Source organism: Paenibacillus sp. FSL H7-0350 (assembly GCF_038593195.1).
In the GTDB taxonomy this organism is placed as follows: domain Bacteria; phylum Bacillota; class Bacilli; order Paenibacillales; family Paenibacillaceae; genus Paenibacillus_AQ.
In genome coordinates this window covers 6,515,422-6,630,764 of sequence record NZ_CP151972.1, presented here as the reverse complement: position 1 = coordinate 6,630,764, position 115,343 = coordinate 6,515,422, and the positions used below count along the sequence as shown (strand labels likewise).

General features: G+C 52.8%; 99 protein-coding genes, 2 riboswitches and 1 other annotated feature (2 of these 102 only partly in view). Of the genes, 17 read left to right on the top strand and 82 right to left on the bottom strand.

Features of this window, described 5'->3' with window-relative positions:
• The 16 genes from glnA to NYE24_RS29665 form a co-directional block, all read right to left on the bottom strand.
• A protein-coding gene (glnA, locus tag NYE24_RS29740; protein WP_036697759.1) for a type I glutamate--ammonia ligase crosses the window boundary here: on the bottom strand, positions 1-747 show its 5' portion. Its footprint begins 678 nt before the window's first position; only the first 747 of its 1,425 coding nucleotides appear in the window; it begins with the start codon at positions 745-747; its stop codon lies beyond the left edge, outside the window.
• Entirely contained in the window at positions 737-940 is a 204-nt protein-coding gene (locus tag NYE24_RS29735) for a hypothetical protein (RefSeq protein WP_036697762.1), read from the bottom strand. The genes glnA and NYE24_RS29735 overlap by 11 nt, the downstream gene beginning before the upstream one ends.
• A gap of 89 nt (positions 941-1,029) precedes the next feature.
• Entirely contained in the window at positions 1,030-2,076 is a 1,047-nt protein-coding gene (gene aroF, locus NYE24_RS29730; protein WP_036697765.1) for a 3-deoxy-7-phosphoheptulonate synthase, read from the bottom strand.
• A 364-nt stretch (positions 2,077-2,440) separates the two neighbouring features.
• Positions 2,441-3,397, bottom strand: a complete 957-nt coding sequence (locus NYE24_RS29725) for a 4-hydroxy-3-methylbut-2-enyl diphosphate reductase (RefSeq protein ID WP_036697796.1) — start codon at positions 3,395-3,397, stop codon at positions 2,441-2,443.
• A 57-nt stretch (positions 3,398-3,454) separates the two neighbouring features.
• Positions 3,455-4,903 carry a HAMP domain-containing sensor histidine kinase gene (locus tag NYE24_RS29720; protein WP_036697768.1) on the bottom strand — a complete coding sequence of 483 codons (1,449 nt, stop codon included), beginning with the start codon at positions 4,901-4,903 and terminating at the stop codon, positions 3,455-3,457.
• 1 nt (position 4,904) lies between these two features.
• Positions 4,905-5,591, bottom strand: a complete 687-nt coding sequence (locus tag NYE24_RS29715; RefSeq protein WP_342477318.1) for a response regulator transcription factor — start codon at positions 5,589-5,591, stop codon at positions 4,905-4,907.
• 130 nt (positions 5,592-5,721) lie between these two features.
• Positions 5,722-7,371 carry a trypsin-like peptidase domain-containing protein gene (locus NYE24_RS29710; RefSeq protein ID WP_036697774.1) on the bottom strand — a complete coding sequence of 550 codons (1,650 nt, stop codon included), beginning with the start codon at positions 7,369-7,371 and terminating at the stop codon, positions 5,722-5,724.
• A 264-nt stretch (positions 7,372-7,635) separates the two neighbouring features.
• Entirely contained in the window at positions 7,636-8,847 is a 1,212-nt protein-coding gene (locus tag NYE24_RS29705; RefSeq protein ID WP_342477317.1) for an MFS transporter, read from the bottom strand.
• 156 nt (positions 8,848-9,003) lie between these two features.
• Positions 9,004-9,999 (bottom strand): ROK family protein, encoded by a 996-nt coding sequence (locus tag NYE24_RS29700; protein WP_342479324.1) that lies wholly within the window; start codon positions 9,997-9,999, stop codon positions 9,004-9,006.
• A gap of 54 nt (positions 10,000-10,053) precedes the next feature.
• A complete protein-coding gene (locus NYE24_RS29695; protein WP_036697781.1) occupies positions 10,054-10,707 on the bottom strand; it encodes a response regulator transcription factor in 654 nt (217 codons plus the stop codon).
• 63 nt (positions 10,708-10,770) lie between these two features.
• Positions 10,771-11,838 (bottom strand): sensor histidine kinase, encoded by a 1,068-nt coding sequence (locus NYE24_RS29690; RefSeq protein ID WP_036697784.1) that lies wholly within the window; start codon positions 11,836-11,838, stop codon positions 10,771-10,773.
• Entirely contained in the window at positions 11,839-12,918 is a 1,080-nt protein-coding gene (gene liaF, locus NYE24_RS29685) for a cell wall-active antibiotics response protein LiaF (protein ID WP_342477316.1), read from the bottom strand.
• Positions 12,919-13,236: 318 nt separating this feature from the next.
• Positions 13,237-13,383, bottom strand: coding sequence for a hypothetical protein (locus NYE24_RS29680; protein WP_156949683.1), 147 nt, complete (start codon positions 13,381-13,383; stop codon positions 13,237-13,239).
• A gap of 133 nt (positions 13,384-13,516) precedes the next feature.
• Positions 13,517-14,275, bottom strand: coding sequence for a 3D domain-containing protein (locus NYE24_RS29675; protein WP_342477315.1), 759 nt, complete (start codon positions 14,273-14,275; stop codon positions 13,517-13,519).
• A 116-nt stretch (positions 14,276-14,391) separates the two neighbouring features.
• Positions 14,392-16,329, bottom strand: a complete 1,938-nt coding sequence (gene thrS, locus NYE24_RS29670) for a threonine--tRNA ligase (protein ID WP_342477314.1) — start codon at positions 16,327-16,329, stop codon at positions 14,392-14,394.
• Positions 16,330-16,994: 665 nt separating this feature from the next.
• A complete protein-coding gene (locus tag NYE24_RS29665; protein ID WP_342477313.1) occupies positions 16,995-21,365 on the bottom strand; it encodes a bifunctional 2',3'-cyclic-nucleotide 2'-phosphodiesterase/3'-nucleotidase in 4,371 nt (1,456 codons plus the stop codon).
• Positions 21,366-21,684: 319 nt separating this feature from the next.
• Between NYE24_RS29665 and NYE24_RS29660 the strand changes: the two genes are divergently transcribed.
• Positions 21,685-22,386, top strand: coding sequence for an HAD-IA family hydrolase (locus NYE24_RS29660; RefSeq protein ID WP_342477312.1), 702 nt, complete (start codon positions 21,685-21,687; stop codon positions 22,384-22,386).
• Positions 22,387-22,481: 95 nt separating this feature from the next.
• Here the strand turns inward: NYE24_RS29660 and mqnC are convergent, their stop codons facing one another.
• The 3 genes from mqnC to metA form a co-directional block, all read right to left on the bottom strand.
• Positions 22,482-23,618 (bottom strand): cyclic dehypoxanthinyl futalosine synthase, encoded by a 1,137-nt coding sequence (mqnC, locus tag NYE24_RS29655; protein ID WP_036696795.1) that lies wholly within the window; start codon positions 23,616-23,618, stop codon positions 22,482-22,484.
• Positions 23,619-23,848: 230 nt separating this feature from the next.
• Positions 23,849-25,015, bottom strand: a complete 1,167-nt coding sequence (locus tag NYE24_RS29650) for an aminotransferase class I/II-fold pyridoxal phosphate-dependent enzyme (RefSeq protein ID WP_036696793.1) — start codon at positions 25,013-25,015, stop codon at positions 23,849-23,851.
• Between the two features lie 47 nt (positions 25,016-25,062).
• Positions 25,063-25,980 carry a homoserine O-succinyltransferase gene (gene metA, locus NYE24_RS29645; protein ID WP_036696791.1) on the bottom strand — a complete coding sequence of 306 codons (918 nt, stop codon included), beginning with the start codon at positions 25,978-25,980 and terminating at the stop codon, positions 25,063-25,065.
• Between the two features lie 116 nt (positions 25,981-26,096).
• Positions 26,097-26,228, bottom strand: a riboswitch (SAM riboswitch).
• 427 nt (positions 26,229-26,655) lie between these two features.
• Between metA and corA the strand changes: the two genes are divergently transcribed.
• Complete coding sequence (corA, locus tag NYE24_RS29640) at positions 26,656-27,591, top strand: magnesium/cobalt transporter CorA (RefSeq protein WP_036696789.1); 936 nt, start codon at positions 26,656-26,658, stop codon at positions 27,589-27,591.
• Between the two features lie 171 nt (positions 27,592-27,762).
• On the opposite strand, the gene NYE24_RS29635 is transcribed toward corA, so the two are convergent.
• From NYE24_RS29635 to NYE24_RS29565, 15 genes are all read right to left on the bottom strand, one after another.
• Positions 27,763-28,779 carry an HRDC domain-containing protein gene (locus NYE24_RS29635; protein WP_036696787.1) on the bottom strand — a complete coding sequence of 339 codons (1,017 nt, stop codon included), beginning with the start codon at positions 28,777-28,779 and terminating at the stop codon, positions 27,763-27,765.
• A 167-nt stretch (positions 28,780-28,946) separates the two neighbouring features.
• A complete protein-coding gene (locus NYE24_RS29630) occupies positions 28,947-29,828 on the bottom strand; it encodes an ROK family protein (RefSeq protein ID WP_051493736.1) in 882 nt (293 codons plus the stop codon).
• A gap of 396 nt (positions 29,829-30,224) precedes the next feature.
• On the bottom strand, positions 30,225-31,700 hold the full coding sequence (locus NYE24_RS29625; protein WP_076158979.1) for a cobyrinate a,c-diamide synthase: 1,476 nt from the start codon (positions 31,698-31,700) through the stop codon (positions 30,225-30,227).
• A 52-nt stretch (positions 31,701-31,752) separates the two neighbouring features.
• Entirely contained in the window at positions 31,753-32,937 is a 1,185-nt protein-coding gene (locus NYE24_RS29620; RefSeq protein WP_342477311.1) for a cobalamin biosynthesis protein, read from the bottom strand.
• Positions 32,885-33,682, bottom strand: coding sequence for a precorrin-4 C(11)-methyltransferase (cobM, locus tag NYE24_RS29615; RefSeq protein WP_036696783.1), 798 nt, complete (start codon positions 33,680-33,682; stop codon positions 32,885-32,887). Before cobM ends, NYE24_RS29620 begins: the two co-directional genes overlap by 53 nt.
• Positions 33,679-34,554: a precorrin-2 C(20)-methyltransferase gene (gene cobI, locus NYE24_RS29610; protein ID WP_342477310.1), complete on the bottom strand. Its 876-nt coding sequence runs from the start codon at positions 34,552-34,554 to the stop codon at positions 33,679-33,681. Before cobI ends, cobM begins: the two co-directional genes overlap by 4 nt.
• Positions 34,555-34,585: 31 nt before the next feature.
• Complete coding sequence (cbiE, locus tag NYE24_RS29605; protein ID WP_341029709.1) at positions 34,586-35,812, bottom strand: precorrin-6y C5,15-methyltransferase (decarboxylating) subunit CbiE; 1,227 nt, start codon at positions 35,810-35,812, stop codon at positions 34,586-34,588.
• Positions 35,805-36,920: a cobalt-precorrin-5B (C(1))-methyltransferase gene (locus NYE24_RS29600; protein WP_036696853.1), complete on the bottom strand. Its 1,116-nt coding sequence runs from the start codon at positions 36,918-36,920 to the stop codon at positions 35,805-35,807. Before NYE24_RS29600 ends, cbiE begins: the two co-directional genes overlap by 8 nt.
• A gap of 1,058 nt (positions 36,921-37,978) precedes the next feature.
• Positions 37,979-38,644, bottom strand: a complete 666-nt coding sequence (locus tag NYE24_RS29595; protein WP_076158975.1) for a precorrin-8X methylmutase — start codon at positions 38,642-38,644, stop codon at positions 37,979-37,981.
• A 2-nt stretch (positions 38,645-38,646) separates the two neighbouring features.
• Positions 38,647-39,441: a precorrin-6A reductase gene (gene cobK / locus NYE24_RS29590; protein ID WP_342477309.1), complete on the bottom strand. Its 795-nt coding sequence runs from the start codon at positions 39,439-39,441 to the stop codon at positions 38,647-38,649.
• The gene (cobJ, locus tag NYE24_RS29585; protein WP_342477308.1) at positions 39,438-42,320 is read right to left on the bottom strand and encodes a precorrin-3B C(17)-methyltransferase; all 2,883 of its coding nucleotides are present in this window, start codon (positions 42,318-42,320) and stop codon (positions 39,438-39,440) included. The genes cobK and cobJ overlap by 4 nt, the downstream gene beginning before the upstream one ends.
• A 14-nt stretch (positions 42,321-42,334) precedes the next feature.
• A complete protein-coding gene (locus NYE24_RS29580) occupies positions 42,335-43,195 on the bottom strand; it encodes an ABC transporter ATP-binding protein (protein WP_342477307.1) in 861 nt (286 codons plus the stop codon).
• A gap of 12 nt (positions 43,196-43,207) precedes the next feature.
• Positions 43,208-43,996 carry a cobalt ECF transporter T component CbiQ gene (gene cbiQ / locus NYE24_RS29575; protein ID WP_036696774.1) on the bottom strand — a complete coding sequence of 263 codons (789 nt, stop codon included), beginning with the start codon at positions 43,994-43,996 and terminating at the stop codon, positions 43,208-43,210.
• The gene (locus tag NYE24_RS29570) at positions 43,993-44,286 is read right to left on the bottom strand and encodes an energy-coupling factor ABC transporter substrate-binding protein (protein WP_342477306.1); all 294 of its coding nucleotides are present in this window, start codon (positions 44,284-44,286) and stop codon (positions 43,993-43,995) included. Before NYE24_RS29570 ends, cbiQ begins: the two co-directional genes overlap by 4 nt.
• Complete coding sequence (locus tag NYE24_RS29565; protein WP_342477305.1) at positions 44,286-45,050, bottom strand: energy-coupling factor ABC transporter permease; 765 nt, start codon at positions 45,048-45,050, stop codon at positions 44,286-44,288. Before NYE24_RS29565 ends, NYE24_RS29570 begins: the two co-directional genes overlap by 1 nt.
• Positions 45,051-45,334: 284 nt before the next feature.
• Positions 45,335-45,529: riboswitch (cobalamin riboswitch) on the bottom strand.
• A gap of 139 nt (positions 45,530-45,668) precedes the next feature.
• Here NYE24_RS29565 and NYE24_RS29560 point away from each other — a divergent pair.
• Entirely contained in the window at positions 45,669-46,601 is a 933-nt protein-coding gene (locus tag NYE24_RS29560) for a helix-turn-helix domain-containing protein (protein ID WP_076158887.1), read from the top strand.
• 310 nt (positions 46,602-46,911) lie between these two features.
• Here NYE24_RS29560 and NYE24_RS29555 read toward each other — a convergent pair whose 3' ends face one another.
• From NYE24_RS29555 to NYE24_RS29545, 3 genes are all read right to left on the bottom strand, one after another.
• A complete protein-coding gene (locus tag NYE24_RS29555) occupies positions 46,912-47,277 on the bottom strand; it encodes a hypothetical protein (RefSeq protein ID WP_342477304.1) in 366 nt (121 codons plus the stop codon).
• Between the two features lie 132 nt (positions 47,278-47,409).
• The gene (locus NYE24_RS29550; protein ID WP_342477303.1) at positions 47,410-47,685 is read right to left on the bottom strand and encodes a DUF6171 family protein; all 276 of its coding nucleotides are present in this window, start codon (positions 47,683-47,685) and stop codon (positions 47,410-47,412) included.
• A 10-nt stretch (positions 47,686-47,695) separates the two neighbouring features.
• Positions 47,696-49,189, bottom strand: coding sequence for an alpha-N-arabinofuranosidase (locus tag NYE24_RS29545; RefSeq protein ID WP_341029696.1), 1,494 nt, complete (start codon positions 49,187-49,189; stop codon positions 47,696-47,698).
• 188 nt (positions 49,190-49,377) lie between these two features.
• On the opposite strand from NYE24_RS29545, the gene NYE24_RS29540 reads away from it, so the two are divergent.
• A complete protein-coding gene (locus tag NYE24_RS29540; protein WP_342477302.1) occupies positions 49,378-49,791 on the top strand; it encodes a peptide deformylase in 414 nt (137 codons plus the stop codon).
• Positions 49,788-50,765, top strand: coding sequence for a hypothetical protein (locus NYE24_RS29535; RefSeq protein WP_342477301.1), 978 nt, complete (start codon positions 49,788-49,790; stop codon positions 50,763-50,765). The genes NYE24_RS29540 and NYE24_RS29535 overlap by 4 nt, the downstream gene beginning before the upstream one ends.
• A 43-nt stretch (positions 50,766-50,808) precedes the next feature.
• Here the strand turns inward: NYE24_RS29535 and NYE24_RS29530 are convergent, their stop codons facing one another.
• The 5 genes from NYE24_RS29530 to NYE24_RS29510 form a co-directional block, all read right to left on the bottom strand.
• A complete protein-coding gene (locus tag NYE24_RS29530) occupies positions 50,809-51,750 on the bottom strand; it encodes a 5'-3' exonuclease H3TH domain-containing protein (RefSeq protein WP_051493734.1) in 942 nt (313 codons plus the stop codon).
• Between the two features lie 28 nt (positions 51,751-51,778).
• Complete coding sequence (locus NYE24_RS29525) at positions 51,779-52,144, bottom strand: arsenate reductase family protein (protein WP_036696760.1); 366 nt, start codon at positions 52,142-52,144, stop codon at positions 51,779-51,781.
• A 482-nt stretch (positions 52,145-52,626) separates the two neighbouring features.
• Positions 52,627-53,625: an RluA family pseudouridine synthase gene (locus NYE24_RS29520; RefSeq protein WP_342477300.1), complete on the bottom strand. Its 999-nt coding sequence runs from the start codon at positions 53,623-53,625 to the stop codon at positions 52,627-52,629.
• The gene (locus tag NYE24_RS29515) at positions 53,622-54,188 is read right to left on the bottom strand and encodes a cob(I)yrinic acid a,c-diamide adenosyltransferase (protein WP_036696754.1); all 567 of its coding nucleotides are present in this window, start codon (positions 54,186-54,188) and stop codon (positions 53,622-53,624) included. The genes NYE24_RS29520 and NYE24_RS29515 overlap by 4 nt, the downstream gene beginning before the upstream one ends.
• A 140-nt stretch (positions 54,189-54,328) precedes the next feature.
• Positions 54,329-55,093, bottom strand: a complete 765-nt coding sequence (locus NYE24_RS29510) for a methyltransferase domain-containing protein (protein ID WP_051493733.1) — start codon at positions 55,091-55,093, stop codon at positions 54,329-54,331.
• A gap of 314 nt (positions 55,094-55,407) precedes the next feature.
• Here NYE24_RS29510 and NYE24_RS29505 point away from each other — a divergent pair, with 314 nt between their 5' ends.
• Positions 55,408-57,429, top strand: a complete 2,022-nt coding sequence (locus NYE24_RS29505; RefSeq protein ID WP_342477299.1) for a methyl-accepting chemotaxis protein — start codon at positions 55,408-55,410, stop codon at positions 57,427-57,429.
• A gap of 539 nt (positions 57,430-57,968) precedes the next feature.
• Here NYE24_RS29505 and NYE24_RS29500 read toward each other — a convergent pair.
• The 7 genes from NYE24_RS29500 to NYE24_RS29470 form a co-directional block, all read right to left on the bottom strand.
• Complete coding sequence (locus NYE24_RS29500) at positions 57,969-58,865, bottom strand: alpha/beta hydrolase (RefSeq protein WP_036696747.1); 897 nt, start codon at positions 58,863-58,865, stop codon at positions 57,969-57,971.
• 34 nt (positions 58,866-58,899) lie between these two features.
• The gene (locus NYE24_RS29495) at positions 58,900-59,529 is read right to left on the bottom strand and encodes a TetR/AcrR family transcriptional regulator (RefSeq protein WP_342477298.1); all 630 of its coding nucleotides are present in this window, start codon (positions 59,527-59,529) and stop codon (positions 58,900-58,902) included.
• A 125-nt stretch (positions 59,530-59,654) separates the two neighbouring features.
• Positions 59,655-59,909 (bottom strand): aspartyl-phosphate phosphatase Spo0E family protein, encoded by a 255-nt coding sequence (locus NYE24_RS29490; RefSeq protein WP_036696846.1) that lies wholly within the window; start codon positions 59,907-59,909, stop codon positions 59,655-59,657.
• A gap of 199 nt (positions 59,910-60,108) precedes the next feature.
• Positions 60,109-61,326, bottom strand: coding sequence for an aminotransferase class I/II-fold pyridoxal phosphate-dependent enzyme (locus NYE24_RS29485; RefSeq protein ID WP_342477297.1), 1,218 nt, complete (start codon positions 61,324-61,326; stop codon positions 60,109-60,111).
• 13 nt (positions 61,327-61,339) lie between these two features.
• Positions 61,340-61,831, bottom strand: a complete 492-nt coding sequence (locus tag NYE24_RS29480; RefSeq protein ID WP_036696743.1) for an Lrp/AsnC family transcriptional regulator — start codon at positions 61,829-61,831, stop codon at positions 61,340-61,342.
• Between the two features lie 168 nt (positions 61,832-61,999).
• Entirely contained in the window at positions 62,000-62,398 is a 399-nt protein-coding gene (locus NYE24_RS29475) for a spore coat protein (RefSeq protein ID WP_051493727.1), read from the bottom strand.
• Between the two features lie 36 nt (positions 62,399-62,434).
• Positions 62,435-62,668 carry a hypothetical protein gene (locus NYE24_RS29470; RefSeq protein WP_342477296.1) on the bottom strand — a complete coding sequence of 78 codons (234 nt, stop codon included), beginning with the start codon at positions 62,666-62,668 and terminating at the stop codon, positions 62,435-62,437.
• Positions 62,669-62,856: 188 nt separating this feature from the next.
• On the opposite strand from NYE24_RS29470, the gene NYE24_RS29465 reads away from it, so the two are divergent.
• Positions 62,857-64,095, top strand: a complete 1,239-nt coding sequence (locus NYE24_RS29465) for an FAD-dependent oxidoreductase (RefSeq protein WP_342477295.1) — start codon at positions 62,857-62,859, stop codon at positions 64,093-64,095.
• 136 nt (positions 64,096-64,231) lie between these two features.
• Here the strand turns inward: NYE24_RS29465 and NYE24_RS29460 are convergent, their stop codons facing one another.
• On the bottom strand, positions 64,232-65,791 hold the full coding sequence (locus tag NYE24_RS29460) for a flavocytochrome c (RefSeq protein WP_076158849.1): 1,560 nt from the start codon (positions 65,789-65,791) through the stop codon (positions 64,232-64,234).
• Positions 65,792-66,030: 239 nt separating this feature from the next.
• Here NYE24_RS29460 and NYE24_RS29455 point away from each other — a divergent pair, with 239 nt between their 5' ends.
• Positions 66,031-66,843: a CPBP family glutamic-type intramembrane protease gene (locus tag NYE24_RS29455; protein WP_036696735.1), complete on the top strand. Its 813-nt coding sequence runs from the start codon at positions 66,031-66,033 to the stop codon at positions 66,841-66,843.
• Here NYE24_RS29455 and dcuS read toward each other — a convergent pair.
• The 3 genes from dcuS to NYE24_RS29440 form a co-directional block, all read right to left on the bottom strand.
• Complete coding sequence (gene dcuS / locus NYE24_RS29450; RefSeq protein ID WP_342477294.1) at positions 66,809-68,491, bottom strand: DcuS/MalK family sensor histidine kinase; 1,683 nt, start codon at positions 68,489-68,491, stop codon at positions 66,809-66,811. The genes NYE24_RS29455 and dcuS overlap by 35 nt on opposite strands.
• Before the next feature lie 190 nt (positions 68,492-68,681).
• A complete protein-coding gene (locus tag NYE24_RS29445) occupies positions 68,682-69,041 on the bottom strand; it encodes an FMN-binding protein (RefSeq protein WP_076158841.1) in 360 nt (119 codons plus the stop codon).
• Between the two features lie 26 nt (positions 69,042-69,067).
• On the bottom strand, positions 69,068-70,498 hold the full coding sequence (locus NYE24_RS29440; RefSeq protein WP_076158839.1) for a flavocytochrome c: 1,431 nt from the start codon (positions 70,496-70,498) through the stop codon (positions 69,068-69,070).
• A 184-nt stretch (positions 70,499-70,682) separates the two neighbouring features.
• On the opposite strand from NYE24_RS29440, the gene NYE24_RS29435 reads away from it, so the two are divergent.
• The gene (locus NYE24_RS29435; protein WP_036696728.1) at positions 70,683-71,141 is read left to right on the top strand and encodes a hypothetical protein; all 459 of its coding nucleotides are present in this window, start codon (positions 70,683-70,685) and stop codon (positions 71,139-71,141) included.
• 127 nt (positions 71,142-71,268) lie between these two features.
• On the opposite strand, the gene NYE24_RS29430 is transcribed toward NYE24_RS29435, so the two are convergent.
• From NYE24_RS29430 to NYE24_RS29420, 3 genes are all read right to left on the bottom strand, one after another.
• On the bottom strand, positions 71,269-71,988 hold the full coding sequence (locus NYE24_RS29430; protein WP_342477293.1) for a response regulator: 720 nt from the start codon (positions 71,986-71,988) through the stop codon (positions 71,269-71,271).
• A 266-nt stretch (positions 71,989-72,254) separates the two neighbouring features.
• Positions 72,255-72,881, bottom strand: coding sequence for a DUF4291 domain-containing protein (locus NYE24_RS29425; RefSeq protein WP_051493723.1), 627 nt, complete (start codon positions 72,879-72,881; stop codon positions 72,255-72,257).
• Between the two features lie 158 nt (positions 72,882-73,039).
• A complete protein-coding gene (locus NYE24_RS29420) occupies positions 73,040-73,717 on the bottom strand; it encodes a lactate utilization protein (RefSeq protein ID WP_342477292.1) in 678 nt (225 codons plus the stop codon).
• Between the two features lie 94 nt (positions 73,718-73,811).
• On the opposite strand from NYE24_RS29420, the gene NYE24_RS29415 reads away from it, so the two are divergent.
• Positions 73,812-74,513, top strand: a complete 702-nt coding sequence (locus NYE24_RS29415; protein ID WP_342477291.1) for a Crp/Fnr family transcriptional regulator — start codon at positions 73,812-73,814, stop codon at positions 74,511-74,513.
• A gap of 45 nt (positions 74,514-74,558) precedes the next feature.
• Here the strand turns inward: NYE24_RS29415 and NYE24_RS29410 are convergent, their stop codons facing one another.
• The 14 genes from NYE24_RS29410 to NYE24_RS29345 all read right to left on the bottom strand — a co-directional run bounded on the left by NYE24_RS29410 (position 74,559) and on the right by NYE24_RS29345 (position 85,091).
• On the bottom strand, positions 74,559-75,188 hold the full coding sequence (locus NYE24_RS29410; protein ID WP_342477290.1) for a pentapeptide repeat-containing protein: 630 nt from the start codon (positions 75,186-75,188) through the stop codon (positions 74,559-74,561).
• Between the two features lie 13 nt (positions 75,189-75,201).
• A complete protein-coding gene (locus tag NYE24_RS29405) occupies positions 75,202-75,729 on the bottom strand; it encodes a hypothetical protein (protein WP_342477289.1) in 528 nt (175 codons plus the stop codon).
• A 63-nt stretch (positions 75,730-75,792) separates the two neighbouring features.
• Positions 75,793-76,293, bottom strand: a complete 501-nt coding sequence (locus tag NYE24_RS29400; RefSeq protein ID WP_342477288.1) for a pentapeptide repeat-containing protein — start codon at positions 76,291-76,293, stop codon at positions 75,793-75,795.
• A gap of 5 nt (positions 76,294-76,298) precedes the next feature.
• On the bottom strand, positions 76,299-76,592 hold the full coding sequence (locus tag NYE24_RS29395; RefSeq protein ID WP_342477287.1) for an immunity 53 family protein: 294 nt from the start codon (positions 76,590-76,592) through the stop codon (positions 76,299-76,301).
• Positions 76,593-77,180: 588 nt separating this feature from the next.
• Complete coding sequence (locus NYE24_RS29390) at positions 77,181-77,501, bottom strand: hypothetical protein (protein ID WP_036696719.1); 321 nt, start codon at positions 77,499-77,501, stop codon at positions 77,181-77,183.
• Between the two features lie 149 nt (positions 77,502-77,650).
• On the bottom strand, positions 77,651-78,076 hold the full coding sequence (locus NYE24_RS29385) for a hypothetical protein (RefSeq protein ID WP_342477286.1): 426 nt from the start codon (positions 78,074-78,076) through the stop codon (positions 77,651-77,653).
• Positions 78,077-78,539: 463 nt separating this feature from the next.
• Positions 78,540-78,776, bottom strand: coding sequence for a hypothetical protein (locus tag NYE24_RS29380; RefSeq protein ID WP_235218471.1), 237 nt, complete (start codon positions 78,774-78,776; stop codon positions 78,540-78,542).
• Between the two features lie 369 nt (positions 78,777-79,145).
• Entirely contained in the window at positions 79,146-79,406 is a 261-nt protein-coding gene (locus NYE24_RS29375) for a hypothetical protein (protein WP_341029664.1), read from the bottom strand.
• 35 nt (positions 79,407-79,441) lie between these two features.
• A complete protein-coding gene (locus tag NYE24_RS29370; protein WP_342477285.1) occupies positions 79,442-79,852 on the bottom strand; it encodes a hypothetical protein in 411 nt (136 codons plus the stop codon).
• Positions 79,853-79,872: 20 nt separating this feature from the next.
• Entirely contained in the window at positions 79,873-80,277 is a 405-nt protein-coding gene (locus NYE24_RS29365; protein WP_036696715.1) for an Imm7 family immunity protein, read from the bottom strand.
• Positions 80,278-80,313: 36 nt separating this feature from the next.
• A complete protein-coding gene (locus NYE24_RS29360; RefSeq protein ID WP_076158818.1) occupies positions 80,314-81,516 on the bottom strand; it encodes an MFS transporter in 1,203 nt (400 codons plus the stop codon).
• 81 nt (positions 81,517-81,597) lie between these two features.
• Positions 81,598-82,143: a hypothetical protein gene (locus NYE24_RS29355; protein WP_342477284.1), complete on the bottom strand. Its 546-nt coding sequence runs from the start codon at positions 82,141-82,143 to the stop codon at positions 81,598-81,600.
• Between the two features lie 130 nt (positions 82,144-82,273).
• Positions 82,274-82,693, bottom strand: coding sequence for a DUF350 domain-containing protein (locus tag NYE24_RS29350; protein ID WP_036696710.1), 420 nt, complete (start codon positions 82,691-82,693; stop codon positions 82,274-82,276).
• A gap of 31 nt (positions 82,694-82,724) precedes the next feature.
• Positions 82,725-85,091 (bottom strand): endonuclease MutS2, encoded by a 2,367-nt coding sequence (locus tag NYE24_RS29345; protein ID WP_342477283.1) that lies wholly within the window; start codon positions 85,089-85,091, stop codon positions 82,725-82,727.
• A gap of 152 nt (positions 85,092-85,243) precedes the next feature.
• On the opposite strand from NYE24_RS29345, the gene NYE24_RS29340 reads away from it, so the two are divergent.
• On the top strand, positions 85,244-85,591 hold the full coding sequence (locus NYE24_RS29340) for a phage holin family protein (protein WP_036696706.1): 348 nt from the start codon (positions 85,244-85,246) through the stop codon (positions 85,589-85,591).
• Between the two features lie 44 nt (positions 85,592-85,635).
• Here the strand turns inward: NYE24_RS29340 and NYE24_RS29335 are convergent, their stop codons facing one another.
• Complete coding sequence (locus NYE24_RS29335) at positions 85,636-86,769, bottom strand: GGDEF domain-containing protein (protein ID WP_342477282.1); 1,134 nt, start codon at positions 86,767-86,769, stop codon at positions 85,636-85,638.
• Positions 86,770-87,009: 240 nt separating this feature from the next.
• Here NYE24_RS29335 and NYE24_RS29330 point away from each other — a divergent pair, with 240 nt between their 5' ends.
• Positions 87,010-87,396 (top strand): cupredoxin domain-containing protein, encoded by a 387-nt coding sequence (locus NYE24_RS29330; protein WP_341029653.1) that lies wholly within the window; start codon positions 87,010-87,012, stop codon positions 87,394-87,396.
• Between the two features lie 460 nt (positions 87,397-87,856).
• Here NYE24_RS29330 and NYE24_RS29325 read toward each other — a convergent pair whose 3' ends face one another.
• The 9 genes from NYE24_RS29325 to pheS form a co-directional block, all read right to left on the bottom strand.
• Positions 87,857-88,990, bottom strand: a complete 1,134-nt coding sequence (locus NYE24_RS29325) for a sugar ABC transporter permease (RefSeq protein ID WP_305954391.1) — start codon at positions 88,988-88,990, stop codon at positions 87,857-87,859.
• A 62-nt stretch (positions 88,991-89,052) separates the two neighbouring features.
• Positions 89,053-90,564, bottom strand: a complete 1,512-nt coding sequence (locus NYE24_RS29320; protein ID WP_342477281.1) for a xylose ABC transporter ATP-binding protein — start codon at positions 90,562-90,564, stop codon at positions 89,053-89,055.
• An 87-nt stretch (positions 90,565-90,651) separates the two neighbouring features.
• A complete protein-coding gene (xylF, locus tag NYE24_RS29315) occupies positions 90,652-91,680 on the bottom strand; it encodes a D-xylose ABC transporter substrate-binding protein (protein WP_235218475.1) in 1,029 nt (342 codons plus the stop codon).
• Positions 91,681-91,945: 265 nt separating this feature from the next.
• Positions 91,946-93,526, bottom strand: coding sequence for a helix-turn-helix domain-containing protein (locus tag NYE24_RS29310; RefSeq protein ID WP_342477279.1), 1,581 nt, complete (start codon positions 93,524-93,526; stop codon positions 91,946-91,948).
• Positions 93,527-93,562: 36 nt separating this feature from the next.
• Positions 93,563-94,996: a sensor histidine kinase gene (locus NYE24_RS29305; RefSeq protein WP_342477278.1), complete on the bottom strand. Its 1,434-nt coding sequence runs from the start codon at positions 94,994-94,996 to the stop codon at positions 93,563-93,565.
• Entirely contained in the window at positions 94,993-95,982 is a 990-nt protein-coding gene (locus NYE24_RS29300) for a sugar-binding protein (protein ID WP_342477277.1), read from the bottom strand. Before NYE24_RS29300 ends, NYE24_RS29305 begins: the two co-directional genes overlap by 4 nt.
• 556 nt (positions 95,983-96,538) lie before the next feature.
• A complete protein-coding gene (locus NYE24_RS29295) occupies positions 96,539-99,004 on the bottom strand; it encodes a hypothetical protein (RefSeq protein ID WP_342477276.1) in 2,466 nt (821 codons plus the stop codon).
• Positions 99,005-99,208: 204 nt separating this feature from the next.
• Complete coding sequence (pheT, locus tag NYE24_RS29290) at positions 99,209-101,653, bottom strand: phenylalanine--tRNA ligase subunit beta (RefSeq protein WP_342477275.1); 2,445 nt, start codon at positions 101,651-101,653, stop codon at positions 99,209-99,211.
• A 350-nt stretch (positions 101,654-102,003) separates the two neighbouring features.
• Entirely contained in the window at positions 102,004-103,038 is a 1,035-nt protein-coding gene (gene pheS / locus NYE24_RS29285; RefSeq protein ID WP_342477274.1) for a phenylalanine--tRNA ligase subunit alpha, read from the bottom strand.
• Between the two features lie 59 nt (positions 103,039-103,097).
• Positions 103,098-103,386: a binding site (T-box leader), on the bottom strand.
• A 210-nt stretch (positions 103,387-103,596) separates the two neighbouring features.
• On the opposite strand from pheS, the gene NYE24_RS29280 reads away from it, so the two are divergent.
• The 5 genes from NYE24_RS29280 (at position 103,597) to NYE24_RS29260 (ending at position 111,635) form a co-directional block, all read left to right on the top strand.
• Entirely contained in the window at positions 103,597-106,143 is a 2,547-nt protein-coding gene (locus NYE24_RS29280; RefSeq protein WP_342477273.1) for a hypothetical protein, read from the top strand.
• Positions 106,140-107,633, top strand: a complete 1,494-nt coding sequence (locus NYE24_RS29275) for an efflux RND transporter periplasmic adaptor subunit (RefSeq protein ID WP_342477272.1) — start codon at positions 106,140-106,142, stop codon at positions 107,631-107,633. Before NYE24_RS29280 ends, NYE24_RS29275 begins: the two co-directional genes overlap by 4 nt.
• The gene (locus NYE24_RS29270; RefSeq protein WP_036696690.1) at positions 107,630-108,331 is read left to right on the top strand and encodes an ABC transporter ATP-binding protein; all 702 of its coding nucleotides are present in this window, start codon (positions 107,630-107,632) and stop codon (positions 108,329-108,331) included. The genes NYE24_RS29275 and NYE24_RS29270 overlap by 4 nt, the downstream gene beginning before the upstream one ends.
• Positions 108,328-109,500, top strand: a complete 1,173-nt coding sequence (locus tag NYE24_RS29265; protein WP_341029638.1) for an ABC transporter permease — start codon at positions 108,328-108,330, stop codon at positions 109,498-109,500. Before NYE24_RS29270 ends, NYE24_RS29265 begins: the two co-directional genes overlap by 4 nt.
• A 530-nt stretch (positions 109,501-110,030) precedes the next feature.
• A complete protein-coding gene (locus NYE24_RS29260) occupies positions 110,031-111,635 on the top strand; it encodes a sensor domain-containing diguanylate cyclase (RefSeq protein WP_342477271.1) in 1,605 nt (534 codons plus the stop codon).
• 110 nt (positions 111,636-111,745) lie between these two features.
• Here the strand turns inward: NYE24_RS29260 and pulA are convergent, their stop codons facing one another.
• Together pulA and NYE24_RS29250 are read right to left on the bottom strand one after the other, a co-directional pair.
• Positions 111,746-114,145, bottom strand: a complete 2,400-nt coding sequence (gene pulA / locus NYE24_RS29255) for a type I pullulanase (RefSeq protein WP_342477270.1) — start codon at positions 114,143-114,145, stop codon at positions 111,746-111,748.
• Positions 114,146-114,473: 328 nt separating this feature from the next.
• Positions 114,474-115,343, bottom strand: the 3' portion of a protein-coding gene (locus NYE24_RS29250; RefSeq protein ID WP_256706995.1) for an MFS transporter. The gene runs 375 nt beyond the window's last position; only the last 870 of its 1,245 coding nucleotides appear in the window; the start codon falls outside the window, past its right edge; its stop codon occupies positions 114,474-114,476.

Genomic DNA, 115,343 nt, shown 5'->3' with positions numbered 1-115,343 from the left:
GTATTGACGTGCAGTGTTCTGCACAATGTATTTGTAAGTGAGGAGATTATCAGCTGTTTTCTTCAGGGTGTCGAAACGGAAGTTGATTTCCGCTTGGCCTGCTGTTGCTACTTCATGGTGATGACGCTCGATTTCGAGGCCGGCTTCACCAAGCAAACGGCACATTTCACTGCGGATATCCTGCTGGGAATCCACTGGAGCTACAGGCACGTATCCGCCCTTCACGCCAACCTTGAAGGCCATGTTGCCGCCTTCTTCCTTGCGGCCAGTGTTCCATGCTGCTTCCTCGGAATCCACGTAGAAGGAGGAAGTATTCATTCCGCTCTCGTAACGTACATCGTCGAAGATGAAGAATTCGGATTCAGGTGCGAAGAATGCTGCTGTACCTACACCGCTGGACTGCAGGAATTCTTCAGCCTTCACTGCGATACCGCGCGGGTCGCGCTCATAACGTTCGCCATCAGGTGTGAAGATGTCGCACATAATGTTCAGCGTAGGATGAGCAGTGAACGGGTCAATGTAAGTGGTGCTTGGATCAGGCATCATTACCATATCCGACTCTTCAATCCCCCGGAAGCCGGTAATGGAAGAACCATCGAATGCTACTCCATTTACAAAGGTTTCTTCTTCAACTGCGGATGCTGGCAAAGAGATGTGGTGAGCACGTCCACCCAAATCTACAAACCGGAAATCCACCCACTCGATATTGTTTTCCTTGATCGTCTGCAATACTTTTTCAACCGACATGCTTAATTCCTCCCCAGATTCCGAACATTAGGCCGCTCATCGTATCAAATGTTCTTGTTTTTATTTTTTTGCTGTCGTCATTATAAATCGCATACCTAACATCGTCAATGCTTATGTCAGGTATTTCTTGCGACAATGTAAGATATTCTGACGCTTTGGTGAAAATACCAATTTCATCCGGATTCCATGTCACCTTTGTCCCCTATGCAGCAAAAACAGCCCTCATCCTCCAGCCTGAAGCGGGAGAAGAGAGCTGTTCAATAGTCATTTATACGTTGAAAATCATACTACAGGCGAAGCCTCCAGAGACGGAGAGAACTTGCGGCCCACCAGCGGTGCCAGCTTCTCCAAATCCCGCAGCAGGCTGTCGAATTGCTCAGGGAACAGAGACTGCACGCCATCACCGGTCATGGAGTTATCAGGGTCGGTATGCATCTCGATAATCAGACCGTTGGCGCCGGCAGCAACAGAGGCCTTGGCCATAGGGGCTACCAGTTCACGGCGTCCGGTACCGTGGCTCGGGTCAGAAATTACTGGCAGATGGCTGAGGTTCTGCAGCACAGGAATGGCTGACAGATCCAACGTGTTGCGCGTGTAGGTCTCGAAGGTACGGATGCCGCGCTCGCACAGCATGACATCCCGGTTGCCCCCGGCGAGAATGTATTCCGCTGCATTCAGCAGCTCATCATAGGTCGCACTGAACCCGCGCTTCAGCAGCACAGGACGGCCGCAGGTCCCCAGCTTGCGCAGCAGGTCAAAGTTCTGCATGTTGCGCGTACCCACCTGCAGAATATCCGCGTGCTCGGCACAGATATCTACGTATTCCGGCGTCATGACCTCAGTAATGGTCAGCAGGCCGTGACGTTTGCCGGCTTCCGCCATCATCGTCAGCCCTTCCACGCCAACCCCCTGGAAGCTGTAAGGTCCGGTACGCGGCTTGAAGGCACCTCCGCGCAGCACTTGTCCGCCTGAAGCCTTCACCAGCCGGGCGATCTCATCGATCTGCTCCGGTGATTCCACGGCACACGGACCGCCCATAATAACCATGTTCTCCCCGCCGATCTTCACTCCGCGGATATCGATAACCGTATCCTCCGGATGGAAGTCGCGGCTTGCCAGCTTGTAAGATTTGGTAATCTTAACTACATTCTCTACGCCCTTCATCTGGCGCAGATGCTCGGCAAGCTTCGGAGTGACGCCCCCGACCAGTCCGATTACGGTATGGTCAGCCCCTACAGAGAGGTGGACCTGCAAGCCTTCCTTCTCAATCACGGCAATAATCTCATTCACCTGTTCCTGAGGTGTTTGGTTTGATGTAATAACGATCATATGATAGCTCCCCTTTTGAACTCGTATTAGTGTTGTTGGATAGACCGGCACACTGCTGATGATTCCCTAATTCCCCAATTCACTATCTCGCTACGACGCGTGTACGCTTTTAAGCGCTAAAGTGATTTTATCGCATATCCCCCTTTCAGTCAACCATTATTCCCCCATTCTGTGTGAACTCTATGTGGCAAAACAAGTGGAAACGGCATTGCCGTCCTTTTAAAGGACGGTACCTTTTCGGCGAGAAAGATAAGGATAATTTTAGCGCGAAGCATATACATTCTTTTCTTTCAAAAAAAGCAGCACAGCCCTTTCAGGCCGTACTGCCGGTTAATCGCTATGAGTTCATCGTGATTCAGAGCTGTCAGCTGGTGCTTGCTGTCTTATTCTTCACCGGAGGCAGAAGCTTCGCCATATTGACCGTGCGCTTGATCTCCCAGGTCTCCGGCTTCGCTTCATCATACTGCTCCAGATAATTAATAACTTCCTTGGTGATCGGTGTCGGCGTAGAAGCGCCGGAAGTCACACCTACCTTGGTGATTCCCTTCAGCCACTCCGTATTCAGCTCGGAGACGTCAGCAATCCGGTGAGCCGGGACGCCGGCAATCTCCTCTGATACCTGCGCCAAGCGGTTTGAGTTATTGCTCCGAGGATCACCCACCACAATAACCAGCTCACACTGGCCCGCCTGCTCAGCAACAGCTTCCTGCCGCACCTGCGTAGCCATGCAGATCTCATTATGAACCTCAGCGCCGGGGAAAGTCTCCAGTAGCTTACGCATAATATGCTTAATATCCCACTGGCTCATTGTGGTCTGGTTGGTAATGACAATACGTGAGGAAGGGATAGATAGGCCGGCAATTTCCTCTTCCTTCTCGATCAGATGGACATGCTCCGGCGCAATTCCCACCGCACCTTCAGGCTCCGGATGGCCTTTCTTGCCGATATAAATAATCTCACAGCCCTCTTCTACCTTTTCCTTGATGAGGTCATGCGTCTTGGTCACATCCGGGCATGTGGCATCTACCGTAGTCAACCCTTTGGCGCGTGCCATCTTACGGACCTCGGGCGATACGCCGTGCGCTGTGAAGATGACTGTTCCCTTATCTACTTTATCTAGAATATCCAGACGATTATGCCCGTCCAGCGTAATGATTCCGTCATCCTCGAAGGAGTTCGTGACATGGCTGTTGTGCACAATCATGCCCAGTATATAAATCGGCCGGGGCAAATCCAGATTCTGCGCAGCTTGCCGTGCCATCACCATAGCATCGACGACGCCATAGCAATAACCCCGGGGAGAGATTTTGATGACTTCCATGAATTCACCGCTTTCTGCTGTCAATGACTGCTGTAATAGGAGCCCCTCAATTATACCCTATTCCAGAGGCGGGGCAAAGAGCAGCGGCAGCCAGATCACAAAGGTAGTCCCTTCCCCCTGACGGGTAACCACCTCAACAGAGCCTCCATGCTCCTCAATAATCCATTTGGCAATGGACAATCCGAGCCCGATACCTTCCGTAATTCCTCTGGATTCATCTGCTCGGTAGAAGCGGTCGAAGATATGCGGCACCTCATCTTTGTCCATCCCGATTCCCGTATCGGCAATGCGGATTCCCACTTGATTCTGATACAGCAATGCATCCAGCGTAACCTCACCGGCCGGGGTATATTTGAACGCATTGTCAATGAAAATAAACATCATCTGCTGCAGATAATCCTTATTGCCCAGGATATACTTACCGTTCAGATGGCCCATCTCACCGACAGACCATTCTGCTTCACGCGTCAGGAAGGACGCGCGGCGGGCCACTTCAGTCATCATCGGCTCCAGCGCTACCGGCTCGATCTCGAAGGTCCGGCCGGTATCCGCCCGGGCTAGGGAGAGCATATCCGCTACCAGACGGCTCATGCGTGCCGCTTCATCAGCGATATCCTTCACCGATTCAATCGAGAGCTGGCGGACATCCGCCTCGGACATCCGGCTGTCATCCGGCTTCATCTCCCAGACCTTTTGCAGCAGATCAATATTCCCGCGGATGGTTGTAAGCGGTGTCCGCAGCTCATGCGAAGCATCAGAGACGAAGCGGCGCTGCGTGGCATAGGCCTCCTCCAGTCCCGTATAAAAACCCTCCATCCGCCCGAGCATACTATTCACCGTCTCGATCAGCCGCCCGATCTCATCCTGCGGACCGTCATATACGATCCGCGAGCTGAGGTCCGTTCCCGTCTGAATCCCGTTCGCAGCTTCAATGACCTTGCCAATCGGACTCATCGCCTTGCGGGCCAGGAAGAGGCCGAAGGTGAAGGCTGCGAGCAGGGTAGCGAAGGAGCCGGCCAGCAAAATATTCTTCAGCCGGTTCAGCAGGGTGACCTGCTCACCCGTATATACGGCAACCTGGAGGACAGCAGGGAAACTGCTGTTATTGAGATTGATGTCGAAGCCCTTCTGATAGATCAGAAAAGGATTGCCGCCATAGCTGGCTTGCAGGAACCCCTCCTCTCCGGGGAGATCCTCCTTGGCGGGTACCTTGAACTTCAAGCTGATCTCGGTCATGTTCGGACTGGGGATCAGTCTGTCCAGATCATAGATGTACATCTGGGCGAACAGACTTTGGCCCGCAGGTCCGCCTAGCACCGGCTGCAGCGAGCCGTCAGAGGTCAGCCCCTGCTTCAGTTCAACCTGATGGGACTGGTTCAGGAGCCGGCTTTTCAAATCGCCATACGTATTAATATAGACAAAGCCGTAGATTACGGCCGACAAGACCAGCAGCATAACGGCAAGAATCCCTGAATACCAGGCAGTAAGCCGCAAACGTATGGACATATTAGTCACCTCTTAGGATGTAACCGGCTCCCCGGATCGTCTGAATCAGTCGCTTGCCGCCATGCTCCTCCGTCTTCTGGCGCAGCATTGCAATATATACCTCCAGGACATTCGATTCCCCGCTGTAATCATAGCCCCAGATCTTATCCATAATGAGATCGCGGGAGAGCACCCGCTTCGGATTCTGCATGAACAGATACAGCAGCTCGAATTCCTTCGCTGTCAGCTCCAGACGCCGTCCGGCGCGGGTCACTTCCCGGGAATCCACGTCCAGCGTAATATCCTCATAGGTGACCGCCTGATCCGTGCTTCCGCCCTGCTCGCTTTTGCGCCGGAGCAGCGCCCGGACTCTGGCCAGCAGCTCCTCCAGTGCAAACGGCTTCACCAGATAATCATCTGCCCCGAGGTCCAGCCCCTTCACCCGGTGCTCGATTTCATCCTTGGCGGTCAGCATCAGCACAGGAACACTGCTTCCGCCCTCCCGCAGACGGCGGCATACTTCGAACCCGTCCACCTGGGGCATCATAACGTCCAGAATGACCACATCTGGATCACTATTCAGAACGGCACGCAGCCCGTCTGCACCGTTGGACGCGGTCTTGACATCATACCCTTCAAAAGCCAACCCGCGTCGGAGCATAGAGGTTATTTTCTCATCATCATCAATTATCAGTATATTCGGTCGCATCCGGCAGCCCCCATTGTCTCATTTGTATATCTCTATTGTATCAGATGCACCAGTCTCTCCGCATCCGTTCACGAACAGCACAGAGCGGAAGGGTTGCCCCTTCCGCTCTGCCGCTCACCGCCTAGTGTGCTTATTGCTTCTGAGTCTGTGCAGTCTCGAAATCATTCTTATTGCCGATCGTTACCGGCAGATCCAACTTCTTACCGTCACGGACCACATTCAGAGTCGCCTTATCGCCTACCTTAAGCGTCTGAATGTAAGTGATCAGATCCTGGCTGGTAGCGTAGCTCTTTCCGTCAATTCCTGTAATGATATCGTAAGGACGCAGATCCGCTGTATAAGCAGGAGATTTGAAGACAATTTCAGCCACTACAGAGCCTTCTTTAATTGTTGTCCCCATTTGCTTGGCAACTTCATCGGTAATCGTCATAAGCGTGGCCCCAATGAAAGGTACCGGTTCCTTAGGAATTTCCTGATTGGCTTCAAGCTTATCTACCACGCCTTTAATGGTATTTACCGGAATCGCAAAACCGATACCCTGAGCGTCTCTGCTTACTGCAACGTTCATACCGATAACCTGGCCGTTCATGTTGAGCAGCGGTCCGCCCGAGTTCCCCGGATTGATCGAGGCGTCGGTTTGCAGCAGATTTTTGTAGGTTTTTGTACCACTGCCGTCTTCTTCGGCAATATCAATACTGCGGCCTCTGGCACTGAGCACCCCGGTTGTCACTGTATGGTCGAAGCCCTGCGGGTTACCGATCGCCACAACCTCAGAGCCTACCTTGATGTTGTCAGAATCGCCAAGCGCCACAGACGGGAAGTCCGATCCTTCAATCTTCAATACGGCGAGATCGAGATCCTTGCTGGAGCCCAGCAGCTTCGCTTCGTAAGTCTTAGTATTGCCGTCCACCGTAACCTGAATCACATCGGCATTATCAACAACGTGCTGGTTAGTCAAAATGTATCCGGCAGAATCATAGATGAAGCCAGTCCCGATTCCGTAAGGAACCAGCTGCGGGGAATCCGAGTTGTTCGATGGAGTCTGTGATTCCGAATTATTCGAACCGGAACCTCCTCCGCCGAATTGATCACCGAAGAAGAACTGTGAGAACGGATCGCTCATATTCGGGCTGCTGCTTCTATTCCGTGAGTTGTTTGATTTCACCAGCGTCTCAATTTTGACGACTGCCGGCCCTACCCCTTCAACTACGCCGGACACATCTCCTGAGCCGGTGACCAGCGCCGCTGCGGAGGTGGAAGGTGTAATATTAGCATTGCCGTTAGCCGTCTTCCCCGCCGGATTCAATGCAACCGTGGTTGCCTCCTGGCCTCCTGTGAACCAATTCCCCCGGTCTGCCATGAACATGGAGCCTGATAAGACCACCATTCCGGCGAGAAAAGATACCAGTACCGCCTTCACCGGCTTCTTCGGCTTGCGGTTGTACTGCCAGCCGTTGCCCCCCTCCGGAGGATTGCCGCCCCGTCCGCCGTTCCCGTCATTCCCTGTGGTGCGGAGCGAGGTGTTATACGGTAAGGACTTCACCGGCTGTGGCGGTGTAACCTCAACCCGCTCAGGTTCGCGGCGGTTATAGTGCTGCGGGTCATTGCCGTTCATCTCATCATTGTTCAGGGATTTGAAAGGTCCGTAAGAATAATAGTAGGAGCCGCCTTCTGCGGATGAATTAGTGCTGTTATCAGTATCAGTATGATTATTGTCCCATTCACGATCTGGTCCCGGTTCATGATCACGATTGAAATTGTTGTTTTTGTTATCGTCCATGTTTACTTTCCTCCCGCGCCTTGCCGTGTCAGGCAAAGTGTTATTTGTTTTGATGTCCTTATTTTGTACTGTAAACCTTAAGGTCACATTAAAAACAATTTAAGCGGAGATAAAAAGATAACAAGACGATAATGGATCGTTGATTAATCAAACAGATCTTCTACAGTACGGATAGGCTTCACTTCCATTCGTTCTTTGAATGCTGCCATATGAAAGTAGGCGGCCAGCCAGATGATTGCGCAGATAAGAATATAAGCCATCAGTTTATTCCCTCCCTAACATGGATTGGCCCAGCAGCCGGTTCACCCGCTCTGCACTGCAGAACATGAAGATCAGTAGCGTAAGTACAGCAAAGGGGAATACGGCAATGCTGGTGCCCACGGATAAAAGTCCGAATAACGGCGGAATTAACGTTGTCCCCGTATAGGCTACCGCCATCTGATACCCGATTAAGCGGGCTGAATTCTCCTTGCCGAACCGGGCAGGCGTCTCATGCAGGAGACCCGGATAAACCGGTGCGAGGCCCAGACCAATCAATATCAGTCCTGCAAGTGAAAGGGCCGGATGGAACGGGATTACAAGAATAGCTCCGCCTATAAGGGTCACCAATTGACCGTAACGGATAAGAAGGCGGTTATGGACTTTTAACGTGATGAAGCCGGTTATCAGCCTGCCAATTGTAATACCCGCGTAGTATACGGAGATCCATACCGCTGCTGTATCTGGTGGAACTCCCCTTGCGCCTACCAGATAACTGGCGCCCCATAGTCCAACCATTGCTTCTATTCCGCAGTACAACAAGAACGTCAACAGAGTAGGCTTAACGCCCCGCAATCGGATAGTGTTCGCCTGCGACTTACGGTTCACTGCAACTTCATCTGGAAGATTGCCGCTAAGCGCTGCGGAAGGCTGAGGCTCCCGCATGGCAGCAACCTTTTTCCATAGCGGAAGCGTCACTAACAGAATCATCGCGAATCCGAACTGAATGATGGCAACCACCGCATATCCTCCTCTCCAGGACTGGGCGTGTACGAGATTGACTGCCATAATCATGGGTCCCAAGGTCGCGCCCACGCCCCAAAAGCAGTGCAGCCAGCTCATATGATGAGCCTTGTAATGTTCAGCCACATAATGATTCAGTGCCGCGTCTACTGCACCTGCCCCAAGACCTAGCGGAACGGCCATTATAATGAACCACAACACGGATGGCGATACGGAGAATCCGAACAATGAGGCGGCGGTTAAGAGGCAACTGACAAAGGTAATTCGTCCTGTCCCCAGGCGCTTCACTATGGTATTGCTGAACAGACTGGACACGATGGTCCCTCCGGCAATAATCATGGAGATGATTCCCGCCGACCCCAGCGATGAACCCATCTCCGGCCAGATCACGGGCCACGCAGAGCCAAGTAAAGAATCGGGAAGTCCCAGACTAATAAAAGCCAGATAAATAATAATCAAAAAATACGTAGACAAAGATATTCCCCCTAAATCACACTTAATAAATAAACTTTATAAAGTATATATACTAAGTATGTGCTCTCTCTTATTTTTTGTCAAGAAGCGGATACACTTATCCAAAAAAACAACAAAAAACCCCTGTTGTTAACAAGGGCTGTTAGTACGTTAGGTCTATGTAGGCTCCGGCTCTAACTCCTTCAGGGTCAGTCTGCGCAGACCGTTCTCGAAATCTTCTTGAAAGGTGTGCTGTAAGACGACCTCCGGATAAACCGGCATGGGATGCTGAAGCTGATAGGCTGTCCAGGCCGATGTCCAGACTTCATCTTCCACTCTGTCCTGATAAATGACAATTCTATCCGGGGCCAGAACAGCATTCACCGTCTGTAAGATCCTGCAGGTTGCAGCTATGAATGTATCTCGGGGTATCTCCAGGCTCCACTCAGGCATATCGGGAAGGAACTTAACCTCGCCTGACATCCCCTGATTTCCTCTCAGGATGCTGCCGTTCAGGTAGATCCCCATACCCGGCGGGTAACCGTTCGGAAAGTAGAGCCCCAGTAAATATTGCTCTTCGCCTTCCCTATGCTTCATGCAATATCCGCTGATCGCTGCATTCACATCATTCTCCACCAGAATAGGCAGCCCAAACCGGGTCTCAATCTCTTCTATTAACCGTGAGCCCGTCAGTTCCCGGAGACTGCTGACCTTAATATCACCATTGACCGCCTGTCCCGGAATACCTATGCCAATGACCTTGATGGCAGGATACTGGCTCAGTGCATGTTCAATGATTGTATAGAAAAAATCTCTCTCAAAAACCGGGATGATATGATCATCCTTCATCAGAATATCGTCCTTCAAATTGATAACTGTGGCGGAGACCAGGACCTTTCCCGCTTTTTCTGTCACGTACATCACCAATGCGAGGCTGAAATTGTAATTAAAGCGATAGGTCTGTGCGGGTCTGCCCCCGTTAGAAGGCACCACCATGTCTTCAAACAATTCCCCTAACTCGGACAGTTCCTTAACTAATGAGTTCACAGTTACTACGCTCAGCTTGGTCAGTGCAGCTAGCTGGGGTTTTGTAGCCGTCTCCATTCGTTTCATCACCTGACGCACATTATTCAGGTTAATTTCCTTCATCAGATTGGCGTTTGCTATTCGGATAGCCTCCTTATCGGTTCACTATATAAATGTTGTCTACCAAACTCCCTGCAGCTGCTAACCCTGCGCCCAGCCTTTGCGGTGGGCGAAGATCGCCAGCTGGGTGCGGTCATCCAGCTCGCATTTCATCAGCAGGTTGCTGACATGAGTCTTCACGGTCTTGATGCTGATATGCAGCTCCTCGCCAATATCCTTATTCGTCTTGCCCTCGGCGATCAGCAGCAGCACTTCCTTCTCACGTTCGGTTAAGCCGGAGGAGTCGCCCTGGACCGTGCGCTGGCGGATGCCGCGGGTCAGTGCCTGCGACACATCGCCGGTCATCACGGGCATGCCGCGATAGGCGCCTTGCAGCGCATAGATCAGTTCTTCTGCGGAGACGGTCTTAAGCACATAGCTGACAGCTCCGGCTTCAATCGCATCGACCACCAGATCGTCCTCCAGGAAGCTGGTAAGGATGACAATCTTGAGCCCGGGGAATTCGGCCAGGACCGCGCGGGTGGTCTCAGCACCGTTCATTACCGGCATCATCAGATCCATCAGCACCAGATCCGGCAGCGCCTCCTGTCCCAGTTCACGGAGCATCGCCAGCGCTTCATGCCCGTTGGCTGCTTCCCCTATCACTTCAAACATCGGGTCCAGCATCAAATAGGTTTTGAGGCCCATCCTCACCATATCGTGATCATCTACAAGCAGTACTTTTATGAGACTCATCCTGTACTCCCCCTAACATTGTATAAGCATTATACAGCCCCAGCTTCATCACCGCTAAGCCCCTCAAGCCTCTTCAGAATCGGCCTCAGACCCGTCAGCAGCCGTCTCCGCGCGGCCTTGGACAAACTTTGGAATATGTACGCGGATCGTTGTTCCCGCTCCCCTGCGGCTGATAATCTCGACCTGACCGCCGAGCTTCTCGGCACGCTCACGCATGGTCGTGAGCCCGTAGGAGCCTTGCTTGTGCTGCACATGCTCGAAGCCCTGCCCGTCATCGCTGATGCTCAGCACCACCTGGCGCGGCACCTCCCGCAGGGACAGACTGACCACCCGTGCACCGGCATGCTTCACAATATTTGCCATCGACTCCTGAATAATCAGGAACAGCTGATGCTCGATCGCTTCGGACAGCTCACCCTGAAGCTCGAGCTCCTTCACCCCTTTGAGCCCGTTCTGACGGCAATAATCCGGGAACCACTTCTCCAATGCCTCGAACAGATTGCGCCCCTCCAGCTCCACCGGACGCAGCTGTGCGATGAGCGCCCTCATCTGCTTCTGCGCCATCTGGGACATGCTGATCAGCTGATCCATCACCACCCTGCCGTGCTCGGCGCTGCGTTCAAGCACTTTAGGCAGCGAAGAGGCGGACATGTGAATAGCGAACAGCTGCTGGCTCACCGTATCATGCAGATCCCGGGCCATACGCCTGCGCTCTTCCAGTACCGCACTCTCCGCTGCCTTTTCCTTCTCAATAACTTCCTGTTCCCCGAGCTGCTGGAGCCGCTTCATCTTCTTCTCGACCGTATCCATCATGATGTTGAACTCATGGTAGACCCGTGCAAAAGACTGGTCCTCGCTCTCCGGCATCCGTACCGACATATTCCCCTTAGCCACCTGCAGCATATTCAAATCCAGATGATCGATCCGCCGCTGAATCCGCTGACCGGCGATGTAGCCGATGATGACTGTGAACAATACAATGCCCAGACACAGGTAGATCCACATCCGGGTATCCACCACCTGAATATAGCCCAGGCATGTCCCGGCATACATCAGTCCCGCCGTAACCCCGCCGCTAAGCAGGAAATACACCAGCAGCATCCACTTGGTATTACTGAAGATCATCCCCATTTAACCCACCGTTTTGACTTTAACGTCACCGATGAAGCAGCTGACGTTGATACGGACTTTCTTGCCCGATTCCTTGTAATACGGTGTCTTGCACTGCACATTGCTCATGAACCCGCTGCGCGACTGCTCAAGCACCTGCATATCACCTATGAACGAGCTGCCGGTCACAGCCACACCCAGATCCATATCATCTGGAATATATACTTTAATGTCGCCGACAAAAGCAGAGATATTAATCTTCGTCTCGCCGTAAGGAATCTGCGCATTGGTCAGATCCAGCACCGTATCCCCGATGAACTGCGAAATATTGGTCCGCTTCAATTGAAAATGCTCCTTGCCCATATGCACATCACCGATAAAAGCCGAGCGGTTCGTCGCATCCTTGTCATTCCCGGAATCCTGGAACTCCTCATGCCATTCGCCGTGACGGCGGGCTTGCCGTTCCTGACGCTCCTGGCGTCTGCGCTCCTGGCGCTCCTGCTTCTCCTGCCAGCGGGTATCTGCCGAAGCATGCAGCGGGTTACCGTCTGCGTCTTCCTCATTCTTATGCAGATAATCATTCCAGTTCCGGTCCTCGCTGCCAACCGGCTTGCCGAATTTCTGCTCGAACTGCTGATCGAGCGTAGACTCCAGCGGAGCAGGCGGCGCTGTATCCAGCGGACTCTTACCGGGTCCAGGCGGGTAGTAGCCTGGTGGTGAGGGCGGTGCCGGAGGTATTGGCGGAGTGCTCGGCCGCGGTCTGAAGATGACGGATAATCCGCCGCCGATCAGCATGACCGGAATCAGCATTTTGAAGAAATCGCTTGCCGAGTAGTAGAACCAGTCTAAATTCCGTCCCAGGAAAAACACCCCGATCGCCAGATAGATAAATCCGCCGAGTGTTGCAGAAAATCTTGATCGCTGCTCATCCGGAGCCAAAAGCCGTTGTACGCCCATCACGATCAGAATAACGGGCCAATAGGTGGAGATCAGTGAACTCAGACTGAAATCCATGTAGCCCATCTGCCGGAGCAGGAACATTCCCCCCAGACCGATGAGGAGCAGGCCTCCGAGTACCTGGCTGGTGAACCTTCGTTTCATAATGTCATCCTCCTTGTCGTAAATACAACTCTTCCTCTTGAACACTTATAGCCTTAGTCTACAGGAAGAATGCGGTGGAGAACAGCGGCGTAAGAAGGAACTGTATCTCAGTCTCCAGACCGAGAGGACTGGAATATTAAGTTAAATTATAACCATATAAAATAACCCCATAAAGTGGGGCTTTAGCGTAGGTGATGACTCAGATACTTTACGGGGACCCCAAAACATATAAATTCTATTAAAAAAAGCTGCCCTCCAGCCCGTAAACGGACATGGCAGGACAGCTTGTTGCTTCAGGAGCTTACCGGGAACCCAGCATTACTGCTGCGGTTTCTGAGCCGGTTTGGTCATGGAGTTGCTGCTTTGCTTAGTCGCACCGTCATTTTCAACAGCGAACTCTGCATTGTATTTTTCATTTGGTGTTTTGAAATTTTCCTGTACCTTTGGTTTCTTGGAATTAGCCACGAGAATCACCTCCCTATTGTATCGGAAGAAGCAAGTATTTGCCCCAGTCGATATTATGGGAAGCAGCCCGCTTTATTATACATGCTCAAGTGAAAATAAATTCAAACTCCGGATTGTCCGGTGTACGCATCCCTTAAATAGCTTCTTCCAGCAAATATTGCGGAACTGCATTATAGGTCTGGATAGCATGACCCAAGCTCTTCAGCATACTTTCCGTGCATTTACCGTCTCCGCGCTTGATCAGTTGAATCACCACCGACTTCTTGCCCCATTCCTTGTAGACCTGCTTGGTGGTGCTGAAGTAGAGATCGATCTTGCGCCCTTTGATTGCCGATCCGGTATCGGCCACAATTCCGTATCCGTAACCCGGTATATATAAAATACTTCCCAGCGGCAGCACCTTCGGGTCCGCTGCAATCGTGGATACTGCATTCTTGTCCCGCCGTACCTTAACTCCTGAATACGTAATCCCGTACTCCGGATGCTTCGCGGTCTTGCCGGTGGATTCGTATCCGGCTGTATAGCCGGTCGCCATAACTTTCAGCGAGGTGATAATCTGCTCTGGAGCCGGAGCGGCTACCGGTACCGAACCGGGTGCTTTGACAGGATTCTTAGGCTTAGCTGCCTGTACCTCTGGCTTAACAGCTTTGTCTGCGGCATCCGGCTGTACGGCTCTTGAAGAGCCTCCAAGACGGGATGCTGAGCCTGTCTGCTGACGATCAACGGGTGACTGCTTCTGTATGCTGCTTCCACGCTGCCCTGCAGTGTCTTCCATCCCTCTCGCCTGAGCCGACTTGCGCACGTAATCCGGGAAGATCCCGGCAGCGGTCAGCATAAGGACGATCGTGACGAAAAGACACCAAAACCTCTGGTATAAGCCCATTTTGTTCATTAGTTAAACCCTCCCCATAGTACGAGGGTTTCCCGATTCACAAAACTTTATACATGACACCGCACTAAAGCAGTCTCATGAGGCTTATAACAGAGGTTCAGCAAGCACGCTGAATTTTAGATTACACGTCCGGCAATTTCCTGTGCAAGCGAATCAATAGCTTCCTGCAGCGAACGGGCGCCAATGTCGCCTTCGCCGCGTTTGCGGATTGATACGCTACCGGCATTCATCTCGTTCTCGCCGACTACGAACATGTACGGCAGCTTCTCGAGCTGAGCTTCACGGATCTTGTAGCCCATCTTCTCATTGCGTAAATCCACTTCCGCACGGATGCCGCTGCGCAGCAGCTTCGCTTCCACTTCCTTCGCATATTCGTCAAAGGCCGAAGATACCGGAATAATCTTCACCTGCTGCGGGGACAGCCAGAGCGGCAGTGAACCGGCAAAGTTCTCCAGCAGGAAGGCTACGAACCGTTCCATGGTTCCCAGAATCCCGCGGTGCAGGACAACCGGACGGTGCTTTTGGCCGTCGTCGCCGACATATTCAAGCTCAAAGCGCTCCGGCAGCAGGAAGTCAATCTGTACAGTCGAGAGTGTCTCTTCTTTGCCGAGTACAGTCTTAATCTGCACATCGAGCTTCGGACCATAGAAGGCCGCTTCGCCTTCGGCTTCGTAGAACGGAAGGCCGGCTTCTTCGACTACCTCACGCAGCATACGCTGTGCAGTCTCCCACATCTCATCGTTGGCATAATATTTCTCAGTATCCTTAGGATCACGATAAGAGAGGCGGAACCGGTAATCTTCAATCCCGAAATCACTGTATACCTGCTTAATCAATTCCAGCACACGGATGAACTCGCTCTTGATCTGGTCCAGACGGCAGAAGATATGTGAGTCATTCAGCGTCATCGAACGCACACGGTGCAGACCTGTTAAGGCTCCCGACATTTCATAACGGTGCTGAATCCCAAGCTCGGCAATACGGATCGGCAGATCGCGGTAGCTGTGCATCGAGCTCTTGTAGATCATCATGTGGTGCGGGCAGTTCATCGGGCGCAGCACGAACTCTTCATTATCGATAGTCATCTTAGGGAACATATCTTCCTGATAGTGCTCCCAGTGCCCGGAAGTCTTGTACAGCTCTACGTTCCCCAGTACAGGAGTGTAGACATGCTGGTATCCGAGACTTGCTTCCAGATCGACAATATAACGCTCCAGAATACTGCGCAGCTTCGCGCCCTTAGGCAGCCAGATCGGCAGGCCTTGTCCAACTAACTGATTGAAGGTGAAAATCTCCAGCTCCTTGCCCAGCTTCCGGTGGTCGCGCTTCTTCGCTTCCTCCAGCAGGCGCAGATGCTCATCCAGCTGTGCCTTCTTGATCCAGGCTGTGCCGTACACACGCTGCAGCATCTTATTCTTGCTGTCTCCGCGCCAGTAAGCCCCGGCCACATTCATCAGCTTGAATACCTTGATCTTGGCTGTAGACGGCAAATGCGGGCCACGGCAAAGGTCGAAGAATTCGCCCTGCTCATAGATGGTGATGACACTGTCTTCCGGCAGAGCTTCAATCAGCTCCAGCTTGTAAGGATCACTCAGTTCGCCGAAGCGCTCCAGTGCTTCCCCCCGGCTGACCTCATGGCGGACAATCGGCAGATTCTCCGAGACAATACGGTCCATTTCCTTCTCGATCTTCAGCAGATCCTCGGGATTGAGCGGATGCTCCAGATCCATATCATAATAGAAGCCGTCTTCGATCACAGGACCGACTCCAAGCTTCACTTCCTTGGTGCCGAACAGACGTCTTACCGCCTGCGCCATCAAGTGAGCTGTGCTGTGACGCATCACTTCGAGACCTTCCGGCGAATCAAGAGTTACGATCTCTACCAGGTCGCCTTCCTGAAGCTGTGTTGACAGGTCTACGACAATCCCGTTGAGCTTGCCTGCTGCGGCGTTCTTGCGCAGTCCGCTGCTGATAGAGGCGGCTACATCATCAATGCTGCTGCCGTCCGCATATTCCCGGACCGATCCGTCCGGAAGCTTAATATTTACTGACATGATTACTTCCTCCTAAGGTTTGTTGGGCTATACTTCCTTGAACTCTTCATACACATTCACTTCGCAAGCCTACGCCTACAAGTGGTTATCACTCATAGCCTCTGCACACAAAAAACACCCGTCCCGCAAAGGGACGAGTGATTGCACCCGTGATTCCACCCAAATTCGATCCATCCTGGCAGCTGGCGCTTATGCTTCACTGCAGAATATGATCCTTCGTTAGCATGGGGATAACGGCCATGAACCGGCGGTTCTTACTATCCATTAAGGTTCCGGAGTACCGAAGCCGTCAGGAGTTCATAACCGCAGCTACAAAGGGGTAAACCAGAAGCCGGCACCGGAGGAAGTTGCAGCCTGAGGCTTCCTCTCTCTGAAACGGTCCAAAGCAAGTGGTTCATATCTTCGTCAACGCTGATAACATGAATTAAGGCAATTATAAATCTCAGCTTATCTTCCGTCAAGCGTAAAACAGCTGCCCTTCCTTAGGCAAGTGGAAACGTCTCCACCGTCCTTTTATAGACGGTACCGTTTCAGCGAGAAATAGCAGGATAAGTTATCGTGTGAAACCTATAACTTCTTATATTTCCAGAAAAGAGCCCGTGCTATTTCAGCAGGGGCTCTCTCTGATTGATTATCATTTCATGATTACATGATGAAACTTTAACCTATGAAGCTTTATTCTCCAGCATACGGAAGATAATCACCGCAGCCTGGGCACGGTTGGCCATACTTTTCGGTGCGAACTGCTTGGCATCCACACCGTTGACGATACCAATCTGAGTCAGTTGAGCTACCGCCTGCTGGGCGTATGGCGCAATCTTGGCCTTATCGTTAAATTTATTCAACGTTGCAGCATCAACCGGCTGCAGCTGACCCTTAAGGGCATTCGCAATCATAATCGCCATTTCCTCGCGGGTAATCTCACGGCCCGGCTCGAATTTACCGTTGCCGGAGCCTTTTACAAGACCTGCATTCACAGCCGCAGCAATCGTATCGGAGTACCAGACTCCCTGCTTCACATCACTGAATTTCGCAGGTGAAGCCGAATTGCCAAGTTCAAGTGAACGAACCAGCATGGTTACGAATTCTGCTCGGGTTACACTCTTCATTGGCGCAAAGTTCGTGCCGTCCATCCCTTTGATAATGCCTTTGGCTGCCAATGCATTAATGGCATCTGCGGCCCAGGCTACCTTACCCAGATCCTTGAAGGCTACTGCAGGGACAGCTGGGCTTGGCGTAGGAGCTGCCGTTGCCGCAGGTGTAGTTGCCGGACTTGGAGTGGCCGAAGGCGAAGCCGTTGGCTTCGGTGTTGCAGTTGTAACCAATCCAGTGTTACCAGGGTTCGGATTAACCGTCCCAGGATCTTTCTCCACATTGATGATCCGGCCTTCAATGGCAGCAGTGATCGCACCACCGTTGAATGTTTTGACGATATATTCATAGAATACATCCAGGTCGATCGGTCCAGCCAGCGAGGAGCTTGCCTCAGTTAATACCTTGTAATTGTCGCCGCCCGCAGCCATGAAGTTATTGACTACAGCGGTGTAGCTCTTCGCCATTTCAATAGGTGTTCCGTCAGCCTTAGTCAGGTTAGCCACACGTTCTGCAACCGGCAGATACATGTTAGCTGTATATTTCAGACCTGAGATTTGCAGGGTTTTCGTGTCTGCAGTGCCGTCAGGCTTAACTGCCCATTGCTGCTGAAGCAGGGTCTTGATCTGCTGGCCGGTCAGGGTCAGCTTCACCAGCGTGTTGCCGAACGGCTGGATCTTCGCCAGATCCCCGAACGCTACATTGCCTTTCGGAAGATCAGCACGGATGCCGCCCGGGTTCATGAAGGCGAAATCTGCAGGATCTTTCTCGCCTTCTTTGAAGATAGCATGACGCATCGCATCTGCAATCAGGTTACCCAATGCTGATTCCTTAGTGTAGGCATCTGTACGGGTTATTGTACCGTCTGTAGTTCCTACAGGCTTGGTTAATTCAGGGTGCTGATTCAGATAGTAGTCCACCAACGCCTTGGTTTCGGCATCCGGTGTGATTTTACTCTGAACCGTGTTCGTTACAGTAGCCGTTTTACTCTTCACTGTACCAGTAACTCCGTCAATCACCAGCTTGATATCTTCAAAAGCCGTTCCGTAAGAGTAAGCCTGAACGATCAGCTTACCGTTCACCGTATCATTGGCATAACCATGATTGTCTCCGGCTACGATAACATCAACCGGGGAATTGGCAGGAAGTGCCTTAGCCAAATCTACAGCTTCGCCGGTGGATACATTCTTTTGGGTAACCGGATCAGTCTTGGTTGTTGCCGGGTCATGGGCAAGCACCACGATCGTCTTAACACCCTGAGCATTCAGCTCGGCCGCATATTTCTCAATCGCCGCGACTTCTTCCTCGGCACTCAGGAATTTCACACCGGCTGTACCGGCTGGCGATACTTTGCTTGGCGTTGCTTTGGTCACCACTCCGATGAAGCCGATCTTCACGCCGCCAACTTCTTTTACAACATAAGGGGTGATAATAGGTTTACCAGTAGTGCTGTCCACTGCGTTGGCATTGATATAATCGAAATCTGCGCCATTATGGACGACTTTCTCGTTCTTAGGGTCCTTACCGCCATAGATTTGAGCCTTCATAGCCTCGACACCTTGGTCAAACTCATGGTTCCCCAGGGTACCGATGTCGAACTTCATGAGATTCATCCATTCCATCGTAGGCTTGTCGCGTTCCAGTGAAGATACCGGAGCGGATGCACCCACAGAGTCGCCGTTGTGGAACAGCAGCGAATTCTCATATTTGGCACGGGCTTCCTTCAAATAAGCTGCAAGCGTAGCCGCCGTGCCTACTGCTTCCCCGTTCACCACCGAGGTAGTGTCCAGTTGGCCGTGGAAGTCATTAATGCCCAGCAGATGGACTTCAACATCTCCCGTTGGGGTTGGAGCGGATTTTTTCAAGTCAAGGTTGTAGATCTCAAATTTATTGACATCTTGAGTTCCCGTAGCAGTAATGTTTGCAGGAGCGACTGCTGCTGCTTTGGGTGAAGACGGGAATGTTACAGTGACGTTTCCTTTAATTGGTGCAATCGACCAGTTGTTGTCTGCGGTAGGATCAACGGTCCCCGCTTCCTTGATGTAATCCATCAGCACCTGGCGGTTCTCCATCTGGGAATCAATGATCATGTTAGCGCCTTTGACACCCGGGAAGTTCCCCCCGCCGCTGGCACGGTAGTTGTTGGTAACGACTACGAACTTATCCTCTAGGTTCAACGGCTGGTCGTTATAAGTAATGGATGTTACCCGGCTGTAGGACTTATCGACAAGCGTTCCATCAGGCTTATATTTAGCGGGACGGGTAACATCGATTGTATATTTGATGCCGTCAATCACATCGAAATTGAATACAGCGAATGCTGAATTTAAAAGCGGCTGGGGTGTGGAGATGGATGGCTTGATGCGGTTGAACGCTCCTGCACTCATCTCTACCCAATTCTTGACAGTTTCACCGTTAACAACAATCGCCTTGAGTGTGTTGTCATACAGATACAGATCGCTTGCACTGGCAATCGTAAGGTTACCTTTCTTGATGTCTGTATATTCATCCGGGCCGTTACGTCCAGCCTTGAACGGTGCGCCGACGCTCAGGATCGGAAGATTTCTGTAGGCGGCCAGGTTATCGTTCGTATGAATCAAGTTAGATACATACTGCTGCTGGGCATAGGTTACGATCTGGACTGTCGGATCATCCTGCACCATTGCAAAATAGCTGTTCATCGGAGCAGTTGTTTTGCCTAACGGCTGATTCACGTAATCAATCGTAGCTTGATGTGCCGTTCCTGCAAGATCTTCAATAGCGGTGTCAATGGCTGCGCCAGCAATAGAGCGCGTAGAAGCCTTGGAAGCTGTTTTGTCTACTTTCCAGCCATTCGTACCATCGGGTACGATTTTCAAATCGATAAGACCTAGGTAACCCCCGCCATAGCCCGCTTGTACTGCCGGAGTCCCATTGATATGACCATTGACGTTATCTACCTTAGCTACATCATTATTGTAAGGTTTCTTGGTGGACGGATCTTTGAAGGAAGCATCCAGCGCGCTGTCAACGCCGTTCGTCGGGAATACCTTGTGGGTATGCGAGAAGGTAATGGCATCAATGCCCTCAACCTTGCTCAGCAGGTTAATGACATTCTCTGCACCTGTTCCTTCTGCAGCAGCAGCGTCGAACCCGGAATGAGTCATGGCGACGATAACATCCGCACCATCCTTCTGCATTTCAGGAACGAACTTCTTGGCCGTTTCCACAATATCTTCGGCAATAACGTTATTCTCCAGGTTTACCTTGTCCCACTCCATAATCTGCGGAGTAACCAGACCCAGGAGGCCGACTCTAATGGTAACGGTGTTTCCTTTGCTATCCTTTACCACTTTATCAATGATTTGATAAGGTTCAAATGTATTTTTACCGTCTAACTTATTATAAATATTTGCATTGATATAAGGGAATTTCGCACCCGTAGACTCTTTATAAGTTGCACTGCTCACATTGCCTTTAACGGTCCGGTCCAGATAATCCAAACCATAATTGAATTCATGATTGCCGAAGGTTGCTGCATCATAACCCATGAGATTCATAGCTGCGATTATCGGATGAATCTGGTCTTCGCTAGTCTTGAAGTCAGACACTTGGGCCATATACGTTCCAAGTGGTGTTCCTTGAATTAAATCGCCATTGTCCAGCAAAAGGTTGTATTTCCCCTCTGCGTCATTGCGTGCAGCCTTTACTAAGGTTGAAGTACGGTCCAGACCTACAGTCGCGGAGGCGGCACCCTTGAAATAGTCCCATCCATATACGTTCGTATGAACATCAGTGGTGCTCATCAAGCGTAAATTAATGGTTCCCGGATTAATCACCGGAGAAGCCTCAGCCTTTCCTGCCGCCAGCACAGGAACATTGAATACTCCGCCCAGCATCTGTGCTGCCAGAACTGTGGTAGCCAATAAAGAAGCTATCGGCTTGTTCCATCTTCTCTCTCCCATAAATCTAATTGCCTCCCTGTAATTGCTATATTGTTCTACTACTGCCCGAAAGATTGTATCATAGCCCTACCTATGAATCTATCAAATTGCATTAACTCTTATAAGTTGTTGTGTAAAATCTCACATTAATTCAGCGATTTTTGTAAAAAATAACGATATCATTTTACAATTAAGTGAAGAATTAAGTGAAGAAAACGATAAAAAGCCAATTCAATTAGATTCCGCCTGTTGGACAAGTTAAATAGGAAATAAAAACAGATTAATTACTCTTTTATTAATAGATTTTTACAATATTATAGGATTCATAGGGGGAGTTTACATGATTATACAAAAACCTGTACATGGTATATTTCTCGACCTTGGCTGGACGATTTTCCGCCCTGCAACAGGTGACTGGAGGATAACATTAAAAGCGTTGGAATACATAAATCCACAGATTCTAGGTTCCATACCACAAGAACAATTGAATACAGCAATTTCAAAAGCAAATGAGCACCTCAAAAATGAAGTTTACAAAACTGAAGATGAGGAGCTTGAAAGGTATACAAATTACTATAAAACAATGGCTGAACGGTTACCTGAAATGCACCTTACCAACGAACAAGCTGAAATCATTGCCCATGATAGAGTGTATAACGATGCTAATTATGTGTTTTTTGATCATACCAAACAAATCATTGAAAGCCTGAGCGCAAAGTATAAGATTGGAGTTATTTCAGATACCGACCCGTCGGTCAAAAGAGTTCTTAAAAATGCCGGTATGTATAATTTTTTTGATAATATGACACTTAGTTTTGAACTTGGAGAAAACAAACCTAATCCCGGCATGTTCAGCCATGCACTTGATGCGATGCATTTGCCGGCAACTGAAACAGTATTTATCGATGATTATGAACAGAACTTAGATTGCGCATCAGCACTGGGGATACAATCAGTATTAGTCCTATCAAGACCCAATTCTCAAGCAAGCACAAAATATCTAAACATCAAAAAGCTAGCCGATTTATTATTGTATTTATAAAAATGGAACAAGCATTGCAGTTGAGCAACAAAAATAACGGAGTAAAAACTACATTTGTAGTTTAACTCCGTTATTTTTGTTTTCTTTATTTCATTCTAGTTCTGCATAATAAAATCATTGTCAATCTTCGCATTCGCATCCTCGAACGTACGCAGAATGTCATAACGCGTGTTGCGCTGCGCCGGAATCTTGCCGGCTTCGCGGATGAGCTGGGTGATCGACTCGATGTTGACCTTGTAGGTCGCACCCGCCGAGGAGACTACGTTCTCCTCGATCATTGTGCTTCCGAAGTCATTGCATCCGTATTGCAGGGAGAGCTTGCCTACTTCAGGCCCCATCGTTACCCAGGAGGATTGGAAGTTCTTGATATTGTCCAGCACCAGACGGCTGATGGCTACGGTCTTGAGGTACTCCTCCGGGGTCTGGCGGTCCAGCTTCAGGTTCGTATTATCCGGCTGGAAGGTCCAGGAGATGAACGCCAGGAAGCCTTCAGAATCATATTTATTCGCAATGCATTCGTCCTGGGCTTCACGGACACGCAGCAGATGCAGCGCACGTTCTTCCATACTCTCGCCCAGACCGATCACCATCGTGGCCGTTGTATTCATGCCGATCCGGTGTGCGGTCTGCATGACGTCCATCCACTCGCGCCAGGAGCCCTTGAGGCGGCTGATCTTGCGGCGGGTACGGTCATCGAGAATCTCAGCACCGCCGCCGGGCAGGGAATCGAGGCCTGCGGCATGAATCTCACGCATGACCTGTTCCAGCGGCAGGCCGGAGACCTCAACCATTTTCATAATTTCCGCAGGTGAGAAGGAATGCATTGTAATCTCCGGGAACCGCTGCTTGATGCCGCGCAGAATATCCGTATAGTAGCTGAACGGCAGATTCGGATTCGTACCGCCCTGCATCAGAATTTCGGTTCCGTTCACGCTCATGGTCTCCGCAATCTTCTGATAGATTGTCTCATCGGGAAGCACATAGCCTTCCTCCGAACCGGGTCTGCGGTAAAAAGCGCAGAATCGGCAATATACATCACATACATTGGTGTAGTTAATGTTACGGCCAATGACGAATGTTGTCACTGGCTCCGGGTGCCAGCGCTTCATAATAATATCTGCGGCAGCGCCCATTTTCTCAATTTCATTGCTCTCGAACAACGTGACCGTATCTTCCAACTGAAGACGTTCACCCTTCAGTGCCTTATCCAGTATAAGATCGACTGCACTCACTGTTGACGGCCTCCTCTTCATCTATGAAGTCTATGAGATAAATACAATTTGAAATAAAAATAGTCCGTTCTCCCATCGTATCACAATCGGCTGTTCTTGAAAAATGTTTCGCTGCGCAGAACCGGTAATTGACCTTGTCCCAGGCAAAATTAAACAGCAGCACCCGAAGGCACTGCTGCTTGTACGTTCTGCGAATCCCTCATGCCGGGCCAGGTCCGGGGCGCATCGCCTTATTCCAGCTCGCTCCGGGCGGCCTCCAGGGCCTGTCCGAGATCCGCAATCAGATCATCTACATGCTCTATGCCGACAGAGAAGCGCAGCAGTCGGTCATCCACGCCTACAGCATCGCGGATTTCAGCCGGAATATCGGCATGAGTCTGTATCGCCGGATAGGTCATCAGCGATTCGACACCGCCCAGACTCTCGGCGAAGGCGATTAGCTTGATATGGCGGAGCAGCGGCTCCACATAGCTGGCCTCTTTTACCTTGAAGGAGAAGATCCCGGTGTTGCCGGAGGACTGGCGGTTCTGAATGGCATAGCCCGGATGGTCCGGCAGACCCGGATGGAAGACCTCGGCAATAGCCGGATGCTTCTGCAGATAACGGGCGATGGCCAGGGCATTGCTCTCATGCCGCTCCATGCGCAGCGCCAGGGTCTTCATACCCTTCATCAGCTGATAGCTGTCATTCGGCGCGAGAACCGCTCCCAGAGAGTTATGCAGGACGGCCATTTCAGCAGACAATTCTGCGCCCTTGGTCACAATCAGCCCAGCCAGCACATCGTTATGCCCGCCCAGATACTTAGTCGCACTGTGAACCACGATATCTGCTCCAAGCTCCAGCGGGCGCTGGAAGAACGGAGTCAGCAGCGTATTATCTACAATCGTGAGCAGCCCGTGACGGCGGGCCCAGGTACATACGGCTTCGACATCCGTAATCATCATCAGCGGATTGGTCGGCGTCTCAATGAATACGGCTTTTGTCCCCGGCTGGCGGGCCGCTTCCAGTCCATCCAGATCGTTCGTATCTACATAGGAGGCACTGATGCCGTATTTGGAGAGAATCCGTTCCAGCAACCGGTAGGTTCCGCCGTACAGGTCGAGCGACACAATGAGATGGTCCCCTTGTCCAAACAAGGTGAACACCGTAGTCAGCGCAGCCATACCGGAAGCGCAGGCGAAGCCGGCATCCCCGGATTCCAGGGCCGCTGCCGCTTCTTCGAGGACAGAGCGGGTAGGATTTTTGGTGCGGATGTAGTCAAAGCCTGTGCTCTGCCCAAGTCTAGGGTGACGGAAAGCCGTCGCATGATAAATCGGGTAATTAATGGCCCCGGTGGCGGGGTCCTCCATCGAACCAATCTGTGCCAGTCTGCTCTCAATTCTCAGTTTCTCATCCATCTCCATTGCCTCCTGATTAATTACTTCTATTAAGAATAAGTCAACCCTTAGATAAATGCCCCGATATCGTAAGGAGTCTCCTGGTATACATAGTAATTGAGCCAATTAGCGAATAATAAGTTGGCATGGGCGCGCCAGACTGCCGGCGGAGTACGCGTCGGATCATCCTTGGGATAATAGTGCTTCGGCAAGGCAACCTCCAGCCCTTTTGCGATATCCCGGTCATACTCCCATTTCAGCGAGAAGGGATCATATTCCGAATGTCCGGTAACAAAAATCTGCTTCCCGTCATGCGTAGCCACCAGGTACACCCCGGCTTCCTCGGATTCTGCCAGAATCTGCAGCTCCGGGTTCCGCTCAATATCTTCACGGGAGACATCGGTATGGCGGGAATGCGGAACATGGAACACTTCATCGAAGCCGCGCAGCAGCTTGACATTATTATGGCTCATCGTATGCGGAAACACTCCGAAGCATTTGTCCGGCAGACTCACCTTGCGCACACCAAAGTGATGATACAGTCCTGCCTGTGCCGCCCAACAGATGTGCATGGTCGAGGTTACATTCTGTTTGCTCCACTCAAAAATCACTTTCAGCTCTTCCCAGTAGTTGACATCCTCGAATTCAAGTTGTTCTACGGGAGCGCCCGTTACAATCAAGCCGTCGAACCGGCGGTGGCTGATCTCATCAAAGGTTTTGTAAAAGCTCTTCAAATGCTCAGCCGAAGTATTCTTCGACGTATGGGAGCTGGGATGCAGCAGAACAACATCCACCTGAAGCGGGGAATTCCCGATAAGGCGCAGCAGCTGGGTCTCAGTAGTTTCTTTGGTAGGCATCAGATTCAAGATGGCGATCCGCAGCGGACGGATATCCTGATGGAAGGCCTGGCTTTCATCCATTACAAAAATATTCTCACCGGATAACACTTCTTTGGCCGGCAGGCTGTCGGGAATTTTGATAGGCATTGCTGTTCACTCCTTAACTGAAATGGGGTTCCACTTGGTGGTTAATCCTGAGGCAGGGTAGCGAAAAAAGACCTTTCCCGGGCGAGAAAGGTCATATCATGCAGTCATATGCGCCTCTCTCATCTGCCAGAGAACTTCCGCCGGACGAATAACGCCCTGCAAAGCTTCCGCAAGAATTAGCACCGTGCGCTCACACGCCGGTTGCCGGGTTTCATCGGGCTAGTCCCTCCACCTGCTCTTGATAAGATTTAGCTGTATTCAGTTGAATAACCTTAAGCATCCGAAAGATGCTTTTTCTTAAATTTCACTTTAAATCATGAACCTCCTTTTCGTCAAGTCCATACAATGCTGAAGGGGCCTTATGACAGAAAACAATTTCTCTTGTAAGACCCATATCCCGGCGTTATACTAGACAAGTGTTTCAACCAAAATAAACGGCGAAAAGAAGAGGTGAGAGAACAATGGAAGGCGACCCGGGCTCGCGAATATGCGTGCAGAATGAACAACCACACAGGATTAACATCAGCTTGCCGGCGGCGGGAGCCCTTTTTCTTCATGCTCTCGGACCATCTTTTGGCCTTCATCCATGATTGTACCACCGGCCAAGCTGATTTTTTCCGTGTGCTGAAATTAGCATACCCCTGGAGAAGACCAGGGACATAAGGAGTGAATCAGATGAAAATCCGGCTGGTGAATGCAGGGGTTTTTACGCCTATTGACAATATTGAAGAAACTTTAACCGCCCCTGCCGAAGGGTTCTACTGGATTGATGCCGATGTGGAGGACCTTGTAGAGCTTCAGCCTATATACGGACTGCATGATCTGGCTGTGGAAGACTGTCTTAGTGAAGAGGATCAGCGTCCGAAGCTGGAGATTTATGAGAGTCATTATTTCATCGTGGTGAACAGCATCCGGTTCGATGATGAGGAAATTTTCCTCCGTGCGCTTAACGTATTCCTTGGCAGACATTATATTATTACCGTTACGAAGCAGAAGATCCATGAGCTTCGTGTCCTGAAGCCCGTACTGTGGGAGCAGGAGGTCAGTACGCCTGACCGCTTCCTGTATCTGCTGATCGACCTCGTTGTCGACAACTTCTTCTCGGTCGGTGACCGGATTGAAGCGCGGATCGAGAAGCTGGAGGAAGACATCCTCATGCATACCAAGAAATCGCATCTGAGCGAGATCATTGGTCTGCGCAGTGAGATTCTCTGGCTGAAGAAGATGCTCGGCCCGCAGAAGGAAGTTATCAACACGCTCAACAAAAAGGATCTTCGCCTGATCGACGATCAGCTGCAGAAGTATTTCAGCGATATCTATGAGAATGCGGTCAAGATCTCTGAAACCTTCGAAACGTACCGCGATCTCATGGGCAACTTACGCGAAGCTTATCAGTCCAGTATTGCGAACCGTGCCAATGAAATCATGCGTGTATTTACGGCAATTACCACCATATTCATGCCGCTGACCGTGATTACCGGGATCTACGGCATGAACTTTGACAATATCCCGGAGATCCACACCGAGTACGGCTACTATGGCGTCATTGCTGTCATGGTGACGCTAGGCTGCGGAATGCTCATTATCTTCCGTAAGAAGGAGTGGCTATGAAGCAGGGCGGACGAATACGAAGGACGAAGGCACCGTATACCCGGCTATTCCGGGATGCGGATAGCCTTCGTCTTTTTGGTATGCCACCAGTATGTAATGCGTCTGCGCCGATGAAAAATCCCGGTCATCAGGACCGCAGATTGGGGCCGCTTCAGGCCGCCGGTCACCCCCTTACAAAGGGGCAGCCATTCCAAGAGCGGCCGGATGCTCCCGCCGGAAGCGGATGCGGATCAGCCGCAGGCGTTCGTAATACAGATCGAGTCCGTCAGCAGGAACGAAAGGTTCACCGTAAGCTTTGTAAAGAACAGGCTTCAGGAAGTTGTCGCCGATCAGTTCATAGGCTGTCCAAATATTGTTCTGTTCTTCGGGGCTCACTCCGCTCAGCTCCAGGGCAATAAGCTTCTCGGCCGAGTATCCGTCCTTCTCCAGCTCCTCTACTACTTCAAGCACTTCACGGCGGGAAACTCCGCTAAGCACTCTGAGCTGCTCCATTCCTTGCCCCTCTTCGATCCCCTGTAATAGAACACGCCGCAGTCTCAGCCGCTCCAGCTCCTTCTTGTACTTAAGCTCCTTCTGCTTATATTGCCAGGATACGAAGCTCTCTTCGTCTATTGTATGATTCACCCAGCTTAGCGGAAAATCATGCTCACGCTCAGCCGCTGCGGTGATACTGAGCCAGTCCGCTCCATACTGTGTGGCTTTGCCTTCACCTACACCTGGAAGCTGTAGCAGCTCCTCCTCCGTGCGGGGAAGAAATGCGCTGATCATGCGCAGCAGACGGTTGCTGGCCAGGATATAAGGCGCTTTCCGTTCGCCGGAGGCCTTCCCTCTGCGCCAGGAGCACAGCTCCTCGAAGATCGCTTCATTCCCGTAATGCTCACTGTAATACTGCAGCTTAAGCTGCTCCTGGCTGCGGCTGCTGAGATTATCCTCGTCATGAAATACCCCGTCAATCAGCGGGCGGTAGCCATCCCCCATCTTCACGGCAAGCTCGTGCCGGTATACACACAGCATCTCATTCCATGATCCGCCTTCATACCACAGGCTATCGCCCGTCTCCTGTTCGCCGGAGAAATCACGCCAGCCAAGACGCCACTGCCCCTCTTCCTCTCCAATCCACAGCTGGGCAAAAGTCTCCCCATCCACTCCTGATCTTCTGCACAAACGGTTCATAAATACGATCTGCATATGAATCCCTACTTTCGTCGTCTTACAGTACGCATGACATATTTGAACGCAAAAAAGCACCTCTCCCACGAAATTCGTGAAAGAGGTGCTTCCTCTTAAATGCTATACTGTTAAAACCTAGGATACCATATATTACGTAACAGTCAATGCCTTTTTGTCAGGAGATCCTACTTGCGGTCCAAAGCCAGCTTGGCCAGACCCAGTGCACCCGACAGACCGGCGTTATCTCCAAGCTGCGGAGGCACAATATAGCTGCCAATCTCTTCATTGAGCGCTGGATGCTGCACATATCCGCCGAGCAGCTCCCGCAGCTTGGCATGAATCAGCGGGAAGAGCTGGCTCTGCTTCATCACACCGCCGCCCATTACGATCTTCTGCGGCGAGAGGATCAGCACATAGTTCATAAGAGCATGAGCCAGATAGTGGGCCTCCATCGCCCAGGCCGGATGATCTGCAGACAGCTCGCCCGCCGGCTTACCCCAGCGCTTGCCGATGGCCGGACCTGCTGCCAGACCCTCCAGGCAATCGCCGTGATAAGGGCAGAAGCCTTCGTAGTGGTCCTCGGGATGACGACGAACCAGAATATGTCCCATCTCGGGATGGGACAGCCCGTGAACGAGCTTCCCGCCCACCACAGCACCGGCACCGATCCCGGTACCTACAGTGATATACAGGCAGCTATCCAGACCTTGCGCTGCCCCCCAGGTGTATTCGCCCAGCGCTGCGCCGTTCACATCTGTATCGAAGCCGATCGGAACCTGGAATTGCTCCTCCACGGCTCCCACCAGATTATAACCGCCCCAGTGCGGCTTGGGTGTGGTTGTAATATATCCATAGGTGGGGCTGCCAATAACGGGATCAATCGGTCCAAACGAGCCGATCCCGATAGCCTCCACAGCTTTTCCGCTGAAATAATCCATTACCTGGCTCATAGTCTCCTGAGGAGTGGCAGTCGGAAAGCTCACCCGGTCGATAATTGTCCCGTCCTCATTCCCGATACCGCATACAAACTTTGTTCCTCCTGCTTCAATCGCTCCCAACAATTTCACTGCAGCGTTCCCCCTTCTCCTGATGCATCCATATGCTGTTGCTTCTATTAACTTTCAATGGTTTCCTGCGCTGGAACTGATCGGTTGACCAGCCCGAGCGCGGTAATAAAGCGTTCTCTTGTCCTATTATACGTGGCTATTATACGTATGACAAGCGGTTGACATATAGTAGACAGAAGTGATTTGCTGATGAGACTTAGGCTGGTTTGAACGGAACGGGGGATAGTTGGATTTTCTACACTTGCTAATGAACGAATGACCGGTACTAGAACAACAGTTGGAAAAACAACACTTACTGTTGCCCATTTTAGCCCAAGCAGCTAAAAGTAACATGAATAGATGTTGTTTTTCCACTTATCTCCACACATTCTGTTAGAATCAATAATTTAAGATACGTTATTCCACTTGTTGATTGCAGGAATCGGAATCATGCTGCTGTACAGCTTGTTTGCGGTCACGATATGCCCGGCAGGCTGCTACAAGCCGGGCTGCTGCCGGGAGATGGGAGGCCAAGTGGATATGCGCATAAGCAGCCATAATGCTGCCGCTGATGTAGCCTTCCGGCTGGCTCCCCCCTCTGCCCTTACTCTCATAGGCATAGGTTCGGGCTTCCCCGTCAGGATAGCTCATGACGGAGTAATGAAATTCATGGCCGCGCAGGCGCTCGCCCTGCTTCAGCAGCAGACAGTCGTGAAGTGCCGTAACTTCACGATAGCCGAGTGCCGCCCGGCGTTCCTGCATCACAGTGTGTGCCGGAACGATTCCGGCCATCTCATGCACCCTGCCGTTGCGGTCGGTCAGACTGCGGGCCAGCACCATGTAGCCGCCGCACTCCGCATAGAGCGGCATTCCAGCGTCTGCGGCAGACCTCAGTCCGCCAAGGAACAGCTGGTTCGCGGCAATCACAGCCGCGAATTCTTCCGGGAAGCCGCCGCCGATATAGAGGCCGCCCGCTTCCGGCGGAATGCCTTCACCGCTGAGCGGGCTGAAGTAAATCAGCTTAGCACCTTCACGTGCGAGCAGCTCCAGATTATCTGCGTAGTAGAAGTTGAACGCCGCGTCCCGGGCTACGGCAATGACCGGGGCAGGCTCCGCCGGGCCTGCCTGTGTCTTATGTATCATCGGCACAGCAGGATTACACTGATCATCCGCAGCCGCAAGTATCTTCTGCACAGCAGGAGCTGTAGCAGCAATCTCCAGCAGCTGCTCCAGATCCGTGCCTTGCTCCAGCATATCGGCGGCACGGTCGAACAAAGGCGCAAGCTCCCCGCGTTCCACAGCGGGCAGCAAGCCCAGATGCCGCTCCGGGATGTCCAGCCCGCTATCGCGGGGGAGCCAGCCGATCACGGGAATCCCGCAGGCTGCTTCAATGGCCGCCTTAACTAACCGGTAATGACCCTCGCTGCCGCAGCGGTTCACCAGAACGGCGGCAATCCGCACCTGCGGCTCCAGCTGACGGAAGCCCAGCACTATCGCCGCAGCACTGCGGCCCATGCTGCGGACATCGACCACCAGGAGTACAGGACTGGCAGTCAGAATGGCGATCTCCGCCGTTGATCCGGTCAGCGCCGTATCCTCCTTGCCGTCATACAGACCCATGACACCCTCAATGACGGACAAGTCGGCCTCTGCCGAAGCCTGCAGGAAATACTCCTGCAGATAATCGCTTGAAGTCATCCAGGAGTCCAAATTGCGTGAGGGACGGCCTGTGACCGCAGTGTGATAGGCGGGATCGATGTAGTCAGGGCCACATTTGAAGCCCTGGACCTTGAGGCCCCGCCGGGCAAAAGCGCGCATCAGCCCCAGCGTGACCGTTGTTTTGCCCGAGCCGCTGCCTGTGCCTGCAATGACCAGGCGGGGACGGGCCTGCAGCTCCAGGCTGGCTAATCCCGGCTCTTTTTCATATCCTGCTAAATTCCTCGGCTCATTCACCGCAGCTCCCCTCCTTCTCTCTAGGATAGAAGACCCGGGCTACGGCGATAGTCACATTGCCGCTCTTAAGCTTAGGCTGCAGGAGCGAATGCGCGCCTGAAGACAACAGGGCCGCAGGTTCACAGACACCGTATGCCCCCGTGGCCCTGAATACCACCTCAGACGGATGGTCCAGCTCAACTGTATTTAGCTGCTCCGGGGTGTACAGCACCAGCTCCCAGCTGTATTTGGCGCACAAGGCCAGTAGCCCGGGTTCATCCCCCTTGATCCCGGCTGTCGCCACATTCCGCACACTTTGGAGCGACAGATGAAGCTCATTCAGAGTGTGCAGGACCACGGCTTCCAGCTCTTCCGCAGAAGTCCCGCGGTTGCAGCCGAGTCCAAGCACCAGACTGCGCGGGCGATACACTACAATGGACTCGGCCAGTGCAGTGTCTGCTCGTGCATCCTCCTCCAGTTCCTCTGCCAGCCGGTCGCTTACCACAATCGCTGCGCTGAAGCTGCGTCCGCTATGCCTAAGCTCATCCCTGCTTGCGAACATAGAGACATGCTCCGGCACCTCAGCACCCGGCGGCAGCCAGTCACGTTCCCCGCTCTCCTGCACAAAAGCCACCGGCTCCCCGTTAACGAGCGCAGCACTAACCCCCTTCATGGGGGTGAAACTGTCCGCGCGCCAGCGATACTCTTGACCCAGCAGGTCAACAGCGAAGGTGCCCTGTACATCCGAAGCTGTGGTGATCACCGGATGGCTGCCCAGCAGCTCCGAAATCTCCAGAGTAAGCCTGTTCGCTCCGCCGAGATGGCCGGAGAGCATACTGATGACATGCTCCCCGCGCTCATCGATGACGATGACGGCAGGATCGGTTCTTTTATCCCGCAGCAGCGGAGCCGTCAGCCGGACAGCCGCCCCCAGCGAGAAGAACAGAATGACCGCCTCATAGCTCCCGAAGAGCTTGGGAAGCAACCCTCTAACCGGTCCATCAAAAACAGTAACCTCCCCGCTCCGCGCCTCCAGCCAGCCGCTATACTTGGCATAGACAAAAACCTCAGTCCCGCCAAGCCGCCCGCCAAGCTTCACAGCCAGCTCTATCCCGCTGCGCGTAATGGCAACAGCCGCATACCGCTTACTCACCGGAGCCGATTCCTTCCCGGCAGCCGTGGGTGAAGGTCTTGTCATACAGCTTGGAGCGGTGCTGATCGCGGTCCGTCAGCCCGGGGTCCAGCGCCCAGCCGGCCAGGATCATGGCATGCATGGTGATACCGGCATCACGCAGGTCCCCCTCCAGCTTCTCAACCGTTGTACGCAAAATCTGCTGATCCGGCCAAGTGGCCCGCTTCACGACCGCCACCGGGGTCTCCGGGCTCCAGCCTGCGGCCAGGAATTCACTGCTCACATGACCGGCCAGTGATGCACTTAGAAACAGCGCCACCGTGCAGTGATGCTCCGCCAGCTTGCGCAACTGCTCGCGCTCCGGCACGGGTGTGCGCCCTTCCGCACGGGTCAGAATGACCGTCTGCGTCAGCTCTGGCACGGTCAGCTCTGCGCCAACCGCGGCCGCAGAGGCAAAGACCGAGCTGACGCCCGGCACAATCTCATAAGCGACGCCGCAGAGCTTCAGCAGCGACATCTGCTCCAAGATTGCACCGTACATGGCGGGGTCGCCGGTATGTACGCGGGCTACGCTTTTACCCGACTGCACGGCAAGCGTCATCAGCTCCACCTGTTGCTCCAAATCCATGCCCGAGCTCTGAAGCACCTGAGCACCCGGCTTAGCGCTGCGGATCAGCTCCTCGCTGACCAGCGAATCCGCATACAGCACCAGATCTGCCGAGCGCAGAATCCGGCTGCCTTTGACCGTAATCAGCTCCGGGTCACCTGGTCCGGCACCTACAATGTATACCTTCGGCACAAGCTCCGTCATTTGCTCACCACCATCAGACTCAGGTATTCCACTTCCTTGCCCCGCAGATCCCGCGCATCGCGCCAGACGGTCTCATGAGGGGAGGTGACCTTGGTTACCACCGAGGCACGGCCGGACAAGCCCAGCTCATCCAGCACATCCAGCACCAGATCCAGCACTTTGGCCACCTTAAGGAACACCACCGTATCATGATGCAGCAGCGCTTCCCGAAGCGCCTCCCTGTCGTCCGTAGCCGGGATGATCCCCACCCGCTGATTGCCGTCTGCCAGGGGCTGCTCCAGCGCAGCCGCCGCGCCCAGGACGGAGGAAATCCCCGGAACCGAGACGACCGGCACGCCGGGATGCAGCTCCTGCATCAGCCGGGCCAGATGAATGAAGGTGCTGTAGAGATTAGGATCGCCTTCGGTCACAAAAGCCACATCCCGCCCCTGTCTCAGCTCTCCCCAACACAGCTCTACCGTACGGGTCCAGCCGCCAGCCAGCAGCTCCGGGTCCTTCGTCATCGGAAAGACCAGTCCGAGCATGATTTTGTCCTGCGGGTCTACATGCAGCTCGATGATTTCATAGGCGTAGGATTTGCCGCCCTTCTTGGTAGCCGGGTAGGCAATCACCGGACATTCCTGCAGCAGACGGCAAGCCTTAAGCGTGATCAGCTCCGGGTCGCCGGGACCGACGCCTACACCGTATAATGTTCCGAGCGCCCGGGGAGTCAGTCTTTCCTCCAGCTTCGGCTCTTCACTATCCAGCGGGTCAAATAATGCACTGGCCGCCTGCATCGCCGCTTCTGTCAAGAGCGTACCGGCTGTTTCTCCTGATGATATTTCCTGTCCGTCCGCAGCCTGCCCACGCGGCTCAGTTACATCGGTCTTCATTGCAAGTTCCTCCTTCGTTATTGTCTGATGATTAATGAAGCCTCCGGCCGCTAACCACATAGACGGGATTCATTCCGTCGAACCGGGTCATGCCGAGAATCGGCTTGCCGCGCGACGCCTGAAGCATCGTGACCTCGCAGGCCAGTCCTGCGGCCTTGAGCGCCTCCATGCTGCCATGCAGTGTCTCCACCGTAATCGCCCCAACCACAATCCGGCCCTCCGGGCGCAGTCTGGCGGCGCTGTGCCCGATAATGTTCGCCAGCTCCCCGCCGCTGCCGCCGATGAAGACGGCATCGGGGTCAGGCAGAGCGGCTAGGCCCTGCGGTGCCTTCTCCTGAATGATTTCGAAATCCGCCCGGAACTTCAGACGGTTCGCTGCCATATTCGGCAGGTTCTCGGCACTTTTCTCCAGAGCGTAGACCTTCCCGAGTCTGGCGATCCGCGCACATTCCGCAGCCACCGCACCCGAGCCGGAGCCGATATCCCACACAACTGCATCCTCGGACAGGTTCAGCTCCGACAGCACCAGAGCGCGGACCTCGCGCTTCGTAATCAGACCTTTCTCAGGCTTACGCTGCCGGAACTCCTCGTCCGGATAAGCGAATCCGCGCCGCATAGGAATGGAGACCTCCTGCTTACGGCGCAGGATCACAACATTAAGCGCCGCGAACTCCCTTGTCTCCATCTCCTCCAGCGTCCAGAACCGGCAGAGCTCCTCTGCGCCGCCAAGCCGCTCGCAGACAAATGCCTCATATTCCATCATACCGAACTCACGCAAATAAGCGGCGATGACCGCAGGAGTGTTGTTCTCGTCTGTCAGCAGGGCGATTTTGTGCTTGCCGTCGATACGCTGGGCCAGTCCCTGAATGGAACGCCCGTGCAGACTGATCAGCTCAGCATCCTGCCAGCTGTCACCCAGCCGCGCAAACGCAAGCTGCACACTGCTATAATGGGGGATCACCTCCACATGCTCCGGCCCGAACCTGCGGACAAGATATCCGGCAATCCCAAAAAAGAACGGGTCCCCCGAGGCCAGCACCACCGTCCGCCGCTCACGCCACACCTCCTCCAGCTTGTCTGTAAAAGGCTTGAGCCCGCCTTGCAGCACGATTTTCTCCCCTCTGTACCTGCCAAAAAAATTCAATTGCCGCTCGCCGCCCAGCAGCACCTCGCTGTTGTTCACTATACCTAAGCTATCCGGTGTCAGGCCGCCGGCGCCATCCTCACCGATCCCGATCACGTAAATCAGGTTATCCATGAATCTCCGCCCTTCCCAGCACCCGGCCCTTCATTGTAATAAGCACCATTTCTACAATCATGCCTCCGTTCATATGCGCCAGACTCTGTTCACAGGCATGCCTGCACAGCTGCTCGAAAAAAATGTTATTCCCCGCCTCAGTCATCATATCCACGACCTGTGAGGCTGTGTTCGCGGCAGCAATCTCCTGCACCTGCTCAGGGGACGCTCCCGCACGGCCTGCAACAGAGGCCAGAAATCCGAAATCGACAGGCGCGTTCTTAGAGTGAATCAGCATGGCCCCCTGAGCCACCTTAGAGAATTTGCCGGCCATTCCGACGAAGGTAACCTTCTGAAGCCCGTAAGCCTTCGCGTGCTCCAGCGAGAAGCCTACATATTCCCCCATCTGAATAAAAGCTTCCTCTGGAAGCTCCGCAAACATCGCGATGGCGTATTTCTCGCTGCTGCCGCCTGTGGTCAGCACAATCTGTCGGTTCCCCGCTGCAGACGCCACCGAGATGGCCTGAACCACGCTCGCCTTATAGGCCTCGGTGGAGAATGGGGTCACCACGCCCCGCGTGCCCAGGATCGAAATGCCGCCCAGAATACCCAACCGGGGATTCAGCGTCTTCAGGGCAATGTTCTCGCCTTCCGGCACGCTGATGACTACCCTCACCCCCCGCGCTGTACCATGCTCCTCTAGTACGGCGGTTACCGCCTCCTGAATCATCCTCCGCGGTACCGGGTTAATCGCCGCCTCTCCTACACCAATCGGCAGACCTGGCTTCGTCACCCGGCCGACACCGCGGCCCCCGTCAATCTCCACGCCCGGCTCATCCCGCCAGCTCACCGCTGCCTCGATCCACGCCAGATGTGTCGCATCCGGGTCGTCTCCGGCATCCTTGACCGTGGCACAGCTTGCCGTGTGTGATCCTGTACGCTGCCAGCCAGTCAGCTCAAAGGTATGACGGAAACCAGCTGGCAAATCGATCTCTACCGCAGGCAGGCTCTCCCCTGTAATGAGCAGGGTTGCCGCACCTGCGGCTGCCGCTGCGGCACAGGCCCCTGTCGTGTAGCCCCTGCGCAGCGGGGGAGCGGGCGTTGCCTGTGCGGATTCGGGGTCGGGCAATCCTGGACTGGACGCTTGTGCGAACACTTCAGCTGCCTTATCGAATCCGGGCAATCCGGGTTCGATAGCCTGCTGTACCTGTCCAGCCATCTGCCTGATCTCGGGGCCGGCTGCGTGGTCCAACCGTTCAGCCGCCTGTGCGGATTCGGGGCTGCCTACTTGCTCCAACCGCTCAGCTACCTGATCGAATTCAGTTCCGGCTACGTGCTCTACCTGCCCCGACCCTGCTTCCCCGCTTCTTTGGCTCCGGTTCTGACTAACGGCTTGACCGGGTAATTCCTTGGTCATGGCAATCCCTCTTTGCTGATAGTCTAAGAATATATCCTCACAAACTGAACAAACTGAAAAATCCACATCGCTGAAGCCCATCCTCTGAGCGTTCGCCCTTGGCAGGTAACCAGTCTTACTCTCTATATAACCTGATTATACTGCTGTTTCTAAGCAAATCAGGAGACTTACATACAAATATTTCTAGTTTCCCTGGCTCCATTGCACTTTGTACATTAGTTAAACCCCATATCCGCCCAAAAAGTGAGTCTGCTGCATTTAGTACATTAGAATTTGACGAGGGAGGTACTGTGGAGCCCTTATCCACAAATCAAGTGTATGAACAACAACAGAACCAGATTTCTACTATAAAATCACGAATTCTGTTGTACAGAATACAATTAGTGAGCTCACACGCTACTGCAATCCCCAGATTAAGCACATTAACCCGGTCATCGGTGAGAACGCCAGCCACAAATTTCAACTAACATACTACTATTAGAACTAAGAAAGTAAATAATTTGAGATAGTTGTATTCTGTACATTTAAAACCCGCAAAAAGGAAGGAATTCCTCTTCTAGCTGTAATCTGTACAACTATATCTGCCGAAATGAGGGAAAACACGGATTATAGATTAGTTTAATTGCACGTTTTACAGCTAAATGGATATTCACTCGTGCATCAGAGCATTTAGTTGTACAGAGTGCGATTAAACTTAACACTTACACCTTAATCGGGGTATGACAACTCACAGCCCTACGCTCCAAGCATCTGCATGCTTCTCTAATCCGCTAACCCAGCTCGCCCGCCGCCCGGCGGACTGCCAGCAGACTTAGTGCGTTCACTGCGGCGACCACGATCGTACTGCCGCCTTTGCGGCCGATATTGGTGATGTAGGGAATATCCAGCTTGCGCAGCTCATCCTTGGATTCCGCCGCCGAGACGAAGCCAACGGGCATGCCGATGACGAGGCCAGGCTGGGCTTCGCCTGCTTTTACCAGACGGATTAGCTCCAGCAAGGCAGTGGGCGCGTTGCCGATAACATAGATTCCCCCCGGTGCCTGGGCGCAGGCCTTGCGCGTTGCGATGATCGCCCTTGTGGTTCCCAGCGCCTTCGCCTCTTCCACCACATCAGGATCAGAAATATGTACCCGGACCTCGCCGCCATACCGCTGAATCCGCTCCTTGGCAATGCCCGCCTCCACCATCCGCACATCCGCTATAATCGGCTTGCCCTGCAGAATCGCGTGAATCCCCGCCTCAATCGCCCCGGGATGAAACACCAGACTGCGCCCTAGCTCAAAATCAGCCGAAGCATGAATAATCCGCTGTACAATCGGGTACTCCAGGCTACTGAAGGAATGTTCCCCCAGCTCCTCCGTAATCATCTGAAAGCTTAGGCCCTCTATCTCCTGCGGCTGTACGGTCACCGGCTTGAACTCTGTCCCAAAATCCACATTCATCCCTCTTCCCTTGTCATTAGCAGCGCAGCCTTCACAGCAGCCGTAATCCCGTCAAAAGAATCAAATACCGTTCCGCCATCCCCGAAGGACATCCCCGGCCGCATAATCAGAATGACATATAACCCCATATCCAGCGCGGCATGCAGCTTCTCATCCACCGAGCCCTCGGCTCCGCTCTCCTTGGTAATCATCACCCGGGTACCATACTGCCGGTATAAGGCCTCATTCAGCTCTCTGCTAAAAGGGCCCTGAAGCGCAATAATATTCCGCTGCTCGATCCCAAGAGTCAGACATTTCTCCAGATTCTCCAGACAAGGCAGCAGCCTTACGGTCAGCCGGATCTCCGGATCTCCCAGCAGCTCTTCCGCAAAAATCTCCAGTGTTTTGCCGCCGGTAGTCAGCATCACAGAGCCTTTAAGCTCCTTAGCCTTGCACGCAGCCTCTTCATAAGAATGCACAAGCAACAGCCGGGGATGGCTGTTATAGATAAGGCTCTGCCGCTCGTAGCGGAAGTAAGGCAATCCCAGCGCAGCAGCAGCTTCCATTGCATTAGCATGGGCCTCCAGCGCAAAAGGATGGCTGCCGTCCACCACGGCACGGTACCCGCCCGCTTGCAGCAAAGAGATCATCGCCGCGCGGTCAAGTCTGCCGACGCGGGTGCGGATGCCTGCGGCCTCCAGGCGTTCTGCCCCGCTGGGCGTCACCACGCTGGCCTGCAGCGGCAGGCCTTGGCGCGTAAGACTCTGGGCCAGCTCCCGGGCATCACTGGTGCCGCATAACATGAAGATCATCGCGGCTGGCGAAGCGCCAGGTCGTCTGCCGGAGCCGCCGCCTCCGTTACATCATGCCGCCCATGCTGCGCGTGATGCGTGTGCCCATGTTCACCATACCCGTCATGCGCACACTCGTGATGTCCATGCCCATGATCACCATGCCCGCAATGCCCATGTTTCCCGTGGCAGTGGTGCCCGTGCTCCTCATCTCCATGTTCATGGTGCCCGTGTCCATGCCCCTCATGACTGTGATGCCCATGCCCATGATGCACATGCCCCTCCTCACCATGATGGTGGTGATGGTGGTGATGCAGAGAGGCTGCATCGCGGTATTTGCAGTTATCGCAATTGCTGAAGGCACGGCCTTCCAGCGTCTCCCCGATCCGCTCTGTCAGCATATCCACCAGCAGCGGATGTGCGCCCAGTGTGCCGCCGATCTCCACTTCAAGCCCGGGATGCCCGGCTGCGAATTGCGCGACTCTCTCAGCGAACTGCTGCATGAGCACTCCGGTGAACAGCAGGTACGGGAGAACGATAATTTTGCGCGCACCCAGCGCCAGGCAGCGCTCAAGCCCGTCCTGCAGCGACGGCTTGGCGATGGCAATGAAGCAGCTTTCCACGCTGCGGTAGCCTGTTTTCTCCCAGAGCAGCCGGCTTATTTTATACAGATCGCTGTTAGCATCCGGGTCACTGCCCCCGCGTCCCATCAACAGCACGATGGTGTCCTTATCCTCTATCTTGGATACACCGTTCTCGCTCAGCTCCAGGTCCATTCCGCCAGCCGCCTTCTCCTGCGACAATGGAAGTCGTTCTGCTTCCTGAATCCGCTCCAGCAGAATATCGACGGCACGGTCCTGCACCCCCAGCGGGCGGCCGTAGATGAACTTCACCCCGGGATATCTCTGCTTAGCTTCATCAATAGCCATTGGAATATCGAGTTTGGAATGTCCTGCCGCGAACAAAATAATCGGCACAACGTAAATCTCCGCCGCACCACCCTCGATACATCTGGCAATGCCGCCAGCAATGGAAGGCGAGGCCAGCTCGATGAAGCAGGTCTCGACCTTCAGCTCCGGCTTACGGGCCGCGAGCAGGCGGGTGAATTCCAGCAACTCCTCATTTCCCGCTTGAACCCGGCTCCCGTGTCCCACCAGTAATACCGTTCTCATCGTCTGCACTCCTTCTATGTTGTTATTGTCCGATGTAGTGGCTGCACTCCCTGTAATGCTGTCCATCCGTTCCCGGAACGCATGATACCGCTCCTGCTCCCGGCCATGAGTCCTATATTCCTCTACTGCCGAAGCTACAGCGGCTACCGCTTCCTCTTCATCCATCCCTTCACGCACCAAAATCCCTGCATGGGCGCCCCGGCCGGACTTCTTGCCGCCAAGATACAGCTCATAGCTGCCGCGCGACATTACCAGGCCGATGTCATCCAGCACAGCGGAGCTGCAAGCCATCCCGCAGCCGGCTACACTGATGTGCAGCTCTCTGGGCACAGCCATTCCATGCAGCAGGGTGTGTAGCCGGACAGCAGCACTTAACGCTCCGCTTCTGCGCAGCTCACAGAATCCGCAGGTCTTCACCTTCACGTAATCTCCAGGCGTACTTACATTCAGTCCGGCCTCCAGCAGCCTTGCTCCTGCCTCTGTTTCTTCACTCCGGCTGCCGCGCAGCAGGAAATACCCGTCCTTCGTATAGACCAATTGCCCATCGCTGCCTGCAAGCTCAGCCAGCAGCTTCATCTGATCGCCGCTGAAGCTGCGGCTGCCGGCTGCGGGAGCAATCTCCAGCTCGAAGGAGGAATCGGCCGATGCCTTCAGGCGATCGGTCAAGCTACGCAGCCGCTCCACCTGCGGAGCAGCAGCCAGGCTCTGCGCAGCCGCCTCTTCCGCCAGCCCTGATCCCGCTTCGCCACAGGCTGCCGCCCGTTCTATCCGGACTGTCCCTGCAGCCGGATCAGCCGCTGCTCCTTCCAACCGCAAAGGCCCCGCTTCCGTCCCTGCAGCGGCCCCTTTATTCACCACGGCTCCGGCCATCCCCTCTGCCTGCCCGGACTCCGCCGCAGCCAGCGACCACGGCTCGGCGGCTGTGCGCAGCCGCTCGTGCGGCTTCAGCGTCTGCGTCTGTGCCCCGAGACTGTACTTGCGTTCATATCCGCGCGGCGTAATCATAAGGTCCTCATAGACAACGGTAGCAGAGTTGCCGACCACCACGGTTGAGAGCATGCCGATCTCATGCTCCAGCATATCCTGGAGTGTCGTTACGACCGTCTGCTGGCGGTCACGGTAGGCACTTTTGACAATGCCTACCGGTGTAGCCGGATCACGGTAGCGCAGCAGAATATTGCGTGCTTCTTCAATCTGGCGCGTCCGTCTGCCGCTGCGCGGATTATAGAACGCAATGACAAAATCCGCTGCCCCCGCCACTTCCACACGCGCAGCTATGCTCTCCCAGGGCGTAAGATGATCGCTCAGGCTGATCGTGCAGGAGTCATGCATAATCGGGGCCCCAAGCAGCGAAGAGCAGGACTGGATCGCCGAGATTCCCGGGATTACCTCCACCTGCACCCCCTCTGAGCGGCTCCAGCCGCGTTCAATCAGCACCTCGTAGACCAGCCCGGCCATTCCGTAAACACCGGCATCGCCGCTGGAGATTACCGCAATGGTCTGCCCGGCTTCTGCTCTGCGGACAGCCTCCTGGGCCCGGCTGACCTCTTCAGTCATCCCCGTGCCGACAATCTCCTGATGCCGCAGCAGCGGCCGGATCAGATCTACATAAGTGGTATAGCCAATGACCGCCTCACTCTCATCCAGCGCAGCCAGTGCGCGGCCGGTAATATGCTCCAGCGCTCCGGGGCCGAAGCCGATAATCAGCAATTTTCCTTGTTTGTTCATTCCTCTTCCCCCGTTCATGAATGGCTGTGGTCAAGCGCAAGCAGCTTATGCAGTTTCAATTTGAATTCATCGGCGGTGCGGGGAGCGCTCTGACCTGCGGTCAGGCGATCAGGCAGGCTGAACCATAAGTCAGCCAGCAGCGGCAGTCCCAGCCCGATGGACAATAGCTCCTCCCGTCCCGCAAAAATCTCCTCCGGTGTCCCCGCCGCCCTGCATCTTCCATGCTCCAGCACAATAATCCAGTCCGCCCAGCGGTAAGCCAGGTTCATGTCATGCGTAGCCATAACTACGGTTGTCCCTTTATCATGTATGGCTTCAAGGCCCTTCAGCATCTGCGTTTCCGATAACGGGTCCAGATACGAGGTCGGCTCATCCAATAGAATTAGCTCAGGCTCCATAGCCAGTACACCGGCGAGTGCTGTGCGTTTTTTCTGGCCCAGGCTAAGCTGATGAATCGGTTTATCACCCAGATCAGTCAGATTCAGCAGCTCCATGACCTCCCGGCAGCGCGCAGCAATAGCCGGTTCAGCCATTCCGCTGCCGCGCAGCCCAAACGACACATCCTCCAGCGGTGTGCTGAGGATCAGCTGCTGCTCAGGGTCCTGGAAGACCAGGCCCACCTTCCGCCGCAGAGCGGCCAGCTCTTTTTTGGAGTAGGATAACGCCTTCCCTCCTTGCACAACCGTACCCTGCTGCGGGCGCAGAATGCCAACGGCATGCAGGAACAACGTCGATTTGCCCGAACCGTTATGACCGATTATTGCCGTCTTGCTGCCTGCGGGGATGGAGAACGTCAGTTCATGCAGCGCAGGCTCCTTCGTATCAGGGTAACGGAAGACCACTCCGTCACAACTCAGACTATATTCCTGATCCATGACCGGCTCCTTTCATGTGTTAGTGATAAAGTACGTCTCAGCCAGCAACAGTAGCGCAATACCGGTATAAGCCTGGATTGTATAGCGCCTCGGCACAGGACGCGCCGTATAAGGCGGGATAATAATCTCGTCTGTGAATCCGCGGGCCAGCAGCCCCTGCGATAATCCGTAATACCGGTGCATCGTGTTGCCGAACAGCGCTCCTGCCATGGCCGCAGTCTCCCGCAGTCTGGCCTTGTAGCCCCGCCGGCCTCCGCGCAGCCTGCGGGCCAGCAGCAGACCATGCGCTGCATCACTCAGCAGGAATAAGAAGCGGTACATAATCAGCATCAGCTCCAGGACAATTTGCGGCATCCGCAGCCTGCGCAGCACCTGCAAAAGCTCACTAAACGGAGTAGTGAACATCAGGAAAAAGAAACAGCTCATGCAAGCAGAGATTCTGGCCAGCAGCTCTCCTGCCCGCTGAAGCCCGGCCGCTGTAACATATACCGGCAGGTTCAGTCCCGGAAATGAGAATATCCCTGCCTCTCCCGATGCCGGGTGCCCGAATTCCACGAGCAGTGCCGGTACGCTAAGCGCATAGAACAGCAGCGCTGTGCCGAACAGCATGCCATAAGCACGGAAGGGAATACGGGCCTGTAATACACACCAGGACATCATCCATAGGGTGATTGCAGCCTGTAGTACCGGATGTACCGTGTAAGAGAGCAGGAACATCAGGGCTGCGAACGAGCTTTTCCACATCGGGGATAACTGGCGCAGCGCATTATTGTAGGAGAGAACGTCAATCCGCCGGATCACTTGCTGCTATGCTGCTTCGTCCCGCCCTGCTTGCCCTTGAGCAGCCCCAAGGTATAACCGATCACACCTGCACCCATCGCTGCCTGCAATGCGAACAGCATACTCTCCGTCTCCCCTGGCAGCTCAGTCAGCGGCTTGAACCACGGCTTATAGTCAGGGTTAATCTCGGTAATCACACCTTCAGCCGCATCATCGGCCCCTCCGAATTCCCCATTAACCAGCAGCAGCGGCAGAATGACCAGCAGAATAACAACCAGCAGCATCAATCCATTTTTCCATCTATTGCTCATTAGGCTCTTCCTCCGTTCACCTTGCGTTTCAGAAGCGACAATTCATTCGGGCTATACGATTTCAGCCAGTTCCACAGCAGTACCGTCAACAGCCCTTCACTGATGGCCAGCGGGATTTGCGTCACGGCAAAAATCCCCCCGAATTTGAGAAAAGAAGCCAGAACGCCGCCATCCGCCGCCGGAAAAGCCACCGCCAGTTGAAAGGAAGTCACTACATACGTACTCAGATCAGCCATCGCAGCCGCACAGAATAAGGCCAGCTTCTCGCGGTCCGGCATTTTCATCATCAGCTTATACACTGTATATCCGGCAAAAGGACCCGCCACCGCCATCGAGAACGCATTGGCTCCAAGCGTAGTGATCCCGCCGTGCGCCAGCAGCAGCGCCTGAAACAGCAGGACAATCGAGCCGATTACGCTCATGGGCAGCGGCCCCAGCATTACCGCACCCAGTCCGGTACCGGTGGGGTGTGAGCTGCTTCCGGTCACGGAAGGCATTTTGAGCGCAGACAGGACGAAGGTAAACGCCCCGGCCAGACCCAACAGCAGCTTCAGCTCCGGGTTCTCCCGGGTCATGGCTCTCAGCTTGAAGATTCCCAGGACAAAGAACGGGATAAACGCCGCCCACCAGAAGACCGCCCAGCCAACCGGCAGGAATCCTTCCATAATGTGCATCGCGCGGGCCGTCCCCGGTTCGTTCAGCATAAAGTACACCGTAAATCCGGCAACCAGTGCCGCAAAGCTCCACCCTCTGTGTTTTTGCATTTGTCACCCTCCATGTTTGTTGATTTCCCATTTAAGATCATAAAGCCAAAAAAACCCACCCTAAAGGGTGGGAGTGTATGTACGCAGGCAAGTTCGATAGAGCACGCAGCCAGGAGCTAAGCGAAACAAGGTGCTTCTCATCGTCCCATCACTAGGGGCCGTATCCTTGTATCCAGCAGCTATAAACCGGGGGGCCTCTCTACACTCAAGATTCCTCCGGTCCATCAGGGCAGAACGCCTCTTCTCATTAACCTATCCGTACACCGCTCCTATCCGCGTAGAGTCGTGGTGTGCGTCGACAAGGTAGGTCTCCTGGCTTGGAATACAGGCGCCGCAGGCTTCGTCTTCCCCGGGGCTTCCCGAGTGACCTCATGAAGTGCAGCTCTTCCATACAGTGGCGGGACCGCTCGGGAGTTGCACCCGATTCCCTGTTATCCCTTGCCGCTTCCGGCAAGAGCACCTTGTTTCATTGCTAATTCATCTCACATCATAGCGGACTCGGCCTAGCGTGTCTGTGATATAAATTGGAAAAGCTGGCCTGCAGCCAATCATAGCTTGTAGAAATTTTATTTGAGTAATATAATTATTAACTATATAACCTGAACGTGGAGGCATCCGATGAAACTTGATCTAACTGAACAATCCCTGCCCGTGTACGAGGCCCTGTCCAGTACCGTGCGCCTGCATATGCTGCGGCTGCTGTCCGATAAACCCATGAACGTGAAGGAACTGGCCGCAGCCCTCAAGCTAAGCAGTGCGATTATGACCATGCATGTGCGCAAGCTCGAAGCCGCCGGGCTGATCCGCAGCCACATGGCTCCCGGCAAAAGCGGACTGCAAAAGATTTGTACACTGGCCGCAGACGGGGCAGAGATTGTGTTTCCGGGACAAGCCCGGACTCCGCGTAGAGGGTACCGCAAGGACATCCCGGTGGGGCATTATTCCGACTTCCAGATCGAGCCTACCTGCGGACTGTCTACGACGGAGAGGGTCATCGGACACTTTGACGATCCCCGTTATTTCTGGGACCAGGAGCGGGTGAACGCCGGGATTCTCTGGTTCGGCAAGGGGTTCGTCGAGTATAAAATCCCGAATTTCCTGCTGTCCAGCCAGCAGCCGGAGGAGCTTGCCATCACGATGGAGATTGCATCCGAAGCCCCGTCGATTAACAACAACTGGCCGTCGGATATTACCTTCACGTTGAACGGACAATCGCTCGGCTTCTGGACCAGTCCCGGTGACTACGGAGATAATCCGGGAAAATACACACCGGCCTGGTGGCCCGCACTAACCAACCAATACGGCCTGCTCAAGCAGCTGCGGATTACGCAGACGGGTACCTACATGGACGGGCAAAAGCTGTCGGAGGTCACCCTCGATCAGGTAGGCATCCGCAACAAACAATGGACCTTCCGGCTCTCCGTCGAGGAGGATGCCGAGCACATCGGCGGTCTCACCCTGTTCGGCAAAGGCTTCGGCAATTACAACGAGGATCTGGTGTTTGAATTGTTTTATACGGATGGTGTGGCAGATTTGCCGGGTTCTTTGTAAAGGCCTGCTTAGCAGGTAGGTAGGGGGAGATTGATTGATTGATTAGTTAGATTAGTTAGACTAATTAGGTTAGTTTTCGTTTCAGCTACTTTTGGAGCCAAAACTCCTCACTACTGCTTAACGCCCACTTCCACGAATTTAGGGGTACTAATGTCTCTCATTTCCGCCCAAAGCCCACTTTCGACCAATTCAGGGGTACTAATGCCCCTCATTTCCGCTCATCGCCCACTTTCAACCGATTCAGGGGCACTAATGCCCCTCATTTCCGCTCATCGCCCACTTTCAACCGATTCAGGGGCACTAATGCCCCTCATTTCCGCTCATCGCCCACTTTCGGCCGATTCAGGGGCACTAATGCCCCTCCCAACATCCATCCAGCCAGCTTCTCACCGCACCAGAGGGATTTATCCCTCTCATTCCCTTCCTCCAGCCCATTTTCCGCCGCATTAGAGGGATTTATCCCTTTCATTTCCTCCTCAAGCCCACTTCCCGCCGCATTAGAGGGATTTATCCCTCTCATTTCCTCATCCACCCCACTTTCTACCGTATCAGTGGGATTTATCCCTCTCATTCCCTCATCCAGCCCACTTCCCGCCGTACCAATTGGATTTTCCCCCTTTACTTTGCCAACTTCGCCTCCTCTAACACTTCCATGTCCCTTTCCCCTCACCTCCATAACGCAAAAAAGCCCCTCCAACCGCAGCATTGTGCAGGTTGGAGGGGCTTTCGGTGATCGATCCGGCTCTTATGGCAAGGGCGGCTTCTAGCCTATCTGTTTAGCATGGCCTCTTGCGCCAGGCGTGAGCCGTCATTCCGCCACCGGCTGCCACTTTCCGCCGCCCGGCAGCGGACAGCTGCGGGCCTTCAGCCGGGCCACGACAGGAATGATGCACCCGCAGGCAGTACAGGTTACGCCATCCTGCAGCTTCGGGCAGGTCCCGCAGATCGCCAGCCGCTCGGCATAGACCTCATCGGAAGCCGAATTGTCAGGATTGAACATGGAGGAGGCCAGAATGCGGGCAATCTGCGCTTCCGTGACCTTGTACTCCTCACGGCATCCCTTGCAGGTTGAAGTGGTCGCCATCCTGCGTTCCTTATGCCTTCGGAGTAATTTCCAGAACGGTTACCGACATTGGCGGCAGTTCTACAGTCAGCGTATCCCCTTCAAGCTTGAAGGCGCTGAATGTCTGTGGTGTCACAGCTTCCGGCTGCTCAAAGCTATTGTGGGCATCGATGGAAGCTCCGGCCAGCGTAGTTCCGCTTACGGATGCTTGTCCAGCCAATCCGCGCAGTTCCAGCGGCAGGGTTGCCGATGCCGCATGATTCAGGTTACACAGGCTGACATGGATTACGCCTTCTGCGGTTACAGAAGCGGAAGCCGATACTTCAGGAATCTCTACTCCCTCATAGCTGTATACCGGGCTGTCCACAGTCAGCTCCAGCAATTCTGCATCCTGATGCACTTTGTACATGTTGAATACATGGTAGGTTGGGGTCAGGAGCATTTTCTCGCCTTCGGTCAGAATAACGGCCTGCAGTACATTCACTGTCTGGGCAATGTTCGCCATCCGTACACGGTCACTGTGCTTGTGGAAAATATTCAGCGTCAAGCCGGCCACCAGCGCATCACGGATCGTGTTCTGCTGGTAGAGGAAGCCCGGGTTCGTACCCGGCTCAACATCATACCAGGTGCCCCATTCGTCAACGATCAGGCCGACTCTTTTCTCAGGATCGTATTTGTCCATGATAGCGATATGGCGGGTAACCAGCTCATCCATGAACAGTGCCTTCTTCAATGTTGTGAAGTATTCGTCTGTTCCGAAGCCTGTAGCCGCGCCCTTATGATTCCAGTCCGAAGTAGGCAGGGTGTAGTAGTGCAGGGTAAGCGAATCCATGAAGCGGGTAGCTTCACGCATCAGTACTTCCGTCCAGTTATAGTCATCCGCATTCGCCCCGCAGGCGATCCGGTGGATCTTGTTGTCTCCATAGTTGCGCACATACGTCTGATATTGACGGTACAGGTCAGCATAGAATTCAGGACGCATGTTACCGCCGCAGCCCCAGTTCTCGTTGCCCACACCAAAATACTTAACGCTCCAGGCATCTTCCTGGCCGTTCTTCTGACGCAGCTCAGCCATTGGCGAGACTCCGTTGAAGGTCAAATACTCAACCCACTCGGACATCTCTTGAACAGTTCCGCTACCTACGTTACCGTTGATGTACGGCTCGCAGCCCAGCATCTCGCAGAGGAGCATGAATTCATGCGTACCGAAATGGTTGTTCTCTACCGCGCCGCCCCAGTGTGTGTTGATCATCCGCTTACGCTCTTCGCTCGGGCCGATACCGTCCTTCCAGTGGTATTCATCAGCGAAGCAGCCGCCCGGCCAGCGCAGTACCGGAATTTTCATTTCCTTAAGCGCTTCCACTACGTCGTTGCGGATACCCTTGGTGTTCGGAATAGGGGAATCTTCGCCTACCCAGATGCCTTCATAGATACAGCGTCCCAGATGCTCAGCGAAATGTCCGTAGATGTTGCGGTCAATTTTACCTTTGCGGATGTCGGTGTTCAGTACAATGCGTTCTGCCATGGGAAGTTAACGCTCCTCTTTAGGTTAATATATTTGTTAATCATTTAATACTTATATTAACATTATAATCAAGCTTCCTCCGGTTCGTCAATCTTTATCTTAAGCAGCAACTCCCGCATTCCCGCATTTCACTTCCCCGCCAAAAATGATATTATGGACACACAAATACAGCATAACTGGAGAGTATAATGATCAGACCTATCAGTAAAGATATATCGCTTCTTAGCCAAAAATCTGCTCCGGCCACGGAAAAGGATCTGCCCGTGTTAATGGATCTTGTGGAGACGCTGAACGCCAACTCCGACCGGTGCGTCGGCATGGCTGCGGACATGATTGGCGTCAACAAACGCATCATTGCCATCCGTGTGGAGCAGCAGATGACGATTTCGATGATCAATCCGGTGATCGTTAAGCGCACCCGTCCTTATGACACTGAGGAAGGCTGCCTCTCGCTCGAAGGCGTACGCCCGGCGAAACGGTACGACTACATTGAGGTAGAGTACCTCGATTATAATTTCAAGAAGCACCGGGATAGCTTTACCGGATTTACGGCGCAGGTTATTCAGCATGAGGTGGATCACTGCGAGGGTATTGTGATTTGAGCCGGGACGTAAGAGCGCTAACCTTCAGCAAGACGGCCGCCGAGCAAATACTGAGGAATGAGACTGATACCCGCACGCTTTTGTCAGAATATCCGGAGTACAAAGAAGAAGTGCTGCATGAGATCAATGCCTTATCAAGCCAAAAACGCGCCAACCTGATCCATAATTTGCTCGCCAGCTATACAAGCAGCGCCAAAATAGCGAAGAGCAAAATTGTCAAAAGCGGCTTTAATCAAACCACCATTAACGCTTTTCTTCCTAATATTATTAAAGCCCGGTTTGCCATTTATCTGATCGAGCAGCTGCAATTAGCGGTGTCCGCCGAATCAGCCTCGGGGCCTGTCCGGTTCAATCTCTGGGACGGTTATATTCTGCAGAAGCTCCTGTTCAAGGAAAAGCTTGTCCGGAAGCCCGTATCGCTCCCTCTGTTCCGGATATGCTGGAAGCTGATGATCCGCCCCAAAATGCTGATGCCGCTTGTCAATAAACAAGGAATCTATTGCTTCTATTCCCGTTCGTTAATCAAGCACTTATCCGCTCTGATCGGAGACAAGGCGTGCCTGGAGATCGGTGCAGGTGACGGTACCTTGACGAGATTCCTTAACGATAACGGCACAGTCTGCCGGGCAACTGATGACTATAGCTGGGCGCATTATATCACCTACCCCGATTTTGTGGAACAAGCCGATGCCAAAGCTGCACTGAGCAAATACGCTCCTAAGGTGGTGCTTTGTTCTTGGCCGGTGCCCGGCAACCCGTATGAGAAGCATGTTTTTAATACGGAATCTGTAGAGTTGTACATTGTAATCGGTACAAGAGACCCGGCGATCACCGGTGATTTCGATGCGTATGATAAGGCTAAGCATTTCAGCATGGAGCTGAATGAGGAATTATCCCGCCTGCTTGTGCCGCCATCTGAGGATAATGCGGTCTATCTCTTCACACGCAAACAAGACAGTACACGCTCACGATAGGTGAGTAGCTACTGTCTTGTTTGGTTTGCTGTCTATTCCGGCTTCAGCCCAGATCCCCCAGCTCAATCTGTACGATTCCCCGGTCATCCCGTTCCTCGGCGATCCCGCCGATCAGATGCATCAAGCTGCCGAACTCCAGCTCATTGAACTTGCGTGCGGCGTTATCCCGCTGCAGCTCCCACAGACATTCGGCCAGCTCGCATACTATCGGCACATCGCAGCGGATTTCCGCCAGTTCCCGTGAGAGATGCAGCATGTCGAGGTCCGCTTCAATCTTAGCCCGAACGCCCTTGGGCAGCAGATGCAGGTTCTCGATGACCCCTTCCACAGTGCCGTATTCCGTCAGCAGCTTGGTGGCGGTCTTCTCGCCTATGCCCTTCACACCGGGATAATTATCGCTGGTGTCGCCCATGAAGCCCTTCAGGTCGATCACCTGCGCAGGGGTGAGGCCCCGTTCTTCCAGCAATTCCGCTGGATCGTACACCTTATAGTTGGAGCGGCCTTTTTTCATAATCACGACCTTGACGCTGTCATTCACCAGTTGCAGCATGTCGTGGTCCCCCGTAAGAATGTAGACCTCCGACTCCCCGCTGTAGCATGAAGCCAGTGTGCCGATGCAGTCATCTGCCTCATAACCAACCAGACCGATATTCGGCACGCCCAGCTCAGCCACCACTTCCTTCACCAGATCAAACTGCGGGATCAGCTCCAGCGGTGCGTCAATACGATTAGACTTATACCCTTCATACTTCTCTGAGCGGAACGTGCCCTTGCCCATATCCCAGCAGCAGACCACATGTGAAGGCTCAAACGTACTCACCGCGTCGAAAAAATACTGCAAAAATCCATACACCGCATTCGTCGGCAGCCCGGCGCGGGTCTTGCGGATATATCCACCATAAGAGGTAGCATAAAAAGCGCGGAACAGCAGAGCCATTCCATCGACAATCATGACCCGGCCCTTGATTTCTGTTGCTGTGCTCATGTGTAACCTCTCCTTGTATTCCTTAATTTTAGGCGTTGCTCCAAGCTTCGGCGTACTGGTCTTCCTTGTAGCCTACGGTAACTTTCTTGCCGTCAGTAACTACTGGACGCTTAATCAGCATCCCATGTGCGGACAGCAGCGCAAGCTGCTCGTCTTCGCTTAAGTCTGCAAGCTTGTCCTTCAGGCCAAGCTCCCGGTAGACTTCACCACTCGTATTAAAAAACTTCTTCAGCGGCAGCCCGCTGTGCTTCACCAGCACACGCAGCTCCTCCACGGTTGGCGGCTGCTCTGCGATATGCTGCAGCTCCAGCTCATGCCCTGCTTCCTTCAGCCATTTCACTGCGCTGCGGCAGGTGCTGCATTTCGGATATTGGTACACCTTCAAGTTACTCATCGGCTTCTCCTTCTATCATAAAGTGCAGCAGTAATGCTAGTCCTAAAGATCGTCACTGCTGCTTATATTGTTGGGGTCGTCTGCATAGCAGCGGCTTTTACCCGGCCGGCATTACGCCCGACCTCACGGCCAACCTCAATAGGTGGAAATTGTACAACTCTTCCTTCCAAATCCGCATCGCGAGAGGAAATAGTTGGATTTCAGGCACTTAATTCAGAATAAATCGTTACTTTGCGGAGTATGGGGCAATTTTAGTTGTACTTTTTCCACTTGCTTGCCGCAGAGCCTTCATATAGCTGCAAAATATGTGCAGCCTGGCACTTATTTGCCTGTTGGTGTACTCCAATGGTGGCAGAAAGGTTACTCTATGAGCGGTTGGCGCATATAAAAGGCAGCATACTGCTTAGCATCTTCCTCCGATTGTAGCCAAGCTACATGCTGTTGCAACGGGAAGCTGAGTCCCGGATAGGTCCGGCGCTTCCTTACCGTGCCGACTGCCGCAGCTTCTCCTGCAGCAGCGCCATATCCGGCGGCAGCGGAGCCTCGAAGACCAGCTCGGCATGCGTCACCGGATGCCGGAACGCCAGCCGCACCGCGTGCAGCGCCTGGCGCGGAATGGCCGCGTCCAGCTCCGCGATCTGCGCGAGCCGGGCGACGTCGCCCGGCAACAACGCCTCCGTCCGGCCGCCAGCCGCCTGCCCATACAGCGGGTGACGGTACATCCCGTCACCGATCAGCGGGCAGCCGACCGATCCCATATGCACCCGGATCTGGTGGGTGCGCCCGCTCTCCAGCTTCAGCTCGATGCGTGAAGCTGCACTGCCATAGACCTCCTTGACCTCATACCGGGTCAAGGAGGGATAACCGTCCGGCGTCACAATCCGCCGGTGCGGCTCCAGCGGATCGCGGTCGATCGGACCGTCGATATCGCCGCTGGGCAGAGCAGGCACACCGTGAACGAACGCGGTATACCGCTTGTCCACCGTGCCGGCAATCATCTGCTCGGAGATGTGCTGGTGGCTGTACGGATTCTTGGCAATCACCAGCACCCCGGAGGTCTCCTGGTCCAGCCGGTGTACAGGGCGGAAGCGGACCCGCTCGCCCTTCTCTGCCCAGTAATGTACCACTCCGTTCGCCAGGGTCTCGGTATAATGACCGTGGGTCGGATGGACAATCATTCCTGCGGCTTTGCTTACCACAAGCAGATGCCCGTCCTCATACAGAATCTCGAAGGGAATCGGCTGCGGCAAAATATCCTCTGACGTCTCTTCCTCCATCCGGATCTGGACCTCATCCCCGCTGCTCACCTTGACGCTGATATAGACACGCTCTCCGTTCAGGGTAATGCCGAGGTCTGTCATTTTGAGCCGGGAGAGCAGCTTGCGGGAGACATCCATCCGCTTTTGCAGAATGGTTTTGAGCAGCCAGCCGTCCTCGGACGGCGGCACTATATAGGAGATGGGCGGATAATAGCTGGTCATTTGTTCCGGAACACCTTTTTGCTGCGCAGATATTCTACTTCAGCAATCTCCAGCCGGGTGTTGGCAGCACGGGCCAGAGCGAAGAAATAGTCGGACAGCCGGTTCAGATAGATTACCGCCTCAGGGTTAATCTCCGCACTGCGGCCCAGCGTCACTGCCCGGCGCTCGGCCCGGCGGCAGACCGTCCGGCAGACATGCAGCACCGAGGACAGCTGGCTTCCGCCGGGCAGAATGAAGCGCTCCAGCACCGGATTCTCGGCCTGAAGCGCATCGATCCAGCCTTCCAGACGCGTGGCCATCTCGCTTTTTACTTTGTAGCGGTTCTCACTCAGCTTCACGAACGCCAGATCCGATCCGCAGTCAAACAGCTCATGCTGAATCTCCAGCAGCTGCTCGCGGACATCTAGAAACCGCTCGTCTTCCATCAGGCTCCGTGCCTGGCCAACGAAGCAGTTCAGCTCGTCAATGGTGCCGTAAGCCTCGACGCGGACATCGTCCTTGCCTACCCGGCCGCCAATAACTGAGGTCTCGCCCTTATCCCCCGTACGCGTATAAATCGCCATGGTACTTCCCTCCTAAGTTGCAAATCACATAGTCATAGTGTAATCGTTCTTAGGTAGGGTGGCAAACAAAGATCAACTTTTCCGCCATGTAAATAACTCCCTTAAGAGGAAGCCTTAATTATCCTTCTATTCAACCTGCCTCATGGCTTACGAAAAGTAATGCAATACATCAGGCCCTTGCACACTTCCTTGTAAGCTACTTCCAACATCTCCGGCGGGATCAGCCCAAGCATCTCCGGCATGTCCGCTCCCTCTGCAAAATACCCCTTAACCACCGGCACCTTCCCGTACGTTCCGTTCACCAGCTTCTGCGTCTCGTCGGCAATCATCAGTCTTGTGCCCGGCCTCGCCACCCGGATCATCTCCAGTACCGCAGCACGCGGATCGCTGAAAACATTAATTCCGCCTACATGGTAGACGCAGTCAAAGCTGTTGTCCTGAAAAGGCAATCTCTCTGCGTTACCCTGGAACAAATGTGCCTCCAGCTTCCACCGCCGCAGATTACGCACCGCCTGCTTCAGCATTCCGCTGGAAATATCCAGCCCGTACAGCTCGGCCTTCATGTTAAGATACGGGAAGTTATCGCCGCTGCCCACCGAGGTCTCCAGCACACGCTGGCCGCCGCGCAGCTCAAGCGAAGACAGGAACTGCTCTCTATAGCTGCGTTCTCCGCCGAACTTCAGCACGAAGTAGAACTTATTGGACAGCCGGTAGAAGCGGGCAATCCGGTTGTATAGTTCCAGGTACTTCCGGTTATTACCTGCGGCATCCGCTTCCTCCATAAAAGCAAAATACCCTTGTCTCCACGGATATTGCCGTCCATTCACCGGATTGACCGCTCCCGTACCCTCCAGCTTAAGCTCTTCATATGTATTCGGGTCCCTCAGCAGCTGATCATGCAGCATGAATATTCCCTCTTTCCTGACATCGTACAGTTCCAGCCCGTACTCTGTGATGTTCGTGAATATTCATTATATGCCTACAGCTGAAAGCGGACATCAGGCCAGGGTCTGCCGCCGTCTCCGTCTCTAGTCTTAACCCGAAGACTCAGAATTTGCGACATTTTTTTATTTTTTTCGACAAAAGGTAACAACAAAATCAGCTCTCCAGCCGATGATATTCAATATAACTATAAATAGCTTCGCTATCTAATGGGGGGATTTGCATGGCTAATATTGCTCACAAGGGGATTTCCAGGCTCCGGTTCAAAAGCATACGTATGAGAACATTTGCATTCATCCTGCCCATCTTTCTGATCACGCTGGTGCTGGTCGCTCTGTTGTCGTACATGTATTCCAAAAACATTATCCAGCGCGAGGTTACGCAAAAAATGAATGTGCAAATATCGGATATTTCTAACGAAATTAATGCGAACTTAAGTGTGCACAGCAAGGTTCCCGAGGTTCTGGCGCGTACGCTGGAGAGCCACGCTGCTGAATTCACACTGGATCAATACCGTACCATGCTGTCTAGTGCGCTGAAGGCTAATCCGGATACATATGGTGTGGGCATTTATTTTGAACCCGGACGGTATGACAGCAAGCTGAAGTACTTCTCCACCTATGCCCACCGTGACGGCGGCAAAATTGTGACTACCGAGCAGTATAATGACCCCAATTATAATTATCACGGGCAGAACTGGTACACCATCGGCAAGGAGCATGAGGGGATTACAGATCCGTTCTATGACACAATTACAGGAACAACGATGGCTACGTTTGCTGTTCCTTTCCGGGATACCGCAAATACCTTGCTGGGGGTGATGGCCGGCGATATCGATCTCAAGACGCTGCAGAGCAGGATCGAACAGACCAAGGTCGGGAATACAGGCTGGGCCTTCCTGCTGGACAAGCAGGGGAATTACATTGCCGGACCGGATGCCGGGAAGAATATGCAGCTGAAAATAACAGATGAAAAAAGCGCAAGTCTATCCGCAGCAGGAGCAGAAATGCTTAAGCAGAATCAGGGGATGGTCACCTATGCCGATTCCGGCGGGACCATCCAGATGTATTATGAAAAGCTGCCGGATACCGGCTGGACCGTGGGTCTCGCCATGCCGGAGCAGGAGCTGTATGCGCCGCTTAAAGGGCTGCTAAGGTCTATTCTGCTGGTTAGCTTTGTGGGTCTTATCCTGACGGTAGCAGCTGTATATCTGTATAGCCGCTATATTACCCGTAAGCTGACTCGTGTCAATGAGATGTCCCAGCAAATGGCTGCCGGAGATTTCACCGGGAAGCTGGAGGTGGACAGTGAGGATGAGTTCGGTAATATGGCCGGGCATCTGAACCAGATGATTACCAATCTGAGCAGACTCCTGGGGACCATTGCCGATCACTCCCTGCAAGTTGCCTCGACCTCGGAGGAATTAATGTCCAGCGCCAACCAGACCAATCACACAACAGAGGCTATCGTGGAGAATATTCAAGATCTGTCAGCCGGAGCGGATCAGCAGCTTCAGTCCACCCGCGAGTCTGCAAGAGCGATGGAGGAAATGGCTGCCGGTGTGCAGCGGATCGCGGAAGCTTCAATGGATACCGCCGCAGCGGCCGGGCGGGCGGCAGGCCAGGCACAGAACGGGCATTCCGTCATTACGGAGGCGGTGGACCGGATGGAAGAGATGGAGCGGACCGCCGCAGATGCTTCAAGCATGATTACCTCTCTTACCGCACAGTCCCAGCAGATCGGTAACATTATCGGTCTGATCAAAGGCATCAGCGATCAGACCGGCATGCTGGCCTTAAACGCGGCGATTGAGGCTGCCAGAGCGGGCGAATACGGACGGGGCTTCTCCGTAGTTGCCGGTGAGGTGAAGAAGCTGTCCGAACAGACGGCCGAAGCCGCAGGGTCTATCAGCACCCTGATTCTCGAGATCCAGCAGGGCAACCGGGCGGCATCAGACGCGGTGCTGGCCAATGCCGGTGCCGTTCAGGAAGGCTCGCGGATGGTAGGCGAGGCCGGGCGTCTGTTCACGGATATTCTCGGCGGCATCGGCGAGATTAATACCCAGGTTCATGAGATGTCCGCTTCCTCCGAGCAGCTGCTGGCCGGAACCGAGGAGCTGACCTCTTCGGTGGCGGAGATGGCAGAAGTGGCCAGGCAGGCCGCAGAGCGTTCCCAGGGCGCTGCCGCGGCCTCTGAGGAGCAGCTCGCCTCCATGGAGGAGGTAGCCGCAGCCTCTACCGAGCTGGCGAAGATGGCCGATGGGCTACAGCAGGCAGTGGCCACGTTCAAGGTAAACTAACATGCATAAATAACCCCCTGATAAGTCCCTTCGGACACAGGGGGTTATTTTATATACGGTCTCAGAGCCTGAGCAGCTATCTGTTGGACCGCAGCAGCTTGTACATTTAGATTAGGGTAAATCCAAGGCACGGTCCTCCCGCCTCAAGAGTCCGTCTCATTTGGCCAAGGTAAGCAGTCTGTGCTTCGTTCAGCGTAGCAGGCTCTGAATGTACGCAGTGATAAGTATAAGAGTAAAGATGGCGGTAATCTATGAAGTAGTTAATTCGATCCAAACAGGCTGCACGGGGATTAGCACTGCGGTATCCTTTGATAAAGGCTTCATAAAATGCAAGCACAGCCCTCCTCCTGCCTGCCCATTCCAGTTCCGAGAGAGTATGCTCCCTGGGAGTCACGGTGTGATCCAGTATTTTGACTACTATATGAGTTCCCGGAGTGTGCTCAATCTCAAATACTTGTCTGAATAACCTCCAAGCAGCTTAACATCCTCAGTTGAACTGCCAAGCTCCCTAAATACCCGGTGCCGGACCGTTTCTGGAATCATTCGCTTACCCCATTCCCTTTCAAAAAAGCCACCAGCTCGCGGTTGACCCGCTCCGGCTGCTCGTGATTCACGCCGTGTCCTGCGTCCGGGATGACCGTGTAACGGAACCCGCCAGCGTCCAGAGGACCTGTGAGCTCTTTCTTATGATTCAGCTTATAATCACCCAGCAGAAAATAAAGCTTATCCCTGCAATGAGCCGCCTTCTCTTGATCGTAGAGCTGAGCCCTGTGGGTAAACATAGCCTGCTGGTTATGGTTTCTCAACAGTAGCACCAGATGCTCCCCGACTTCAGGGTGCTTGTCCAAAAGTCCCGAAGCAGGTGAACTGAGCTTGCGGGCTACCTTGAGCAAATTGCTGCGCGTAGGAACAAGAATCTCCGGGAACATCATCAGCAGCGTGTGTATCATACTTTTAATTGGAGCAGTAACCATTCCTCCCTCCATACAGACAGCCCTCAGTACTCTTCCCGGCTCGTTCACCGTATAATTGAAGGCCATGTAAGCTCCGTTCGACACACCTGCCACGTAGAATGCTTCAAGTTGTAACCCATCTGCAACCTCGTTTATCCAATCGACCTGGTTAAACGTCCGTTTATTGAACCTCTCACCTGGAACACTTTTCCCCGGACCTCCCAGCGTATCTACTGCAATGCAGTAAAAATGCCGTGACAGCTCCTTCATATTCAGCAGCCACATCACTGCCGAATTATCGCCTACCCCATGGAGCAGGAGCAAGGGCGGTGACTCTGGATCTCCCGCTGTTATACAATGGGTTGTCCCATATGGAGTCTCCACATCAAGCTCCTGAAATTCCGTCCCCCAGTCCCCAAGAAGTTCGTTGTAGGCCTGTAGAACCCGCTCTTTACCTGCCTCGCTTCTAAAAACTTTTATCATAGTAGATTCCACCTTTTCCGCTATGGGATGGATGCTATCGATCTTTTTTCATGAAACGCAGAACCAGTTCAGTAGATGGGAAAGGTACACTAGAGGTAGTCTGCAGCCTCGCTATTCCAAGCCCCTGTAGGAATGAAAAGTACGCGATGGCAATCTCCACCGGATCTCCCCGTACAATCTCCCCTGCCTGCTGTCCGGCAATAATTAAGGGAATAAACTGCTCAAAGGGCAGCTTGCTCTTCGCCTTCGCTACAAGCTTCGCCTCCTCAGGAATCGCCTCCGAGGTTACTGTCTGGAGCAGAATTAGCCGAAAATGCTGCATAGCGATACTATCCGGGGACAGCAATGCCTCTGTCAGCCATGTGATCCGTTCCATTGGACTGCCTTCCAGCTCCGCCGCATATTGCACCGACATTCCGGCGCCATCCGAGGCCATTTCAACGATCTTGGTGAACATTTCATCCTTCGACTTGAAATACATATAGACATAACCCTGGCTAAATCCCGCACTGACCGCGATATCCTTAATCTTAGTCCCGGCATAGCCCTTCTTGGAGAATACCTCTACAGCATGTAAAATGATTTGCCGTATGGTCTTATCCGGAGCTAATTGTTCAAAGCCTTCAGTAAATTTACGTTCTAGCCATTTGCTATTGTCGCTCACCCTATTCTCTCCTTCGAAATGAATGACTGTTCATTCATAATACTATAAAAATAAATTTATGTAAATTATAAACAAAACGGACATCTCCCCAAAAGAAGACATCCGCTTCGTATAATCCTGCTGTATTAATTACTCTTACGGTGACGGCCTCTCATATACTCATTAATCTTGAGGTCCAGCAAGCTGCTGATTGCTATTACATTATCCGAGGTAAAGGACTTCTCCTGCATAAAGAGCTGTTCCATTCTGCTGCGGAGCATCTGAATTTCATCTTCCAGCGAGAGCCTGCGTGCATTCGCATCTCCTTTGGCGCGAGGTAGCCCGCTTCCGGAACCACACTTCCCGCCATAGGAGGATAAGTAATAATCTGCGCTCAGCACAATCACCCTTCCTGATGTAGTATTGCGCGTCATCCAGATAAGAACTGTGTAGTTCTGTGCAACCAGATATGAAGCGCCTTTATTCCGGAATAAGAGGTCCATGTAAGTGTATTACAGGTGTTTCTTGTCCTTAGAGTAAAATAATACCATATCAGAAGGTGATCGGCTATAGTTCGATTTACTTCTTTGTCGAGCCTTGTCAGGCCCCTTCCCGGGCCAGCTGTGAGACAAATGCCCCAATTCGATCAACCGCTTCATTCAACTGGGACACCGAGGTGGCATAGGAGCAGCGCAGATAGCCTTCCCCGCCTAGACCGAAGACACTTCCCGGAACAGCAGCGACCTTATATTCAAGCAGCAGGCGCTGGGCGAACTGGTCCGAGGTCAGGCCGGTGGCCTGAATACTCGGAAATGCATAGAAGGCACCCTGCGGCTCATGGCACTCAAGTCCTGCCTCCCGCAGCCCCTTGACAATCAGCCGGCGGCGCTGGTTATACGAGTCTGTCATGCGGTCCTTCTCTTCCATTCCGTTGGTAAGTGCCTCCAGCGCAGCCACCTGGCCCATCGAAGGCGCACACATGACGGTATACTGGTGAATCTTCAGCATGGCAGAGATCAGGTCCGGGTGTCCGCAGGCATAGCCCATCCGCCAGCCGGTCATGGCGAAGGCCTTGGAGAACCCGCTGACCAGGATCGTCCGGTCCAGCATTCCCGGCAGCGAAGCGAAGCTGACATGATTGCTTCCATAGGTAAGCTCGGCATAAATCTCATCGGAGATGACGATAAGATCATGCTTCTCGACCACCTTGGCAATCGGCTCCCAATCCTCACGGCTCATGATCGCGCCCGTCGGATTGCTTGGATAGCAGAGAATCAGAATCTTCGAGCGCGGGGTGATCTTGGCCTCCAGATCTTCGGCAGTCAGCTTGAAGTTGTTCTTCCCGAAGGTCTCAATGCCTACCGGAATACCGCCGCCGATAGCCGTGATCGGAGAATAAGAGATGTAACAGGGCTCGGGAATCAGAATCTCGTCTCCCGGAGAGATCAGAGCACGCAGGGCCAAATCAATAGCCTCACTGCCGCCGACCGTGGCGATAATCTGATTCGCCGGATCATACTTCACGGCGAAGCGGGTCTCCAGGTACTCGGCAATACCCTCACGCAGCTCAGGCATCCCGGCATTGGAGGTGTAACCGGTGAAGCCGCGTTCGAGTGAATAGACGCAGGCCTCTCTGACATGCCAAGGTGTCTTGAAGTCCGGCTCGCCGACACCCAGCGAGATAATATCCTTGCTGCCTGCCGCCAGATCAAAAAACTTGCGGATGCCCGAAGGCTGAATCTGCTGGACCAGCGGGGCCAGATAAGAGTTCATCGACTTGCCTTTATCTCCTGTGTGCTGTGCGTTATTAATGATCATGACATTACATCCTTCACGGAGATATCATCAGACGGTTGTCTTCCTCATGCTCTTCAAAGATGATACCGTCCTGTTTGTATTTTTTGAGCGTAAAATTAGTCTTCGTAGAGAGCACTGCATCAATCGGTGACAGCTTCTCAGACACAAAGTTAGCGACCTCGCGCAGATTGCGGCCTTCCACTTCCACCAGCAGGTCGTAAGCACCAGACATCAGATAGACCGATTTAACCTGCGGATACAGATAGATCCGTTCGGCAATCCCCTCGAAGCCGCGGCCCCGTTCCGGCGTAATCTGTACCTCGATCAGTGCTGTCACCCGTTCATCATCGACTTTGTCCCAATTGACAACCGTCGCGTATTTCACAATGACATGGTCCTGCTCCATTTCAGCAATAACAGTCTTTACATCTTCTTCCTCCGCACCAAGCAGGGTCGCCATTAATGCAGTCGAGCTTCGCGCGTCCTCCTTGAGCAGTTCCAGCACTTTCCTCTTCAATTCATTCATTCTTAGGGCCTCCTGCAAAAAAGAGTTTAGTATTAATATGACATGAAAAGTACCATTCTGCAAACAAAATAACCCCGCCGGGGCGGGGTTATCTGGCTGCATTCCCTTTGTATTTTCTCCTGCATGGCCGGGTAAGCGCTCTAATGCTTCACAGGCCCATCGCCAGGGTTACATATAATAGGAACCGTTATGATGCTGCTGGACGTTCGGCTGGTGCTGCGAAACATTCGAATGCTGGTTAAAGGCTCCTGCCCCGCCTGTTTTCTCACGCACAAACTGCTGCAGCTTCTGCTGGGTCTGCTGGGCACTCTGAATCTGCTTGTCCACATCCTGACGCAGCGCTTTGCCCGGAGGGGTGTACATGTTCATTTGCGACATCTGCATGTACAGTTCCCCCTGAATTCTGAGGGTATCCATAGTCAAATCATTGAATACCCGTCTGACGGCGGGACAATTCGATTCTGTAGCTGCTGTGGTGTACTCGCGGACTGTCCGCTTCAAATCGGCCAAAATCGTGTTGAGTAAATCTTCATCCGCCATAAACGGCGTTCCATTCTGTGCGTACACAGTAAAACCTCCTTCAAAGTTTGTGGGTACTGCCTGTTATTGCGGCTGCGATGGTGCGTACTGCTGATGCTGATGGAGCAGCTGGACCAGCATATCCATGTGATGGGTATGATTCTGAATCTGCTGGATGCAGATCCCCTGTACGGTTGAATTCTGAGTGGTTCCGGCTGTAGCCGCGAGCTGCTTAATCAGCAAATCCTCATTGGAAATGGAATCCGCAATGTATTCCAATTCTTTTCCGCTAAGTGCCTGCATTTGGTTAGATTGCATGTTCGGTAGTCCCTCCTTCTGGTTGTTCAAGCGTTCCTTAGTATGCTTCCGGGGGAGGCTGTTTATGTACCGGGAGGTACATTCAGCAAGCTTACACCTGATGAATAATCCTTAGGGTCTTGACGCATGAGACTCTGCAATAGTGCAAATAATACTACTCTGAATGACACAAAGGAGCGAACAGATCTATGAAACTCGTCAGCGGGCAACTGCCCTGGGAACACACACTGCCTGAGACTCCGGTATATCCGGTACTTGCGGATGATATTACCTGCGACTGTCTGATTGTAGGCGGCGGGATGGGCGGAGCTATGATGTCCTACCGCATGTCCCTCAGTGGAGCAGATACTGTTCTTATCGATAAAAGAACGGTCGGCACCGGAAGCTCCCACGCTAATACGGGACTGCTGCAAATCGCCAATGACAAATCACTGACTGCCTGCATGAACACCTTCGGGGAAGAAAACGGCGTGCTGTTCTACAGACTCTGCCAGCAAGCCATGCGTGCGATTCTGGAGCTGCCCGGCAAGCTGGATATCGATCCGCAGATTATTGAGCGCAGCAGTCTGCTGTATGCCAGTAAGCCGGAAGATGTTGCTATGCTGAAGCTGGAGAATGAGAATCTGGTGAAGCATGGCTTCGATTCGGAATTCTGGGAAGAGGAGACGATCCGCGCCCATTATGCCTTCTCCAAACCAGGAGCGTTGTATTCCAAAGGAGATGCGGAGACCAATCCGCTGCGCACCGTACACAGTCTGATTCATAAAGCGCACTCCGGCGGGGTAAGGGTCTATGAGCATACCGAAGCCCTTCATTATGAGTACAATGAAGACGGCGTAATCTGTCATACCGGGCAAGGCCGGATTGTTGCTAAGAAGGTCGTCTTTGCTATGGGTTATGAGACCCAGGACATGAAGAAGGACCGGGGAGCAGAGCTGATCAACACCTATGCCATTATGACCGAGCCTCTGCCCCAACTTCCGAAATGGCATGAGCAGAGTCTGCTCTGGGAAACGGCCCGGCCTTATCTGTATTTCCGGACTACTCCGGAAGGCCGGATCATTGCCGGCGGCAAGGATGAGCAGCTTACCAGTGTAGAGCGGCGTGAGGTTAGGGTCCTCTCCCAGTGTGAGCGTCTGCTTGAGGAGGTTACGGCCCTGTTCCCGGAACTGCAAGGAATCAAGGCTGAATATTCCTGGGGAGCGGTCTTCGGCTCCACCCATGACGGGCTGCCTTATATGGGACCGCACCCGGAGTTCCCGCACTGCTACTTCATTGAAGGCTATGGGGGGAACGGCACGGTCTACAGCATGATCGCCGCCGAGCTGCTTGCAGATACGCTGGCCGGCAAGAGCCGCCCGGAGCTGGAGCTTTTCTCGCTGACCCGGTCGCCGAAGCCTGCGCCCTCCCCCGCGATACTGTCTTAAGGGCGGCTGGTTCAGGGAGGCGGCATCAGAGAGAGTTGCAACATAGAAAGGGATGCCCGCGTAGCCTGATGGCTGCGGAGCATCCCTTTTTTGATTAAATACTTATGGTTATAACGATATATAGAAGAATAATAGCTTATTGCGCTTTTACAAATTCAGCCGACTTGATCCCTGCCTGACGTCCGAAGATAATAATCTCGGCTACCGAGTTACCGCCGATGCGGTTCTCGCCGTGCAGCCCGCCGACCACTTCTCCTGCCGCGAACAATCCGGTAATCGCCTTGCCGTCTTTGTTCAAGACCTCAGTGTTGGTGTTGATCACCACTCCGCCCATCGTATAGTGAATCCCAGGGCCGATCTGAATCGCATAATACGGAGCACCGGACAGATCATTATCCATACCGGTAGTTCTGCCGAATTCAGCATCCGACTTACTCTTCACCGCACTGTTCCATGTATCCACGGTAGTCTTAAGTGCTGCTGCAGGAACCTTCATCTGATCCGCCAATGCCTCAATGGTATCTGCGGTCTTGACCACACCCATCTTAATGTATTGATCTACCGCCTTAACACGGGATTTCACTCCGGCGTCGAACACGAGATAAGCGGATTTCTCAGGAAGTGTATTAATTGAAGCCGTCACCTTATCACGGGTATTCATCTCATTGCCGAAGCGCTTGCCCTCAGCAGATACAAGAATAGCTCCTTCGCCCCGGACCGCTTCACCGATCAGGTAGGATTTCTCCTGCTGCACAGTCGGGTGAACCTGAATCTGATCCAGGTCTACGGTAGTTCCGCCGACCTTCTCAATCATGGCAATGCCGTCGCCGGTGCTGCCAATCTGGTTGGTCGTTACCAGCCCTTGCAGATCCGGGCGAACCTTGGCAATCAGTTCTTTGTTGGCACCGAAGCCCCCAGTGGTTACGATAACTGCTGCTGCGCTGATCATTTTGTCATCGGCCTGGTTGAACAGCACCTTCACGCCGTTCACCTTACCGTCCTGTACCGTAAGCTCCTTCACATCCGCATTGACGAACAGCGGAATTCCCTGCTCCTGAACATTGCGGACAAGTCCTGCTACAAGATATTGTCCCACTGCCGAGCCGTCTTCCGGACGATGGGTACGCTTCTCTTTCATACCGCCGGTAATTGTAATATTGTTCAAGCGGATTCCGATGGAATCGAGCCAGTCAATGGCACCCGCGGATTGATCCACGAAGAAGTGCAGCAGCTCCTTATTGTTCGTATCATGTCCGCCCTTAAGGGTCTCTTCATAGAACAGTTCGTTGCTGTCTTCGATGCCCTGCTCCTTCTGGAACTTGGTCTGCGAGGCATTCATCCCTGAGGAGGATTTGGTCGTATTGCCGCCGGCAACCGGCATTTTCTCTAAGATGACCGGGTTCATGCCGGCCGCTTTGGCTTCCAGCGCAGCAGACATTCCCGCACCGCCCGCACCGACGATGACGATATCATATTTATCCTTTAACTGATCGTACGGAGTATAGCTCGCTTCGGATGCTCCCGACACGGCCTCTGCCTTCTCTGTAGGTGCAGTGGTTGCTGCCGGCTCTGTTGCCGCGCTGCCCGCTTCCTTGCTCTCATTCTTGCTGCCGCCCGCATTGTTGTTTCCGCAACCTGCAATGACCAGCATCACGGAGAGAATGAGGATAAGCGCCGCTGTTAATCTCTTATTCATGTGAGTTGTGCCCCCTTGTGCATATTTTCACAATTATCATAGCGCCAAAGAAGCGGTTTATGGAACCTTCCGTAAGTTATTAAAGAGTTTTGTAACTAAAGTAACCAAATTAACTAAGTAGCTGTACAGATGGCTGCCTGCGTAAGAGTGAGAGAATTAACTTCGTTCCGGTCAGAATTATGATAGACTCTATCCCGTCTGCATACATAACTTGAAGTATCCGGAAGGAGAAGGAAATATTGACTAACAAAAGTAATCTTAGAGCGGTATGGATCATGTTTGGTGTATTTGTATTGCTGTTTCTGTTGAATTTCGGCATTCACAGTAATAATCAGGCCCCGACAGCCAGAATGTGGCTTCTGCTGGGCGTATGGGCCTTCCTCATTAGCGTGCTGCTGCTTGTAAAACACAAGCTGCCGTCGAAGCGGCAGATTCTGCTCTCTATCCTGCTAGCCGCTGCTGTAGCTGTCGCCTATATTAATCTGTCCCTCTTCTCCATGATTGAGGTGAGCCTGCTCACGTTAATGGCATCGTTGGCTGTATTAAGCACCTTCAACCAGTATAACGAAGGAAAGCTTCTTTTTCTCAACACAGCCAGCGCCTCAACAATCTTCATGAGCCTATTCGTGGGAGCCGCCGCCGGCATTCTGCTCGGAATCATCAATCTAGTGCTGAGCGGACAAAGCCTCGATGGATTCAGCCTGAAGCTAATCTATTTCAGAGTGGCGCTCAGTCCGGCCATTTATGAAGAACTAGCCCTACGTACCTTGTTCTATGCCCTATGCCTGTCCCTGATGCACGGCAGAGCCGATACCAGAGCCCAAAAATTTACCGTCTGGTTCATGATGATCGTTCCCCATGTGCTGGTCCACACGCCGGACAGCTTCATTCAGGGTGGAATCATCCCCGGCATCATCAGCACTCTCATGTATATCCTCTTGTTCGGCCTGCCCTTTGCAATACTACAGCGCAAGCGGGACCTCACATCTGCCATGCTTGCTCATGGAATAGTGGATATCATACGATTCTGTTTCCTGGGTCTCCCCTTCTAGTAGAGGGGTGCTCCGGCACGGTACGGCACAGTTCACCCTCCTCCTCCTCCCCCTTCACCTCATAAGGCACATCAACTATAAAATGCCCCCCTGAACCGTAGACGGCGGCCAGCTCAAGATGGCCCTTTAATTTATCCACACTTTTCTTGACCAAATACAGCCCGATTCCCCGCTGTTCACCCTTGGAGGAGTAACCCTGAACGAAGATCTTCTCCTTGAGGCCCGCCGGAATTCCCGGACCGTTGTCGCTAACCTCGCATAGCAGCCGCCCCTCTTCATATTGAAAAGCAAGCTCCACCCGCTTCACGGGTTGCTCGCAGAGCTCCCCCAGCGCCTCCAGGGCATTATCCAGCAGATTGCCGGCAATCGTAATCAGCTCATGAATCACCTGCGGATCAGCCGGCTCCGGCAGATAGCTGTCTCCAGTCAGCAACAGCTCTATCCCCGCTTCGCGTGCCCGGCTCAGCTTCCCCAGCAGAAATCCGGCCATCACCGGGTCCTTGATCTGTCTCGTGATCGACCCGATCTCCTTCTGGTAATTGCTTACCGTTCCCAGAATATATTGCTGCAGCTCATCATACAGGCCCATATGCGTCATACCCATAATGACATGCAGCTTGTTCATGAACTCATGGGCACCGGAGCGCAGTGCTTCTGCATAGACAGAGATTCCCGACAGCTTCTCCGCCAGCACAGCCAGCTCAGTCTCATCCCGGAAAGTGGCAATCGCGCCAACGATGTTACCGTTCACCCGGACTGGCAGGCTGTTCACCAATAAAGAGCTGTCTCCCAGCTCCAGCTCCTGGTCCTGTATCCCCTCTCCCTCAGCCAATACCCGCTCCAGACCCAGCTCCGGCCAAAACTCGGCAATCTGCCGGTTCATGGCGCTCCCGCCAATCCCGGCTGCCCGCAGAAGCCGCTGTGCTTCCATATTAAGGATGGTAATCCGCGCCTTCTGATCTACGGCAATAATTCCCTCGCGCGTGGATTCCAGCATCGCACTGCGTTCCTGGAGCAGCTTGGAGATGTCCTCCGGCTCCATGCCGAACACCATCCGCTTGATCTGCGCTGCCAGAATGAATGCTCCTCCCGCTCCAAGCAAGGCTCCCGAGACCAGAATCGCAATAATCGTCCACTCATTCAGCAGGACCAGCCGCTCAACCCGCTCCAGGGACAGACCGGCAATGACCACACCCACCTGATGCCCCCGGTTGTTATAGACCGGCACGAAGCCGCGCAGGGATCTGCCGAGCGGGCCGGCCCCTTCGGAGATACTCTCCCCTCCGCGCAGCGATATCTCTTGGCCTCCTCCCGCAAAGGGCAGTCCGACCAGCGAGGCATCCGGATGGGAATAGCGGATACCCTTCATATCTGTGACTACCACGAACATAATATCATTGCGGCGGGCGATTCTTGAGGTGTAGTCCTGAATCTCCTTGCTGTTGCCCTCACTGAGTCCCTCAGAGACCAGCGGAATCAGAGCGATGGTACGGGCAATCGTAATCGCCTTATCCTCCAGCGCCTGCCGGGTCTGCGGAATAATCTGATTGCGGAAAATAAAATATAAAATCAGCAATACCAGCAGGACAACGGCAGACACCATAACGGCGATCATTGTGCGCAGACTGTAGCTTTTTTTCCTGGCCACTTGCGTGATGACCTCCCTTCATGTCCTTTTCCCTTCGAACTATATTAGTTGAACCTGAATTTGTAAAGCTGCTCCCGGGGCTCGCTTCTGGGGAATAGAAGAATGAAGCAAGCCCAGCCGTTCTGCCGGAGACAGGAGGGCTGGGCTTGCTGGGCTGAACTTTTCACAACTCTATTAATTGGATGATAGCTTACTGCTTCTTGGCCTGTTCCAGCGCCTGGGTCACCGCTTCAATAATTCCGCCGCTGGAGCCGGAAGCACCGGAGAGGGCGTCTACGCCTTCTGTGGTTTGCTTTTCAATAATTTCAGGAATGGTATTCTCCACTGCCGCATCGATCATCGCCTGCGTCTCCTTGTGCTCCTCTACGGTAATGGCGCCGATCTTCTCATCCTTGATTTCTACCGCCACTTTAATATCACTCTTGACCCCTTTACCTGTTCCATCATACGTCCCGTCTACATACTTGCCGGAAGATGAAGAGCATCCTGCCGTAAGTACTGTTGCAGCCGCAAGGGCAGAGAACAGCAACGTTTTTGTCCACTTGTGCATGAGTAATTCCTCCTTCTGGAAAGTTTCTATTTCTTAAGTGCCTTCACAGCTTCATCCGCTGCAATCCGGCCGAAGGTGGTGATGTCTGCCAGTGCATTCCCGCCCAGACGGTTGGCGCCGTGTACCCCGCCGGTTACTTCGCCCGCAGCATACAGTCCGGCAATGACCTGATCCTTGGTATCCAGCACCTGTGCCTGAGTGTTAATCGCTACTCCGCCCATGGTATGGTGGATTCCCGGTGTTACCTGAATTGCATAATATTTACCTTTTTCAAAAGACAGTTCAAGATCCGGCCGTTCAAACTCTGTATCCTTACCGGAAGCAACGAAGCCATTATACGTATTCAGTGTATCTGCCAGTGCTTTGCCGTCTACACCAATCTGTGCCGCCAATTCTTCAGGAGTTGCCGCTTCTTTGACCAGATCCATTCCAAAGTAAACCTCGGTTGCCTTCAGGTTCGCACGCAGCTCATCATTGAAGATCAGGTAAGCTACTTTGCCGGACTGGGCCAGAATATTCTGGGACACGACATCGCGGGTCAGCAGTTCATTCGTGAATCGCTTGCCTTCGCTATTGACCAGAATTGCACCGTCTCCGCGTACCCCTTCCGTGATCAGCACGCCTTGATTCGGAATGGTGGTCGGATGAATCTGAATCTCCTTCATGTCTACCAGCTTGGCGCCGATCTTCTCTGCCATCGTTGTACCATCGCCGGTTGCGCCCGGGTGGTTAGTCGTGGAGAACCCTTCCAGCTTCGGCTGGTACCCTTTGATCATGTCCATGTTGGCTCCAAAACCACCAGCCGCCAGGATAACGGAATTCGCACTAATCGTGTACTGCTTGCCATCCTTGTCCGTCACCTTCACCCCGGTAACCACGCCGTCCTTGTTCTTAACGATCTCATCAGCAGTCGTCCGCAGGCGCACATCAATCTTGTACTCCTCCAGCTTCTTCTTCAGCGCGACTACGATGAAATTCCCTGCCGCTTCCCCGCCTGCCGGACGGTGAATCCGGTTCACGCTTGCCCCGCCTGCGCGTCCCACTTCAGACAGCTCGGCTCCATTCTCCTTCAGCCACTCCACCGAAGCCGCCGCACCGTTCGTAAGCGTTCTGACCAGATCCGGGTTGTTAAGGTTCTTGCCGCCCTTCATGGTATCCTCGAAATGCAGCTCCGGACTGTCCTTGATGCCAGCCGCTGCCTGATAAGGTGTTCCTGCCGCATTCAATCCGCCTTCCGCACGGACGGTATTGCCTCCAAGCATAGGCATTTTTTCGATCAGTATCACCTTAGCTCCCTGATTATGCGCTTCAATGGCAGCAGTCATTCCCGCGCCGCCGCCGCCGATAATTACGATGTCCGTAGACTCCCCTTTGGTGCTGTTACATGCAGGCAATACCACCAGACTTGCCAGCAGCAACCCTTTGCCCAGCAGACTTCCCCATCTCTTTCTATTCATACTGTTCTCCTCCAATTGTCATTGTGCATATTTTCACAATCATCATAACCTGAAGGAGCCCTCACTAGAATATTTAGTAATTAAAGAAATGATAAAGTAAATAAAGGTAGTGAATTTGCTTGAATGTGGTTATAGATTTATAATTGGAGCTTATACAACCGTATCACTAGGAGGAGCAGAAACTATGGAAAAAAGCGAAAAATATTGGCTGGCCGGTGCTGTTCTGGCAGCAGCCGGTGTCTCCCTGATGAGCTACACCGCAAGCCGCTATACTTCATTCAAAAGAGTAGTTGCCCGAACCATCCGTCTGGAAGATATCGCTGCACTGGAAATTACCCGCCTGTCTTCTGTTCCCGGTGAACAGAAGGATGTTGTGCTCACCGAGCCGGAAGCGATTAAGCGGATCTACGATGATTTCTCTGGTGTCCGCCTGATGAAATCCGCCCGCAATGTCAACACTGACAACAAGTACAGCTATTACATGACCATCGTGCAGGCCGACCGGAAGCAGCGGTTCGACATTATTTTGAAGGGCAAGCATCACATGATTATCTACGACAATGACATGAACAACCCGCACCTGGTAGCCTACAAAATCATTAACGAGTTCAGTCCGCTGGCTCTGCAGCAGGCCTTCGATTGATTCTGCGCACGTTTATGTATGGCATAGCTTAATAACCTTCACAGCTAATGTGAAGGCTATATGGAGTCATGGAACGCCTGAGGCAGCCTCGGGACACCGTGACTCCGTTTTATTTTATAGAGAAAGCCTATAGATATTTACGGATAAGTTCATGCCCTTCAGGTCTCACCTTATACATATACACCGGCCTGCCTACTGCCCCGTAGCTAAGCTCCATCTCCAGAATGCCTGCCTCCGTCAGAAAAGCCAGATATTTGCGGACCGAGATCCGCGAGATGGGCGCATGGCTGCTGATATCCTCGGTGGAGAACACCCGGCTCTCCAGCCGGTTAATCGTGCTCCAGATGCTATCCAGTGTGCCTTCGGCAAGTCCCTTGGGCAGCGGCAAGGCAGCGGACTGCTCCTCTTCCGTCCCGAGCGAATGCCGCAGCAGCTTATCCAGCTGCTCCTGGCTGAGATGCTCCTTGTGCATCAGCTTATAATCTTCACGATACGCCGACAAGGCCGCCTGAAACCGGGCAAACTCGAACGGCTTGATCAAATAATCCACGGCCCCGTTCTGCAGTGCCTTGCGGATGCTGGCATTGTCGCTGGCGGCGGAGATCACAATGATATCCACCTTGCTCCCCTGCTCCCGCAGAGCAGAGAGCAGCTGCAGCCCGCTGACACGCGGCATATAAATATCCAGCAGCACCAGATCTACCTGCTCCTTCTCCAGCATAGTCATCGCCTCATCCCCTGTCGCCGCCCAGCCCGCATACTCAAAGCCCGCAACCTGCTCCAGATAATGCCGGTTAAACTTCGCCACCATCGGGTCATCCTCTACGATCAACACTCTAATGTTCATGGGTTCTCCTTGTCTTTTGTGCAATTACAGCTATATAGATTGAACTAATGAATTTTATGTTTTGGGATTATCAGTGACTCCAGAGAAGTTTTGGACTTCCGGCCGCTGCCCTTCTGCAGATTTCATGATTTTATACCGTTATAACGGTTGAAATCCGCAGACAAAGGCGGTCGCTACCGCTCCTACAGTTCCAAAATTCCCCTCCGCCACTTTCCCTTAACTTAAATTCCCAAGTTCAATTGATAGGGATTGAAGGTAAATCATTTTCACATAAGTATCCCTAAAGTTCTTTGAATAGAATTCTCCACAGGATACGGGGTCTCCTTCGGCAACACCCCCGTGCTGAACTTCCCGGATTGTATCGCCTCTCTGGTATCGATTACAAACTCAGTAATATCAGTGATTTCTACTATGCATTCGTAGATGAATTTATGCACCATATCGCCCCTGAGACCTAACTGAATGGCTCTTCGCGGCAATTTGTTCCCATGGATATCTCTATCCGGGTCCCATTGGCATCTCACTTGGGAAGCTTGTAACTTCGTCTGCCACTCCTCTTGGGAAGCATACAAGTCAGGATCATATGAGGACAGCACCACCTGAGACAAAATATGATTGAAGCCCTCTCTGGTAATATCAATCGCCAATATCCGCTCCTGATCCGTTTTGGTCGCCCACCCTGACCGGTACATCATCCATAAGAAAGAAGGCTTGATCCAGGTCATTCTATCTATCTTGAAAGAAGGCCCGAATTGCCCAAACTCTGATACCTCATCTGCAATTTTATGATTATATGCTTGGTAGACTCTGACCGTTTGATCATTGTAATGGGCCATGATTATTCTCTCTTCTGCATCTGTCGTCCGCTCCAGTTGTTTTCGCACAGTTGTCATTTAGATGGTTGCCTCCGAACTTTTTTCTAATGCTGCTCCTATCAGTATATTCTGAGTCTGCTATTCAGTCTAACTTTAGATCAACTTTCCTCCCAAATAGAAAAAACGGCTTGGGATAGAGGAGATTCTCCTACCCTAAAGCCGCTATTAGTTCTTTTTCAAAATCCCAAAGATTCACCAACGAGGATAACCTTAATTCTCCCCGCTGTTTTACACATTCTTGTTTCGACGATGTAAGAACAGATACAATCATCCGATTTACAATCTGCGCAAGCACCATTGACCAGGCAGGGCGTTTTTTGCGGTGAATGTAAGAATGGGCTGGACGAACTTGAACAACGGCTTGCGTTAATGGGGGCGGCATAGGTTCTGGCTCTGATTACTGCGTCTTCAGCGGTCTTGCACACCTTATTCATCCCCACGACAGCAACCACACTTCTCGGTCCAAAAGTAATCGCTGCCGCCCGGTTGCCCACACTGTCGATATTAACCAATATCCCATCCTCACTAACCGCGTTGAAGCTGGTTAAATAGGTATCGCACAAAAGAGATTGGCACATGAGGTCATAACGTTCCTCCATCGTCTGTGCTGTATCACGGTCAGTGACTCTATAACTGCCTTGACGTACCCGATCAAGAAGCCCGATTTCCTCAAGCGTGACGGACCCGCCCCATGATACCGAAGACTTTTCCGGAATTAAGGATAGCGCCTTTTCTGCAGCTTCAATGGCGTTATCACAGTAATAGGCTTCAAATTTTCTGCTTTGCAGATTTTTAATAACCTTAGTGGCTAACAGCCGGTTTCTCGCTTTGATTGAATCTTCTTTCGCTTGCATTGTTCTTCCTCCGTTCTAACCTTAGACAAGGTGGCTAAACTTCGTGTGTATGTATAATTAATATAGTATAGTAAAAAGAAAAAGGATGTTGCACATGCAACGCGAAGCCGCTCAGAATAACTTAGCTTCCCTCTGTCAATCACGTTTATTTTCAGGGATTTCTCCAGATGATATTCCCCAAATGCTTGAATGTCTGTCAGCCACGCAGAAAGAATATATAAAAGATGAGATGGTGGTCCGTGAGGGGGATTTCGTCGATGATGTCGGCATCATATTGCAGGGTACCGCTCAAAGTACGAAATTGAACGTCAAAGGAAAACAAATTATTGTATCCCTCCATTATCCTGGTGGATATACCGCTGTACTAACAGCTGCCAGCCGTGGAAGAAGATGCCCAATGTCAATACAGGCAATAGAACCACTTGAGGTTCTGTTTATTCCGGTCCAAAACATATTGAGCCCTTGCACAAAGTTAGGTATGGCACACGAACAATTACTTGGTAATCTTTTCGATAGTATCGCCGAACGGGCGTTAGAACTGCATGACCGGAATGATTGTCTGATTATGCCGACTATTCGCGATAAGGTCCTGACTTATTTAACAAGAGTTGTGCGCGAAACGGGAACGGAGACTTTTACAATTCCCTTTGACCGGAAAGCGATGGCCGAGTATCTGGACGTAGACCGCAGCGCCCTATCCAGAGAGCTGACATGGATGAAGAGGGACGGCTTGATTGAATTTTATAGGAATGAATTTAGGCTATTGCAAGAAGCAGTGGAAAGGGATTTTGACTAATGGCAAGGAGGGCTGGTGTGGTCTTGGCTTATGTGACGGTATTAGTTAAATTTTATCCATCATACATTTACTTTTAAAGTATTCTATGGCACTCTCCGCATTAATTAAATTAGGCATTTCAAAAGTTCCTATGTTTATTTCTTTAATAAGTCTTAATAAATCTATATCTTTCTTCTTTGAAGAAATCTTTAAATTTTCAACTACACATCTCCAAAAATCTGTAGAAACAAACTTACATTCTTCAAAAACAACATCTTTAACAATACAACTTGAGAAAGCACTATTTATTAGGCAATCTTTAAATGATGAATTCTCAAATTGAGCTTCATAAGTTTCTAAAGAAATAAAATTGCAATTAGAAAATTTCGAACTTGTAATGATGGCATAATCAAGAGCAGTTTTTCCTAAATTACAGTTTTCAAATAAAGTATCTATGAAAATACAGTCATATAATTCTGCGCCCCCAAAATTAGTATTGTTGAACACTTTACCTTTAAAAAGAGAACTTGTAATATATGTTTCTACAAAATCTAAGTCCGATAAATCATTATCAGTAAAGTCAACTTCATCAAGTATTAATCTTTGTCCCTTTTTAATTTGATCAGTAATTGTGTTGAGATATAAATTGTGATCTTGAATAAGAATATTCAACTCTGTCTGATTAATTTTCTTCAAGGTATCACTCCAATCAAAGTTTCAATGCGTTCTTCAATTCCCTATACTCATCTATAGTTAATTCATTCACGGTCACATGAGTGATATAATTCTCATAATTAAAACCAATGTTCGTTCTTCCAAATCTGACTAAGGTATGGCATTTATCTGCTTCACCAATGATCGTTGTGATCGCTTCTTTTTCCAAACATACTTGAAAATCATTGATGCAATCATATATTCCACTATCAGGAATGATTCCTAAATCAAAAAAAGGAGTAGCTTCAACTAATTTATTACTTTTAATGACCACATCATTTAATACTGCATTTTTGACTGCGGTTAATGTTAGATTTCTAAGTACCCCTGTTTTTGAGCCTATTCCAAATTCTATTAACGATTTTTCTATATCTCCTGTTCTCCAATACACAGTATCCTCGTTTGCTAGTGAATTCTTATTTCCTATTTCAATACTAAAAGGAACATAATAGTCAAACTCAATACGGCTCTCATTTACTTCCTTTAGATCGCATAGTTTCAACAAATCCATATTTTTCTCCAATCCAGGTCCATCCTAGAGAAGCAGCAATGGAACAATAGCGGTTTTTCCTGAAGGCTTTATTCCTTAGGATTGTTTATTTTCAACCTTAATTGCTCCGTATTCCAAAGGGTCAAACCCTAATGGCCAAACGGTGTTATCATCGAATAAGGCACCTTCTAAAAGGCAATCTTGTATCCTTTCACACATCATATTAGCTCCCATTAATTTTGCATCTTTAAAATCAGTCTTCCATACATCAGCTCCAACTAAATTAGCGTTATTTAAGTTAGCATTTCTTAAGATAGCTCCTGTTAGCTTGGCATTTGTAAGGTTTGAAGACTCCAATATAGATCTTTCAAGCATCGTCACCATTAACAAAGCACTTGTTAAATTCGCTCTACTTAAATTTGCCTCTCTTAACTCTGCACCACGTAAATTGGTTCCGCTTAAACTTGCTCCACATAAATTCTCTTTATTTAGTATAGCTCTATGCAAGTCAAGGTTATCTAAGTTTGAGTGTTCAAGGGAATCAACATTAAGTTTTATTGGTTCATTTGCTATGCTATAAATAATAATTCCATTCACTCTCCTTATGTATTACTTGTTGCCCACTGATAAAAAATGTTTAGTATTTCCTCAAGATTCCCCGGACCGCCCGCACCAGTGAAACATCCATCTTGTTTTTTACAATAAATCCAGTCATCATCCGTTCGCTCTACTCGTACTACATCCATCTGCTTATACTCCACCTCTAATCCGTCCAAAGCAATTACAACATGCCACCCGGGATTGTCAATAGAGTTAATTCTAATGCCACCGCCATGCTCCCATTCTCCATCGCATTGTGTGGTGTACCATTCTTGTAACCATCTTGAAATCTCCATTGATTACACTCCTATATGGTTTTCCTAGAGTTTCCTGAGGGTATGGTTTTCCTTACTCCTCCTGGTGTTCTCTAATCATCAACGTGAGAGGTTATCCTAATATTTCTTTGACTGTGTATACAGCAGATTCACGAACATATGGGTTCCGATGGTTGAGATATCTTTTTATTATTGGAAGATAATGCATCTTGCGTAAAACTTAGTATATCGATACATCTGCTTAAACATTCTTCAGGAGTATTGTCCAAGTTTTCAAGAAACTTATAGAAATTAATGTTAGTTATTTTTTGAAATACAGCTGCCTTTGAAATTGCATCTAAAACCTCAATCTTCACTTCTCTACCAGTTTCAGTGATTGAAAATTCTAGTAAGACACACAGCATCTCGTCAAAATACTCTATATTCTTATTAAATGAATCAAACTGATCTTTTGTCTAATTTTTCGGTTTTTGATCCGCTTATCAAATTTTCCCGCAGAATATTAGCTTCCAAGAATTTGCACCTTCAGTGGGTTCATGACTCTACCACCGTTACTAGAACAACTTTGTAAAATGTTTAAGGTTAGCATCTGGAAAGGTTGTTGATTAACTAAAAATCGGATGGATCTGCAATTGTAAATTCATCTTTATGCCATAATTCTTTTTGACTAAGTGTCTCAAGGAAATTTATTAAAGTATTTTTCAGTGTATCCTCGATGGTAAAACCCCGTCCTACGCCAGGGTAGGGGCAACCATCAGTATCATTTATCAAAAGATTTGTATACCCTGTTAGTTCTCCCTTTACCCCTTCAAAGATTTTCACTTTAAATTTTGAATATGGCGTTTTCTCTAATTCCTGAATTTCAAATTCAGCGACACATTTTCGTATCGATGCAATACCGGGTATTTTAATACTTCTCCAATCTTCCATAGCTTTCACCTCATCAGCAAATGGTACTTTTGAGCCTGTCTGGTGCTGAATCTATAATGCTCCTTTTATACTATTATCCATACATCTTAGATTGCTAAGGCAAAGGGAAAACTTAAATAGCATGGGCCAATCAAGGTTTTAAAGGCTCATTATCTCTCGTTTTGTTCAGATAACTCTTTCTTAATGTTTTCTAACCTTGTTCGTGAAAGCCTGGTATAGTTAAGTACCTTATCAATATCTATTCCATCGGAAAGCATTTTGCTTGCTACTGCAACCTCACCACTGAGTTCACCGATTGGATAGGATGCTCTTCTTCCCTCGTCCCTCCCTTGCTCCCTTTCTTTTGTAACAGAATACTCTACACTTCCATTTAAATCCAAATACCATTCCATCTCTTCTGGGCAGTTTGGAGCATATCCAATACTTCCTTCCCACTCCTGATCATCTTGAAATCCAATTACGATGTCTCCCGCATGTAAATCGAAATAAGAGATTACAAATGGAGATATAGTAGGTCTACTCGGCCCAAAATAATTAAAATTTGTATCAATAGCAATTTTTACTACCGTAGTCATTATACTCAGCACCTCCCCCGACTTGAACGTCTTAACTCCTCTGCTACTGTCTGTACTTGTTATGCCATTCCTTTCGTCCTTCTTTAATATTAGATATGCAAAAAGCTCATGCCTACTCATCATTCAAGTGGGAAAGGGCTTTTGAAAGTTTATCTAATGTTAAAGGGCTAAATACTATCTTGTAACCATCCTCTAGCTTTTTCACCTACTAAAATATTTGGTTGTTCTGGCGTCCCAATATTGATGTTTTTTATAAAAGTGTCCTCTAGCCCCCGAACTCCAGTTAATTTAGTTCCTTTTAGCAATACTTTTTCAAACGCAGCTAATTACTGGTATGCTAGCTAGTAGTGAGTAAGTCATTTACACGTTGTAGAATCTGGGGGTTATCCAATATCATATTTTCACTTTCTTGATTGAATAACTTCTTAGAGTGTCAATGCATACCTCGAATAAATCTTCATCATTAGTATTGAGCAAAAGGGATTAGAATGTTAAGTTCATGAACACTACACTTGTTATCCAAGCAATATGCTATTTTTCTCTGCCATTCTATTGGCCTGCTAAGGATCTGATTAGACAATTCAATCCAATCAATTGGGCTAAACTCTGAAAGTATCTCACCAGCTATGACACAGCCATCATCGTACCAAGAATCCACTGTTGTTTCGGCAGATAAAAGGATATCTAGTTCTTTAAACATATTTGAAACCTCCGCTTAAAATCTCATGCTGCACATGGTATACCCACTGCCATCATGAACATGGAATCTTTGACTTGCATTTCTTCACTCCTTTTATCTTAGCACCACGTAATTTAATTCTACTAGGCTTAGAAAACTGACATAACAAAAAAACAGGTCGGACATGGTGAAAAATGACCATAATCAACCTGTTGTACAGCGGAATAGGGATATTTGGGTTATAAAAATCTAAGCAAGTTTTTTAAATCTCTCAGCTAGAGATATGATTCGTTTAATATACCTAATTTCTTTAGTATCTAATAACATTTCCTTCAAATATTTGCACATTACTATCAAATCAAATTATAGAGGCATCTAATAATCGACCTGTTAAACGCCGCTAATTAATTTTCCACCTATTAAATCGTTAGCATTATAGTCGCCTGGCTCTAATTGTATTGTCATGGATTCTGTAGGACTAATGTATTCATTACTATTGACCAGTGCAACTTCCTTCACTAAATAAGATTTAGAATTATCGGTTTCATCATGAAGAAATTTCCCCTCAAGATTTCCACTTGGCTTTCCTTCAATAGCAACGATGTTGGCAACCTTGATGAAGAACGCTGTCTTGACCTCAATTGAGAACATTCTCTCACCTCGCCATTTATCTAAAGTAAAGCTTCTTATGTATGTTCAACAGAAATAGAAGGTTCTTCTAAGATTTTGAATGATATTTTTTTGGCTGCTATAAAAATAGGCGGGTTCTCAAAACCCTCTACACTGACTTTGAAAATGTAATTCCCTATTTCCACCCTGTATTTTTGATTCATTACAATGATTTCATCAGTATTGGCTAGTTCAATAAAAACTTTGGCTGAATCTGCATGCCATAAAAATAAAGTTGAAACAAAATACGGTTCTTCAAACTTAATATCTATCACATATTCATTACTACTTAGGTCGATGCTGCCTGACAAAACAATTTGTCCTGCATCCATGCGACAAAATTCAAAATCCATCCATAAGCATCGGCTTAAATACGTATTGATTTTCTTGATTTCTAAGTTAACTTCATCTACACTCATTGCAAACATTTGAATCCTCTCCTGTTTGGTCACTGTAATATGCCATCCTCCACGACCGGAACAAACGGTGATAACCACGCATCCTCTTGCCGCCTTAAAGTTCCGCGGGCTAGTACGAATACTTTGAACTCGTTATCGTAGCCTTCGATATCCTCATCATCTCTTGTATAGAGTAAGCCATAAGAGCCCGGTGCTTGGTCTGCGATGAATTGATATAGCTCAAGGATCTCCCCGGCCTCGAAACTTTTGTGATTCAAAAATCCTCCTACAGCAAGATGATACGTCCCATTTGCAGCATAGACTTTTAAGAGTCCAGCACTCCAACCCAACTCTAAGATAAAGTTTTGTATATTTTTGAACACCAACTCTAAATTTCCAGCGTCTTCTTCTCCAAACGTCTCCCGGATCGTAGCCCAGCCATGAAACTCGTACATCTCCCCACCCGATTCCTAGATATTTGATGAAAACAATCAGACCCTCCCCCTCTGCCCCAGCACCCTCCGCACCACCACCCAACTCCCCAGCGGCGCAGCGCCCAGCAGCAGCATTAGCAGCGTGATCGTCTGCGGAGACTGGTCCAGTGACAGCACGGCGATGAAGATCAGTAACCCGAGCAGGCGGCCGCTCATCAGGCTAAGCTCCCTGAGCACTACCAGCTCCACGCGTTTGCCGGCGCTCTCCTCGGACACTCCCATAAGGTCGAAGCTGGTGGACAGCATCGGCAGCATGTAGAGCGGCAGGCAGAGCGAGGTCCCGATTCCCATGATTAGGAGGGTGGTAAAGTTCACCTTCCACAGCAGCGGAAGAAGGAAGGCGATGAGCAGCAGACTGCCTGCCAGCATACCGCCGAGCCGGGCACGGGGCTTGAACCATCTGCCGGCTGCATAATAGCTGATCAGGGAGACGGCGGAGGTTAGCAGTGCGAACTGTCCCAGCTTGCTCTCCTCCTGTGCTGCAATGTAGACGAGCAGACCGATCAGGAAGGAGAATACGCCTTCCCGGATGCCCTGGAACACTAGCGCCGCCGCAACTGGCCGCCAAGGACTGCGCCTGCGGGCAAGCTCGCGCCAGGGCTCCAGCCAGAGATAGGCTTCGCCGCGCGGCCGTTTGCGCAGCCAGAAGCTTAGCACAGCAGCCACCCCATAGATACATAAAGACAATATGAATACCATACGGTAGCCTTGTCCGCCCTGCCAGCGGGAGATCATCCAGCCGGACACCCAGGGTCCGGCTATTCCCGTCAGAGAACCTAGCAGGCCCATCCATCCGTTATAGAAATCGCGGTTCGCAGCGTCCGTAATCTCGAAGAAAACAATATTGAACGCCAGCCAATACAGCCCGATGGATAGCCCGAGGACACCGCCCAGCGGCCAAATGAAATGCACCGATTCTCCTTGCAGCCACAGCACCAGCAAATAAAAAAAGCCCGATACGGCAATTCCCAGCCGCAGGGCATTCATTTTGTTATGTTCTTTCACCCACTTGCCGCCCAGCCAAAAGCTGAGACCCACGGCAAGCTGCTGGGCCACGGTGAACCAGCCGATCATGGCGAAGTTCTGCCGGCTTTTCCACAGATATACGTTGAGGAACGTCCCTGCTAGCACTGTAGCCAGAAGGTATAGTCCGCCTACGGCCAGCAGCAGCGCCGCCTGTGCCCGTTCTGAACCTCTCATGCTTAACCCTCCCTGCTCGTCCTAAGACACTTCATCTATCACTAACATGTCCAGACGGCAGGGAAAGCATGAATCCGATATTTATTCGGCTGCGGTGCTGAGATTGCGGACAAGCTGGATGCGGTCTTCCTGCGCCAGGCTGTGCTGGACATGGAAGCAGGAAGGGCATACGTACAGATTCAGCGCGAAGGGAGGCTTCAGCACGGCTGCGCCGCCCAGCGCTTCCGGCGTTGCCGGGGTGAACCCGTTCACCTGCTGCGTACCGGAGTGAAGCATCAGCTCATGGCATTGCGGACATTCCGGCGCTTCCAGCTGGGCAGCCAGCAAGCCCGAGACCATGTCCTCATAACGCTTCAGATCATAGTCATCGCCGAACTGGCTCAGCGTACCCCATACAGGCACCACGCTATCCTTGTCGTCGTCATCCCACAAATTATCGTCGCTGATCTCTTCCTCCCCGGAAGCTTCCTGCATATCCGGCTCTTCATCCTCTATATCCTCTGCACCTATCGTCACTGTGCGGTAGCCGCTAAGCTCGTTATTGCAATGAGGACAGGTATCCTCGGGTCCAAACTCCTCATCCCATACAATCTCGGTATGGCACCATGGGCAAACTGTTGTCTCCATCTGTATAATCTCCTTCGCTTACTCACATTCGGTTCAATTCACCGTTAAATATATAATGCCGGCCGCTATAAAAGCCAGGGCTGAAAAAAACAGAATCCGAACCAGCAGCTTCATCTCCCTGCCCCCTAATTCAGAATATGGCCGCGCCGATAACATAGGACAAGGATATGGAGAGCAGCATAGCTGTCAGTCCTACGGCCCGGTTATCCGCAGCAATCTCTTCATCAATTGAAAAGACCGGAGTAAAAAACTCGAACAGGAAGTAAGCCAGCAGCAGCAGCAAAAAGCCTACAACCGACCATTTCATCGTCTCATAGATTGATGCCCCTGCTTCAATGCTGAAACGTAAGATGTTGCAGATTCCGAAGATTTTGCCTCCGGTTGCCATAGCTACGGCCACATTCCCCTTGCGGATTTCTTCCCAGCAGTTGTATTTCGTCACCATTTCGAAGAAGGACAGAAAGACGACCAGCCCCAATATGGCGACAGTGAAGTAGCCTAGCAGCGCCCCCAGCGGATGTTCCAGCAAAAGATCAATATTATCCTGCACTCTTTTCCCTCTTTCTGCCGGACTAAGGGCGTTACTCCAGTTCAGCTACCGTCACACCCGCGCCGCCTTCATTGTAGTTCCCGAGCCGATAGCTTTTGACATGCTTGTGCTTGCGGAGATATTCCTGAATTCCTGTCCGCAGGACTCCCGTCCCCTTGCCGTGGATAATGGAGATCTGCCCCAGATTACCGAGAAAAGCTTCATCGATGAAGCGGTCGGTCTCCATAATGGCTTCCTCCAGGTTCGCACCACGCAAATCAAGCTCACTACGGATATTCTCATCGCGTGTACGCTTAACCGTTGTGGCCCTGCGCAGAGCCGGAGGAGGAGCATCCGGTGCGGAGGCCAGGAATTCCAGATCACTCAGATTGACCTTCATCTTCATGATGCCGAACTGTACAACAGCTTCCTTGGTACCGCTCAACTCAACCACAAGGCCCTTCTGATTCACATTCGCTACCTTAACTTCATCCCCTGGCTGAATCTTGCGCGGCGCCTTGACCGTGCTGCGCGGCACAGCCTTCTTGCGCGGTGCAGGCTCTGCTTCATCCAGCCGGCGGCGCGCTTCGATCAACTTATGCTCCTTAACGGATGCGCCTTCCTCCAGTGCCAGGCGGCGGAGGTCGCTGATAATTTCCTCGGCTTCCTTGCGCGCCTTGGCCAGAAGTTCGCTGGCATCCTTCTCTGCCTTCTCGAGGCGTTTGTCGCGTGAGCCTTCCAGCTTCTCCAGCTCCTGCTGCTGCCGCTTACGGAACTCCTCCGCTTCACGGCGAATCTCTTCCGCCCGTATGCGTTCGTTCTCTGCGGTGAGGCGGTTCTCCTCAAGGGAGGCAATCATATGCTCAACGCGCATATCCTCTTCTTTCACTTCACCGCGCGCATGCTCAAGGATCGCACTTGGCATCCCGAGGCGTTCAGCAATGGCGAACGCATTGCTTCGTCCAGGCACACCGACCAGCAGCCGGTAAGTAGGACTCAGGCTCTGCACATCGAATTCCATGCTGGCATTAATAACGCCTGCCCGTTCATAAGCGTATGCCTTCAGTTCACTGTAATGTGTAGTGGCAACCATCCGGGATTCCGTCCGGTGAATATTCTCCAGAATTGCTATCGCCAGTGCGGAGCCTTCGGCCGGATCTGTTCCTGCACCGACCTCATCGAGCAGAATCAGACTCTTTGGTGTCATCCGCTTCAGAATGGATATAATATTCGTCATATGGCTGGAGAAGGTACTAAGGCTCTGCTCAATACTCTGTTCATCGCCGATGTCGGCGTAGATCGCATCGAAGACACACAGCTGGCTGCCTTCCTCGGCCGGAATGAAGAGGCCAGACATCGCCATCAGGCTGAGCAGGCCGATCGTCTTCAGGGTCACGGTCTTCCCGCCCGTATTCGGTCCGGTCACGATGATGGAGCGGTAATCATTGCCCAGCTCCACATCCAGCGGCACAACCTGCTCCGCCGGAATGAGCGGATGGCGGCCCTTGCGAAGCCGCAGGTATCCGCGGTCATTCATCCGCGGCTGGGTAGCCTTCAGGTCGCGTGCAAGACGCGCCTTGGCGAAGATGAAGTCCAGCTCGCCGAGAATGTCGATATCATAAGCCATCTCCTCGGCAATATCGCCTACTAGCGCAGTAAGCCGGTGCAGGATGATCTCGATCTCACGCTCTTCGCGCAGCCGCGTCTCCCGCAGCTTGTTGTTCATCGCCACAATGGATTCCGGCTCGATGAACAGCGTTGCCCCTGAGCCCGACTGGTCGTGCACAATACCGCCGAAGTGGGCGCGGTACTCTGCCTTGACCGGAATGACGAACCGGTCACCACGGATCGTCACAAGCTGATCCTGCAGCATCTTCGAGACCGAAGACGAGCGGATCATCGAATCCAGCTTCTCACGGATGCGTGTCTCACCCCCGCGCAGCTCGCGGCGGAGGGTGGCAAGCTCCGTGCTCGCCGAATCCATTACATCGGCGTTCTCATCAATACACATGCGGATGGCATCCTCAACAGGCTTCTGCTCCGACAGCAGATCACTCTGTGCGAAGAGGGAAGGAATGCTCTCATCGTCATGCATGGCATGGATGAACCGCTTCACCCGGCGGGCCCCGCCAATCGTGTTACCTACCGCAAGCAGCTCTGCCGTGCCAAGCATTCCGCCAATTGATGCACGCTTCAACGCAGGACGGATATCGGTCACGCCGCCGAATGAAGGAATTCCCTTCAACCGGTCAACATTTACCGCCTCATCCGTTGCCTGCAGGAGCTTCTTCACCCCTTCGAAATCACCGGAAGGCTTCAGGAGCTCGGCGGTCAGCCGTCCCATCGGCGTCTGCGTATACTGCATCAATTTATTTAAAATCTTGCGATATTCAAGCGTATGCAAAATTTTGTCGTCCAATTACTGTCACAGCTCCCTTCATAGATGGAACCATTATACCTAATTTAGCCCATTTTCGCTATTTGGGTATGATTTCTGGGCATAGAAATCTGCCTTCGGGCCACAATAACAACGCACATTTCCTTAAGCCAACGCCAAAGGAGGTTAGTTCATTGAGATTCTTAGCTCATGTAGTACGGTTCGTGGTCGCAGCAATCGTGCTGATGGTGGTCGGCTGGATTGTTCCGCAGTTTACGGTCGGGGGATTCTGGAGTGCATTCATGCTTGCTCTGGTGATCGCTCTGCTCGGCTGGGTCGTTGAAGGCATTTTCGGCAAAAAAACAACGCCCTTCGGACGCGGTATCGTCGGCTTCCTGGTCAGCGCCCTAGTCATCTGGATTGCCCAGTTTGTCGTCAGCGGTGTCAGTGTCTCGGTGCTTGGTGCCCTGCTTGCCGCACTGGTCATCGGGATCATCGATCTGTTCCTGCCGGTATCCACTCCGTTTGAAGCAGGCAAATAGCGGCGCAAGACAACGTGCAGACAATGAAACCCCCAGCTCCCGGTCTATACCGGAATTTGGGGGTTTTCTGTAAGTTTATGCCCTTTAACGGAAGTGACCGCTGAGGTCACTACAGCATTTTTCCCGCCGCGCTTGGCCGTATACAGCGAATCGTCCGTCTTGCGGAACAACAGCTCCTTGCCGTCTCCAAGCTGGTAGTTACTCAGTCCGATACTGACAGTAATGGGCTTGTTCCCGGCATACGGATGGCACATGGCAGCAATGCTGATACGCATTTGCTCGAGAGCAGCGTAGGCTTCCTGAAAGCTTTTATCCGTAAAAATCACTGCGAATTCTTCCCCGCCATACCTTGCCGCAAAGTCATTCAACCCGATCAGGCTGCCCATCTTGGCCGCCACCTCCTTGAGCACCAGATCGCCCACCCAGTGTCCGTATCTGTCATTAACCTGCTTGAAATTATCGATGTCAATTAACGCAAGCTGCAGCCTCAGTCCGTTGCTCTCACACTGCTCCAGCAGCGAATCCAGGTATTCATGGAATGTCTTGTGGTTATACAGGCCGGTTAACGCATCTATCTTCAGCAGCTTGTCCGAGATCGCCCGCTCCACCATCAGCTCCTGCTCCGACTTGGTGAGCTGCTCCAGATATTCGCGCGTCTCGCGGCCACGGAGAATCACGCCCTGCGCCATTAAGGCAAAGACGACATACACACACTCTACCAGCACAAACTCCAGCAGCGGCTTGCCGAGCAGCGGCCGTTCAAGCCCGAAATAGATCCCCCCGTAGAATACAGTGCTGAACGCTCCAAGCGAATACAGCAGCCGCTGGTCGAAATAGATGAGGGCCAGCATAATCGGCATCATCAACGTCATCTGCGCACCGTCTACATAAGGCTCAAGCACAAAATACATCAGATAGGAAACCATGAAGCTGCAGACCACAACCGCCTGCTTATGATAACGGAGCGAGCGGCGCAGCCAGACCTCGGCAGAGGCCATAGCGAGGATAATCATCAGGTTGCAGACTATGAACATATGCCCTTTGCCGGGACTGAATATCGTCTGCATCTTATCAGAACGGGAGTACAGCATATACAGGAACTGGCTAAGCAGCAGACAGAGTACGATGATCCAGTATCCGTACAGTATTCTCCGGTGCCATCTCTCAGCACTTTGCAATGCGTAATCTATAATGATCTGACTCCCCTGCTTCTAGCCGAATAATATGAAGCTTTAATTATATTAGGCTTAATTATAATTAATTTTAAACACTTTTGCATCATATTTTTGCAAAATTCGACAAAGTTTGCAGTGGTGATGACAGCGGCGGCTAGACTCCTTTTCATAGATTGCTCAAGACAACTTGAGCGATTTAGGCTATGCTAAGGTCAATTGCCCAAGTAGATGAGGAGGATGCACATGATCAGGAAGTCGGCTATTCTGTGTTCTATTATATTTGCGCTTCTGCTAACGGCCTGCGGAGGCAACAGCAGCAATTCTGAGAGCGCTAACAATGCAGCAGCCGGGAGCAATCTGACGGCGGAGGAAGAACTCGTCATTACGGCCACCAATTATAGCTTTGACCAGCCGGAATACCATTTGAAGAAGGGCGTCCCTGTCAAAATCACCTTCGAAAATGAGAGCGGAAATCACGGCATACTAATCCCTGAGATGAAGCTGCGGCTGGACGCCAAGAATTCCTCTGAGGTAGTCCTTCCTGAGAAGGCGGGAACCTACGAGATGACCTGTGCCATCATGTGCGGTTCCGGCCATAGCGGAATGACTGCTAAGATTATTGTGGAATAGCGGGATCCGCGAATTCAGGGTATTAGTGCACCTCATTAGCTCGTACGGCTCTCATCTGAAGAATTCAGGTGTATTAGTGCACCTCATTTACTCGTTTGGCCGTCATGCGAGGAATTCAGGTGCACTAATGCACCTCATTAGCTCATTTTGGCCCTCATCTGAAGAATTCAGGGGCACTAGTGCACCTCATTGGCTCGTTTGGCCGTCATCTGAGGAATTCAGGTGCACTAGTGCACCACATATACTCGTTTGGCCCTCATCCGAGGAATTCAGGGGCACTAGTGCACCTCATTGGCTCGTTTGGCCTGCACTGGGCTCTTTCACCTGCGCACTGGTATATTATGTTCGGTTTTTCGCAGTTGCATGGTATAGTTTCTTACTACAACAAACAAACCGGAAGGGACAACATCCCTGCCGGCTTATTTGCTCTGTATGCTTAAGCGGCTGCTACAGCCCCTTCCTACTTCACACCCTTGCTGCGGCCTGAAATATCCAGCCAGACGGCAATGACCAGGATCGAGCCTTTGACCACATACTGCCAGAACGACTCCAGTCCCATCAGCGACATGCCGTTATCGAGCGAGGTCATGACCAGTGCTCCGATCAGAGCACCGATGACCGTTCCGGCTCCGCCCATCAGCGAGGTTCCGCCGATGACACAGGCGGCAATGGCGTCCATCTCGGCCATATTGCCTGCGGTAATGGTCGCCGAGGCCAGGCGGGAGGTCAGCACGATCGCGGCGATGGAGCCGAGCAGGCCGCTGAGGATGAAGACCAGCATCGTCTTGCGCTTGATGTTGATGCCCGAGAGCCGCGCAGCCTCAATATTGCCGCCGATGGCGTAGATATGGCGGCCGAAGGTCGTCTTGGTGGACAGGAAGTAGAAAATAGTTGCCAGCACAATGACGAAGATGATCGGGAACGGAATGCCTTTGTAATTGTTCATCAAGGCCACGAAAACTACCACCAGCAGGGACAGTCCGGTTACCTTCGCGATATCCATGCCGAGGGGGGCGACGGTGAACCCGTATTTCTTGCGGGAGCGCCGCTTCGTGAACGCGCTATACAGCAGCAGGGCCACTGCGAGTACGCCAAGTATGATTCCGAAGCCGGAGGCAAAATAAGCATTGCCGAGCAGCGCCAGCACCGGATCCGATACCGGAATGGTCATCGATTCGGTCACGCCCATCAGCACCCCGCGGAACACCATCATTCCGCCGAGGGTGACGATGAAGGCGGGGATCATTTTATAGGCGACCAGCCAGCCCTGCACCAGACCCAGCACCGCACCGGCGGCCACCGTGCCCAGAATCACTACAATCGCGGGAAGCTCCAGCCAATTGCTGAGTATTGCCGCCATCCCGCCGGTCAAGCCGACGATGGAGCCGACGGACAGATCGATATGGCCCGCCACGATAACCAGCACCATGCCAATGGCGAGTATAGAGGTCACCGACATCTGCGTGAACAGATTGGACAGGTTCCGCGAGGTCAGGAAGGTAGGATTCAGCACGCCGAACAGGACCCAAATCAGAATCAATGCGCCAATCATCGTATAGGCACGCATATCCATTTTGCCGAACAGGGTACGCATTCGCGATCCTCCGGCGGCCGGAACCGCTTCAGGTTCCTTAAGCTCTTTTTGCAGCTGCATCTCTATCTGCCTCCTGTGGCGGCCAGCATAATATTCTCCTGCGTTGCTTCGCGCCAATCATATTCCCGTACCAGTTGTCCTTCGCACATTACCAGAATCCGGTCGCTCATCCCCAGTACTTCGGGCAGCTCAGAGGAGATCATAATAATGGCTACTCCCTGTTCTACCAGCTTGTTCATCAGGTTATAGATTTCGTACTTCGCCCCGACATCGATGCCCCGGGTGGGTTCGTCCATAATCAGAATCTTGGGGTCACTCATCAGCCATTTGCCGACAACCACCTTCTGCTGGTTGCCCCCGGAGAGTGTGCCGACGAGTGTCTCCAGCGAAGCTGTCTTCGTCTTCAGATCCTTCACGTACTGCTCGGACCACTTGATCTCCTCATTCTCATTGATCACTCCGAACCTTGAGACCTTGCCGAGTGTGGCCAGCGTCGTATTGCGCTTGACATCCATCCCCATCACCAACCCCTGGCGCTTGCGGTCTTCCGTGACCAGAGCAATCCCGGCCTTGATCGCTTCGGCAACTGAACGGATCTTGACCGCCTTGCCTTCGATCAGCACCGTGCCTTCGCTTCTTCCGCCATACGCGCCGAACAGGCTGCTGACCAGCTCTGTCCGCCCAGCCCCCATCAGCCCGGCAATGCCAAGAATCTCGCCTTGACGGAGCGTGAATCCAATATCCCGGAGCACCTTCTGCTGAGGCTTCTCCGGGTGCCAGACATTGTAGTCTGCGACCTCAAGCACCTTGTCTCCGGGTGAATGCTGGACGCGCGGATAACGCTCCGTCAGCTCACGGCCGACCATCAGCGAGACCACATGATCGTCGTTCGTCTCCTGACGGTTCAGGGTTGCCACCGTCCGCCCATCACGCAGCACGGTAATCGAATCGGCCAGCGCGAACACCTCGGGCATTTTGTGGGAGATATAGACACAAGTCACTCCTTCGCTCCGCAGCTGGTTCAGAATGCCCATCAGGATGGACACCTCGCTCTCGGTCAGTGCTGCTGTCGGTTCATCCAGAATAAGAATCCGGGTATGCTTGGAGAGCGCCTTGGCGATCTCCACGAGCTGCTGCTGGCCGATGCCCAGATTGCCGATCTTCGTATCCGGCGACAGGTTCAGCCCCACCTTCTTCAGCCACAGCGAAGCCTGATGGTACAGTTCATTCCATTGGATCGCCCCGCGCTTCACCGGCTCTGCCCCCAGGAAAATATTCTCGCCGACCGTCATCTCCTTCACAAGCGCCAGCTCCTGATGAATGATCGCAATACCGGCCTGCTCCGCGTCCGTTATTTTGTGGAACGCCTTCTTTTCGCCACCGATGCGGATTTCACCTTCATATGTCCCCGCCGGATACAGTCCGCTCAGCACCTTCATCAGCGTGGATTTGCCCGCGCCGTTCTCCCCGCATAAGGCGTGAATCTCCCCTTGCTTCACCTTGAAGTTCACATGGTCCAGCGCCTTCACACCGGGGAAGCTCTTGCTGATCTCTACCATTTCAAGTACATCCATGCCTGCCGTTCCTCCTTCCGGCCCTCAAGCAGCAAGCAGATGCGGGTTCGCCACTGGCGCCGCATCTGCTTGCCGTACAGGCTGCCCTTATTGTTTCGGCCACTGGTCCTTGGGAACGTTCTTGTACACATCCTCCAGCTTGTGGAAGCCGTCTTTGATCAGCACATCCAGGTTATCTTTATTGACGGCAATCGGATCAAGCAGCACGGATGGAACATCAATTTTACCGTTGTTAACAGTCTTATCTGTCGAAATGCTCTCGCCCTTGGCAGCCGCCACCGCCATTTCCGCCGCCTTCGTGGCAATCGCATTGATCGGCTTGTAGACCGTCATTAGCTGTGTGCCTTCGGCTATACGCTGTACCGCGGCAAGGTCCGCATCCTGGCCGGATACCGGAATTTTGCCCGCCATGCCCTGCGCCGTCAGCGCCTGGATTGAGCCGCCTGCTGTCCCGTCATTCGCAGCTACCACGCCCTGTACATCGTTATTGTTCGCGGTCAGCGCATTCTCCATATTCTTCAGCGCTTCCTCGGGCTTCCAGTCCTTGGAGAACTGGTCGTAGACGATTTTGATATCGCCCTTGTCTGCCAGCGGCTTCAGAATATTCATCGCGCCTTCCTTGAACATGTGGGCATTGTTATCGGTATCCGCGCCGCCGATGTAGACGATATTGCCCTTAGGAGCCTTGTCGATAACCGCCTGAGCCTGGAATTCACCAACACGCACATTATCGAAGGAGATATAATAATCCACCTCGGAATTGTTAATCAGCCGGTCATAAGCAATGACCTTGATGCCTTCCTTATGTGCCTTATCCACGATGGGAGCCGTAGCCTCCGCATTATGGGCAATAACCACGAGCACATCCACACCCTGGGAGATCAGTTGCTCCGCCTGGCTTAGCTGGGTAGCATCATCCCCGTTCGCGGCAAGCACCTTCACTTCACCGCCAAGCTCCTGCACTTTTGCTGTGAAAATATCCCGGTCCTTCTGCCAGCGCTCCTCCTTCAAGGTATCCATGGACATGCCGATGACAATTTTGTCCCCGTCCTTGGCCGCTCCCGCAGATTCCTTCTTCTCGTTGTCACCGCTTGAGACCACACCGCAGCCCGCCATCGATGCAGCCAGCACCATCGCCGCCACCCCGAGGGAAACTATTCTTCCGTATTTTCTCACGATTGCTACGCCCCTTTTCGTCAGCCCTTTATTTGATTGCGCTTACAAAAAAAGTGTAGCATGGAAAAACCGACCCGGGAGCAGCGATTCCCTGCACTTATTTGTCATCCACCCGCATTCTTGGTCTTGCCTGCTGTAATGTAATTCTCCGACCCGGCTTTCATAGGATAATCCGGGGCAACAGCACAAAAAAGTCCTTGCTCACTCAGCAAGGACCCGATTTCTCCTGCTGCTGGCGGAATTCGCTTGGCGTCATCCCCGCAGCCTTCTTGAAGACCCGGCTGAAATAATTCGGGTCCTTATAGCCTACTTCATAGCAGATTTCCTTCAGGTTCAGCTGTTCCTCAGCGATCAGGCGTTTCGCTTCATTGATCCGCAGCCGAGTGATGTAGTCAATGAAGGTCTCCCCCTCATGCTGACGGAACAATTTGCTGAAATAATGCGGGCTCAGGTTCACGTATTCGGCCGTCTGTTCCATGGAGATATCCTCTTTATACATCTGGCTGATATAGAGCAGCGCCCGCTGATGCACATGGGACCGGTGATGCTCCTGCTCCTCCTCCAGGCCATCGATCAGCCGCTCCAGCCAGGACTCCGCGCTTAACCGCAGAGTGCGCGGATCTTCCGCTGCGTTCAGCGAAGCCAGCAGCTCCGTACCGGCCGTGGAGTGAACGCCTCTGGCCAGGAACAGCAGCAGGCCGGTTACCTCCCCCCGCACGGCAGACAGCGGCTGCTCCCCTACCTGCTCGAAGGAGTCATACAGCAGGCTGAAGCGCTGGACGGCCTCCTGCTTGCTGCGCTGGAGCAGGGCGGTAAGCAGCTTCTTCTCTTCATCCAGAGAAACCGCCGTCTGCCCCGAGCTCTGGATTATATCATCGTAATGATGCACACCGAACGAGTGCTGGTGATCCGCACATACCCGTACAGCTTCGCGGTAAGAACGGCTAAGTCCGTCCCAGCCCTCGCGGATCGAGCCGATGCCGATGCCAAGGGGCAGGCCGAAGCGCTCCACGGCATAGGTGCGGAGCCGCTCTCCCCAGTCCAGCGAGCTGACACGCTGGGAATATCCGGTCCTCCCCGGCGGCAAGGGAATGAACAGCGCCAGCTGATGCCCGGCCAGCGGTCCGGCGAGGCAGCCCAGTCCTGTTTTGGCAAACTGCTTGATTGCTTCATAGATCTCCCGCTTGGACTGCCGGAACGTCTCCCAGCCGCTCTCCCCGTGCCGGGGGAAAGACAGGACCATCGCGTAGCCCTTGCTGAAGTGCAGCTCCAGCAGCCCGGCCAGCTGCTCTGGCTCCAGATCCTGAACATGCTCCAGCATCAGCATCAGGGTCAGCTCATTCTCGGCCAGCGGCAGCAGATGGGCCAGCTTCTCTTGCAGCTCCAGCTGCTCATTCCTGCGCCGCCGCTCCTCCTCGATGACCACCATCAGCTTCCTCAGCACCTCCGCAACCTCTTCCCTCCGGGCCGGCTTCAGCAGATAGTCGCGCACCCCCAGCAGCAACCCCTCCTTGGCATATGCAAAGTAGTCATGCGCCGTAATCATCACAATCTGCGCCGCCGGAAGCTTCTCCCGAATCTGCCGCACCGCCTCCAGCCCCTGAATACCGGGCATCTTAATATCCATGAAAATCATATCCGGCCGGTGCTCCTCCGCCAGCTGAATCGCCTTCCGCCCGTTCCCGGCATGCAGGAATTCGAAAGTGTCCGGGATCAGATGCCGGATCATCAGCTCCAGCCCCTCCCGCTCCAGTGCTTCATCATCTGCGATCAGCAGCTTGTACATCGTTATCTTTTCCCCCTTCACTTCAGGTGAGTGCCTCTAGGCCGAGGTCCGGAAGGGCAGCCGGAACAGCACCGCCGTCCCCTGCCCTTCACTGCTGTTGATCTCGATGAGCTGCTGGCCGTCGAAGAATAAATGCAGTCTTTTAAAAACATTATGTGTCCCAAGCCCGGTAGACTGGCCCTTCCCGCTGGAATGCGGCGCCTCCTGCTGAGTCGAGCCCATCAGCCGGGCTACCGTCTCGCGGTTCATGCCCGCCCCGTTATCACTGATCACAATCTCCACCTGCCCGCTGCGGTAACGGATCGATAGCGTAAGTATAGCCCCCTCCTCCATCTGCTCAAGACCATGAACGAAGGCATTCTCGAAGATCGGCTGCAGCGTCAGACACGGCACCATCCCGTCCATCGCCTCCTCATCAATCTCCATCTCAAAAGCAATCCGGTCCCGGAAGCGGGCCCGCTGGATGTTGATATACTCATTCACATGCTCGACCTCCTCGCGTAGCGGAACGGCCTGGTCCAGCTTTTGCAGATTATAGCGGAGCATACGCGAGACCGACACGGTCAGATCGCTGGTTCTCGCCGCCCCTTCCAGATACGCAAGCTTGGCGATAGAATTCAGTGTGTTGAACAGGAAATGCGGATTGATCTGGCTCTGCAGCATCCTCAGCTCCAGCTCCTTGACCAGCCGGTCCTTCTCCGCACTCTTGATATTCTCCTTCATCAGCTCCTGGATATTATCGATCATTCCGTTAAAAGCGCGGCACAGTATGCTGATCTCATCGTTATTGACGCTCTCCGGCGCCTTGGTATCCATCCGTCCCTTCGAGATCTGCTTGGCCGTTGCCACCAGGCGGCGGATCGGTCCGGTAATGCTGCTGGACAGCCAGACCGCCATACAGATACTAAGCAGCGCCGCAGTAATCACCAGCAGACTGCCCATCCGGTTCAGCTTCGCTGTCGTGGACATGATCTCCGCGTAGATCGGCTTATATTGGTCCAGCTCCAGATCAACCAGCTCCTGAGCCTCCTCGCGGATGAACCGCTGCGTCTGCTCCGCTCCGATATAGGCACCTGCCAGCGAATTCGCATCCTGTCCGTCAATCTCCGTAATCATCTGACCCGCCTGCTCCACAAAAGTATCAATAAGGTGGCTGTAGTTCATCAGCGGAAGGCCGCTGCCCCCGATGGTATTCATTCCGTCCAGCCTGCTGCGCAGCTCCAGCACCGCGCCCAGATGCTTTTCTACCTCCGGGAAGCTGTCCGTATCCACCTGCATAATGAAGCGGTTCAAGGAGCGCATATTCTCGCCGACCTCATAGGATACCTCCTTATACAGCATGATCCGGTTCATCATCAGATGGTAGCTCTCCTGCACATTCTTCCCGCTCTGGAACAGTACGAAGGAGACCGAGCTCATCAGCAGCACCAGCAGCGGAATGCAGATCAGCAGCTTCAATCGGATACTCATAGGCTCTCCCCCTCCTGCACATTGGTCTTATCCAGTACCTTCACTCCTGTGTAGTACCGGGGCTGCAGATGGGCACCATTAAAATACTCATGGAGCAGCCGGACCGCCATATTCCCCATCAGGTAGGGCTGCTGTGCAACAGTCGCTGTGATTGCTCCCCGGCTGATGGCATCCAGCGTCTCCGCCTGGTTATCGAAGCCGATAATGGTCAGCGGACCACGCTTCAGGCTTCTCGATGCCTGCAGAACACCGAGCGCGTCCGTTGAACTGGTGCCGACCATCACATCGATCTCCGGATGATAGCGTAGCATATCTGCCGCCTGCTGGATTGCCTCCATATGCGAGATGTTGGAGCTGCGGACATCGACAATCTCCATGCCGCTGTAGTCCTTTACGATATTCTTCAGGCCGTCCAGACGCTGAAGCTGGTTCTTGGCCAGCTCGCTGCCGATGATGACGCCGATTTTGCCTTTTCCGCCAGTCGTCTTCACTACCATGCGCCCCAGCGTCTCACCAGCAGCTACATTGTCGGTCCCCACATAGGCCAGTCTCCGGCTGGCTGGAGCATCCGTGTCAATCGTGATCACCGGAATCCCCCGGTTCACCGCCTTATCAATCACCGGCGTGAACTTCTCGTCGTTGAGCCCCTGCACGATGATCGCATCCGCCTTAGCGGCAATCGCTTTTTCCAGCAGGCTGATCTGCTCCTCCATGTTGTTGCGCACCGGTCCCGTGAATTCGATCTCTATCCCGTATTTCGCTGCGGCCTCCGCCGCCCCCTTCTCGACCATCTCCCAGTACGGGTGGTACCGCTCCTGCTCGATCAGCACAATATGATATCCGGGCTTGTCCTGACTGGGCTGGCCGCTTAATTCCTTAACGATATTGCCCATCCGGGCAGAATGACGCGCGAAGCCTGTAAACAAATATGACAACAATATAAAAAGCACAACAACCCCAGCGCCGCTGACCCATTTTTTATCCATCCCGTTCACCTCAACCAACATCCTACCCCGGGTTGTAACCGGTTGCAATACTTATTATGTCAAAAGCTCTTGTTCTCTTCATTTGCTCATTTAACTAACTTCTGGCGGATTCAGGGGCACTTGTGCTCTTCATCATGAGCTGTTATCGTCAAGTGTTGCACATTTTGCAGGATTTCTAACGGATTGCAGCTTAAGAACGCCGAATGTTGCACATTTTGCAGGAATGTTACTGGTGGAGGGGTCATTGGCATTGAGATGTTGCATTCTAGGCAGGATTTCCCGCAATTAGCTGCTTCAGAGGTACGAATGTTGTATTTAGTGCAGGATTTGTGCAAGATGGTAGCCTAGCTATCTTCTCCACTCAACCCTTCCCATCGCCAACTTTCCTTCCATTTGAAATTACTTCTATCCATTACTTCACTCCAGCCAACTTTAGAACAGCAGCCCTCCCTTGCAGTCCCACTAAGGATGAATCCGTCCCCCGTCCCTGCACAGCAGAAAAAGCCGTTCTAAGCATTCCTGCTTACAACAGCTCTTCCTGTGATGCATCCGCCATTCAACTATCCTGTTCGATCAGTTGAATCCATTCATTATATTCACTCTGTAGCTTGGCATATTCCGCCTGCAGGCTGCGATGCTCCTGGGACAGCTTCTCCAGCTCTCCCTGCTGCAGCTCGAACTGGGCCTGTACCAGCCGCAGCTGGCCTTGGACCATCTCATAGCTCTCGCCGATCTCATCCAGCCGCTGCTCTGCTTCGGTGCGCGAGCGGCTGACTGATTCCGCCTGAGCCTCGGCTTCCCCAGCCTCCTGCTGCCAGATCTCAATCTCCTCGCGCAGCTGTGCTTCCTGCTCGTTCCATTGCTGCTCACGCTGCAGAAGCTCCTCATATTTCTGCTTCCAGGTAGCTTCATACTCCCGGGTCTCGCGGAGTGCTTCCTGCTGCTCCATCGCCGTAGCCGCAGCTTCACGGCCTGCCTCATACAGCTCTTCCAGACGCCGCGCAGCTTCCTCGCCTTCGGCTTCCAGCAGCTCGCAGCGTTCCTTCAGCTGCTCCCCGTCCTGCAGAATCTCGTCGTACTGGGCGATCAGCTCCTCGTAACGGCCGCGCAGCGCAGCCAGTTCCTTGCGGGCTGCCTGTGCCGCCTCCTGCTGAACGGCAAGCTCCTGCTCCGCTTCGGCACGAAGCCGCGCCTCTTGATCAAGCTGCTGAACCATGCCGTCTGCCTGTCCGCGAAGAGTCTCCACTTCGCGCTGCAAGGCTACCGACTTCTCCCCTTCTTCCAGAAGGTTCATCTCCAGCTCGCTGATATCCTCCATATGCTTGTTCGCACGCTCCTGCCAGGACGCCGCTTCCTCTGCCGTACGGTCGAATTCGACCTGTGTCCGGCTGAGCTGATCTGCTGTCTCCTGCAGCGATGTACGCAGTGCTGCCGCTTCTTCCTGCGTCAGCTCATAACGCTGGCGCAGCCCTCCCAGCTCATCGTTCAGCAGATTGCCCAGCTCCTTAGCCGTGTGCAACTCCTCCTGCGCTTCGCTTAGCTTGCCCTCTAGATCCCGCAGTTCGCTGCGGATCTCTACCGCCTCGCTCTGCGATGCCGCAACCTGCTTACGCAGCTCATCCAACTCTTCGTTTAGCAGGTTGCCCAACTCGCTCGCCGTGTGCAGCTCTTCCAGCGCAGCGCTTAGCTTGCCCTCTGCGTCCCGCAGTTCGCTGCGGAGCGTTTGCGCCTCGCTCTGCGCAGCTGCAACCTGCTGGCGCAGCCCTTCCACCTCTTCGTTCAGCAGGGTGCCCAGCTCGTTCGCCGTGTGCAGCTCTTCCAGCGCAACGCTTAGCTTGTCCTCTGCGTCCCGCAGCTTGCTGCGGAGCGCTTCCGCCTCGCTCTGCGAAGCCGCAGCCTGCTTGCGCACTTCCTCCAGCGCCGCACTCTGCTGCTCTCCTTGCTCAGCGGCAAGCTTAAGCTCCTCTCCGAGCTGCTCCTCCCGCTTCAGCACAGCTTCGTACTGCGCCAGCAGCGTCAGCCGCGCATCGCGTTCGCCCTTCAGCCCGGCCTCTGCCGCCCGCAGCCGGGACTGGAGCTGCCCGGTTCCGCCGCGCAGCTCACCAAGCTGCTTCTCCAGCTCCTGAAGCTGCTGCTTGTGCCGGTGCTCCTGCGTCCCCTGGGACTGCCGCAGCTCCTTGTTCTTGGCCAGCTCCTTCTCAAGCGCTTCCCGTTCCACGGTAAGCTCACTCGTAAGCGCAGCCTTGGTATCAGCCAGCTCCTTGCTAAGCGTGGAGCGGATCTCCACGATCTCGCTGCCCATCGTATCCCGCGTCTCATGCAGTTCCTGTTCCAGAGCAGACAACGTCTCTGTCTTCTCGCGGATCAGTGTCTCTCTCAGCTGCTCCAGTTCCTGCTGATGGGCAGACTTCATCTCTTCCAGCTGCTGCAGCCGTATGGCTTCTGCGGCTTCCAGCTTCTGACGCGCTGCCTCACGGCTTACAGCCTGCTCTGCTTCATGACCCTCACGCAGCGCCTTAAGCTCATCCTCGCGCACCTTCAGCTCCTGCACCAGGTGCTCACGGGCTGCGGCCGCCGCCTGCTTCTCTTCCTCCAGCAGCTGGGCATGCAGCTGCCTCTCCTGCTCCTGCTGCTCCAGATGCCTGGAGCGTTCTTCTTCAGCGGCAGCAATCAGCCGCGCCGCCTCTTCCTTCGTAGCCGCTTCCAGCTTCTCATATTCTTCCTGCTGTTCACGCTGCGCTTCCTGAAGGCGTGACACCTCCACGCGAAGCTCAGTGCGTTCACCGGTCAGCATATTCAGCTCATTCTTGAAATCCTGAACCTGGATTGCCTGCTCTGCCATATGTACAGCTGTAAGCACCGCAATCCGCGGCGTATCCAGTCTGGAATGTGATTTCGATATTGCACGCATATGCTCATCGACATGACGGGCGACCTGTTTCATATATTCTGTGCTGCTTCCGACAAGCTTGTAGGAAGTTCCGTATATCTCCACGGCGACACGGGTCCGGTCCATAGCCACAGTTGTGCCCTCCTTTGTATGTGTGCGGATTCTAAGTTGGTTTCTTTGCTCTTGCTCCTATTGTAGCGTGATTTCCTGACCTTTGGCAAAAGCACGCGTCCATTGCATTTATTTGCATGTTCTTCCGCACTTCACATGGGTACAGAAAAGCCGCAGCGAATCTCTGTTTCTAAATGGATTCGCTGCGGCTTTGCACAATTCCTGCTATTTTCTTAATTCTGCACCAAAAGTTTGTTCAAGCGCAGAGACCACTTTGTCATGCACTTCCACAACTTCTTCATCCGTCAGCGTATGCTCGGTATGGCGGTACAACAGTGACAGGGCAACACTCTTCTTGCCTGCCTCCATCTTGCCTCCTGTGTAGATATCGAATACCTGCACATTCTGCAGCAGAGTGCCGCCATGCTCACGGATCGCTGTGATCAGATCGCCTGCCGGAACTGCATCATCCACTACCACCGCAATGTCCCGTTCCATGCCCGGGAAGCGGTGAAGCTCGCTGTACTGCAGCTGAGCGCGCGCCTCATCATAGAGCGGCTGCAGCAGGACTTCAGATACATAGGTATCCTCCAGATCCATCCGGCGCTGCAGCTCGGGATGAAGCTGTCCCATCGAACCGATCTTCACGCGGCCCTCTGCCTGAAGCAGATAGATGGAAGCGGAGCGTCCCGGATGATAGCCTTCAGGCGCGTCCCCTTCATAGACTACGCGATCCGTAAGACCCAGATGCGCAAATACCGTCTCCAGCGCACCCTTAAGGTCGAAGAAGTCCACCGGCTCGGCAGTCACGTTCCACTGCTTGGCTGCACGCGTACCGCTCAGCAGCAGCCCCAGCACCGGCAGCTCGCTCGGCTGGCGGGTAAGTACTTCTTCCTCCGTGAAGAACACATTGCCGATTTCGAACAACGCCAGATCGCCTTGGCGGCGGTTCGTGTTGTAGAGCGCAATGTCCAGCAGCTGCGGCAGCAGGCTAGTACGCAGCACGCTCCGTTCCTCGCTCATCGGCATCGCCAGCTTCACTGACTGCTTGCCTTCCGCCAGCATAGGGAAGAGGTTGCTCTGCTCCGGCTGGATGAAGGAATAGCCCATAACCTCCTGATATCCGCCCAGCGAGAGCAGGCGGCGCAGCTCGCGGCGCAGAGATTGCTGTCTGGTAAGCGCGCCCGGCGTCGTAGTGCCTTCGATCAGGGTGGTCGGAATATTGTCGTAGCCGTACAAGCGGGCGATCTCTTCAATCAGATCCACATCCTGGGTGATATCGCCGCGCCGCGTCGGTACCTGGACCTCAACGATTCCCTGGGCGGCATCACCGCACTTGAAGTGCAGACGTCCGAACAGGGTTTTCACTTCCAGCAGCGACAGATCCGTGCCGAGATAGCGGTTCAGCTTCTCCAGCGATAATTGCAGCACCTTCTCCTGACCAAAAACGCTGCCGGCCTGAACAATCCCTTCATGCACCGTTCCACCGGCATACCGGGCAATCAGTGCAGCCGCACGGTTAAGCGCAGGGATGACCGCATTCGGATCGACTTCCTTCTCGAACCGCTGGGACGCTTCCGAGCGCAGACCAAGCTGACGCGAGGTCTTGCGTACCGTTCCGCCATCGAATTTGGCTGATTCCAGTACGATATTAACGGTGTCAGCGGTAACCTCTGTAGAGAGTCCGCCCATCACTCCGGCCAGGCCAATTGCGCCTGAACCATCGGCAATAACCAGCATCTGCGGCTCCAGCTTGCGCTCTTGTCCGTCAAGGGTAACGAGTCCTTCACCTTCACGGGCAAACCGTACACCGATGGTTCCGCCCTGGAGCTGCCCGCCGTCAAATGCATGCAGCGGCTGTCCATATTCCAGCATCACATAGTTGGTGATGTCTACGATATTGTTAATCGGACGTACCCCGGCTGCCATCAGGCGGTTCTGAATCCACAGCGGGGACGGCGCGGTCTTCACTCCGGCAATATAACGCACGGCATAATGACTGCAGAAAGCCTCGTCCTCAATTGTAACCGTGATGGAGTCCGCTGCCTTGCCGCCCGTTTCCACGAGCTCTGCCGCCGGATCAGCCAGCTTCAGCTCACGGCCCAGCACCGCGCTTACCTCATAAGCGGCACCGATCATGCTCAGGCAGTCGGAACGGTTCGGCGTCAGGTCGAAATCAAGGATTTCGTCATTCAGTCCGAGCACCTTGAGAATATCCTGGCCCACCTCGGTCTGCTCCGGCAGCACGAGAATGCCTTCCTGCAGCTCTTTGGGCAGCAGCTTGTCGTTCAGGCCCAGCTCTTTGGCCGAGCAGATCATCCCCTGCGACAGCACGCCGCGCAGCTTGGCTTTTTTGATCTCCAGGCCCGGCAGCTTGGCGCCCACCAGCGCGACCGGAACCTTCTGGCCCGCTGCGACATTCTTCGCTCCGCAGACGATCTGCAGATCCTCGCCCTGCCCGGCATCGACGATGCAGATATTCAGCTTATCGGCGTCCGGGTGCTTTTCTTTGGATTTCACGTAGCCGGTCACAATCCCGGAAATCCCTTTGTTGCGGCGTTCTACTCCGTCAATCTCGATACCGGCGGTGGTGATTTTGTCCGCCAAGCTATCTGCGGTCACCCCTTCCAGCGATATATAATCGGCCAGCCAGGCGGTTGATACTTTCATAATCGCACACTTCCTTTTTGTTTCAGATGTATTGATCTCCATGCCGGCCTGCGCCGGGGCACGCAGAAGTCGAAGCAAAGGTCTGTGTGCTCCCTAGGTTACTTCGAAGCATCCTGCACTAGCAGAACCTCCAGAGAAGTTTTGGACTTCCGGCCGCTGTTAGGATTGAATTTCCTGATTACACTGCTGGCTGCAGTAGAAATTAAATCCTAAAGGCGGTCGCTACCGCTCCTCCAGTTCCAAAATTCCCCTCCGGCCCTTCTAATACAGTCTTTGATTCAAAGTAAACCAGCACCTCACTACCTTTTCTTACAAGCGTCCCTCGCGCCCCATACACACCCGCCAAATCCCTAAATACCCTTGAACTGCTTCACAAAACCCATATCATTCGTGTAGAAGTAACGGATGTCATCGATGCCGTATTTCAGCATCGCAATCCGTTCAGCGCCCATGCCGAACGCGAAGCCGCTGTAGACCTCAGGATCGTATCCGCCCATCCGCAGCACATTCGGGTGCACCATACCGGCGCCGAGAATCTCCAGCCAGCCGCTCTGCTTGCAGAGCCGGCAGCCTTCGCCGCCGCATTTGAAGCAGCTTACATCCACCTCAACGCTAGGCTCGGTGAACGGGAAGAAGCTTGGGCGCAGGCGGATGCCCGCGCTAGGACCGAACATCTCCTTCATGAACTGCTGCAGGGTCCCCTTCAGGTCGCTCATGCGGATATTGCGTCCGATCACCAGACCTTCGATCTGATGGAACTGGAAGGAGTGGGTCGCATCGTCGTCATCACGGCGGAATACCTTGCCCGGACAGATAACCTTGACCGGAGTCTCCCCGTTCATCGCCTGCATGGTGCGGATCTGAACCGGCGAGGTCTGTGTGCGCATCAGAATGTCTTCCGTAATATAGAAGGAATCTTGCATATCGCGGGCTGGATGGTTCTTCGGAAGGTTAAGCGCCTCGAAGTTATAATAATCTGTCTCCACTTCCGGTCCTTCCGCCAACTTGTAGCCCATGCCGATGAAAATATCCTCGATCTCCTGAATCACCCGGCTGAGCGGATGAATCCCGCCCTGGGGCATGCCGCGGCCCGGCAGGGTTACATCGACCTTCTCTGCATTGAGACGGTTCTGCGTCTCCTGCTGCTGGAACAGCTCCTGCTTGGCGCCGATCACCTCTTCAATCGCGCTGCGCACCAGATTGGCCACCTGGCCGATCACCGGACGCTCCTCCGCGCTTAGTCCGCCCATACCGCGCAGAACCTCTGTCAGCTCGCCTTTTTTGCCAAGGTATTTGACGCGCAGGTCATTCAGAATCTGCGGATCGGATACCGCCTGCAGCTTCGTCAGTGCCTCAGCCTTCAGTGCTTCCAATTTGTCTTTCATGGCTTGTACTGCCCCCTCAAATCTCGTATTGTTCAACAAAAAAAGGCCTTTCCTCCCGGTAAAGGGACGAAAAGACCGTGGTACCACCCTTGTTAGACGGCCGTACGCTTCCCTTAAGAGCAATATTCCCTCTTTCGGTGCGGCAAAGACCTGTCTCACTTTATACAGAAATAACGGTCTGCGGCCGGTCCCCCCTACTAGCGCTCTTCAAGGAAGCCTTGAAGCACATTCAGGGAACTGCTCCGGAGTGAACTTCGGCAGCTCTGCTCTCTTAGAAACGCTCTCAATCTGCGGCGCTTCCTCCCTGTAAGCCAGGCACTGCGTACTCTTCTCCATCATTGCATGTATGCGGATTATAACCTCTGCACTTCGATCCTCCGCTTGGGAAGATATGCCCATCTATTATATGCAAAAACAGCCCGTTTGACAAGCCGCGCAAATTCCGCTTATTTTTTTATCTTCTTTTAAGCTTCAGCGCGGTTTGACGGCTTTTTTTTCAGCGGGCATTCAGTCAATGCTGATATTTTGCCTTATGAGATCATTCAAGGAGGAAATTACATGCTCACACGAAAAAAAGCATTTGTTCTGCTGCTGCTCAGCACATTTGCCGCAATTCAAACCGCAGGAAGCCCGGGAACCACGGCCTATGCTGCTTCATCCGGTTCAACGGCTGCCACAGCAGCAAGCGCGGTCACGGAAGTCTCTACACTTAACAGTCTAAGTGCGCTCAAGCTCGGTACCACGCTTCAAGTGAAGCTGAGCCATGTAGGGATTCAGAGCCAAACCGGCGGTAATATTCTCACCTACACGCTTACCTATTCCAATACTGCCGGCAGCAGCGTCAATCTGGCGGACTATTTCTCCAAAATTGTAACTGCGGGCGGCAGCGTAATTAAGGGAATTCCGGTCAGTGCAGACAGTACAGTCAAGAAAATCCCCGCAAAACAGAGCACCAGCCTTACATACTATGCGAATATTGGAACTGCCGCCTCTGTCAAAGGACTTAAAATCAACATATACGGCTGGAATTTCAGCGCCGCTAATTATGAACAGCGGATAGGCACGTTCACGGTCCCATCCAATTATTCTCTGTCCTCGCTTACAGGGGAGACCCGAAAGGTTGAACTCGGCGGTATTACAGCCGGCACCAAAGCCGAATCCGTGCAAATCTACAACTATAACGGCAAAGTCTATGCCAAGGTCGGGCTTAGCGTAACCAATCTGGGTACCAAAGTGCTTACAGATCCGGGCTACACCTTGTACCTGAAATCCTCGGGCGGCTCTGTCTTCACACTTACACTGGATGACAGCAGCTCCGCATTCAAGCTTCAGCCTCAGGAGAAGAAGACGCTCTATTATATGACCGAGATCCCCTCCTACATGAATCTCAGCAAGATGACGCTACAGATCGCTGAGCTGGATGAAGGACTCAAGCTGTACCTGCCTGTCTCTTCCTACGCGCTTCCGGCTGCGGTAACCGCAGATTTCACTGTAGCGGCGGGCTATACCAAAAAGGTCTCCATCGCCAGCAATATGGTGGACATGCAGCTGCTGAAGGCAACTGTGCATGCGGATAACGGGAACGGTGTGTGGAGCTATCAGTTCCGGGTGAAGAATACCGGCAGCACAGCGGTTACTTTGCCTGCTTATGAGCTTAACGTCCAGTCGGCGGAAGGCTATAGCTTCCCGGTGACGTCCACAGCCTTGAGCAGCCTGACCCTGAAGCCGCTGGAAGACAAGCTGATTGAGCTGAGTGCCAGTGTTCCGCTGGAGCTGGCTCAGAATTCGCTGGAGCTGCGCATGATTGCTCCTGCAGCCAGCGCGGATAAGGTAACGCTGCCTGTGGCCTATTTCCGCATCACCTATACACCGGAGAGCCAGATTCATCTCGCTGCCGAGACCAGCGTAACCAATACCTACGGTACCTTCGCTGTCTCTCTGGACTCCCTACAGCGTCTGCCTTGGGGCAGCGAGGATCTGGTACAGGCCAGAATGACGATACGCAATGCAACGTCCAAGACCATTACTTTGCCTGCTTTTACCGGAATACTCCTGGTGGATCAGAAGGATCTCAGTTCCTCCGCCCAGACTTATACGAACAACAGCTCTTCGGTCCTTGCCCCTGGTGCCAGCACTCAGATATCGGTTCAAGGCCGTATTCCATACACCCTGGATTTCAGACAAGTCAAGCTCATTCTCCAGGAGACCAAGGGTACAGAAGTATCGCAGTTCCTCTCTCTCAGCACAAGCGACAGTGCCGTTAAGAGTGTAGCTCCGCTAGCTGCAGGGGAAGCCTTCAAGATCACGGCCACCGGCAAACAAGCCACCGTGAAGGAACGCCTCACCCTCCTGTATAGAGGAACCGGCTCGAGCCTTGTGTACAGCGAAGTGGAAATGAACAGCGACGAAGTCCGGCAGGCAGATCTGGCCCGTCTGTACGCACAGTTCAGGACTGCTGACGGGCAATATTTTGAAGCAACCGCCAACCAGTCCGAGCTGTCAACCAGCCCTGAGGGCAAAACACTCGTCACCTTCTGGGCAAAAGTTCCGTCCGCTCTGGACACCGCAGATCTTCAGCTGTATATCAGCCAAGCAATTGCGGATGGCAAACTGACTGCCGCAGGAACGGCTGCGACGGGATACGTAAATACGGCAGCGCTGACACTGACACCGGCTGAGGTTACGCCTCTGACCACTCTGGCCTCCGTTCCGTTTTTCCCTTATACACTGGCAGTTACCAGCTCTACAGGGGAACTCACCAAGGGCGCAAGCAGCGTTGCTGTGACGTTCAATTACAATCTCAATCAGGATACTACCTACCAGACAGGCGCTTACCAGCATAAGCTCATCCTTCAGGTTATCGATCCTTATGGACAGTCTCATGAGAAAACTCTGACGCTTGGCACCGACTTGACTCTGGGAACAAACAACTCTTATTCTACGACCCTTACCAGCGTCCTGTTCAAAAATCTCAGCTCCGGCACCTACGCCCTTAAATTCTACGATGAATTCCAGGGAATACGGACGGAGCTCGCCAGCCAGGCCTATTCCCTTGAGGTTACCGCCAAAGCAGCCACATCTTCCACTGAAGGAGCCGCACAATGAACAAGAAGAAGATCATCATTATCGCTTCAGCCATAGTCCTCGTTGCTATTGCAGGGATCGCGGGCTATACGTTCTGGCCGGATCAGAACCGGCAGATCACTGCCGCTCCGCTGAACACGGCAGTTGCCAGTAAGGGAGATATCCTGGTGGGTGTCTCGGGTTCAGGTGCCGTATCGGCGATCAACAGCGAGAGCATCCGCACCAAAGAAGCCGGGAAGGTCGATACGGTCATGGTTAAGAAAGGCGATGTCGTTAAAAAAGGCGATGTGCTGATCACATTTGTCGCGGGCGATCTGGACGATAAGCTGAAGGAAGCCACGAAGTCACTGGAGAATCTCAAGACAGAGCTTGCGAGTAAACAGGAGAGCTACAAGACGCTGGCTATGAATAACGCGGCAGAGGAAGAGCTGGAGTCGGCAAAAAAAGCCATTGATAAGGCCAATAGCGATATCGTAGACCAGCAGGAATCCATCACTGCTATCCATGAAGATATGGCTCCGCCTGATCCGCTGACCGCTCCGATCGATGGAACGATCACTGCCGTGAATATTACGGCCGGCGAACAGGCCCAGAATGGTACAGAGCTGTTCACCATGACCGACTACGTGAACCTAAGCGTAACCGTTCAGGTAGACGAGCTGGATATCCCCAAAATCAAGCTGAATCAAGCCTCGACCATTACACTGGATGCCCTTGAGGATAAGTCTTTTACTGGTAAAGTTATAGATATCGCCAAAGAAGGAACCTCCTCTAATGGCGTCTCCTTGTTCAACGTCACTGTAGGATTAAATAACTCGGAGGGCGTGCTTATCGGCATGTCTGCGGAGGTGGCGGTTACGATCGAAGAGAAGAAAGATATTCTGACCGTTCCCATCGAAGCTGTAACGAAGATAAACGGGAAATCCTTCGTCAATGTGCCGGTGACCGGCGGAAATGAATCAGGCACCAAAACTTCTGGTAACGGAGCGGCTGGCTCCAAGTCTGCTGAGAGTGTCGCGGCTGACGGACAGGCTCCCGGCGGCCAAGGCGAAATCCGGCCGGAAGGAGAAGAAGGCCAGACCGGCGGCAGAGCTGCCCGCGGAAGCGGTCAAGGCGGCGGATACCCTCAAGGCGGCGGAGAAGCCCGGGGCGGAGCGTTTCCCGGCGGTGAATTCCCGGCCGGCGCCGGGTTCTCCGGCAGGGCAGCCGGAAGCCGGAGTGCCTCGGGCAATGCCGCCGGCACGCAGCGGGTGGCCGTGGAGACCGGTATCCACAATGAGAGCAGCATCGAAATCGTCAGCGGCTTAAGTGAAGGGGATGAAGTGATCCTCCCAACCGTGATTTCCTCAGGCAATACCACCTCTCCGCAGCAAGGCGGCATGGGCGGTATGGGCGGCGGAGGAATGACCGGAGGGAGCGGAGGCTTTCCCGGCGGGAGCGGTGGCGGCTTCTCCGGCGGAGGCAGCGGAGGCAGCAGGGGCGGTTTCTCCGGGGGCGGTGGCGGACGATGATCTCACCAGAACCGCTGATCCGGGTTGAGAATATGCAGCACAGCTTCACGATGGCCGGAGAATCGATGACGGTTCTGAGGAGCCTGAGCTTCACCATTGATCACGGTGAATTCGTTGCGATCATTGGCCCGTCAGGGTCAGGCAAGTCCACCCTGATGAACATGCTGGGCTGCCTCGATGTGGCGAATGAAGGCGATTATTTCCTGGACGGCCAGGAGATCCGCAGGCTGTCTGACAATAAGCTGGCTCAGATCCGCAACGAGAAGATCGGCTTCATATTTCAGAACTTCAATCTGCTGCCGAAATTATCAGCGGTAGAGAATGTGGAGCTGCCCTTGATCTACCGTGGAATGTCCCACAGGGAGCGAAGAGAAATTGCCCGCAATGCCCTGGTCCGGGTAGGCCTGGAGAGCAGAATGAATCACCGTCCCTCCGAGCTGTCCGGAGGCCAGCAGCAGCGAGTGGCTATTGCCCGTGCACTTGCCGGAACCCCCCCTATTCTGCTTGCCGATGAGCCAACCGGAGCCCTGGACTCTAAGACAGGCAAGGAGGTTCTGCAGATGATTAAGGAGCTTAACGAACAGGGACATACCATTATTCTGATCACGCATGACCTGGAGATTGCCGAGCAGGCCAAACGGGTGATCCGGATTCAAGACGGGGATCTTGTAGAGGATCGGAAGGTGGCACATTCATGATGCTGTACCAGAGTATGAAAATGGCCTTCAAAAGTATCCTGAGCAGCAAAATAAGAGCCTTTCTTACCATGCTGGGCATCATTATCGGGGTCTCCTCCGTCATTGCACTTGTCGCTGTGGGTCAGGGCACCACCTCACAGATTACAGAGTCCCTAAGCTCCCTGGGAACCAACCAGCTGACCGTCAACATTACGGGCCGCGGAGCCACCACTTCGCTAACCTACGAGGAGGCCCTGGCCTTGGGTGAGATTGAAGGGGTGGATAATGTATCCCCGATAATCTCCGGGAACGTTACCGCCAAGCACGGTACAGAGAACGTTTCCGTATCCGTTGAAGGCATTACACCTGCCTACGAAGAGGTCCAGGATTTCCATGTGCAATCCGGAAGATTCCTGCTTGAGATGGATACAGAATACCGGCAGAAGGTAGCGTTAATCGGATCAGATACAGCGGAGGATCTATTCGGTACAGATAATCCTGTAGGCCAAAAGGTACAGATCAACGGAAGCAGCTTCAAGATCGTCGGGCTGCTGGAGAGTAAAGGCTCCACCAGCGTCGGTTCGAGCGACGAGAAGCTGCTGATCCCCATCTCTACAGCCGAACGGTTCCTGCAGAGCAAGGGAGTCCGCTCCATTACGCTCACAACCACTTCCAATGACAATGTGGATAAGGTCAAAACCAAACTGGAGGCCAGCCTTACAGCCAAATTCAGTGCAGCCGAGAATGCCTACTCTGTCTTTGATTCCCGTGAGATGCTGGAAACGGTGAATGAAACCAGCGCCACTCTGTCCATGGCCCTTGGCGGTATCGCCGGTATTTCGTTATTTGTAGGCGGAATAGGGATTATGAACATTATGATTGTCTCGGTCAATGAGCGAACCAGAGAGATAGGCATCCGCAAGGCCATTGGAGCCAAAAAAAAGAACATTATGATGCAGTTCATGATCGAGTCCATAGTCTTAAGCGGAACCGGGGGCCTGATCGGAGTCGCACTGGGACTTGGCGCCAGCTGGGCTGTCGGTAATTATACCTCCTTGAATGTGGCGCCCTCCTGGAATATGGTGCTGATCTCCTTTTCATTCTCCTTGATCATCGGCGTCCTCTTCGGAATGATTCCTGCAAGCAAGGCTGCAAGAATGCGCCCTATCTATGCGCTGCGCAACGAGTAGCATCCTCCTAGACGCTGCAGTTTGTAATCTGCTGTTCCATCCGCTAGTCTCAGATCCCTGGGCTGGCGGATTTTTCTATTATATTTTTAATGCACAATTGATACCATAGGGGTATCGTTTGCAGTAAAAGTGGGTAATAGGACTCAAAGGTGAGAATATCTTTACATAGTAGTTAAGAATACATAATAGTTCTTTGTATCGGCTGTAACGGATATGTCTCCACTGTTTCCACTCCGGCTCCACGGTCCGCTTCACGGCCTGTACATCCGCAGCGGAAGCTGACGGGGCTTATTATTTTTTCAGCAATTGCTCTGCTTAAGGGATGTCCTATATACTGGTGAAAAGAAACCGCGATCTAATCGGAAGTTATTCTTTCTGTTGCCTCTTTCTTCCCCTGCTCTCTAGGACTCGCTAACATATACTCTCTTAAATGCCTGCATGAAGCCATATTCCGCATAAGGATAAGTTTCGCATGCACCAAAGCTACACCCATGAGATTTGCAAAAGTTCTGTGCGGGGAGAGGATGACAGTGGCAGTTTTTTCGGAAAACACAAGTACACACAGACTGATTATATTATTCACGTCGATCACCGTTCTTCTGGTTGGGATCAGTGTGGCCTCCCTGCTGATTCTGAATCATACGATGAACAAATTATCCGATTCCTTATACAGTGACGTCTACCAGAATTCCGAGCTCATTCTGAATGCCGACCGCGATCTGTATCAGGCAGCCCTTGCGCTTCAGACCACAGTCGGCGGGGCGCTGACCAGCGCGCAGCGCAGTACGCTGTCGCAGGAATTCGAGGACAATAATGCCCAGGCGCTGCAGCGGGTCAATACCGCCCGCTACAATCTGGATGCCGTGAAGAGCCCGTTCAATGGAATGAAGCAGAGCGAGCTGCTGCTGGACGAGCTGAGGAATGAGCTGGATCACTTCGGAACCACGCTCACCGCGTGGAGGGATAACGGCCGGGAGCTGATCTCGCAGCGGGTCCAGAGCGGCTGGAACCCTGCCTCTTATTCTGCCCTCACCATACATACGGAGCTGAATGAAGTACGGGAAAGCCTGAATCTGGCCGAGGATAAGATTGATAGCTATGCCAGCCAGGTGATGACGGAGTTCAATAATCTCAAAAGCTCTCTGTTCGCCGTCTATTCCGTATTTCTGTTCCTGCTTGTTCTGGTCATCTTCTATCTCAGCCGCAGACTCATCTCCCTGCAGAACGAAATGCAGGATGAGAAATCACTCTACCAGCTGATCGGTGAGACGATGTCTGACTTCATTGTGCTGACAGATCCGAACGGTCTGATCTTGTATGCCTCGCCTTCCCATGCAACTGCACTTGGCTATGTGCCAAGCAAAGGAGCACCGCTCTCCAACTATATCCGTGAAGCCGAAATCTCCTGGGCCAAGCTCAAGAGCGTGGTGCAGTCTTCACCGAGAATATCCGAGCTGCGCATGCGTTCGGCCGAAGGGCATTGGGTGTGGCTGGAGACCAAGGTTACCCCGATTGCGGGCAGCCGCAATTTCCCGGCGCAGTTCATGCTGGTCTCGCGTGAGATTACCCAGCGCAAGCAATATGAGGAGCGGCTGCACAAGCTGGCCTTCTATGATCATCTGACTGCCATTCCCAACCGTGCCCATTTCAAAATGTACATGGAGAACCTGATCAACCAGCCCGAGGAGCGCCGGCAGGAGATCGCCGTGGCGCTGCTGGACTGCGACCGGTTCAAGCAGCTGAATGATACACTCGGCCATCTGGCCGGAGATGAATTCCTGCAGCTCCTCTCCCGGGAGCTGCAGCAGACCGTGAAGGGCTCCGGCCAGGCCTTCCGGATCGGCGGGGACGAATTCGCCGTGGTGCTGCACCGGTTCACCAGCCCGCAAATGCTGGACGAGCTGCTGAACCGTCTGCTCCAGCTATTCAACAAATCCTGGTCCATCAACCAGGGCTCCAGCTTCCACACCTCTGCCAGCATTGGCGTGGCTCTGTACCCGCAGCACGGCAGCAGCATCAACGAGTTGCTCCGTGCCGCCGATCTTGCGATGTACCGCTCCAAGAACCATGGCGGCAATGAGGCTAACCTGTACAGCGAGCATGTGGATAAGAAGTACAGTGATCAGCGGAACTAGCGCCAGCAGATGCTGACTCCTATACTAAGGCTACTTTAATAATTCTTAGCCAAAAAGAGCTGATCGGCTCCTTCCCCCAGGGGATGGAACGAATCAGCTCTTCTAATGTTCTAGCTGGTCTGGTGCAACGGATCAGCCAGCTCTGTCCTATGCTCTGGACTACGCTCCCGAACGGTCACTTTGATAACCTGCTCCCCGCTGCCTGAGCAGTCGATGAAGCGGTCAGCGGTGCCGTCCTTCTCCTCCCAATCGTTCAGCCGGAGGATGTAGCCTATTGTGGATGTCCCCGGCAGCACTTCAATCCGTGCTACGGCATGACCTTCCTCCATGTGCTGGAAGTCCTGTTGTCCATCCTGAATGCCTGTACCCCACACCCAAAGATTCCAGCCCCGGTAATCGCCGTCCGGGCGGTCATAATGAACTTCTACAATCTTCGATCTCGGCTCAGGCTCCCCGTATTTATCATAGAGTACCATCATCGACAGTCCGGCGACCTCTACACTGCCGTTCTCCGTCTGCCGGAAGGCTTCCAGTCCGGCATGGGTATGATCGACTATGATGTTCCAGCAGCCGGAGGTCTCCGGGAGGCACTGGGTGACCGGCTCCATATTGGCATTATAGATCACCACGATATTATTCCATGTATCTCCGCCGGCGTGATCCTTCAGTCTATAGGCAACGACTCCGCCGTCACAGCGCAGGAACTCCAGACTGCGCTCAATCTCCTGGCGCCCGTGCAGGCGGAAGGCCGGATGTGTCCGGCGCAGTTCAATCAGACCTTTGTAATATTGAAATACTGCAATGAATTTGCTTTTGTTCTCCCAGCGGATCGCATTGATACAGTCCGGGCTGCGATAGCTGTTATGATCTCCGTATTTGCTGCGCAGCAGCTCATCCCCGGCATGGAGGAACGGAATTCCCTGCGAGGTCAGAATGATTCCGTTAGCCAGCAATGAACGGCGTACCGTCTCATGGTCCAGCACATTCTCGGGATCTACTCCCACATACGGATTCGCCTGCTCTAATGCGGCCTTCAGATCCCCGCCGCCCCGCAACTTGCCGCCCTCAAGCTCCGGCAGTCCGGCTTCCCCGCGAAGTCCCCGGGTAGCCAGAATTTTGTCCCACAGGTTGAGATTATCATGTGCGGTTACATAGTTCACAGTCTCTGTAGGCGCATCGGTGAATTCATGAATCGCCCCGCTCACCCCGGACGCGATCGCGCCTTCTTTGCCGTATTCCCCGGTCACGAAGCCTTTGCCCCAGCCGTCGCTGTCTCCCTTGATGGCTGCGCGAAAGTTGTCGTTGAAGACGGCGTAGCCTTTGCCGCGCTGCACGCCCTTCAGCGTCTTGGCAGCAAGCGGCGAGTCGCCGCCTGTCCACGGCTCACCGTAGAGCAGCAGCCCCGGATTAATCTCCAGCCGCAGCTCCTCGGTAATCTCGCGCATGGTCACGCTGTCCATCAGCCCCATCAGATCGAAGCGGAACCCGTCAATATGGTACTCCTTAGCCCAGTAGGACAGGGAATCCTTGATATACTTGCGGACCATCGGCCGCTCTGTAGCCAGCTCATTGCCGACGCCCGAGCCGTTAGAGAGCCGGCCGCTCTGATCATGACGGTAGTAATAGTCCGGCACCAGCGGCTGGAAGGGACCCTTCTGGAAGCCATAGGTATGATTGTAGACCACATCCATAATCACCGAGATGCCGCGGCTGTGCAGCGCCTGGACCATCTCCTTGAATTCCCGGATACGGGTTAGCGGGTTAGCCGGGTCTGTGCTGTAAGAGCCTTCCGGCACATTATAGTGCTGGGGATCATAGCCCCAGTTGTAGTCTGTGAAGATGGAGGATGCCGGTTCTTCCCCTGCCTTGCCCAGCTCATCCACCGTCTGGTAATCGAACACCGGCAGCAGATGAACATGCGTGATGCCCAGCTCAGCCAGATGATCAATGCCCAGCAGATGACCTGCCTCATCACGCAGGCCAGTCTCGGTGAAGGCCTTGAACTTCCCCTTATACGTCAGACCAGAGCTAGGGTCTGACGAGAAATCGCGCACATGCAGCTCATAGATTACAGCATCTGCCGGATGCGGCGGCACCGGAGAAGCATCGTTCTCCCAGCCATCCGGGTGTGTCTCGGACAAATCCACGATGGCCGTCCGAGTTCCATTGGCCGACACAGCCGTAGCGTAAGGATCGGCCGCTTCATTAATCGACCCGTCCGCAAATACGGCGCGGTACATATAATATTTCCCCTTGAGATTACCGGGAACCTGGATCGTCCATACCCCGCCCTCAGTGCGCTCCATACTAAGAATTTTGCCGCTGTCCTTGTAATCTGTGGTCTGCGGGGTCAGCCCGTTTCCGCCTGTTGCATATAATACGAGCGACACTGTGAAGGCTGTTGGCGCCCAGACTTTGAATACACAACATTCCGCTGTGTAGATTAACCCGAGGTCATTGCCTTGATAGGTATCGATTTCTTGTTCTGCTTGTATATAATTGCTGCTCATTGCTATTCACCATCCCTACGCTCATCCGTAATACTCCCGGAGAACTATCATTCTATTACTATCAAGCTATGTCCATATTCTCTTGAACTAATACTTTGTACTTGCACAGCTCTGCAAGCGGATGACGCCGGAATTGCTACATAGGGTTCTTTATATAATATGTAACACTATGTTCACAGGTCTGGGTTAAGGGTTGAATTGTGTCACCGGATATATCCTATATCGGCATGGATCGCCGGGGATTTAAGCTAATGAAGTTATAGGTGCTAGTTAATCGAAAGTATACTTGTCCAGCGGTTCCATGACAATTGTAAAATAATCCAAAACATCAGGGCCGCTTCCGCAGCACCCTGCCGTATAACGCGATTACAGGTACCAGCAGGAAGCCCGCCGACAGCAGCGAAGCTCTGATAGAGATCCGGCTGCCGATATAACCCACAACCGGACCGCCTGCGCTCTGGCCCAGAGCATCGGACTGGCTGATCATCGACAAGAGTGTAGCCCGGTTCCGGGATGGCAGCTTCGTGTTCAGCCAGGTGGTATAGATCGGATCACTGACCGAAGCGACCACCCCCAGGAGCAGTACCGCCCCGATCGCCCAGTAGAAATTAGGCGCAAGTGCCACCATGATAATGCAGCCGGCACGTACGGATGTCAGAAGGAACAAAGCCGCCGCTACTTGACGTTCCTTTTGCAAATCAATGATTCTCCCGGCTATATAGACAGCCAGCACACCCAGCAGAGTCGTCGCCGCACTGATCAGCCCGAAGCCAGCCGCCATCGAGACTCCTATCTCTGGAAACCCGACTTCATTCATAAGAAAGACTTGCCACAGACGGTCATATCCTTCAGACGCAGCACCGCTAAATAAAGTTACAACTGTCAGCAGCAGGAGCAGCGGATGATGCCTCAGGATAGAGGCGCCGCTGACCCAGGTCTTGCCCAGCTCACGGATAGCAGAGGATTGCGGCTCACGCTTCCGGCGTATGAACCCCGTCTCCTTCATGTACCGGATCAATAGGAACCCCAGGACGAAATAGATGACTCCACCCGCCAGAAAAGGGAGATTAGACGCAACATGGGATAATCCTACGCTGACCGCGATGCCCAGCAGGGAAGCGCTTAAGCCGAATATTTTGGAGCGCATGAAGAGTCTTCCCGTCTGCTCTTCTCCAAGCTCGTCCACAATCCATGCGGT

Bases quoted from the DNA above. Each gene is read 5' to 3' on its own strand.
- NYE24_RS29545 (WP_341029696.1), bottom strand. From the start codon at position 49,189: ATGGCAGAACGCATTGTACTGAACACCGACATCCGCAAAGGTAAAATT.
- NYE24_RS29555 (WP_342477304.1), bottom strand. From the start codon at position 47,277: ATGGAGGTGAGGGGAAAGGGACATGGAAGTGTTAGAGGAGGCGAAGTT.
- NYE24_RS29470 (WP_342477296.1), bottom strand. From the start codon at position 62,668: ATGCAATCTAACCAAATGCAGGCACTTAGCGGAAAAGAATTGGAATAC.
- pheT (WP_342477275.1), bottom strand. From the start codon at position 101,653: ATGAAAGTATCAACCGCCTGGCTGGCCGATTATATATCGCTGGAAGGG.
- NYE24_RS29715 (WP_342477318.1), bottom strand. From the start codon at position 5,591: ATGCGACCGAATATACTGATAATTGATGATGATGAGAAAATAACCTCT.
- NYE24_RS29695 (WP_036697781.1), bottom strand. From the start codon at position 10,707: ATGAGTCTCATAAAAGTACTGCTTGTAGATGATCACGATATGGTGAGG.
- NYE24_RS29265 (WP_341029638.1), top strand. From the start codon at position 108,328: ATGATGCTGTACCAGAGTATGAAAATGGCCTTCAAAAGTATCCTGAGC.
- NYE24_RS29720 (WP_036697768.1), bottom strand. From the start codon at position 4,903: ATGTCCATACGTTTGCGGCTTACTGCCTGGTATTCAGGGATTCTTGCC.
- NYE24_RS29520 (WP_342477300.1), bottom strand. From the start codon at position 53,625: ATGACCAGCTATTATCCGCCCATCTCCTATATAGTGCCGCCGTCCGAG.
- NYE24_RS29675 (WP_342477315.1), bottom strand. From the start codon at position 14,275: ATGAACAAAATGGGCTTATACCAGAGGTTTTGGTGTCTTTTCGTCACG.
- NYE24_RS29425 (WP_051493723.1), bottom strand. From the start codon at position 72,881: ATGACAACTGTGCGAAAACAACTGGAGCGGACGACAGATGCAGAAGAG.
- NYE24_RS29515 (WP_036696754.1), bottom strand. From the start codon at position 54,188: ATGGCGATTTATACGCGTACGGGGGATAAGGGCGAGACCTCAGTTATT.
- cobI (WP_342477310.1), bottom strand. From the start codon at position 34,554: ATGAAGACCGATGTAACTGAGCCGCGTGGGCAGGCTGCGGACGGACAG.
- metA (WP_036696791.1), bottom strand. From the start codon at position 25,980: ATGCCTATCAAAATTCCCGACAGCCTGCCGGCCAAAGAAGTGTTATCC.
- pulA (WP_342477270.1), bottom strand. From the start codon at position 114,145: ATGAGCAGCAATTATATACAAGCAGAACAAGAAATCGATACCTATCAA.
- NYE24_RS29570 (WP_342477306.1), bottom strand. From the start codon at position 44,286: ATGAGCAATAGATGGAAAAATGGATTGATGCTGCTGGTTGTTATTCTG.
- liaF (WP_342477316.1), bottom strand. From the start codon at position 12,918: ATGAAACGAAGGTTCACCAGCCAGGTACTCGGAGGCCTGCTCCTCATC.
- NYE24_RS29330 (WP_341029653.1), top strand. From the start codon at position 87,010: ATGATCAGGAAGTCGGCTATTCTGTGTTCTATTATATTTGCGCTTCTG.
- NYE24_RS29370 (WP_342477285.1), bottom strand. From the start codon at position 79,852: ATGTTTGCAATGAGTGTAGATGAAGTTAACTTAGAAATCAAGAAAATC.
- NYE24_RS29310 (WP_342477279.1), bottom strand. From the start codon at position 93,526: ATGTACAAGCTGCTGATCGCAGATGATGAAGCACTGGAGCGGGAGGGG.
- NYE24_RS29650 (WP_036696793.1), bottom strand. From the start codon at position 25,015: ATGGATGAGAAACTGAGAATTGAGAGCAGACTGGCACAGATTGGTTCG.
- NYE24_RS29485 (WP_342477297.1), bottom strand. From the start codon at position 61,326: ATGATCATTAATAACGCACAGCACACAGGAGATAAAGGCAAGTCGATG.
- NYE24_RS29510 (WP_051493733.1), bottom strand. From the start codon at position 55,093: ATGCTGCATGATCAGCTGCTGAGGGACCCGAATACATATGAAGAGCTT.
- cbiE (WP_341029709.1), bottom strand. From the start codon at position 35,812: ATGGATAACCTGATTTACGTGATCGGGATCGGTGAGGATGGCGCCGGC.
- NYE24_RS29565 (WP_342477305.1), bottom strand. From the start codon at position 45,050: ATGCAAAAACACAGAGGGTGGAGCTTTGCGGCACTGGTTGCCGGATTT.
- NYE24_RS29380 (WP_235218471.1), bottom strand. From the start codon at position 78,776: ATGTTTAAAGAACTAGATATCCTTTTATCTGCCGAAACAACAGTGGAT.
- NYE24_RS29275 (WP_342477272.1), top strand. From the start codon at position 106,140: ATGAACAAGAAGAAGATCATCATTATCGCTTCAGCCATAGTCCTCGTT.
- thrS (WP_342477314.1), bottom strand. From the start codon at position 16,329: ATGTCAGTAAATATTAAGCTTCCGGACGGATCGGTCCGGGAATATGCG.
- NYE24_RS29480 (WP_036696743.1), bottom strand. From the start codon at position 61,831: ATGAATGAATTGAAGAGGAAAGTGCTGGAACTGCTCAAGGAGGACGCG.
- NYE24_RS29500 (WP_036696747.1), bottom strand. From the start codon at position 58,865: ATGATAAAAGTTTTTAGAAGCGAGGCAGGTAAAGAGCGGGTTCTACAG.
- NYE24_RS29710 (WP_036697774.1), bottom strand. From the start codon at position 7,371: ATGGACGATAACAAAAACAACAATTTCAATCGTGATCATGAACCGGGA.
- NYE24_RS29360 (WP_076158818.1), bottom strand. From the start codon at position 81,516: ATGAGAGGTTCAGAACGGGCACAGGCGGCGCTGCTGCTGGCCGTAGGC.
- NYE24_RS29660 (WP_342477312.1), top strand. From the start codon at position 21,685: ATGATTATACAAAAACCTGTACATGGTATATTTCTCGACCTTGGCTGG.
- NYE24_RS29460 (WP_076158849.1), bottom strand. From the start codon at position 65,791: ATGAATAAGAGATTAACAGCGGCGCTTATCCTCATTCTCTCCGTGATG.
- NYE24_RS29325 (WP_305954391.1), bottom strand. From the start codon at position 88,990: ATGCGTACCCTGTTCGGCAAAATGGATATGCGTGCCTATACGATGATT.
- NYE24_RS29525 (WP_036696760.1), bottom strand. From the start codon at position 52,144: ATGAGTAACTTGAAGGTGTACCAATATCCGAAATGCAGCACCTGCCGC.
- NYE24_RS29280 (WP_342477273.1), top strand. From the start codon at position 103,597: ATGCTCACACGAAAAAAAGCATTTGTTCTGCTGCTGCTCAGCACATTT.
- NYE24_RS29420 (WP_342477292.1), bottom strand. From the start codon at position 73,717: ATGCAAGCGAAAGAAGATTCAATCAAAGCGAGAAACCGGCTGTTAGCC.
- NYE24_RS29725 (WP_036697796.1), bottom strand. From the start codon at position 3,397: ATGGAAGTCATCAAAATCTCTCCCCGGGGTTATTGCTATGGCGTCGTC.
- NYE24_RS29415 (WP_342477291.1), top strand. From the start codon at position 73,812: ATGCAACGCGAAGCCGCTCAGAATAACTTAGCTTCCCTCTGTCAATCA.
- NYE24_RS29375 (WP_341029664.1), bottom strand. From the start codon at position 79,406: ATGTTCTCAATTGAGGTCAAGACAGCGTTCTTCATCAAGGTTGCCAAC.
- NYE24_RS29270 (WP_036696690.1), top strand. From the start codon at position 107,630: ATGATCTCACCAGAACCGCTGATCCGGGTTGAGAATATGCAGCACAGC.
- NYE24_RS29395 (WP_342477287.1), bottom strand. From the start codon at position 76,592: ATGGAGATTTCAAGATGGTTACAAGAATGGTACACCACACAATGCGAT.
- NYE24_RS29365 (WP_036696715.1), bottom strand. From the start codon at position 80,277: ATGTACGAGTTTCATGGCTGGGCTACGATCCGGGAGACGTTTGGAGAA.
- cobJ (WP_342477308.1), bottom strand. From the start codon at position 42,320: ATGAACAAACAAGGAAAATTGCTGATTATCGGCTTCGGCCCCGGAGCG.
- NYE24_RS29320 (WP_342477281.1), bottom strand. From the start codon at position 90,564: ATGGATGTACTTGAAATGGTAGAGATCAGCAAGAGCTTCCCCGGTGTG.
- NYE24_RS29300 (WP_342477277.1), bottom strand. From the start codon at position 95,982: ATGGATAAAAAATGGGTCAGCGGCGCTGGGGTTGTTGTGCTTTTTATA.
- NYE24_RS29355 (WP_342477284.1), bottom strand. From the start codon at position 82,143: ATGGAGACAACAGTTTGCCCATGGTGCCATACCGAGATTGTATGGGAT.
- NYE24_RS29550 (WP_342477303.1), bottom strand. From the start codon at position 47,685: ATGGCGACCACTTCAACCTGCAAGGGATGCCGTGAGGAGTACAAGGTC.
- corA (WP_036696789.1), top strand. From the start codon at position 26,656: ATGAAAATCCGGCTGGTGAATGCAGGGGTTTTTACGCCTATTGACAAT.
- NYE24_RS29385 (WP_342477286.1), bottom strand. From the start codon at position 78,076: ATGACTACGGTAGTAAAAATTGCTATTGATACAAATTTTAATTATTTT.
- NYE24_RS29445 (WP_076158841.1), bottom strand. From the start codon at position 69,041: ATGCACAAGTGGACAAAAACGTTGCTGTTCTCTGCCCTTGCGGCTGCA.
- cobM (WP_036696783.1), bottom strand. From the start codon at position 33,682: ATGACGGAGCTTGTGCCGAAGGTATACATTGTAGGTGCCGGACCAGGT.
- NYE24_RS29430 (WP_342477293.1), bottom strand. From the start codon at position 71,988: ATGAACATTAGAGTGTTGATCGTAGAGGATGACCCGATGGTGGCGAAG.
- NYE24_RS29635 (WP_036696787.1), bottom strand. From the start codon at position 28,779: ATGCAGATCGTATTTATGAACCGTTTGTGCAGAAGATCAGGAGTGGAT.
- xylF (WP_235218475.1), bottom strand. From the start codon at position 91,680: ATGGCGGGCTGCGGTGTGGTCTCAAGCGGTGACAACGAGAAGAAGGAA.
- NYE24_RS29465 (WP_342477295.1), top strand. From the start codon at position 62,857: ATGAAACTCGTCAGCGGGCAACTGCCCTGGGAACACACACTGCCTGAG.
- aroF (WP_036697765.1), bottom strand. From the start codon at position 2,076: ATGATCGTTATTACATCAAACCAAACACCTCAGGAACAGGTGAATGAG.
- NYE24_RS29305 (WP_342477278.1), bottom strand. From the start codon at position 94,996: ATGAGTATCCGATTGAAGCTGCTGATCTGCATTCCGCTGCTGGTGCTG.
- NYE24_RS29690 (WP_036697784.1), bottom strand. From the start codon at position 11,838: ATGGGGATGATCTTCAGTAATACCAAGTGGATGCTGCTGGTGTATTTC.
- pheS (WP_342477274.1), bottom strand. From the start codon at position 103,038: ATGAAAGACAAATTGGAAGCACTGAAGGCTGAGGCACTGACGAAGCTG.
- NYE24_RS29665 (WP_342477313.1), bottom strand. From the start codon at position 21,365: ATGGGAGAGAGAAGATGGAACAAGCCGATAGCTTCTTTATTGGCTACC.
- NYE24_RS29390 (WP_036696719.1), bottom strand. From the start codon at position 77,501: ATGGAAGATTGGAGAAGTATTAAAATACCCGGTATTGCATCGATACGA.
- NYE24_RS29540 (WP_342477302.1), top strand. From the start codon at position 49,378: ATGATCAGACCTATCAGTAAAGATATATCGCTTCTTAGCCAAAAATCT.
- NYE24_RS29620 (WP_342477311.1), bottom strand. From the start codon at position 32,937: ATGACAAGACCTTCACCCACGGCTGCCGGGAAGGAATCGGCTCCGGTG.
- cobK (WP_342477309.1), bottom strand. From the start codon at position 39,441: ATGATCTTCATGTTATGCGGCACCAGTGATGCCCGGGAGCTGGCCCAG.
- NYE24_RS29530 (WP_051493734.1), bottom strand. From the start codon at position 51,750: ATGAGCACAGCAACAGAAATCAAGGGCCGGGTCATGATTGTCGATGGA.
- NYE24_RS29440 (WP_076158839.1), bottom strand. From the start codon at position 70,498: ATGAATAGAAAGAGATGGGGAAGTCTGCTGGGCAAAGGGTTGCTGCTG.
- NYE24_RS29435 (WP_036696728.1), top strand. From the start codon at position 70,683: ATGGAAAAAAGCGAAAAATATTGGCTGGCCGGTGCTGTTCTGGCAGCA.
- NYE24_RS29560 (WP_076158887.1), top strand. From the start codon at position 45,669: ATGAAACTTGATCTAACTGAACAATCCCTGCCCGTGTACGAGGCCCTG.
- NYE24_RS29580 (WP_342477307.1), bottom strand. From the start codon at position 43,195: ATGGATCAGGAATATAGTCTGAGTTGTGACGGAGTGGTCTTCCGTTAC.
- NYE24_RS29505 (WP_342477299.1), top strand. From the start codon at position 55,408: ATGAGAACATTTGCATTCATCCTGCCCATCTTTCTGATCACGCTGGTG.